This window comes from Heliomicrobium gestii, from assembly GCF_009877435.1.
In the GTDB taxonomy this organism is placed as follows: Bacteria; Bacillota; Desulfitobacteriia; order Heliobacteriales; family Heliobacteriaceae; genus Heliomicrobium; species Heliomicrobium gestii.
The window spans coordinates 173,015-288,357 of record NZ_WXEX01000004.1; the positions used below are offsets into that span (position 1 = coordinate 173,015).

General features: G+C 57.7%; 106 protein-coding genes, 2 pseudogenes and 1 riboswitch (2 of these 109 running past the window's edge). Of the genes and pseudogenes, 33 read left to right on the forward strand and 75 right to left on the reverse strand.

Going from position 1 to position 115,343, the window contains the following annotated elements; translation table 11 throughout:
- Both GTO89_RS06105 and GTO89_RS06110 read right to left on the reverse strand, forming a co-directional pair.
- On the reverse strand, positions 1–50 hold the 5' portion of the coding sequence (locus tag GTO89_RS06105; protein WP_161261175.1) for a DUF445 domain-containing protein. It extends 1,279 nt beyond the left edge of the window; only the first 50 of its 1,329 coding nucleotides appear in the window; it begins with the start codon at positions 48–50; the stop codon falls past the left edge of the window.
- 9 nt (positions 51–59) lie between these two features.
- Positions 60–1,286, reverse strand: coding sequence for a DUF445 domain-containing protein (locus GTO89_RS06110; protein ID WP_161261176.1), 1,227 nt, complete (start codon positions 1,284–1,286; stop codon positions 60–62).
- Positions 1,287–1,472: 186 nt separating this feature from the next.
- Between GTO89_RS06110 and GTO89_RS06115 the strand changes: the two genes are divergently transcribed.
- The 3 genes from GTO89_RS06115 to GTO89_RS06125 all read left to right on the forward strand — a co-directional run bounded on the left by GTO89_RS06115 (position 1,473) and on the right by GTO89_RS06125 (position 3,512).
- Positions 1,473–1,862, forward strand: a complete 390-nt coding sequence (locus GTO89_RS06115; protein WP_161261177.1) for a metallopeptidase family protein — start codon at positions 1,473–1,475, stop codon at positions 1,860–1,862.
- A 356-nt stretch (positions 1,863–2,218) separates the two neighbouring features.
- The gene (gene lepB, locus GTO89_RS06120) at positions 2,219–2,743 is read left to right on the forward strand and encodes a signal peptidase I (protein ID WP_161261178.1); all 525 of its coding nucleotides are present in this window, start codon (positions 2,219–2,221) and stop codon (positions 2,741–2,743) included.
- 40 nt (positions 2,744–2,783) lie between these two features.
- Complete coding sequence (locus tag GTO89_RS06125; protein ID WP_161261179.1) at positions 2,784–3,512, forward strand: FCD domain-containing protein; 729 nt, start codon at positions 2,784–2,786, stop codon at positions 3,510–3,512.
- Between the two features lie 302 nt (positions 3,513–3,814).
- Here GTO89_RS06125 and GTO89_RS06130 read toward each other — a convergent pair whose 3' ends face one another.
- Genes GTO89_RS06130 through pflB form a run of 3 tightly spaced genes read right to left on the reverse strand, consistent with a single transcriptional unit; the run spans position 3,815 to position 7,157 of the window.
- Positions 3,815–4,030 (reverse strand): hypothetical protein, encoded by a 216-nt coding sequence (locus GTO89_RS06130; RefSeq protein WP_161261180.1) that lies wholly within the window; start codon positions 4,028–4,030, stop codon positions 3,815–3,817.
- A gap of 6 nt (positions 4,031–4,036) precedes the next feature.
- Positions 4,037–4,837 carry a pyruvate formate-lyase-activating protein gene (gene pflA, locus GTO89_RS06135; protein ID WP_161261181.1) on the reverse strand — a complete coding sequence of 267 codons (801 nt, stop codon included), beginning with the start codon at positions 4,835–4,837 and terminating at the stop codon, positions 4,037–4,039.
- 13 nt (positions 4,838–4,850) lie between these two features.
- Entirely contained in the window at positions 4,851–7,157 is a 2,307-nt protein-coding gene (gene pflB / locus GTO89_RS06140) for a formate C-acetyltransferase (RefSeq protein ID WP_161261182.1), read from the reverse strand.
- A gap of 103 nt (positions 7,158–7,260) precedes the next feature.
- A riboswitch (ZMP/ZTP riboswitch) is annotated at positions 7,261–7,346 on the reverse strand.
- 316 nt (positions 7,347–7,662) lie between these two features.
- Between pflB and GTO89_RS17625 the strand changes: the two genes are divergently transcribed.
- Positions 7,663–7,794: a hypothetical protein gene (locus GTO89_RS17625; protein ID WP_268894628.1), complete on the forward strand. Its 132-nt coding sequence runs from the start codon at positions 7,663–7,665 to the stop codon at positions 7,792–7,794.
- Positions 7,795–7,821: 27 nt separating this feature from the next.
- Positions 7,822–7,947, forward strand: coding sequence for a hypothetical protein (locus GTO89_RS17630; protein WP_268894629.1), 126 nt, complete (start codon positions 7,822–7,824; stop codon positions 7,945–7,947).
- Positions 7,948–8,035: 88 nt separating this feature from the next.
- On the opposite strand, the gene GTO89_RS06145 is transcribed toward GTO89_RS17630, so the two are convergent.
- From GTO89_RS06145 to GTO89_RS06165, 5 genes are all read right to left on the reverse strand, one after another.
- Entirely contained in the window at positions 8,036–10,006 is a 1,971-nt protein-coding gene (locus GTO89_RS06145; RefSeq protein ID WP_161261183.1) for a hypothetical protein, read from the reverse strand.
- Positions 10,007–10,825: 819 nt separating this feature from the next.
- Complete coding sequence (locus GTO89_RS06150) at positions 10,826–12,898, reverse strand: methyl-accepting chemotaxis protein (RefSeq protein WP_161261184.1); 2,073 nt, start codon at positions 12,896–12,898, stop codon at positions 10,826–10,828.
- A 306-nt stretch (positions 12,899–13,204) separates the two neighbouring features.
- Positions 13,205–13,744: a hypothetical protein gene (locus GTO89_RS06155; protein WP_161261185.1), complete on the reverse strand. Its 540-nt coding sequence runs from the start codon at positions 13,742–13,744 to the stop codon at positions 13,205–13,207.
- 24 nt (positions 13,745–13,768) lie between these two features.
- Positions 13,769–14,353, reverse strand: coding sequence for a hypothetical protein (locus GTO89_RS06160; protein ID WP_161261186.1), 585 nt, complete (start codon positions 14,351–14,353; stop codon positions 13,769–13,771).
- A gap of 18 nt (positions 14,354–14,371) precedes the next feature.
- Positions 14,372–15,859 (reverse strand): AAA family ATPase, encoded by a 1,488-nt coding sequence (locus GTO89_RS06165; protein WP_161261187.1) that lies wholly within the window; start codon positions 15,857–15,859, stop codon positions 14,372–14,374.
- Positions 15,860–16,300: 441 nt separating this feature from the next.
- Between GTO89_RS06165 and GTO89_RS06170 the strand changes: the two genes are divergently transcribed.
- The 3 genes from GTO89_RS06170 to GTO89_RS06180 all read left to right on the forward strand — a co-directional run bounded on the left by GTO89_RS06170 (position 16,301) and on the right by GTO89_RS06180 (position 18,761).
- Entirely contained in the window at positions 16,301–16,468 is a 168-nt protein-coding gene (locus tag GTO89_RS06170; protein WP_161261188.1) for a hypothetical protein, read from the forward strand.
- Entirely contained in the window at positions 16,422–17,294 is an 873-nt protein-coding gene (locus tag GTO89_RS06175; RefSeq protein WP_328793873.1) for a YitT family protein, read from the forward strand. The genes GTO89_RS06170 and GTO89_RS06175 overlap by 47 nt, the downstream gene beginning before the upstream one ends.
- Before the next feature lie 198 nt (positions 17,295–17,492).
- Complete coding sequence (locus GTO89_RS06180) at positions 17,493–18,761, forward strand: ArsB/NhaD family transporter (RefSeq protein WP_161261304.1); 1,269 nt, start codon at positions 17,493–17,495, stop codon at positions 18,759–18,761.
- 54 nt (positions 18,762–18,815) lie between these two features.
- Here GTO89_RS06180 and GTO89_RS17635 read toward each other — a convergent pair whose 3' ends face one another.
- From GTO89_RS17635 to GTO89_RS06185, 3 genes are all read right to left on the reverse strand, one after another.
- Positions 18,816–18,938 (reverse strand): hypothetical protein, encoded by a 123-nt coding sequence (locus tag GTO89_RS17635; RefSeq protein WP_268894630.1) that lies wholly within the window; start codon positions 18,936–18,938, stop codon positions 18,816–18,818.
- Positions 18,939–18,982: 44 nt separating this feature from the next.
- Complete coding sequence (locus tag GTO89_RS17640) at positions 18,983–19,105, reverse strand: hypothetical protein (protein ID WP_268894631.1); 123 nt, start codon at positions 19,103–19,105, stop codon at positions 18,983–18,985.
- 192 nt (positions 19,106–19,297) lie between these two features.
- Positions 19,298–19,990: a peptidoglycan-binding domain-containing protein gene (locus GTO89_RS06185; protein ID WP_161261189.1), complete on the reverse strand. Its 693-nt coding sequence runs from the start codon at positions 19,988–19,990 to the stop codon at positions 19,298–19,300.
- 261 nt (positions 19,991–20,251) lie between these two features.
- Here GTO89_RS06185 and GTO89_RS06190 point away from each other — a divergent pair, with 261 nt between their 5' ends.
- The 11 genes and pseudogenes from GTO89_RS06190 (at position 20,252) to GTO89_RS06240 (ending at position 30,688) form a co-directional block, all read left to right on the forward strand.
- Complete coding sequence (locus GTO89_RS06190) at positions 20,252–21,346, forward strand: EAL domain-containing protein (RefSeq protein ID WP_170294395.1); 1,095 nt, start codon at positions 20,252–20,254, stop codon at positions 21,344–21,346.
- A gap of 159 nt (positions 21,347–21,505) precedes the next feature.
- Positions 21,506–22,981 (forward strand): protein adenylyltransferase SelO, encoded by a 1,476-nt coding sequence (locus GTO89_RS06195; protein ID WP_161261190.1) that lies wholly within the window; start codon positions 21,506–21,508, stop codon positions 22,979–22,981.
- An 84-nt stretch (positions 22,982–23,065) separates the two neighbouring features.
- Positions 23,066–23,299 carry a hypothetical protein gene (locus tag GTO89_RS06200; protein ID WP_161261191.1) on the forward strand — a complete coding sequence of 78 codons (234 nt, stop codon included), beginning with the start codon at positions 23,066–23,068 and terminating at the stop codon, positions 23,297–23,299.
- Between the two features lie 62 nt (positions 23,300–23,361).
- A complete protein-coding gene (locus GTO89_RS06205) occupies positions 23,362–23,976 on the forward strand; it encodes a 4Fe-4S binding protein (protein WP_161261192.1) in 615 nt (204 codons plus the stop codon).
- Between the two features lie 161 nt (positions 23,977–24,137).
- A pseudogene (locus tag GTO89_RS17795) lies at positions 24,138–24,344 on the forward strand (DUF255 domain-containing protein); the annotation flags it as partial.
- Between the two features lie 259 nt (positions 24,345–24,603).
- Positions 24,604–24,906 carry a type VII toxin-antitoxin system MntA family adenylyltransferase antitoxin gene (gene mntA, locus GTO89_RS06215; RefSeq protein ID WP_161261193.1) on the forward strand — a complete coding sequence of 101 codons (303 nt, stop codon included), beginning with the start codon at positions 24,604–24,606 and terminating at the stop codon, positions 24,904–24,906.
- A 45-nt stretch (positions 24,907–24,951) separates the two neighbouring features.
- Positions 24,952–25,224 (forward strand): HepT-like ribonuclease domain-containing protein, encoded by a 273-nt coding sequence (locus GTO89_RS17935; protein WP_161261307.1) that lies wholly within the window; start codon positions 24,952–24,954, stop codon positions 25,222–25,224.
- 462 nt (positions 25,225–25,686) lie between these two features.
- Positions 25,687–27,809, forward strand: a pseudogene (locus GTO89_RS06225) (thioredoxin domain-containing protein).
- 407 nt (positions 27,810–28,216) lie between these two features.
- Positions 28,217–28,654: a hypothetical protein gene (locus GTO89_RS06230; protein ID WP_161261194.1), complete on the forward strand. Its 438-nt coding sequence runs from the start codon at positions 28,217–28,219 to the stop codon at positions 28,652–28,654.
- Positions 28,655–28,861: 207 nt separating this feature from the next.
- Positions 28,862–29,413 (forward strand): DUF2867 domain-containing protein, encoded by a 552-nt coding sequence (locus GTO89_RS06235; RefSeq protein WP_161261195.1) that lies wholly within the window; start codon positions 28,862–28,864, stop codon positions 29,411–29,413.
- Positions 29,414–29,497: 84 nt separating this feature from the next.
- The gene (locus tag GTO89_RS06240) at positions 29,498–30,688 is read left to right on the forward strand and encodes a pyridoxal phosphate-dependent aminotransferase (RefSeq protein WP_161261308.1); all 1,191 of its coding nucleotides are present in this window, start codon (positions 29,498–29,500) and stop codon (positions 30,686–30,688) included.
- Between the two features lie 125 nt (positions 30,689–30,813).
- Here the strand turns inward: GTO89_RS06240 and GTO89_RS06245 are convergent, their stop codons facing one another.
- The 5 genes from GTO89_RS06245 to larA all read right to left on the reverse strand — a co-directional run bounded on the left by GTO89_RS06245 (position 30,814) and on the right by larA (position 36,011).
- A complete protein-coding gene (locus GTO89_RS06245; RefSeq protein WP_204758170.1) occupies positions 30,814–31,545 on the reverse strand; it encodes a YetF domain-containing protein in 732 nt (243 codons plus the stop codon).
- A gap of 181 nt (positions 31,546–31,726) precedes the next feature.
- Complete coding sequence (gene speD, locus GTO89_RS06250; RefSeq protein WP_161261196.1) at positions 31,727–32,140, reverse strand: adenosylmethionine decarboxylase; 414 nt, start codon at positions 32,138–32,140, stop codon at positions 31,727–31,729.
- Between the two features lie 61 nt (positions 32,141–32,201).
- Complete coding sequence (gene larC / locus GTO89_RS06255) at positions 32,202–33,695, reverse strand: nickel pincer cofactor biosynthesis protein LarC (protein ID WP_161261197.1); 1,494 nt, start codon at positions 33,693–33,695, stop codon at positions 32,202–32,204.
- On the reverse strand, positions 33,688–34,470 hold the full coding sequence (gene larB, locus GTO89_RS06260) for a nickel pincer cofactor biosynthesis protein LarB (RefSeq protein ID WP_161261198.1): 783 nt from the start codon (positions 34,468–34,470) through the stop codon (positions 33,688–33,690). Before larB ends, larC begins: the two co-directional genes overlap by 8 nt.
- 266 nt (positions 34,471–34,736) lie before the next feature.
- The gene (gene larA, locus GTO89_RS06265; protein ID WP_161261199.1) at positions 34,737–36,011 is read right to left on the reverse strand and encodes a nickel-dependent lactate racemase; all 1,275 of its coding nucleotides are present in this window, start codon (positions 36,009–36,011) and stop codon (positions 34,737–34,739) included.
- 317 nt (positions 36,012–36,328) lie between these two features.
- Here larA and GTO89_RS06270 point away from each other — a divergent pair, with 317 nt between their 5' ends.
- Genes GTO89_RS06270 through GTO89_RS06280 form a run of 3 tightly spaced genes read left to right on the forward strand, consistent with a single transcriptional unit; the run spans position 36,329 to position 40,147 of the window.
- Entirely contained in the window at positions 36,329–37,051 is a 723-nt protein-coding gene (locus GTO89_RS06270; protein ID WP_161261200.1) for an ABC transporter ATP-binding protein, read from the forward strand.
- The gene (locus tag GTO89_RS06275; protein ID WP_161261201.1) at positions 37,048–38,550 is read left to right on the forward strand and encodes an ABC transporter permease; all 1,503 of its coding nucleotides are present in this window, start codon (positions 37,048–37,050) and stop codon (positions 38,548–38,550) included. Before GTO89_RS06270 ends, GTO89_RS06275 begins: the two co-directional genes overlap by 4 nt.
- Positions 38,519–40,147, forward strand: a complete 1,629-nt coding sequence (locus GTO89_RS06280; RefSeq protein ID WP_235920272.1) for a gamma-glutamyltransferase family protein — start codon at positions 38,519–38,521, stop codon at positions 40,145–40,147. Before GTO89_RS06275 ends, GTO89_RS06280 begins: the two co-directional genes overlap by 32 nt.
- A gap of 4 nt (positions 40,148–40,151) precedes the next feature.
- Here GTO89_RS06280 and GTO89_RS06285 read toward each other — a convergent pair whose 3' ends face one another.
- From GTO89_RS06285 to GTO89_RS06360, 16 genes are all read right to left on the reverse strand, one after another.
- Positions 40,152–41,270, reverse strand: coding sequence for an oxidoreductase (locus tag GTO89_RS06285; RefSeq protein WP_161261202.1), 1,119 nt, complete (start codon positions 41,268–41,270; stop codon positions 40,152–40,154).
- Positions 41,271–41,771: 501 nt separating this feature from the next.
- The gene (locus GTO89_RS06290; RefSeq protein WP_161261203.1) at positions 41,772–42,017 is read right to left on the reverse strand and encodes a hypothetical protein; all 246 of its coding nucleotides are present in this window, start codon (positions 42,015–42,017) and stop codon (positions 41,772–41,774) included.
- Between the two features lie 187 nt (positions 42,018–42,204).
- A complete protein-coding gene (locus GTO89_RS06295; protein WP_161261204.1) occupies positions 42,205–42,621 on the reverse strand; it encodes a hypothetical protein in 417 nt (138 codons plus the stop codon).
- Positions 42,622–42,693: 72 nt separating this feature from the next.
- Positions 42,694–42,900, reverse strand: coding sequence for a CD1375 family protein (locus tag GTO89_RS06300; protein ID WP_161261205.1), 207 nt, complete (start codon positions 42,898–42,900; stop codon positions 42,694–42,696).
- Positions 42,900–43,268, reverse strand: a complete 369-nt coding sequence (locus GTO89_RS06305) for a hypothetical protein (RefSeq protein ID WP_161261206.1) — start codon at positions 43,266–43,268, stop codon at positions 42,900–42,902. Before GTO89_RS06305 ends, GTO89_RS06300 begins: the two co-directional genes overlap by 1 nt.
- A gap of 16 nt (positions 43,269–43,284) precedes the next feature.
- Positions 43,285–44,667 carry a pyocin knob domain-containing protein gene (locus GTO89_RS06310; protein ID WP_161261207.1) on the reverse strand — a complete coding sequence of 461 codons (1,383 nt, stop codon included), beginning with the start codon at positions 44,665–44,667 and terminating at the stop codon, positions 43,285–43,287.
- Positions 44,668–45,219 carry a putative phage tail protein gene (locus GTO89_RS06315; protein WP_161261208.1) on the reverse strand — a complete coding sequence of 184 codons (552 nt, stop codon included), beginning with the start codon at positions 45,217–45,219 and terminating at the stop codon, positions 44,668–44,670.
- Positions 45,204–46,283, reverse strand: a complete 1,080-nt coding sequence (locus GTO89_RS06320; RefSeq protein ID WP_235920273.1) for a baseplate J/gp47 family protein — start codon at positions 46,281–46,283, stop codon at positions 45,204–45,206. Before GTO89_RS06320 ends, GTO89_RS06315 begins: the two co-directional genes overlap by 16 nt.
- Positions 46,276–46,704, reverse strand: coding sequence for a DUF2634 domain-containing protein (locus GTO89_RS06325; RefSeq protein WP_161261209.1), 429 nt, complete (start codon positions 46,702–46,704; stop codon positions 46,276–46,278). Before GTO89_RS06325 ends, GTO89_RS06320 begins: the two co-directional genes overlap by 8 nt.
- Positions 46,701–47,090 (reverse strand): DUF2577 domain-containing protein, encoded by a 390-nt coding sequence (locus GTO89_RS06330; protein WP_161261210.1) that lies wholly within the window; start codon positions 47,088–47,090, stop codon positions 46,701–46,703. The genes GTO89_RS06325 and GTO89_RS06330 overlap by 4 nt, the downstream gene beginning before the upstream one ends.
- Positions 47,080–48,093 (reverse strand): XkdQ/YqbQ family protein, encoded by a 1,014-nt coding sequence (locus GTO89_RS06335; RefSeq protein ID WP_161261211.1) that lies wholly within the window; start codon positions 48,091–48,093, stop codon positions 47,080–47,082. The genes GTO89_RS06330 and GTO89_RS06335 overlap by 11 nt, the downstream gene beginning before the upstream one ends.
- Positions 48,093–48,749: a hypothetical protein gene (locus GTO89_RS06340; RefSeq protein ID WP_161261212.1), complete on the reverse strand. Its 657-nt coding sequence runs from the start codon at positions 48,747–48,749 to the stop codon at positions 48,093–48,095. The genes GTO89_RS06335 and GTO89_RS06340 overlap by 1 nt, the downstream gene beginning before the upstream one ends.
- 3 nt (positions 48,750–48,752) lie before the next feature.
- Entirely contained in the window at positions 48,753–50,732 is a 1,980-nt protein-coding gene (locus GTO89_RS06345) for a phage tail protein (RefSeq protein ID WP_161261213.1), read from the reverse strand.
- 182 nt (positions 50,733–50,914) lie between these two features.
- Positions 50,915–51,307, reverse strand: coding sequence for a phage tail assembly chaperone (locus GTO89_RS06350; protein ID WP_161261214.1), 393 nt, complete (start codon positions 51,305–51,307; stop codon positions 50,915–50,917).
- Positions 51,308–51,346: 39 nt separating this feature from the next.
- The gene (locus GTO89_RS06355; RefSeq protein ID WP_161261215.1) at positions 51,347–51,784 is read right to left on the reverse strand and encodes a phage tail tube protein; all 438 of its coding nucleotides are present in this window, start codon (positions 51,782–51,784) and stop codon (positions 51,347–51,349) included.
- A gap of 13 nt (positions 51,785–51,797) precedes the next feature.
- Positions 51,798–52,859, reverse strand: a complete 1,062-nt coding sequence (locus tag GTO89_RS06360; protein WP_161261216.1) for a phage tail sheath subtilisin-like domain-containing protein — start codon at positions 52,857–52,859, stop codon at positions 51,798–51,800.
- Between the two features lie 74 nt (positions 52,860–52,933).
- Here GTO89_RS06360 and GTO89_RS06365 point away from each other — a divergent pair, with 74 nt between their 5' ends.
- On the forward strand, positions 52,934–53,173 hold the full coding sequence (locus GTO89_RS06365) for a hypothetical protein (RefSeq protein WP_161261217.1): 240 nt from the start codon (positions 52,934–52,936) through the stop codon (positions 53,171–53,173).
- Here the strand turns inward: GTO89_RS06365 and GTO89_RS06370 are convergent.
- Together GTO89_RS06370 and GTO89_RS06375 are read right to left on the reverse strand one after the other, a co-directional pair.
- Entirely contained in the window at positions 53,158–53,604 is a 447-nt protein-coding gene (locus GTO89_RS06370; protein ID WP_161261218.1) for a DUF6838 family protein, read from the reverse strand. The two genes, GTO89_RS06365 and GTO89_RS06370, sit on opposite strands and share 16 nt — an antisense overlap.
- Positions 53,605–53,635: 31 nt before the next feature.
- Positions 53,636–54,217 (reverse strand): hypothetical protein, encoded by a 582-nt coding sequence (locus GTO89_RS06375; RefSeq protein ID WP_161261219.1) that lies wholly within the window; start codon positions 54,215–54,217, stop codon positions 53,636–53,638.
- 521 nt (positions 54,218–54,738) lie between these two features.
- Here GTO89_RS06375 and GTO89_RS06380 point away from each other — a divergent pair.
- A complete protein-coding gene (locus tag GTO89_RS06380) occupies positions 54,739–55,095 on the forward strand; it encodes a helix-turn-helix domain-containing protein (RefSeq protein ID WP_161261220.1) in 357 nt (118 codons plus the stop codon).
- Between the two features lie 204 nt (positions 55,096–55,299).
- Here the strand turns inward: GTO89_RS06380 and malQ are convergent, their stop codons facing one another.
- The 9 genes from malQ to GTO89_RS06425 form a co-directional block, all read right to left on the reverse strand.
- Complete coding sequence (gene malQ / locus GTO89_RS06385) at positions 55,300–56,823, reverse strand: 4-alpha-glucanotransferase (RefSeq protein ID WP_235920274.1); 1,524 nt, start codon at positions 56,821–56,823, stop codon at positions 55,300–55,302.
- Positions 56,824–57,102: 279 nt separating this feature from the next.
- Positions 57,103–58,980 carry a ribosomal protection-like ABC-F family protein gene (gene abc-f, locus GTO89_RS06390; protein WP_204758169.1) on the reverse strand — a complete coding sequence of 626 codons (1,878 nt, stop codon included), beginning with the start codon at positions 58,978–58,980 and terminating at the stop codon, positions 57,103–57,105.
- Between the two features lie 500 nt (positions 58,981–59,480).
- Positions 59,481–61,061, reverse strand: a complete 1,581-nt coding sequence (locus GTO89_RS06395) for an exo-beta-N-acetylmuramidase NamZ domain-containing protein (RefSeq protein ID WP_161261222.1) — start codon at positions 61,059–61,061, stop codon at positions 59,481–59,483.
- A 231-nt stretch (positions 61,062–61,292) separates the two neighbouring features.
- Positions 61,293–61,544: a DUF1540 domain-containing protein gene (locus GTO89_RS06400; protein ID WP_161261223.1), complete on the reverse strand. Its 252-nt coding sequence runs from the start codon at positions 61,542–61,544 to the stop codon at positions 61,293–61,295.
- 78 nt (positions 61,545–61,622) lie between these two features.
- Positions 61,623–62,120: a hypothetical protein gene (locus tag GTO89_RS06405; protein WP_161261224.1), complete on the reverse strand. Its 498-nt coding sequence runs from the start codon at positions 62,118–62,120 to the stop codon at positions 61,623–61,625.
- Entirely contained in the window at positions 62,110–63,297 is a 1,188-nt protein-coding gene (locus GTO89_RS06410) for a sensor histidine kinase (RefSeq protein WP_161261225.1), read from the reverse strand. The genes GTO89_RS06405 and GTO89_RS06410 overlap by 11 nt, the downstream gene beginning before the upstream one ends.
- A 235-nt stretch (positions 63,298–63,532) precedes the next feature.
- A complete protein-coding gene (locus tag GTO89_RS06415; RefSeq protein WP_161261226.1) occupies positions 63,533–64,099 on the reverse strand; it encodes a nitroreductase family protein in 567 nt (188 codons plus the stop codon).
- A 68-nt stretch (positions 64,100–64,167) separates the two neighbouring features.
- Complete coding sequence (locus tag GTO89_RS06420) at positions 64,168–65,631, reverse strand: MFS transporter (protein ID WP_235920275.1); 1,464 nt, start codon at positions 65,629–65,631, stop codon at positions 64,168–64,170.
- Between the two features lie 62 nt (positions 65,632–65,693).
- Positions 65,694–66,335 carry a hypothetical protein gene (locus GTO89_RS06425; RefSeq protein ID WP_161261227.1) on the reverse strand — a complete coding sequence of 214 codons (642 nt, stop codon included), beginning with the start codon at positions 66,333–66,335 and terminating at the stop codon, positions 65,694–65,696.
- A 204-nt stretch (positions 66,336–66,539) separates the two neighbouring features.
- Here GTO89_RS06425 and GTO89_RS06430 point away from each other — a divergent pair, with 204 nt between their 5' ends.
- Positions 66,540–66,923: a VOC family protein gene (locus GTO89_RS06430; protein ID WP_161261228.1), complete on the forward strand. Its 384-nt coding sequence runs from the start codon at positions 66,540–66,542 to the stop codon at positions 66,921–66,923.
- A 259-nt stretch (positions 66,924–67,182) separates the two neighbouring features.
- Here the strand turns inward: GTO89_RS06430 and GTO89_RS06435 are convergent, their stop codons facing one another.
- The 8 genes from GTO89_RS06435 to GTO89_RS06470 all read right to left on the reverse strand — a co-directional run bounded on the left by GTO89_RS06435 (position 67,183) and on the right by GTO89_RS06470 (position 78,689).
- Positions 67,183–67,776: a GDSL-type esterase/lipase family protein gene (locus tag GTO89_RS06435; RefSeq protein WP_161261229.1), complete on the reverse strand. Its 594-nt coding sequence runs from the start codon at positions 67,774–67,776 to the stop codon at positions 67,183–67,185.
- Positions 67,777–68,031: 255 nt separating this feature from the next.
- Positions 68,032–69,336, reverse strand: a complete 1,305-nt coding sequence (gene fliD / locus GTO89_RS06440; RefSeq protein WP_161261230.1) for a flagellar filament capping protein FliD — start codon at positions 69,334–69,336, stop codon at positions 68,032–68,034.
- A gap of 217 nt (positions 69,337–69,553) precedes the next feature.
- Positions 69,554–69,871: a nucleoside triphosphate pyrophosphohydrolase gene (locus GTO89_RS06445; protein ID WP_161261231.1), complete on the reverse strand. Its 318-nt coding sequence runs from the start codon at positions 69,869–69,871 to the stop codon at positions 69,554–69,556.
- Between the two features lie 64 nt (positions 69,872–69,935).
- Positions 69,936–72,290 carry a DEAD/DEAH box helicase family protein gene (locus GTO89_RS06450; protein ID WP_161261232.1) on the reverse strand — a complete coding sequence of 785 codons (2,355 nt, stop codon included), beginning with the start codon at positions 72,288–72,290 and terminating at the stop codon, positions 69,936–69,938.
- A gap of 37 nt (positions 72,291–72,327) precedes the next feature.
- Positions 72,328–72,930 (reverse strand): hypothetical protein, encoded by a 603-nt coding sequence (locus tag GTO89_RS06455; protein WP_161261233.1) that lies wholly within the window; start codon positions 72,928–72,930, stop codon positions 72,328–72,330.
- A gap of 325 nt (positions 72,931–73,255) precedes the next feature.
- Positions 73,256–75,307, reverse strand: coding sequence for a methyl-accepting chemotaxis protein (locus GTO89_RS06460; RefSeq protein WP_161261234.1), 2,052 nt, complete (start codon positions 75,305–75,307; stop codon positions 73,256–73,258).
- A 141-nt stretch (positions 75,308–75,448) separates the two neighbouring features.
- Positions 75,449–77,380 carry an MASE3 domain-containing protein gene (locus GTO89_RS06465; protein ID WP_161261235.1) on the reverse strand — a complete coding sequence of 644 codons (1,932 nt, stop codon included), beginning with the start codon at positions 77,378–77,380 and terminating at the stop codon, positions 75,449–75,451.
- A gap of 160 nt (positions 77,381–77,540) precedes the next feature.
- Complete coding sequence (locus GTO89_RS06470) at positions 77,541–78,689, reverse strand: zinc-dependent alcohol dehydrogenase (protein WP_161261236.1); 1,149 nt, start codon at positions 78,687–78,689, stop codon at positions 77,541–77,543.
- Between the two features lie 259 nt (positions 78,690–78,948).
- On the opposite strand from GTO89_RS06470, the gene GTO89_RS06475 reads away from it, so the two are divergent.
- A complete protein-coding gene (locus tag GTO89_RS06475) occupies positions 78,949–80,421 on the forward strand; it encodes a 4Fe-4S dicluster domain-containing protein (RefSeq protein ID WP_161261237.1) in 1,473 nt (490 codons plus the stop codon).
- Positions 80,422–80,475: 54 nt separating this feature from the next.
- Here the strand turns inward: GTO89_RS06475 and GTO89_RS06480 are convergent, their stop codons facing one another.
- Together GTO89_RS06480 and GTO89_RS06485 are read right to left on the reverse strand one after the other, a co-directional pair.
- Positions 80,476–81,309 carry an alpha/beta hydrolase gene (locus tag GTO89_RS06480; protein WP_161261238.1) on the reverse strand — a complete coding sequence of 278 codons (834 nt, stop codon included), beginning with the start codon at positions 81,307–81,309 and terminating at the stop codon, positions 80,476–80,478.
- 76 nt (positions 81,310–81,385) lie between these two features.
- Entirely contained in the window at positions 81,386–82,354 is a 969-nt protein-coding gene (locus tag GTO89_RS06485) for a PIG-L deacetylase family protein (RefSeq protein WP_161261239.1), read from the reverse strand.
- Positions 82,355–82,702: 348 nt separating this feature from the next.
- Between GTO89_RS06485 and GTO89_RS06490 the strand changes: the two genes are divergently transcribed.
- Positions 82,703–83,872 (forward strand): hypothetical protein, encoded by a 1,170-nt coding sequence (locus tag GTO89_RS06490; RefSeq protein WP_161261240.1) that lies wholly within the window; start codon positions 82,703–82,705, stop codon positions 83,870–83,872.
- A gap of 123 nt (positions 83,873–83,995) precedes the next feature.
- Here the strand turns inward: GTO89_RS06490 and GTO89_RS17645 are convergent, their stop codons facing one another.
- Positions 83,996–84,130 (reverse strand): hypothetical protein, encoded by a 135-nt coding sequence (locus tag GTO89_RS17645; RefSeq protein WP_268894633.1) that lies wholly within the window; start codon positions 84,128–84,130, stop codon positions 83,996–83,998.
- 73 nt (positions 84,131–84,203) lie between these two features.
- Positions 84,204–84,326, reverse strand: coding sequence for a hypothetical protein (locus GTO89_RS17650; RefSeq protein WP_268894634.1), 123 nt, complete (start codon positions 84,324–84,326; stop codon positions 84,204–84,206).
- Positions 84,327–84,505: 179 nt separating this feature from the next.
- Between GTO89_RS17650 and GTO89_RS06495 the strand changes: the two genes are divergently transcribed.
- Positions 84,506–85,288: a YhfC family intramembrane metalloprotease gene (locus GTO89_RS06495; protein WP_161261241.1), complete on the forward strand. Its 783-nt coding sequence runs from the start codon at positions 84,506–84,508 to the stop codon at positions 85,286–85,288.
- Here GTO89_RS06495 and GTO89_RS06500 read toward each other — a convergent pair.
- Positions 85,272–86,456: a M24 family metallopeptidase gene (locus tag GTO89_RS06500; protein ID WP_161261242.1), complete on the reverse strand. Its 1,185-nt coding sequence runs from the start codon at positions 86,454–86,456 to the stop codon at positions 85,272–85,274. The two genes, GTO89_RS06495 and GTO89_RS06500, sit on opposite strands and share 17 nt — an antisense overlap.
- 102 nt (positions 86,457–86,558) lie before the next feature.
- Positions 86,559–87,218: an HAD family hydrolase gene (locus GTO89_RS06505; protein ID WP_161261243.1), complete on the reverse strand. Its 660-nt coding sequence runs from the start codon at positions 87,216–87,218 to the stop codon at positions 86,559–86,561.
- A 234-nt stretch (positions 87,219–87,452) separates the two neighbouring features.
- Between GTO89_RS06505 and GTO89_RS06510 the strand changes: the two genes are divergently transcribed.
- Entirely contained in the window at positions 87,453–90,320 is a 2,868-nt protein-coding gene (locus GTO89_RS06510; protein WP_161261244.1) for a PAS domain-containing hybrid sensor histidine kinase/response regulator, read from the forward strand.
- Between the two features lie 100 nt (positions 90,321–90,420).
- Positions 90,421–90,852 carry a hypothetical protein gene (locus GTO89_RS06515; protein WP_161261245.1) on the forward strand — a complete coding sequence of 144 codons (432 nt, stop codon included), beginning with the start codon at positions 90,421–90,423 and terminating at the stop codon, positions 90,850–90,852.
- A gap of 189 nt (positions 90,853–91,041) precedes the next feature.
- On the opposite strand, the gene GTO89_RS06520 is transcribed toward GTO89_RS06515, so the two are convergent.
- Entirely contained in the window at positions 91,042–91,956 is a 915-nt protein-coding gene (locus GTO89_RS06520) for a vanadium-dependent haloperoxidase (RefSeq protein ID WP_235920276.1), read from the reverse strand.
- A 252-nt stretch (positions 91,957–92,208) separates the two neighbouring features.
- On the opposite strand from GTO89_RS06520, the gene GTO89_RS06525 reads away from it, so the two are divergent.
- Both GTO89_RS06525 and GTO89_RS06530 read left to right on the forward strand, forming a co-directional pair.
- A complete protein-coding gene (locus GTO89_RS06525) occupies positions 92,209–92,409 on the forward strand; it encodes a hypothetical protein (protein WP_161261247.1) in 201 nt (66 codons plus the stop codon).
- 19 nt (positions 92,410–92,428) lie between these two features.
- Positions 92,429–93,547, forward strand: a complete 1,119-nt coding sequence (locus tag GTO89_RS06530; protein WP_161261248.1) for an FIST signal transduction protein — start codon at positions 92,429–92,431, stop codon at positions 93,545–93,547.
- 124 nt (positions 93,548–93,671) lie between these two features.
- On the opposite strand, the gene phnD is transcribed toward GTO89_RS06530, so the two are convergent.
- The 15 genes from phnD to GTO89_RS06605 all read right to left on the reverse strand — a co-directional run bounded on the left by phnD (position 93,672) and on the right by GTO89_RS06605 (position 114,645).
- The gene (gene phnD, locus GTO89_RS06535; protein ID WP_161261249.1) at positions 93,672–95,366 is read right to left on the reverse strand and encodes a phosphate/phosphite/phosphonate ABC transporter substrate-binding protein; all 1,695 of its coding nucleotides are present in this window, start codon (positions 95,364–95,366) and stop codon (positions 93,672–93,674) included.
- Between the two features lie 138 nt (positions 95,367–95,504).
- On the reverse strand, positions 95,505–96,821 hold the full coding sequence (eno, locus tag GTO89_RS06540) for a phosphopyruvate hydratase (protein WP_161261250.1): 1,317 nt from the start codon (positions 96,819–96,821) through the stop codon (positions 95,505–95,507).
- A gap of 89 nt (positions 96,822–96,910) precedes the next feature.
- The gene (gene tpiA / locus GTO89_RS06545) at positions 96,911–97,663 is read right to left on the reverse strand and encodes a triose-phosphate isomerase (RefSeq protein WP_161261251.1); all 753 of its coding nucleotides are present in this window, start codon (positions 97,661–97,663) and stop codon (positions 96,911–96,913) included.
- Positions 97,664–97,693: 30 nt separating this feature from the next.
- Positions 97,694–98,875 carry a phosphoglycerate kinase gene (locus tag GTO89_RS06550; protein WP_161261252.1) on the reverse strand — a complete coding sequence of 394 codons (1,182 nt, stop codon included), beginning with the start codon at positions 98,873–98,875 and terminating at the stop codon, positions 97,694–97,696.
- A gap of 1 nt (position 98,876) precedes the next feature.
- Positions 98,877–99,902 carry a type I glyceraldehyde-3-phosphate dehydrogenase gene (gene gap, locus GTO89_RS06555; protein WP_161261253.1) on the reverse strand — a complete coding sequence of 342 codons (1,026 nt, stop codon included), beginning with the start codon at positions 99,900–99,902 and terminating at the stop codon, positions 98,877–98,879.
- 232 nt (positions 99,903–100,134) lie between these two features.
- Positions 100,135–101,871, reverse strand: a complete 1,737-nt coding sequence (gene pyk, locus GTO89_RS06560; RefSeq protein ID WP_161261254.1) for a pyruvate kinase — start codon at positions 101,869–101,871, stop codon at positions 100,135–100,137.
- Positions 101,872–101,977: 106 nt separating this feature from the next.
- Positions 101,978–103,174 (reverse strand): anaerobic glycerol-3-phosphate dehydrogenase subunit C, encoded by a 1,197-nt coding sequence (locus tag GTO89_RS06565; RefSeq protein WP_161261255.1) that lies wholly within the window; start codon positions 103,172–103,174, stop codon positions 101,978–101,980.
- Complete coding sequence (glpB, locus tag GTO89_RS06570; RefSeq protein ID WP_161261256.1) at positions 103,171–104,433, reverse strand: anaerobic glycerol-3-phosphate dehydrogenase subunit GlpB; 1,263 nt, start codon at positions 104,431–104,433, stop codon at positions 103,171–103,173. The genes GTO89_RS06565 and glpB overlap by 4 nt, the downstream gene beginning before the upstream one ends.
- Positions 104,433–106,037 (reverse strand): anaerobic glycerol-3-phosphate dehydrogenase subunit GlpA, encoded by a 1,605-nt coding sequence (gene glpA / locus GTO89_RS06575; RefSeq protein ID WP_161261257.1) that lies wholly within the window; start codon positions 106,035–106,037, stop codon positions 104,433–104,435. Before glpA ends, glpB begins: the two co-directional genes overlap by 1 nt.
- 413 nt (positions 106,038–106,450) lie before the next feature.
- Positions 106,451–107,953 (reverse strand): glycerol kinase GlpK, encoded by a 1,503-nt coding sequence (gene glpK / locus GTO89_RS06580; RefSeq protein ID WP_161261258.1) that lies wholly within the window; start codon positions 107,951–107,953, stop codon positions 106,451–106,453.
- Between the two features lie 260 nt (positions 107,954–108,213).
- Complete coding sequence (locus GTO89_RS06585; protein ID WP_161261259.1) at positions 108,214–108,924, reverse strand: MIP/aquaporin family protein; 711 nt, start codon at positions 108,922–108,924, stop codon at positions 108,214–108,216.
- Positions 108,925–109,616: 692 nt separating this feature from the next.
- Entirely contained in the window at positions 109,617–110,186 is a 570-nt protein-coding gene (locus GTO89_RS06590; RefSeq protein ID WP_161261260.1) for a glycerol-3-phosphate responsive antiterminator, read from the reverse strand.
- A gap of 238 nt (positions 110,187–110,424) precedes the next feature.
- Entirely contained in the window at positions 110,425–112,221 is a 1,797-nt protein-coding gene (locus GTO89_RS06595; protein ID WP_161261261.1) for a peptidoglycan DD-metalloendopeptidase family protein, read from the reverse strand.
- Positions 112,222–112,449: 228 nt separating this feature from the next.
- Positions 112,450–114,045, reverse strand: coding sequence for a murein biosynthesis integral membrane protein MurJ (murJ, locus tag GTO89_RS06600; protein WP_161261262.1), 1,596 nt, complete (start codon positions 114,043–114,045; stop codon positions 112,450–112,452).
- A gap of 141 nt (positions 114,046–114,186) precedes the next feature.
- Positions 114,187–114,645: an ECF transporter S component gene (locus GTO89_RS06605; RefSeq protein ID WP_161261263.1), complete on the reverse strand. Its 459-nt coding sequence runs from the start codon at positions 114,643–114,645 to the stop codon at positions 114,187–114,189.
- A gap of 223 nt (positions 114,646–114,868) precedes the next feature.
- On the opposite strand from GTO89_RS06605, the gene GTO89_RS06610 reads away from it, so the two are divergent.
- Positions 114,869–115,343, forward strand: the 5' end (the start) of a protein-coding gene (locus GTO89_RS06610) for a multidrug efflux MFS transporter (protein ID WP_161261264.1). 746 nt of this gene lie beyond the right edge of the window; the window shows 475 of its 1,221 coding nt (coding positions 1–475); its start codon is at positions 114,869–114,871; its stop codon lies beyond the right edge, outside the window.

The window sequence follows — 115,343 nt, forward strand, 5'->3', positions numbered from 1 at the left end:
AAGGCGAGGGCGGCGCCGGCCAAAACAAGGTCCGCCTTTTTCCACTTCATGCCATCACCTCACGGCAGCCAGAGGGTCGCCAGGTGGAGCAACACACCGGCCAAACCGCCCACAACCGCCCCGTTGATTCGGATCATCTGCAGGTCGTTGCCTGCCTTCGATTCGATGAGTTCCACCAGTTGTTCATCACTGATAGACTGTAAATTTTCCTGCACCAGTTTGCCGATCTCCTCATGCTGTTCGTCGATCCAGCGAAAGAGGTGAACCTTGACCATCCCATCGAGGGCCGCCCGCCGTTCCCGGTCCTGGCGCAATTCCGACAACAGACGCTCCAAGCGGCTGCGCAGCAGTTTCAACCACCGGGGCGGATCATCGCCGGAACGCTCCGTCTGATCGTCCAACAATTCCGTCAACAAAGGACCCATCTCCAGGCGCTGCAGCAGCGTCGCTTTCCAGGCCTCGACCTGGCGCTGGCGGTCTGCATCTGTGCGCAGTTCCGCGACCCAGCGGCGGATCTGCGCCTCCAGGCGAAGCCGCTGCGGGTTGGTGGGTTTGCGAAAACCCTCCAGAAACCCGACGGCGCTGTCGACCAGTTGCGTTTCCGGCGTTTTGCCGGCCATACCGATGACGAGATCATCAAAAAAGCGACGGCGGCGCATCCCCGATTCATAGGCGCTGCGGGTCTCCTGGACAAGACGCGCCAGTTCCCCCTTGACCAGGGGATGGCGAACGAGCGTCTCCAACTCCCCGACAGCCACATCAATGACCCGTCCCGCCTGTCCGCTGTCGAGGGCCCACTCGATGCTGTCCGCCAGCACCGGCGATAAGGGCAGGCCCGAGAGCAGGGCGCCGGCAGCCTCCTCCAGGATGTCCTTTACTTTCGGCTCCTTCAGGAGCGTCGCCATCCCAGCCAGCATGTCTCCCATGGGCGGTTCTTCCTTCTGTCCGTCCCCGAGGAGGTGGTTGAAGATGGGCTCGGTCAGGTCGTAGCGGCTCAACTGTTCCTTCAGCGTCTCCCGGGAGAGCAGTTCCTCTTTGACCATCGATACGAGGGCTTCAAAGATCCGCTCCCGGTTGCGGGGAATGATGGCGGTCCGCCACGGAATGCCCAAGGGCCGCCGGAAGAGCGCCGTCACGGCAAACCAGTCAGCCAACCCGCCGATCAGGGCGGCGCCGCAGCCGCTGGCGATGATTCCGCCGATAAAGGTTTCTTGAAAAGGCGCGCTGACGAGAAAGCCCGCCAAGGCGACCACCAGGACAAGGGTAGCGGTATGCCGGTTATTCATCCATCGATCCCATCCATAAATAAATCATCCCTTAAAAAGTATAAACGCTTTTTTCACATCCTTGAACGCTAAAATATGTCACCTGGAAAAGAAATCGACGGTTTTTTCCCTACGGGAAGGGGAACAACCGTCTCGTGTGAAAAAGATAATGGGGAGAAAGCACGGAAAACCAAGGAGGTCTCTGCCATGTCCATCCCCTTTGACATCGATCGCTTTGCCGATCTGGCTGAACGCATGATCGCCGAGATCCCGGAGAAATTCCTTCTCCGCCTAAACGGCGGGATTCATATCCAACCAGACACCATTCAGGATGACGAAGGTTTCTTTATCCTGGGTGAGTGTTTCTTTGATGAGTTTCTCGGCCATTGGATCAACATCTACCATGGCTCTTTCGCCGGCTGTTTCGCCGAGGAACCGGCCGAGGTCTGGGAGGATGAACTGTATGAGACGATTCTCCATGAGCTCCGCCACCACTTGGAAGACCTGGCCGGCGCCGACGACCTGCTCCGAGAGGAGATGGCTGAATTGGAAGCCTGGCGGGCAGAGAGAGAAAACGAAAAAACCGCCGCGCCTTGAGGGCGCGACGGCGTGACCGAAAGTTAGTCGTTGCACCGGCGGCAACGGACGACAGCTACTTGACCGGGTCGCAGATTGATGACTCTCACACGGCGGCGGCGTCTTCTCCGACACATGGCGATTTACCCCCTCTCGGTCAGTGATATTGTACTATATGGCCAGAGGAAAAATCTGGTTCTCTTTTCTATTCTTTCTGCTGGAAACACTTGCTTCCCCCGGGGCGCCCTGTCCGCAGCCTGTTCATGGTATAATCAACATGTTTCGAATCATTGGGTCAGACAGATGAACCGGAGGATTGTTATTTGGACAAGCGTCCATGCCTTCCCCCATGATCGATTTAGAGGAGCTGACAAAATATGAAAGCAGCCCTTTCCGGGCTGCGAGAGTATCTGCCGCCTATCGCCATCGCCATCGTCCTTTCCCTGGTGATCCGGACCCAGGTCGGCGAGGCCCGATACATCCCCAGCGAATCCATGGTTCCCACCTTGCAAGTCCATGACGTGGTGCTCATCGACCGCATGCACCACCAGTATGAGCGGGGCGACATCGTCATTTTCGACGCGCCAGAGGCGTTAAAAAAAGATGAAGTGCTGATCAAACGCGTCATCGGCCTTCCCGGCGAGACAGTCGAGGTGCGCAAAGGTCACGTCTATATCGACGGCAAGATGCTGGAAGAGCCTTATATCAAAGCGCCCTTCACCGGAAGCTTTGGTCCTTTTCAAGTCCCGGCAGGCGAGTACTTTATGATGGGCGATAACCGCGACAACAGCTTCGATAGCCGCTATTTCGGCGCCGTTCCCAGCCGGAACGTCCTCGGAAAAGCGGTCGCCATAGTATTTCCCTTTTCGTCAGCCCATTCGCTAAAAGAGGCCGGCATATAAGCGCCTTTGACCGGAGTATTACACAAAGGGGTTCTTTGTCATGCTCTCCCATCGAGAAGCGCAAGAGCAGATCATCCTGTCCGTCATCGACGGGAGTACGGAGCCGGTCGGTTCGGGCTCCATCCGCGCGGAAGCGGCTCGTCGAGGCCTTGAGATGAGCGAGGCCACTGTGGGGCGAGTCCTGAAAAACCTGGACAACCAAGGATTCAGCGTCCGCAAGGGCTTTCAGGGACGACAGCTGACAGAGGCGGGTAAAAGGCGGCTCATGACCTTGAACCAGCGCCAGGAACAGTCCTCCATCAGCATGGAACTGGTCGACGCATTGAGCCAGGAGCGAAAAAAAACACTCCTCGATATGATGGTGGCCCGCCGGGCCATTGAAGGAGAAATCGCGGCCTTGGCCGCCCGAGCGATCCGGCCAGAGGAAGTAGCTGAGATGGAACAGATCCTTCGCGAGCAGGAGCGGCTCTGTCAAGAGGGTCGATTGGCTTTTGAACAGGACATCGCCTTCCACCAAATCCTGGCTCGCGCCTGCCGCAATCCCGTCCTGGAGAAGGCCCTGGAACTGATCTACCAGTCCGGTCGCCACTCCCTGACCCTGGAAGCGATCCGCCGCGAGGTCTACAGCGGCATCATGGTCGATCACCGTAATATTTTTGCGTCCGTTCTCGACGGCGATTCCGAAGCAGCCCGCACCTCCATGGTCACCCACCTGGAGAACGTGATCGCCGATATTGAGCGGCTCTGGCAAAAACACGACATGGAATAAAAAGTCGCAAAATTCCATAATATACATGATGAAAAAAAGAGGATTCTCGGTGTCTGAAGGGGAATAATATAATTATCACTCATCATTGATGAGGAGCGCCTCTACCACACCGTAGTTTATTTCAATTCGCCCAATTCATTTACGTTCCGACAATCAATGCCATTTTATCCCCCACGGCCGAAAACGGCCGCTTTTTTTTGGCCAAAACGAAGGACGCGCTCTACGTTGTCATTAAGAAATAAAAAAAACCGCCCGAAAACAGGACGGTTCCCTTCGTTTCGAAAACCCTCTATTCATGGTTACTAATCTTGAATGAACTCCACCGCACCGGACTGCTCCATCATGACCCGGACTCGATCGATCTCATGGCGCGGCGTCTTCACGGCTACGACGAAGCCTTCTTGGCCCTGAAGGCCATCAACACCGTCGCCGAAGGTCTCCACTTCGCCGAGACCATCCCGTTCGGTCTTCAAAAAGGGCAGATCGTGGGCAACTTCGACCAAAGGTGACGACTTCATCCGCAGCTAGTCCACATCAAGGCCATAGCGCCTCGCCATCTGGCGCGCCCGCTCCATCTCCTCAGCCCCCGGCGGGACCACATCCGCCAGCGGATCGTCGATCCCGAGTTCCCGCCGCTTTTCGCTCCCCAAGGAATGAAACGGCAGGAACGTCAACCGCCGCACATTGCCCAGCGATGCCGCAAACCGGCACAGATCATCGAGGTCTTCGTCACGATCCGTATACCCGGGGACAAGAACATGACGGACCCACACCGGAATCTCCCGCTCAGCCAACAGTTGCGCAAAAGCAAGGGGTTTATCATTGGCTACCCCGGTCAATTGGCGATGCCGGATCGGGTCGAACTGCTTTATATCGAGCAGGACGAGATCGGTGTAAGGCAAAAACCGCTCCGCCGCCTCCCGGTCACAATAACCAGAGGTGTCCAAACAGGTGGGAATCCCTTCTTGCCGGCAGGCCCGGAACAGGGCGGCCACAAAGCCGGCCTGCATGGCCGGTTCGCCGCCTGATAGGGTGACGCCGCCGCCGGAGGCGCGGAAGTAGCTCCGATAGCGCCGGATATCGGCCATCACTTCGTCCACCGACTGTGAGCGTCCTGACGCAGGATCCCAGGTGTCACAGTTGTGGCAGTAGAGACAGCGCAAGGGGCATCCGCTCAAAAAGAGAACATACCGGAGACCGGGGCCGTCGACGGCCCCGCAGGTCTCCACCGAATGAATCCGGCCGAAAACCGGGGCGGCTCCATCGACTTGCTGATCTTGATCGCTTTGAACGGTTGGATGAAAAAGCGGCCCTTCGGCGGTCATGACATTCCTCTCCCTACACGCGCTCGAAGAAGGTGCGCCGGATCACGTCCAACTGCTGTTCCCGCGTCAACTTGATGAAGTTGACTGCGTAGCCGGAGACGCGGACCGTCAACTGGGGGTACTTTTCCGGGTGATCCATGGCGTCAAGCAGCGTCTCCCGGACCAGGACGTTCACATTGATATGATGTCCGCCCTGCTGAAAATACCCGTCGATAATCGCCGTCAGATTCACCCCCCGCTCCTCTGCCGTCGTCCCCAGCGCTTGCGGGATGATGGAGAAGGTGTAGGAGATGCCGTCTTGACTGTCGGCATAGGGCAGTTTCGCCACCGAATTCAACGCCGCCAGCGCTCCGCGGCGGTCCCGTCCATAGACGGGGTTGGCCCCCGGCGGGAAGGCTTCGCCGGCCCGACGACCATCCGGCGTGGCGCCCGTCTTTTTGCCGTAGACGATGTTCGAGGTGATCGTCAGCACGCTCAAGGTGGGCACCGCGCTGCGGTAGGTTTTGCAGCGGCGCAGTTTGTTCATGAAGCGGCGGACGATATCGACGGCGATGGCGTCGGCCCGGGCATCGTCATTGCCATAGGCGGGATAGTCGCCTTCCACCTCATAACCGATCGCCAGACCCGTTTCGTTGCGCTTGACGCGGACGCGGGCATGTTTGATCGCTGACAGGGAATCGGCGGCAACAGCGAGACCAGCGATTCCGCAGGCCATCGTGCGCAGCACATCGCGGTCATGGAGCGCCATCTGGGACCGCTCGTAGGCGTACCGGTCATGCATGGTGTGGATGATATTCAGCATGTCCATGTAGACGCGGGCCGTCCAGCCGAGAAAGGCGTCGTACCGGCTCATCACTTCGTCGAAATCAAGGATGTCGCCCTCGATGGGCGCCAGGCGCGGACCGACCTGTTCCCCCGTCTTTTCGTCGCGCCCGCCGTTGATGGCATAGAGCAACGCTTTGGCCAGGTTGGCCCGGGCGCCGAAGAACTGCATCTGCTTGCCCAGGCGCATGGCCGACACGCAGCAGGCGATGCCATAATCGTCCCCCCAATAGGGGCGCATCAGATCATCGTTCTCATACTGGATGGCGGACGTGGTGATCGACATCTGGGCGCAAAAGCGCTTGAAGCTGTCAGGCAACTGTTCTGACCAGAGGACGGTCAGGTTCGGTTCCGGCGCCGGGCCAAGGTTGCTGAGCGTGTAGAGGATGCGGTAGCTGTTTTTCGTCACCAGGGTCCGTCCATCGATCCCCATGCCGCCGACGCTCTCGGTCACCCATGTCGGGTCGCCGCTGAACAGTTCGTTGTAGGCAGGCGGACGGAGAAAGCGCACCATGCGCAATTTGATCACAAAGTCATCCATCAGTTCCTGGGCCGCTTCCTCAGTCAGAACGCCCCGCCGCAGGTCGCGTTCCAGGTAGATATCCAAGAAGGTGGAGACACGGCCGATGCTCATGGCGGCGCCGTTTTGCTCCTGCACGGCCGCCAGATAAGCGAAATAGAGCCACTGGACCGCCTCACGGCCATTAGCGGCAGGCCGGCGGATATCAAAGCCATAGGCGGCGGCCATGTCCGCCATCTCGCCGAGAGCGGCGATCTGCTCGCCCAACTCCTCCCGGAGGCGGACCGCCCCATCACCCATCCCCGCTGCGCCCACAGCGTCCAACTCGGCCCGTTTCACTTCGATCAGGCGATCGACGCCGTAAAGAGCCACGCGACGATAGTCGCCGATGATGCGTCCGCGCCCGTAGGCGTCAGGCAACCCCGTGATCAGGCCGTGCCGCCGGACTTGGCGCATTTCCGGCGTGTAGACGTCCATGACGGCCTGGTTGTGGGTCTTGCGGTGGCGCGTGTAGATCTCTTCCACGCGGGGATCCAGGGTATAGCCGTAGGCCTCGCAGGCCTGGCGGGTCATGCGAATGCCGCCTTTGGGCAGGATCGCCCGCTTCAGCGGCGCGTCGGTCTGCAAGCCGACGATGCGCTCCAGTTCCTTGTCGATGTAACCGGGTCCGTGGGCGCCGATGCCCCCGATGGTCACCGGATCGACGTCGAGAACACCGCCCCGCTCCCGCTCTTGCCGCATCAGTTCCGAAACCTTTGCCCAGAGCGCCTGGGTCCGTTCTGTCGGCCCCGCCAGAAAGTCGGCGTCGCCGTTGTAGGGCTGATAGTTATCCTGTATGAACTGGCGCACATCGATCGTCTCACGCCAGCGCCGGCCCCGAAAATCCGCCCAGGGATGGCCAGCCGAGGACGCTTGCTTCTCTCTATGGGCCTCATCCTGCGTTGCGATTTCATTCCATTGCTCATATACCGGTTTCATAAAACAAAACCCCTCCTGACATCAAAATGAATTTGAGGATGACAAAGCACCCATCGATGTCAGGAGGGGTTTTCTTTTTTAAAAAGCAGAAAACCGCCCGGACATCGATTGCCCAGGCGGTCGGCATGTTTTTCTTATTAGTCGCGCTCCCTGTGGTGAACTCCACTTCCGCCAGTCGCGCGACCCCTTGATTGTTTTGGTGATTGCATTGTATCGTGACAGCCTTTTTTCGTCAATAGGGGTTTCTTTCCTTTCCCTTTTCCCGCGCCAGGGTTGCATCAATGCGCCTTGACGGTGGCCTTGCACCAGTACAACAAGCACCACTGGATGACCGAGGGCGCCGAGCCTCCAAATGCTTCTCTGTCATCTTAGGGAAATCATCAGCAGATGGAAGGCTCTTCAAATCATCGGACATTGTTTTCGGGGACAATCACAAGAGTGCCTTGCTTTCCGTAAGTTATCATCAGGCAAATACTTCCATTGCCCGAGAGAGGGGGTACGTACAATGTCGAACGGTTATGCTGGAGGTTTCTTTGGCGGTGGTTTTGGCGTCGTCGCCGGACTTGTGATTGCACTCATCGTCATCGGCGCATTCTATCCCGCCATTATCGGTTTCGGCGCAGTCGGCGATCCCTAATTCGATTAACTAAAGGAGGTAAGCAACATGTGTGCATGCGGAGGCGGTACTGGGGGTTATATCGGAAACAGCATTGTGGCCTTGGCTATTTTGATCATCATCATAGCCATCCTCGGCACCGGTTTTGGATTTGGCTACGGCGGGTCTTTTTAAGCCCAAGCATCGGTCAAAGCGTGTGGCGGTAACCTCCGCCCACGCTTTTTTAATTTCTGCCAAGAGCTGATCGTGCAGCAACAAAAGGTTACATTTTTGTGTTGCCGCCATCCGCCAGGGTGTCCGGCGGCCTGTTGGGCAGGTGATCTCCCCCGCCTTCGGGAGAATTCCACGGGCCGTTGCTGCCGCCTGACGGGAAGTTTCCGGGCATCGGGGGGTATGGCCCGGGACGATCGCTTCTCAGCAGGAATACGCCGGCTCCGATCGCGGCCAGGTAGAGGAGTAAGGATCCATAGAAGCCGAATCCGTAACTGAGTTGGAGCATGCCTGAGCCTTTTTTCAGGATCTCATTGTCGATCGAGTTTTTCAAGAACAAGTTTAAGGCCAGGCCCACGACTGCCAATCCGGCGGTGAGCATATGTTTGCTGCGAAGGCGGACGAAGCAGACGGCAAGTCCGGCGACGGTGACGACCAACGCTCCTGTGGCGAACGGATTGGCGTCAATTTTTTCGGACTGGTTCTTTCCCGTCATGAGGTCGGGACTTTCGATGGTGGAACCGGTGGCGAACTGCATCTCCGTCAAGGTGACCACTTCATGCCCCTGACAGGAGACGGTGACAAAGGGAAGCAGGAAGCAGATCAGGATCAAGCCGAAGAGGGCCGGCGACACCTTGCGGGCAAGGACGACTTTGTTGGCGTCGACCGGCCCGTTTCCGGCCTGGGTGACCCCGGCCAAACCTCTTTCTGCGACGTTCATGAGGTCGCCCGCGATCTGTCCGAAGGAACCCTGAGCCGACGCTGGCGCTGCCCCGGCGCCTTGGCCGCCAAAGCCGTCATTGGCTGCCCAGGTGGCCGGTTGAGGAGGCGCAGCAGGACGGTTGAAGTTGAATTTCTCGGGATTGGTTCTGTACATCCGGTAGCCAAAGAACCCGAATCCCACGATCGCGAGCAGCCCAAGGACGATGGCACCGTAGAACATGACGCCAGTCCGCTCGATGGTATAGTTGACGGAGACGCGAGAGCCCTGTTTGACCAGCGCCTCGCCTTTGAGCGGTTTGCCGTCGACGAGAACATCCGTGCCATCGGGGTTGATGACCTTTCCGTCGAAGAGCAGCCGGTAGCTGTAGCCGTTCTTGACGTTCGCGTTATCGCCCAGGCTGTAGCCGATGTTGATGTTGTCGGTGAAGCGGATGACCGGATGGAAGATGCTGTCCTTGACGGTTTCAATGGTCGAACGCTCATCCTTGAACAGGGGAGCCGATTTGCTGATCAGTTCTTCATACTTGGACGCCTTCACCTTTACCTGGTATTCCACCATGTCATTGCTGGTATTGGAGGCGGTTTCAGCGTCCTTGACGAGGGTTTTATAATAGTCGCCTACGGGATCGCCCTTTTCTCCGCGCATTTTCTTGTCCGTGTCGGCGGGAACGGCGATCTTCAAGGTACGGCTGTTGTCGCGAATATCCGTCTCCACCGTGACCGAGTCAATCGGATGCGTATATCTGGACGTGACCCAGTTGCCGGACGAGCGCTGCCATTCTTCTTTTCCGCTCGTTGGCAGTGAGACGGTGGCGTTCTGAGAGTTGATCATGTTGCCGTAATTGTTCGGCGCAACCAGCCCGTCTTTTTTGACGGCGTTGATCGCCCAGGAGAAGTAATCTTCCACCCGTACGGGGTCGTTGTAGGAATAGGTGACAGCGAAAGGGGAACCTTTTTTGTCAAAGCTGATCGGCACGTTTCCCCCAGTGAGACGCTGGCTCTTTTCCCTCAGTTCATTGATCGATTTGAAGTCCATTGTCAGCGTGTAGCTGACGCCGTTCGCCTCGGCATTGCGGTTGAGTTTAAAATCGGCAGGGGCGTTTTTGGCCAATGTCTCGGCAAGCGCCGCTTCGCCGCCTTTGACATCTTTGAACTGGTCGTTGGCCACCTTGATCTTCAGGATCCGTGTTCCCGATTCGTCGGGGTTAATCTTGGTCTCAACGGAAAGATCGCCGCCGCATCCGGTCAAAAAGAGCATCAGTGGCAGCAAGAGAAGGAAGAATAGGTGTTTTAGACGCAAAAAGAATCACTCCTGCATTATGTTGTGTTTAAGATTTTCTTCATGCAATAAACGAGATGTATAAATGACTTTTTTAATCGTCAATCGACAGAACCCACGCATCTATGAATACAAAAGTCCGCCAACCCCTTATCGGAAGCGCTTTTGGAGAATTTCCACGAAAACGCGTCAATTCCCACAGGCGGATGTAAACTAGCCCCCAAAAAGTTCCCTTGCCATCTCATGACACCGTACGAAAGGCACTGACAAAATGGGATCTGGAGGAGCAACGCGGCCCTCAGAAGGAAAGCATCGATGGTTGGCGAGTGACTGCCATCGATGGCGTGGCGTTATTCCAACCCAAGGCCCAACAGCTAACCCTTTTGACGTGCTAAATCGTTTTGTCGACATAGGGTTGCGTGGGTTCTGGACAATCGACCGAAACGGCCCTCCTCTCCATAAAAATCGTTGAAACCGACATACACTTACATAGACAAGCGGATGATATTTATTCAACAAAGAAGCAAAAATTCCCTTTCCTTTTTTATGCTGTTTTTTGCGATAATTTTCGACAAATTCAGACAGCATCCTGAATCCGTGAATTAAAAACCATCGATTCTATCAAGGACGGTATTATACTGCTTTCAGATTTGCGATGTTTAGAGATGCCTTTTATGACAAGTATCATCAGCTTTTTTCAAAGAGAAAAGGCAGCAACAAAGGATGACAGAGAAACGCCTTCCCTGTCTGAGAACACAAAAGGGAGCCTTCCCGCCAGACGCGAGAAGGCCCCCTTTTGTTATTCCTACGCACAAAAAACCGCTCTTAGAAGTCTTCGGACTACCGGTCTACTTTCTCGATCAATCGATCGAGCAATCGCAAGACCTGTTCAGAATTGCGCTCCAACTCTTTGTACTGGCGCTCCGCCTCAGGTCGGTTGCCGGCGTGGAAGGCAACGACCGCTTTGGATGCGCATTCATGCACCTTGTGATGGGGTCCGTCGATGGCGATGAAGTCGGGATCGTCCGCAAAGGCATTGTCGCCAAAGTACCAACGACCTAGGCGGCACTCCTGGTGGGTGTTGACCTCCTCCGGCTGGATCTGGATGACTCCCTTTAGCATGTTTTCAATGCGCAACTTCCAAAGCAGGTGATCCGATTTTGCCTTGGTCAGGATCTGCACGGGCGACAGCTTGCTATCTGTCTCTAGGCGGAAGCGTTGAACGGAGTGTAACAGTTCGGAAGCCACTGCGCTCGTCTCCTCCGATCCGGCGGCGATCGTCTCCATGGACGCCGTCGTCTCCTCCACAGCAGCCGCCACTTGATGGACATGGCGATTGACATTCTCTATGACCGTCGCCACGGAATCGATCAGTTTAACGATTTTGTCGGAACTGGCCACATTCTCAGTTGTTACAGTAACGATATTATCGACAGCCTCCTCCGTATGCTGCACCGCCTCGCCGATGTTTTCCAAGGCTTGACCGGCCTGCTGCACCACCGTCACACCAGCGTCGACCTCTTCCCGGCTTTGCAGCGTCGCCGCCACCGCCGCCAAGGTGCTCTCGGTGATCTTTTCGATCAACTGGCTGACTTCCCAGGCGCCCCGGTTGGACTGCTCGGCCAGTTTGCGCACCTCGTCAGCCACGACGGCAAAGCCTCGTCCGGCCTCCCCGGCCCGCGCGGCCTCAATCGATGCGTTGAGGGCGAGCAGGTTGGTCTGTTCGGCGATTGCCGTGATCGTGTCAGAAATCATCCGGATTTGCTGGGAGTATTGCTCCAGGGTGCTCATGAGCGATTCGGTTTCCAAAGTTTTTTCTTTGATCTTGCTCATCCGCCCGATCGTTTCGTTGACGGTCTGCCTTCCTGTCGCCGCGGCCTCCGTCATGAGGCGAGAATTGTCGGCCGCCTTCTGGGCCTGCGCGCGGGCGATCTGAATCAGGGAGGATAACTCCACCAGGACGGTAGATGCATCGACGATCGCGTTGTTGCCCCGGTCCGTCTCGTCGCTGATCGACTGGATGCTATGGGCGACATCCTGGATCGAAGCGGACACCTCCTGGCTTGACGCCGCCAACTCCTGGGAACTGGCGGCAAGATTTTCGGCAGCGGAGCGGATCATCCCCACGGTTTCCGTCTGATTGCTCACCATCTGGTTGAAGGTGGCCGTCATCTGGCCGACTTCATCGGTTGAACGAACATTGCCGTAGGCCGTCAAGTCGGCGGCGCCCACACGAGTCATGCACAACTGCAGTTCGTCGATCGGCGCGGTGAGGGATCGGGTGATCAGCGAACCGATGAGATAACAGACGATCATCAGCAATGCCGTCGTGATGATGACGGTGATATTGGTCTGAACGGCCAGTTTCTCTACGTCGTTATGAAGCCTTTCAGCCACAATCCGATTGTATTCGGCGATGTCCTCCCGGAGGTCGATCACTTTGGTAAAAACGACCTGATTGCCACGGAAAACAGCAATGGCCTCTTCTGTCCTGCCTTCCATGCCCAGTTGAATCACCATTTTGCGCACACTGCGCGTGTAGTCCTGGGCCGGTTCCAACTCGGTAAGTTTCTGAACTTCTTCATTGTCGAGTTTTGTCTGTTTATATTTATCCTGCAGCTCATTGACTTTGGCGGTATTTTTCTCGATTCCCTGGGCCAGTTCTTTCTGTCGCTCCGGATCACGAGAAATGATGATCTCCCACATCTTCGCTTCAGTGTCCCGGCTGAGTGTGCGGACTTCACCCATCCACTGCACCGGCAACAGCCGGTCGTTGTACATCTCTTCCGTTCCACGGGTGATTTGAGAGAGGAAGTAACCGTTGACGCCGCCCATGATAATCAAAAAAACCAGGACAAAGAGCGTGTATACGAGCAGTTTATTCGAGATCTTCAATTTACTCAGCCAACTCACTACGGCCCCTCCTTCGTCGGATCCGCTATGTCCGCTTCATCTCAGCCGTTCAATTCTGAAAACGCCAGCGTTCGCGCCCAAAAGGGCAGAACAAAAGTTAGTAATATCTTTTTCATTATATAGCACACACAGGTCATGCACAATTTAAGAATCGGTAGACCTGCTCCTTATAGAAAAAAAGGACTTCTCTTAGGGGATTCTCTTCATGATTGGCGTCGCCCGTTGGGAAAATGCCCCGCAAGCAAAAAAGCCCCTGGATACGGTTCGACCGTCTTCAGGGGGAAATGGTGGAACAGCCACGAAGGCTTAAAAGCGAAAGACCCGCAGGCGCTCGGGCTCTGGTTCCTCTGTCACTGGCGACGGCTCGCCATCTGTCGTCCCGGTGGGCGCGGGAGCTGCCGCCCCTGGAGCCGCCGGCGTTACCGTCTCTGCTGGCAGCCCAACACGGGTTGCCTCTGTCCCGGCGGTGTCCGGCAATACCACTGGACATACGGGATAAGCGGCTTTGGGGAGGGTGTACCCATAGAGTCCGTTGAGGCGAAACAACTCATCATGGTCAAAGGCCCTGCGTTCCAGGATAGCGGCGATAAGGCTGTCGATCGTTGGCAATCGCTCTTTGTCGCCTGGCGTCAAAAACCGGTAAAGAACCATGCTGAAAAAGGGATCGCCGAGGAGGTCGTAGTCGACGAGTTCGTTCCGCTGCTGCTGGAGATCCTGCAACAGCCATTCCATCGCCTCCGGCGATGGACTTTGGCAGTAACAGATCGGGAAGCGTTGCTCGACCTGTCGTTGCCTGTATTTGGAAGAACCGATCCGCAGTTTTCTCAGCTTCTCAAACAGGGACATGGACGTTTCCTACCTTCCGTCGCCCTACCCGCAGTAGTAGCGACTGCGGATGCGCAGCTTTTTCAATGTTTCATCGCCGCCCCAGAAGGCGCCTGTTTTCTGATGCTCCTGGATGTCGCCCAGCGCCTGTTCCAGTTCAAAAAACTTCATACAGGCTTCGCCGGTGATGTGCTGGGGCTGGCAGCGAATGCTGCCGCCTCCCTGGCATTCGATGCGCAGGGCGCTGCCGTCGCTGTCCCGGGCCAGGATCACGAGGGCGCCTTCCTCGGCCTGTTCCGTCACGGCGTATCCCCGCTTGAGGGCCTCCATTTTCGCCAGTTCGGCCGTGTAATACTTCAGCAGGAGTTCGGCCTCCCGGCCCAGGTAGCGAGAGACATGATCGCCCTCCCAGTCCGCCTCGATCCGGTAGGCGCCCGATCCTTCTCCTGCGGGAACGAGGGCGGCGTCATACTTGCCTGGCAGGCGGATGACGAAATCTTTCATCTTTTGACCGAAGTAGTAGCGGCACAGGTCATTCTCGCGCAGTTCAAAGCCCATCCGGGCCACGGCCTTGCGCAAGGCCTCCAGGTTGGTCACCGATTGGCTGAGGATTTGCGTGAAATGGCTCATGTGACATCGTTCCTTTCTTCAGGCGCCGTTGGCCAACCGCGCCGCCTGGCGCCCCCATTCCCGCAACGCCTCGATGCGTGTCCGCGTCATTTCACTCTCCGACATGGGGATGATCGTCCGGGCAGCATCCAGGATGTCCGCCGAAGTCACCTCACGGTGGTTGTCGCTCCAGGCGTGGAACATGCCGAGGACGACGGCCTCTTCAATTTCCGCGCCCGAGAATCCTGCTGTCGCCTGGGCCAATTCGTCGATAGCGAATTGGTCGGGATTTCGTTTGCGCCGCCGCAGTTGGGCGGCGATGACCTGGCGCCGCTCTTTTTCATCGGGCAGATCGACGAAGAAGATCTCGTCAAAGCGACCCTTGCGCAAAAACTCCGGCGGCAGCTGGCTGATATCGTTGGCCGTCGCCACAACAAAGACAGGACTCTTCTTTTCCTGCATCCAGGTGAGGAAATGGCCGAAGACGCGCGCCGTCACACCGGAGTCGGTGCGGTTGCTCGACTGCACCCCGGCAAGGCCCTTCTCGATCTCATCAATCCAGAGGACCACCGGTGAGACCGCTTCAGCCACGGCGAGGGCCCGCCTGGTGTTGGCCTCTGTTTCACCGACAAAGGAACTGAAGAGGCGACCAGCGTCAAGGCGAAGCAGCGGCTTCTGCCACTCGGAAGCCAAGGCTTTGGCGGAGAGGCTCTTGCCGCAGCCGGGAACCCCGACGAGAAGGACACCGCGGGGAAAGGGCAGACCGTAGGCTTGGGCCTCCGGCGAAAAGGCGGAGACACGGGTGCGCAGCCACCGCTTCAACTGGGACAAGCCGCCGACGGCCGACATATCGAGGTCATGGCCGATGATCTCGAGGACGCCGCTCTTGAGGATGATCTGTTCCTTCTCCTTCATGATCACCGGCGGATCGAAGCGGCCGGAGGTGACCAAGGAGAGGGCGAAGGCGTTCTCCGCCTCGCTGATTGTCAGCCCCAGGGCCGCGTCGGCAACGGCGGTGATGTTTTCAGGCAACTCAACGCCAGCCGCCTGGGCCACATGATGGATGACAGCCTCCAGCTCCTCCCGGCGAGGAAAGGGAATGGTCGTCATGACGATCTCCCGCGCCAGTTCGACGGGGATTTCCATCTGGGCCGAGATGAAGACGAAGACGATGCCCCGTCGTTTCATCTCCTGAAAGATGTCTTTTGCAGTGCGCCAGGCATCAGGGGAGCGCCAGAAGGGATGGTAGTCCAACAGGCAGTAGATGGTGTTGGCAGGCAGTTGGGCCGCCTTTTTGAGCGCTTCGACCGGATCGGGCGCCTTGATCTTAAAATCGAAGACGCCACCCAGTCGGTCAAGGGCCTGTTTATTGACGTGCAAGAGTTGCAGGTGTTTGGAGGAACTCCACTGGGCCAGGTGCATGCCGTAGCGCTCGGCGATCCGGCGGCACTCGGCGATGACCCGGTTCTCCTCCGGCGACAGGACAGCTACAGCAGGGTAGCCGGATTTGATATAATTCTCCAGCATCATAGGGCCTCACTTTCAATATTGGTATCGATTCCTATTTTCGCTTTGTTGCGGATTTTTCCTGCCGGCGTAAGGAAAAATCGCCTCTTTCTCGCGCAAACCTCGCCTATATATCATTGAATGCCGCTGCATAGGTCCTTTGTTCCTCCGACCTTGCCGGAACAGACACCGGTCTGCGCACCTCGACGGCGCGTTGTTGCTGTTGCCTGTGTTGGTGGCGATCAGCGAGTATGTCTTTCACATATACTGCGTGAAGACAGACGGGTTGCGCCCTAAGAGGATCTCCTCCCGGGGGGTATCCAATTTTTTGGGTGGAACAATGGCCTGTTCTATGGTATACTATAAGCATAGCTTATAGTTTTTCGAGGAGGAGTCTGTCGCCACGGACTCCCTTTTCTTTTAATCCTCCACTTATTTGCAAATCATGAAAGGGGCGATTGGATGGCGTTGATTATTCACAATTGCAATCTGGTCCGCAAAAAATTCTTCACCAAGGAAGGTCGCCGGAAAGAGACACCTGCGGAGGCGGCAAAGGAAAACCTCACAGAAGGGAGGCTTTTCCGTGTCACCAAATCAGCACAAAAAGACAACCGTTACAAAAACCCTTAAACGAGGATTTTTTCTCACCTTGGGCGCGTTGCTCGTCTCTATGGCCTTGGAGGTCTTCCTGGTCCCCAACCAAATCATTGACGGGGGCATCGTCGGCATCTCCATCATTGCCTCCTTCCTGTTCCCGATCCCGCTCAGCGCCTTTCTGCTGGTGCTGAACATCCCTTTTCTTATTTTTGGGTATAAGCAGATAGGAAAAACCTTTACCTTGTCCACACTCTACAGCGTGTCCATCATGTCGCTGGGCGTCCAGTTCATCCACGGCGCGCCGACGGTCACAAACGACTTCTTGCTGGCTGCCGTTTTTGGCGGCATCACCTTGGGACTCGGTGTCGGCCTGATCCTCCGCTACAACGGATCATTGGACGGCACGGAGATCCTGGCCATCATCCTCACCCGCAGCATCCCCTTCTCTGTCGGCGAGATCATCATGTTTTTCAACATTTTTATTTTAGGCAGCGCCGGCTTTGTCTTCGGTTGGGATAAGGCCATGTACTCCTTGATCGCCTATTTCATCGCCTTCAAGACCATCGACCTGGTCCTGGAGGGGTTGGACGAATCGAAAGCCGTCACGATCATCTCCAACAACGCGCCCGAGATCGCCGAAGCAATCATGGCGCGCCTGGGCCGCGGCGTCACCTACCTCTTCGGCAAAGGCGGCTTTACCGGTGAGGAAAAAGAGATTCTCTACTGTGTCGTCACACGCCTCGAACTGGCCAAACTGCGGCAGATCGTGCTGGATTCCGATCCTGACGCTTTTGTGGCTGTCGAGCATGTGGCCGAGGTAATGGGCGGACGCTTCGCCAAGAAGGCGATCCATCCTTGACGCCGCTCAAGACGCAAGCCCCTTGACGGGGAAAAGAAGCCATAATACAATAACGGCATATTTTAACGAAAAAAACGCATACTGAACATTGAAGGAGGAGCCTGTCACCAAGGGGCTCCTCTGTTTTTTTGCGCTTTTTTCGTCTTTTTCCCAGGGCTATCTCTTACTTTCGCAAAGGAGGAACAGTAAATGAAGGACATGGCCTTTATCGCTTCGATCATCGTCTTCGTGACCGCTTATGGGTTGATCATTTGGGAGAAGATCCCACGGGCGGTGACGGCCATGCTGGGCGGCCTGATCATGATCCTGCTCGGCTTTCTTAATCAGGAGATGGCCATCAACGATGACATCGACTTCAACACCCTCGGCCTGCTGATCGGCATGATGATCCTCGTCGCCATCACCCGTCGCAGCGGCGTCTTTGAAGCGTTAGCCATTTGGTCGGCGAAAGCGACCGGCGGCAACCCGCTCCGGCTGCTGGGGCTGTTGTCACTGATCACGGCCTTCATGTCAGCCTTCCTGGACAATGTCACCGCCGTGCTCCTCATCGCCCCCGTCAGCATCATCCTGGCTGACACGCTGAGAGTCAATCCCCTGCCCTATCTGATCGCCGAGATCGTCGCTTCCAACATCGGCGGCACGGCGACCCTGATCGGCGACCCGCCGAACATCATGATCGGCAGTTCGACCGGTCTCGGCTTCATGGACTTCCTCGTCCACATGGCGCCGATCGCCCTGGCGATCCTGCTCGCGACGACGGCCCTGTTGTTGCTGGTGTACCGGAAGGAGTTTTCCGGCGAGATCGAAAACCGCGACACCATTCTGGCCATGGATCCCGCCGAAAAGATCAAGGACTGGGCGCTCCTGAAGAAGTCGCTGGCCGTCCTCGCCCTGACGATCACCGGCTTCGGCCTCCATGGACTCCTGCACCTGGAATCGGCCACAATCGCCCTGACCGGCGCCATGATCCTGATGATCATCAGCCGGGAGGAACCGGAAGAGATCCTGCTTCTCGTCGAGTGGCCGACCATCTTCTTCTTTGTGGGCCTCTTTGTCCTCGTCGGCGGCTTAAAGGCGACGGGCGTCATTGCCGCGCTGGCCCAGTGGGCCCTCGACATCACTCAGGGCGACACGCAAACGGCTTCCCTGTTGATCCTGTGGCTGTCGGCCATCGCCTCGGGCTTTGTCGACAACATCCCCTTTGTGGCCACCATGATCCCCATGATCCACGAGATGGGCGCCCTCTCCGGCATGGAACTGGAACCGGTCTGGTGGTCCCTGGCTTTGGGCGCCTGCCTGGGCGGCAATGGGACGCTGGTGGGCGCGTCGGCCAACATCATCGTCGCCGGCATCGCCGAGAAAGCGGGCGTCCCCATCTCCTTCAAACAGTTCTTTCTCGTCGGATTTCCCTTCATGCTTGTCTCTGTCGCCATGGCTCACATCTATGTCCTTTTCCGCTTTTTCTAAGGGATTCAAAACAAAGCGCCTGGCCTACTTGGCCGGCGCTTTGTCATTCCTCGTTTATGCGTTTCCGTAACCGTATCCGAAGCCAGTTCCCAGGATGGCAATGATGATGATCAAGATCGCCAGGGCAACGATGTAGTTGCCGATATACCCGTATCCTCCGCCGCAGCTAGCGCCCATTGAGGTCCCTCCTCTTCTGCTGATCCATCAAATAGCCGGCATCCTTAGGACTCTACATAACCGAAACCGACGATGCTCGGATAGAACGCGCCAATCACGATCAGGGCAATGACCAGACCGGCGACAACACCGAAGCCTCCCCAGAAACCTGTGTGCGCATGACCCATCCCTTTTCCCTCCTCATCCAACCGTTCGAGGCTGCTTTTCACTACACTATATGGAAATTCTTCCTATCCGCCACAGTTGAACATCCTTTTTTTGGAACGACCGGTTGGGCTGGGCAAACCGGCTCGCTTCAATCTGGAATAGAAAAAGGGAAAGGCTCATAGCCTTTCCCTTTTTCCCAGTCGCCCTCCCAATCAGAGATACGTAGCCGCCTTGCGCACTGCAGCCTGGTGCTCGCCATCGAGGCTGTCGCCTTCATGGGTCCGGCTGTTCAGGAAGTGGATGCACGTCTGTCCCTGCATGTTGTTGGTGGCGATCGTGTCATAGCCATGGGGCATGCCGTTGACAGAAGCGGCGATCCGCCACCCTTTCACCGTCACGATGACGGGCTTGCGGTTCCAACTCCAGACGCCGCCGTAGATCCGCTTCATGACCGATGTGTCCCAGGCGGTGACGGGTTCCACATCGGCGTGTTTGACACCGCCGGTCCGCTTGATTGTATAGGAAAGGCCGGTGAGCGGATCGGTCACCTTGGCGGTGACGCCGATCGGCAAGAGATAGGTAACCGAGTTAAACCAATCAAGCACCTGTGGACGGAGCGCTTTGAAGGTTTGCGGCCCCGCCACCCCGTCGACGAGCAGTTTGCGATCAGCCTGAAAACGTTTGACGGCGTTGGCTGTGACAGCGCCGAAATAGCCGGTCAGTTCCTCAGTAAAATAGCCCATGTCCTTGAGATACCCTTGCAGTTGTTGCACGTCGGCGCCGGTAACACCCCAGTAGAGTTCCCGCAAGCCAAACTGAGGCGTTGCCGCAAGCGCCGCCAGGGAACCGAAAGGAAGCGTCGCCAGGGCCGCTAATGCCCCATATAAAAATCGACGGCGGTTCATCGTTACACCTCCAAAATTAAAATTGGAATTTGCTTTCATACATAATTATACAATAAAAGGTCGCTTTTTTGTTATTATAAATAATTGCATTCATTCCAGTTTTACACTCTGTGTTCAGTTTTTCCAGGCTGCATATTTTGTATTTTTTTCATTTTTAAATCTTCTTTTTTCGCATCTTCATCATTGAAACCAAAAAAGGGTATGATCGTTCTTTGTCGAACGTTCTAATTTGAACAGAGTCGACTAGGAGGCGTATCGCCGATGAGCCTTTGCAAGCGCTGTAATCAGTTGCCTGATCCCTTGGCCGAACAAGGGGTTTTATACATTGCTCCGCCAGTCTCTTTAACCTTCAATCACCTCTGTGAGGCGATTCGCGGAATCGGCATCGCCTTTTCCCTTTTTGCCAAAGAGATTATCGCCGTGGACATCATCCCCGGTGTGCTGGAGAAACTGGGAACCCTTTTACCGTCGGTGCTCAGTCGCGCCGAAATGATCGATTCGCGGGCCTTGCTGCTTCCGCGAGGGCAAAATCCGACGATCCAAGAGTTGCTCCAGGTGCAACCGTTATATCGACTTGTCAGTCGAATTCAGGGAGACTGGCTGATCGAGATTCTGAAAGAAAATCGAATCACCACCTTTTTTCAACCGATTGTTCACTGCCATGAACCGGAACGCATCTTTGCCTATGAATGCTTGCTGCGCGGCAAAGATCGCGATGGCGGGATCCTGTACCCTGGTCGCATCTTTGATGTTGCCCGTGACGCTGATCTGTTGTTTCAGTTGGATCGGATCGCCCGGATCAGGGCCATCGAAGAGGCCACGCGTCACGGCATCCCGTCGAACTTATTTATCAACTTCAATCCCTCCTCTGTGTATGACCCGACGACGTGCCTGCGCACGACGATTGAAGCCGTTCACGACGCCGGTATTCCGCCGGAACGGGTCGTTTTTGAAGTCGTCGAGAGCGAGCAGATCAACGATGTGAAACACCTGGCGAAAATCCTGGACCATTACCGCAATGCCGGGTTTCAGGTGGCCCTCGATGACCTGGGGGCCGGTTACTCATCGTTAAACGTATTGACCCATTTGCGGCCCGATTTCGTTAAACTGGATCTGGAACTGGTGCGGGATGTGGATAAAGACGCCTATAAAGGCGAGATCACGATGAAACTGCTGGAACTGTCCCAACGGCTGCAGGTCAAAACCATCGCCGAAGGCATTGAACGCCCCGAAGAGTGGCGCTGGCTGAAAAGTCACGGCGCCGACTATGGGCAAGGCTATCTCTTTGCCAAACCGGCTTGCCCGCCGCCACTTCCGCCGTGGCCGGAGGCGCTTCACTGCTGGGACGCTTCTTGAACTGGATCGGCTGTTACGCCCAAAAAACCCCGCAAACTCAAGTTGCGGGGTTTTTATGACAACGGGTCGCTAAGAAACGACCTTTTGGAAGAACCGCTTGCCTTCTTCTTATCCGGCGTATACTACCGTTGGCAGACTTGCGCGATGGAGGGTGCGACGATGACAAAGGGCTCGACGAAGAAAGATATGGGATGGAACCTGGACAACAGCTACGCCCGGCTGCCCAAACTGTTTTTCTCCGCTCTTGATCCAACGCCTGTGGGCGCACCGGAGTTGGCGATTCTCAACGAGCCGCTGGCGCAAGCACTGGGCCTGAACACGCAAGCGTTGCGAGGCGACGATGGGGTGGCCGTCCTTGCTGGCAATGCGCTTCCCGAAGGGGCGTTGCCGCTGGCGCAAGCTTATGCCGGGCATCAATTCGGCCATTTTACGATGTTAGGAGACGGCCGGGCGCTGCTGCTGGGTGAGCAGATCACGCCCCAGGGGAAGCGCTTTGATATACAGCTCAAAGGCTCCGGCAGAACGCCTTACTCGCGCCGTGGCGACGGCCGGGCGGCCCTTGGGCCGATGTTGCGCGAATACATCATCAGTGAAGCCATGGATGCCCTCGGCATCCCGACGACCCGCAGCCTGGCGGTCGTGACGACCGGCGAATCGGTCATCCGGGAAACCGTACAGCCTGGGGCCATTCTGACACGCGTGGCTGCCAGTCATTTACGCGTCGGCACCTTTCAATATGTCGCCCAATGGGGCGCCGTCGAGGAACTGCGGCTCCTCGCTGACTATACGATCAAGCGCCATTTCCCGGACGTAGACGCCGATGAGAACCGGTATCTTTCGCTGCTTCGAGCCGTGATCGAGCGCCAGGCGGCGCTGATCGCAAAATGGCAACTGGTCGGCTTTATCCACGGCGTGATGAATACGGACAACATGGCCATCAGTGGGGAAACCATTGACTATGGTCCCTGCGCCTTTATGAATGCTTTTGACCCCGCCACCGTATTCAGTTCCATTGACAGGCAGGGCCGCTATGCCTACGGCAATCAGCCGGTTATCGCCGGATGGAACCTGGCGCGATTCGCCGAAACCCTGTTACCGCTGCTCCATGACGATGAGGAGCAGGCTGTTGAAATCGCCCAGGAGGCGGTTACAGCGTTTGTCCCGTTGTATCAACGTCATTGGCTCTCCGGGATGAGGGCGAAATTGGGACTATTTAATGAAGAGACGGAAGATCCATCCCTCATCGAAGGCCTTCTCACGCTGATGCAGGCGCACCGCGCCGATTATACGAATACCTTTCGCGCCTTGTCCTTGGAAAAGCCCGACGATACGCCTCTGTTTGAAAAGCCTGACTTTACGCAGTGGCATGAGCAGTGGCAGGCGAGACAGGGCAGGCAGCCGGAAACAAAAGAAGATTCCCGTCAATTGATGAACAAGAGCAATCCCGCCGTGATCCCTCGAAATCACCGGGTCGAAGAGGCGCTGGAAGCGGCGGTGAAAAAGGGAGACCTCTGTGTGATGGAACGGCTCCTTACCGTTCTCGCCACTCCCTATGATCTACCGCCTGAACAGGTCGATTTCACCGCACCGCCTGCGCCAACTTCCGCACCATACAGGACCTTTTGCGGGACCTGATGGGTATCGACGGCTCCCCAAAAAATACACTATGGTGTATCGTAAACCGGCTATTTCCATTAAAACGAAAAAGGTGACAAGATCGTGGGCAGCGAAGGCGATGAATACTTATCCCTTTATCCCAAACTACGAAAGTGGGTCAATAAATGTGTGATGTGTCACTCAAAAGGGTATAACCCTGATATGCCAGAAGATATTTATCCCCGACCATCATTTGCAGCAAAGAATCTACGTTTCTTTTTTAGAGCAATGGAAGTTAACGAAGACGGCCTGTGCGAAGTTTGCAGTAAAGCATTAAAGAAAAAAGAAACAGATTGATTTGCACCATTAACGTGACACTCACGGTTGTCGAGTGGATGGGACGCCTGGGAAGCCATGTTTTGGCCAAGTACGGACGCAAACCCTGGGTTCCTCGCGGCTGGCCTGCTTATCTTCTGTCTGCATTCAAATATCTGTTCCTTCTCTTTTTCCTCTATATCACCTGGTTCGCTCTGACGATCCCCCAGGTCATATCCTTTTTGCAGAGCCCCTATAACCGGGTATCTGACATCAAAATGCTCCTCTTTTTCCTGGAGCCGAGTCAGACAACGATGGTGGTGCTTGCCCTGCTCACGGCGCTTTCCCTGGCGATCCCGAACTTCTGGTGCCGCTTTGCCTGCCCCTATGGCGCGATGCTCGGGATCATCGGGAAGTTGAGCCCCACATGGCTCCATCGTGACCAAGCCTGTTGTACGCAATGCGGCGCTTGCCGGCGGGCCTGCATGAATGGCCTCGATCCCAGCCAAGTGAAAAAGGTCACACAAGAAGGGTGCTCCTTATGTTTGGCTTGTCAGGCCGCATGCGCTCCTCAAGCGCTCGGGCTGGAGACGGCGCTGAAAAAACCATTGCCCAATCTCTTCTGCCCTCGTTCTCGCTGGCGGATTGCTCCTGATCCTGTTCGGCGGCATCCTTTTGTCTCAATGGCTCGGTTGCTGGGAAGGAACGTTGACAGCTGAACATTTTCGTCATTGGCTCCCCTACATCCGTCAACTGGATCATTAAAAGCCGGATCAAGGATAGGTGGTTGCGCCTTGCCTTGGACTGCAACCGCCATTTTTATCATCGAGACCGTTACGGCGTATACTACCACTATCCATTCTTCGTCAACGGAGGTTCCCTGCATGCCACAACAACGACGGCACAGCTTCAAACGAACCGCCTCACGAAAAGTCCTCCTTATCTCCTCCAACACGCCTATAACCCGGTCGATTGGCATCCCTGGGGCGATGAGGCTTTTAAGAAAGCCAAGCAGGAAGACAAGCCAGTCTTTCTTTCCATCGGCGACTCGTCCTGCCACTGGCGCCATGCTGTAAAATCAGCCTCAAAATATATCCTGTTACCACCCGCCCAGATTGGCGAAAAACAGTTTACCGACAATAGCGGCAATTCACAGGACCGAAAAAATCAGTAAAACAGCGAAGGAAGCAGAAAAGCCGGTTAAAAAAGGGGTACGCTTCTTCGCGCTTGAGCCCGTCCTTCCAGGCGTGGTCGATCAAATCGCCAAGGTTGAGATAGTCGATTTTACTAGGTTCATATGGTAATTTTTTCATGTTTCAGCTATACTGTTTTTGAGGTGACGAACAGTGAACCTGCAAGCGATACAAAAAAGGGCGGAACCTATCTTTCAACGTTACGGTGTGGTCCAAGCCTTTGTATTCGGTTCTTTCGCCCGAGGCGACCAATCTGAGGACAGCGATATCGACTTTCTAATCGAATACGCTTCTGACGCAAAAAAATCCATGTTCGACTTCTGCAACCTGATTGGGGAACTACAAAATGCTCTGGGACGCAATGTCGATGTGGTTACGATAAAAGGTCTCTCCCCCTTCCTTCGTGAAGTTGTTGAGAAAGAGAAGAGAGTTATCTATGATGTCAAATCAGCGTGATCGCCTTTATCTCCTGCATATTTTAGATTCAATTGAGAAAATCGAATCGTACTTCCAAGGTGTTTCCAAAGAAGACTTTTCCAATCGACCCAATTGCAAGACGCCGTAATCCGCCGGTTAGAGATTATCGGAGAAGCATCGAATAAACTGTCTCGCGAATTCCAGCGAACGCATGCAGACATTCCCTGGTCTATGATCATATCGATGCGGAACATACTCATCCACGAGTACTTTGGCGTAGATCTAGATGTCATTTGGGACACTCATGTCTATAATCTTCCAGAATTAAAAGATAAAATCGTTCGCTTGATGGAATAGTCGAAGGTATATCTTTCTTAGTCCCACAGGTTCAAAGAGAAGCTTAAATAGGGTATTATGGTCCTCCGTCGAAGCTACTTACCGGATTCCAAGACTATCTTTTCGCCAAACCGGCTTGCCCGCCGCCTTATCTATCATAAGCTATCGTACGCTCAAAACCCCGCAATATCCATTGCGGGGTTTACTTCTTCTGTGTTGATTCAATGCTCATCGAGCTTTTCTCACTGGGAACCCCATTGCTTAAATCCTCCCACAACTAAATATTTACAAAAATCGGCCTATTTTCATTTAGACACTACTTTTTATAACTCATTTGACCATCTTTTTCAATAAACTAATGGTTTATTTCCAAAAATTATCTCAATTTATTTTTTTGCCTTTAATTATTATACATTCTACTCGAAGAATAAAGATACAGATGTAAAGCCATACTATTACCCAATAAAGAAGGGGTTGATTTAATTGACTGTACCTCCAAAAAAGGATTATAAAGCCAATCGCTTAATCGGGGAAAAAAGCCCCTACCTTCTCCAACACGCATATAATCCTGTCCAGTGGTATTCATGGTGTCATGAGGCATTCGACGTAGCCAAACGAGAAGATAAGCCCGTCTTCTTGAGTGTCGGCTATTCGTAGCCCTGCGGGGCTATAAAAATATTTAGAGGTTAATTTTACCGACCTGCCATTGGTGCCACGTTATGGAACGGGAATCCTTCGAGGATGAAGAGGTCGCCGCCTACCTGAACGCCCACTTCGTCTCCGTCAAGGTCGACCGGGAAGAGCGGCCCGATGTGGATCACATCTACATGACTGTCTGCCAGTCCATCACCGGTCAAGGCGGCTGGCCACTCACAGTGGTCATGACGCCCGACAAGAAGCCCTTCTTCGCCGGCACCTACTTCCCGAAGCGCAGCCGGCAGGGCATGCCCGGCCTGCTCGACATCCTCGAGGCCATCGTCGAACAGTGGACAAAGGAACGGGGCAAACTGACGGCGGCCAGCGACCGGGTGACCCAGCACCTGCAACGGGAGGTTCAGGCCAACAACGCCGGCAACCTCAGCGACGAAACGATCCACCAGGGCTACGAGTGGCTGAAGCAGCGCTTCGACGATGTCCACGGCGGTTTCGGCCATGCGCCCAAGTTCCCGACGCCTCACAACCTGCTCTTCTTGCTCCGCTGCGGCAAGCTGGCCGGCGCTCAGGAGGCCCTGCCCATGGTGGAAACGACGCTGCGGCAGATGCACGCCGGCGGCATCTACGACCACCTGGGATACGGCTTTTCCCGCTATTCGACGGACGAGAAGTGGCTCGTCCCCCACTTCGAAAAGATGCTCTATGACAATGCCCTCCTGGCTATGGCCTACCTGGAGACCTATCAGGTTACAGAAAACGACGAGTTCGCCGGCGTGGCCCGTGAGATCTTCGCCTATGTGTTGCGGGACATGCACGCCCCCGAAGGCGGCTTCTACTCGGCCGAGGACGCCGACTCGGAAGGCGTGGAGGGCAAGTTCTACCTCTGGACGCCCCAGGAGATCGAAGAACTCCTGGGGCAGGAGACGGGCAGGCTCTTTTGCCAGTGGTATGATGTCAGCGAAAAGGGCAACTTTGAAGGCCAGAGCATCTTGAACCGCATCGACGCCGACAAGCGCCCCTTTACGTCGCCCATGGGCATGGACACGTGGCGCCAGATCCTGACCGACGCGGAGCAGAAGCTCTTCGTCGCCCGGGAGAAACGGGTTCGTCCATTTAAAGATGAGAAGATCCTCACCGCCTGGAACGGTCTGATGATCGCCGCCCTGGCCATGGGCTTTCGCATTCTCCAGGATCGTTCGTACCTCGACGCCGCAATGGACGCCGCTAACTTCCTCTGGGAAAAACTGCGCGACGACAAGGGGCGACTGCTCGCTCGCTACCGCGACGGCGAAGCCGCCTACAAGGGCTATATCGATGATTACGCCTTCACGGTCTGGGCGCTCATCGAACTGTACCAGGCGGACACGAATCCGCTCTGGTTGAAGCGGGCGCTGGAACTCCAGAAGGATCAGAACCGGCTCTTCTGGGATCCCGACCAGGGGAGCTACTTCTTCTATGGCAGCGACAGCGAGGAACTGCTCGCGCGACCCAAGGAGATCTATGACGGCGCCACCCCGTCAGGCAACTCCGTGTCGGCCCTCAACCTGCTCCGGTTGGCCCGCATCACCGGCCGCGAAGAATATGCCCAACAGGCGGAGACGCTTCTGGAGAGCTTTTCCGGCGCCATCAACGGCCAGCCGGCCGGATACACCTTCGCCCTGATGGCGCTCCTTTTCGCCCGCACCCCCGGCAAAGAGGTGGTCGTCGTCGCCGACCAGCAGCGGGAACCCTTCCGTCACGAACTGAAACGGCTTCACACCCTCTTCGCCCCCGAGACGGTCTTCCTGTACCGGCTCGCCGGGCAGGAGTATGAGGAACTCCCCACGTTGGCCCCCTTTGTGGAAGCCATGACGCCACAGGGCGATAGCGCCACCTATTATGTCTGCGAAAACTTCGCCTGCCGGCCGCCGACAGTGAATCAGGCGGAGGTGCGGGAGATTCTGGCCCACTGATGCGGGCAATGGCAGTGGCAGCGGCAACAGCAGCGACGCCGACACTGACACTGACATCGACTCCGACATCGACATCGACGCCGGACCCCTCTGGATGAGCCAGATGTGTCAGATGAACAGGATGATAGGAACGGTGTTACATCGGTTCTCCTCGCAAACGGTACGACGGGATGAGCGCCACGGAGCGCTTCATCCCGTCTTTTTTGCTCCTGTGCCTTCACTCGTCAAGGCAATGTGCACGGTCTCGCACGTGGGCCATGAAAGGCAACAGGGTGCTTGCGCCCCTGCCTTTCTGATTTGTTATAAAAAGTCTATACAAAATCTTGACAAAATCTTGACCAAATAAGGCCGCCGCTGTTTTATGATAATGATGTGCTTTACACGATTTTCCAAAGGAGGTTTGCCCCATGTCTTTTCCTTGGATCAAGCGGGCCATGGCCGCTTCGTTTCTCCTGGCCGTGACCCCTGCCGCCGCTTGGGCCGATCAAGTCGCCAAAGACCCCGTCGCCCGACAGGTCGACCTGACCGGTAAGATTCTCGTTCCCCTCATCGCCGTCGTCTTGCTGGCGGCCTTCGCCGCACGCTTTATGAAACAAAAAGGTCTCTTTACACTGCACCGCGGCTTGGGTTTGCTCATCGGCGCCGGCGCTCTCGGCCACGCCCTCTACGCGATGGTTCAGATGGGCTGGGAAAAGCCCCTGATCAACGCCACCGGCATGCTGGCAGCGATCGGCATCGGCCTGCTGCTCTTCACGGGCACGCGCAACCCCTCTTCCGGCGTCCATCGCATGGCGACAGCGCTGTTGATCGCGGGGTTTGTGGCCCACAAGGTGATGATCGCCTAAACTACGGCCTTCCCTGCGCACCTGGGTTCATTCGGTTCCAAACTGATTCCGATTCAGGGTCGATTCAGGGTCATTCCCTGGGTCAACCAGGTCATTACCACAGTCAAAAGGGATGCCCTCAAAGGAGCCTCATCAGCAGGCTTCTTTTCTTTTTCCGCCGAATCCTCCTTTCAAGCTGAAAGATTCGCCGAAAGGAGACAAGCATCCATGGGCGCCATCACCGTAACCCAAATTCCCCTACCGCAGAATTCCCTGGTCATCGGTTCGCTCTGCCCGATTCATTACGGCGATGCGTACCGCATGGCCCTTCCGAAGCACTTCACCGGCGGTGTGGACGAACTGACGGAACTGATTTTTTCACCGGCCGCCAACCCCTCCTGGGCGGCCAGGTTGGCCAGACTCCGCAACGGCATCGTCCGGTTCTTCGGCCTCAAAACCATGGGCCCTTCGTCCCGCCCGTCCGAAGGGGCAGGACCGTCACAACCGGCGCCGCGTCGACGGCTCTTTCCCGTGATCGAACGCACCGGCAGGGAACTGCTCTTGGGGCTGGATGATCGCCATCTGGATTTTCGCATCTCCGTCCAGATCGTTGACAACGGCGCCGATCGCTGGGGCGTCGTGACGACGGTCGTCCGGTTCCACAACCTCCTGGGAAGAGCCTACTTCCTGCCGGTGAAACCGATCCACCGGAGGATGGTCCCGGCGATCATGAAAAAAGCGGTCGCCGCCTGGGAAAAGGCGAACCCCCTCGGTGAATAATCGGACAAGAAAAACGAAAAGTTGTCACCTGTTGCCAAAGGGGATATCATAGATAGTAATATTTCGTCGAAGGGAGCGATTACTATCTCTGTCGCAGAACATATCCGCGCCCAGATCTCTCAATCTTCCTGGATCCGCAAGATGTTTGAAGAAGGTGAACGCTTAAAACCGATCGTCGGTGAAGATAAGGTCTATGACTTCACCATCGGCAACCCGAACAACGAGCCGCCGGCGGCCTTCCGGGAAGCCCTCAAAGAACTGGCCAACGACCCCATCCCGGGGATGCACCGCTACATGAGCAACGCCGGCTATCCCGAGACGCGCCAAGCGATCGCCGACGCCCTCCGCGCCGCCAGCGGCAAGCCCTTGACCGCCGACAACGTGGTCATGACCGTTGGCGCCGGCGGCGCGCTCAATGTCGTCTTCAAGACGATCCTCGACCCTGGCGACGAGGTGATCATCTCGGCCCCCTTCTTTGTCGAATACAAGGGGTATCTCGCCAACCATGGCGGCAAAGCGGTCATCGTCCAATCGAAGGAAGACTTCCAACTCGATCTGGACGCCATCGCCGCAGCGGTGACGGCGAAGACGCGGGCCGTGATCATCAACTCGCCCAACAACCCCACCGGCGTCATCTACCCCGCCGAGAGCCTGGCGGCATTGCACCGGTTGCTGGAAGCCAAGGGCGCCGAACTGGGCCGTACACTCTTTGTCGTCTCCGATGAACCCTACGCCAAAATCGTCTATGACGATATCACCGTCCCCTCGGTCTTCGCCCACATCCGCAACAGCATCGTTGTCACCTCCCACAGCAAAGACCTCGCCCTGCCAGGGGAGCGGATCGGCTACGTGGCCTTCAGCCCCGAAATCGATGAAGCGTCGCTGCTCTTCGACGGCCTGGTGCTGGCCAACCGCATCCTCGGATTCGTCAACGCGCCCGCTCTGATGCAGCGCCTGGTGGCCAAGCTGCAAAACGAATCGGTCAACATCGACGAGTACCGGGAAAAGCGGGATCTCTTCTACGACAACCTGACCGCCATGGGCTTTGAGATGGTCAAGCCCCAGGGGGCCTTCTACCTCTTCCCCAAATCCCCCCTGGCCGATGACGTCGAATTTGTCCGGCGCGCCCAGAAGTACAACATCCTGCTCGTTCCCGGCAGCGGTTTCGGCAAACCGGGCTACTTCCGGATCGCCTACTGTGTGGAAAAGCGGATCATCGAAAACTCCCTGGAGGCTTTCCGGGCGCTGGCCAAAGAATTTGGAATGCCCGGGTAATACTCCTATCCAGCCCCGATCGGACAGCCATAGTTAAAAATATCAAAAAACGAAAGGGTGACAGCTTGTCATCCTTTCGTTCGTTATTCCCCATTCGACGGCGGCCGCAAGCCCCCTCGACCGCTTTACGTTGGCTTGTCTTCAACCTCATGGAGCCCACCCGCCTCATCGCGCCGGATATCCACATAAAGCGTTCCGTCGCTCTGCAAGGCGGCATAAAAAACCTGAGACAACTCCTCCACGCCATGCTTCTTCAATTCACCGAAGAGCCACCCGAAAGTGAGATTGCATTGACGCAAATTTTGTTCCAACACGTCGCCATCCTTGATGATCTCCGTGGCAAGTCCTTTATAGGCTGTCGGCTTGCCAAGGTCATGCATCGTGACGGGCAATTGTTGCGACTTTTTCAGAATGCTCAGTTTTCCATTGGGCTCTAACAAGGCGAATTCTACCTCGGTCATATTGAAAATCCCTTTTTCGCGAAGCTGCATCTCCAACTCATTGAGATTGTAACGGAGACGCCGCATATTCTTTTCCATCAACTTGCCGTTTTGGATGACAACGACGGGCTCCCCTTCAAAGAGCTTGCGAGCAGCCAGGCTTTTCAAACTCACCTTTTCAATCGCCACGGTGGCGGCGGCGAGAATGATCGGACTCAGCAACAGCCAGGGACCTTTCACTTCATCGGTAACAAATTCGCCGGCCATCTTCCCCATCACGGTGTAAATGACAAAATCGAAATAGGTCATCTGCGACAATAACTGTTTCCCCATAAGACGTGTAAGCATAAACAGCAGGCTATAGATCGCCGCCGTTCTCCAGAAAACGTCGATCAACTGCAACCACTTTGTTTCCATGAGTCATGCCCACCTCTGTCCAAACGCGTTCTTACGTTTCCATCGCGGCTCCCCCCTCATTTTCTCCTCTCCCCGAAAGGGGAATCCCTCCCGAAGGGAAAAGCGAATCACCGGCAAACAAAAAAGCCGGGCTGCCAAGCTCCGGCTTTTCAAGGCGCAGGTTCAACGGGATCGTTCTCCTCTATGTTTCAGGGTCATGCCTCTGCGTATCCATCTTCTTTCTCAACCGGCTCAGGTTTTTCATGCCCCGGCTGATCTCCATGGCATGGGCCTCTTCGGCGTCAAGTTCCTGCGTGATCGACTCCAACGCCTCCCAGGGGTTTACCCGTTCTCCGCAGGTGAAGATGTCCACGGCCGCATAGCCGAGTTCCGGCCAGGTGTGGATCGTCAGATGGGATTCGGAGATCACCACGACGCCGCTCACCCCCTGGGGTTCAAAGCGATGAAAGACGATTTCCCGGATATCGGCCCCCGACTTCTCGGCGGCGCGCACCATGATCGCCTCCACCGTCGCAACGTCGTTGAGTTTTTCGGGATTACACTCCCACACCTCGGCCAACAACTGCACGCCGAGGGGATTGCCCAGCACATTCATCCACTGCAGGTCCCCTTTCAGAAGCATTATTCCTCAAGGAGACAGCAATTATTTGATCCGGTTATTCCGCTGTTTTCACCGTTTCCGCTTCATACTTGGCGAGAGCCTGACGGTAAATCTCCTTCACCGGCCGGTTTCCCCGGCGGGCTGCCGCCTGACAGTCCTCAAATTCCGGGTGAACGTTAAACACACGTCCACCGAGGATGCCCCGTTTCAGGCGAACAGGACCGCCTTCGGTGGTGACGGTGATCCAGTCCCGCTCCAGGCACGCCCGCTGTTCCAGACGGGAGCGAACACCCAGTGTGGTCGACTCGGCAAACAGTTGTTCCAGCACAGCGCCAGCGCGATCGGGTGAACAGAGCACCGTCAGGTGACTGCCGAGGCGACCCTTCTTCATGAGGACAGAAAGGGCTTGCACATCCAAGGCGCCCGCCTCGAAGAGTCGTTGGGTCAGGGGCGAGAGCCACTGGGGATTCATGTCATCAACGGTCGTCTCGATGACCTGCACACTCTCCCAGCGCAGCGCCGGCGCTCCGCCGATGCTGTCGTTACTCCCGCCCCGGGGCGTCTCCCCCAGGCAGACGTCTCCCTGTTCCTGCGAATGACCGTGCCCGTATCCGCGACCCTGCCCGTGAGTCGCGCCGCCGGAGCAGACGAGCCAGTTTTTCCCGGCCTCTTCCCGCCGGCCCAGCAGCAACCGCAACACATTGGGCCGATCTTTCGCCTCGCGGGAACCGGCGCCGTGACCGATGCGCTCGATCCGCAAGGGCATCCCTTGAGAGTGACTGTCATGGGGACGCCCCAAGGTGGTGCAGAGGGCGGCCCCGGTCGGGGTGACCAGTTCCCCCTCGCCGCCGCCGAGATAGACGGGAAAATCACGGACGAGGTCGGCCGTCGCCGGCGCAGGCACCGGCATCACCCCATGGGCGCAGCGGACTGTGCCCGAGCCGAGGGGAAGGGGCAGGACGAAAATCTCCTCCACCTGTAGATACGCCAAGGCCCAGCAGGTCCCTACAATATCGATGATGGCGTCCACCGCGCCCACTTCATGGAAGTGGACTTTTTCGACGGCGCAACCGTGCACCTTGGCCTCCGATTCGGCCAACCGCGTAAAGACGCGAATGGCTTTTTCCTTCACCGGGTCCGCCAAGGTCGATCCATCGATGATCTCGACAACATGGCGCAGGTGACGATGAGGCTGGGGCCGCTCATCGAGGATGACATTCACTTTCGTGGCGCGAATCCCCTTGGAGATGACAACGTCGCGACGCAGTTCATAGCCATCGACGCCAAGGCCCTGCAAGGCCTCCGTTAATTCCTCCCAGGGAACGCCCAGGTCGACGAGGGCGCCGAGCCACATGTCACCGGCCGCGCCGGAGACGGGATCGACGACGAGGATTTTATGACCGTCGGCAGAAATCGCGTTCCGGCGACCCTGCCCCTGTTTGCAGCGAACCTCTTTATCGGCGTTGTGGCCGTCATCGTGAGCGGTGTGCTCGTGGCGATGGCCGTGGTTGGCTGTAGGTTCGTACCCATGCTCATCGGCGTTACACATCTTGGGACCTCCCTATATCGCGGCGGCCGCTGCGGACGATCGTCGCCGCTAAGGCCGCCGCGCCGAAACCATTATCAATGTTTACGACGCCGACACCGAGGGCGCAGGAGTTCAACATGCCCAGCAATGCCGAGAGGCCGCCGAAGTTGGCGCCATAGCCGATGCTCGTCGGCACGGCCACGACGGGGATGTCGACCATGCCGGCCACGACAGAAGCGAGGGCGCCTTCCATGCCGGCAATGACGATGATCACCTGGGCCTCACTCAGTTCCTCCCGCTTTGACAGGAGCCGGTGAAGTCCGGCCACACCGACATCAAAAATCCGCTTCACCCGGCACCCCATGGCCAGGGCGCTGACAGCGGCTTCCTCAGCCACCGGCAGGTCGGCCGTTCCGGCTGTGACGACGGCGATGGTCCCGAGGGGGTGTTCATTCTCCTCGGAAACGCGCAGCGTCACGGCCTGAGCCAGATCGTGAAAAACCGCCTCAGGGACTTTGCTTTTTACCGCCCCGTAGACTTCTGCCGTGCAACGCGTCGCCAGCACGGGCAGCCCCGTTTTGGTCAATCGCTCAAAGATGGCCGCCGTCTGTTCCGGCCGTTTGCCGAGACCGAAGATGACCTCCGGAAACCCCTGGTTGATGGCCCGGTAGTGATCGACTTTAGCAAAACCGATATCCTCGTAGGGCCAACCTTTCAGCCGATCGACGGCCTCTTCCACAGGCATCTGTCCATCCTGGACGGCCCGCAGCAAATGGGTCAGCCTGGAATGATCCATGGAAACCGACTCCTCCCGACAAGTTCAATCCTTATCATACCACAACTGTAGCAGTATGTAGTCGGCTGGAAATTATTCGGCGACACCGCCTCTTCTCCCGCTCCTGGATAGAGGAACGCCCTCCCTTTGCAGAGAGGGCGCGCCGATTCACCGATGCGTTTCGACAGGTTACAGGCTCAAAGCCGAAACCGGCTCGAGTTAACGCTCACTTCATGAAAAACGGCTCACTTCATGAAAAACCGCTCACACCATGAAAAAGGCCGGTCCTACCCCACAATGACGCCGACGCCGTCGGGGATGACGGTGATCGCCGCGTCATCGCCCTTGATCGCCTTGGCCATGGCCAGCGCCGCTTCCACCGTTTCGGCGTAGTCGAGGTGCATGTCCCGGAAAGGCGCAGCCAGTTTGGGGTCGCTCACCATGATCACCTTGTGCTTGATCAGCATGCGGCAGAGGATCTGCGATTCCCACTGATCAGCAGGCGTATCTTCCTTGGCCGTAGCCAGGAAGGTATCCATGGCGGCCTGGGCAGAGGGGAATTCGGCCAACTGGCGGTAGAACGCTTCGCCGCCGAGCCCGTCGGAGCAAGCGGCCACCATGATGATCACTGCGTCCGGCTTCGCGGAGGCCTCGGCCGCCGTCATGCCTTTGACCGCCTGGTACAGGTTCTGGTCAAGGGGGTAGCCGCCGTTCGTCGAGATGACGATGTCGCCGGGGATCGGCTTGGCGGCCACCAGTTCCCGCACAAAGGCACAGCCTTTCAGGTGAGCCTCGACGGAATCACCGGCCACGGCGTAAATGATCTCTTTATTGGCGTTGATCACCACATTCAGGATAAAGGCCAGCTTCGCCTTTTCGGCAGCGAAGAGCATGTCGCGGTGGATCGGGTTGTTTTCCAGGTTGCCTGTGCGGGCATAGGGGCTGGAGATGAAGGTGGCGTTGTGGTTGTACATGACCGTCTTGCGGGAGGCGACGCCGGGCAGGACGCTCTTGCGGCCGCCAGAGAAACCTGCGAAGAAGTGGGGCTCAATAAAGCCGTCGGCCAGCAACAGGTCAGCCTCCACCGCCAGCTTGTTCACCCACAACTCGCCGCCGGAAGGCAGAATGCCCAAAAAGATCATGTCCTCGTCTTTTTCCGAGAAATGGTTGACGATGGCCACCTCATCGACGACCTTCTGGCCGAATTTGGCCACCAATTCCTCGTCCGTCGTCGGACGGTGCATGCCCGTAGCGACCAGGATCGTCACATCGGCGTCGGCGTTGCCTTTTTTGATCTCTTCGAGCATGAGCGGGATGTTGATGTGGCTGGGCACCGGACGGGTATGGTCACTCGAAATGATGACGATATTTTTCTTGCCCTTGACCAGTTCGGACAGGGGCGGTGAGGCAATGGGGTGGGCCAGGGCGCGGCGCACGATCTCTTCCTGAGTTCCCTCCGGGGTGTACTCATGATTTTCCGGCGTGAGCACATGGACCTTCGGTCCCGGCTCCAGAGGAAGGTCCAGATGCGTCTTATGATAGGGCAGCTTGATCAACGACATCAACCTCTTTCGTGATAGTGGTGACAAGGTTTATTATATCGAAAGAAGGGATCTTTCGGAAGGATCGAAATGCAGTAAACGTACAAGAAGTTGCTACATCAGCGCTCTGTTGTCCTCCTTGCGGGGCGATACAATAGTCGAAAGACCGGTAGATGAACAATCGTGCCCTTGAAGATTGTACTCTGTTCCAACAAAACGTGTTAGAATATATTGTAAAAATACTGCAAACCATGAAAATAGGTTTTTTTCTCGAACGAAGAGAACCTTCGACCCTGATCATTTCCGGTACTTCCGAGCGAGAAATGAGGTTCCTGTCGATGGAACAATCCGATCCGTTGTTGTTCGTGGATATCCGCCATGGCGGTTACAGCGATAAAAAAGAGGCGATCCGAGACATCCGCTTTTCCCTCCAGCCTGGCGAAATGATGGGGCTGATCGGCGCCAACGGCGCCGGGAAGAGCACGACCATCAAAGCGATCCTGGGACTTTTGCCAGAGTTGAACGGCGAAATCCGCCTGGGCGGCGCGGAGCAGCGGCTGGCCTATGTGCCGGAACAGCCGATCTATTATGAAGAGCTCACATTATGGGAACATATGGAGTTGGCTGCGGCGGCTCACGGCCTTGGGGCGCAAATCTTCCAGGAGCGAGCCCTTTCGCTGCTTCATCGCTTTCGCATGGAACCTGTGCGCGACCACCTGCCGGAAAGCTTCTCGAAAGGCATGCAGCAGAAGATGATGTTGATCCTGGCTTTTCTGCTCGAACCGGAGGTGTTCATCGTCGACGAGCCCTTCGTCGGCCTCGATCCTCAGGCCACCCTGGATCTCTTGAGCCAGCTTGCGGCGGCGCGTCGCCGGGGCGCTGCCGTGCTCCTGTCCACCCATGTGCTCGACACGGCGGAGAAAATCTGTGACACCTTCACCCTCATCGACGAGGGGCGCGTCGTCGCCAAGGGAACACTGGATCACCTGCGGGAACAGAGCCGCCTCCCCGGCGGTTCCCTCTTTGACTGTTTTCACCGGCTTTTGGAGAACCGGCCATGATCAGCGCCAAGGCGCTCTTTCTTCGCCGCCTCCGCTCAGAGTGGCGCTTTCAGTATGACATCGGGAAGACCGTCGTTGACTGGACCGTCGCCCTCTATATCCTCGTGCCCGCCCTGTACCTGCTGGGTAAGGCCTGGTTCTCCTGGTGGTCTGATGCGCCCGTATGGCTCACCGGCGCGCCCCCGGTGCTTGTGCAGAGTTTCTTGCTCCTCTTTGTCTTTACCGGTCGCATCCGCATCTTCGTCGAAGAAGCGGATCACCTTTTTCTCCTGCGCCAACCCTCCTGGTTCCGGCGCATCCTGGCCTTTGGCATCGCCTATTCGCTGGTCAAAGATCTGCTGATCACCTTCCTGCTCTTTTTGCTGCTGTCGCCGTTCCTCATGACCGTTTGCGCCTTGTCATTCACTCAAATGACGCTGTTGATCGGGGTCACCCTGCTGTTTCGCGCCGTAATGGCCCTGGTCCGGCAGCTGGCGATGCTGCGGTATGCCGGTTGGAAACGGGCCTTGCTCTTTTTCCTTCTCTTCTCCCTGTCCGCCTTGCTATACCGTTCAGAGCTGGCGGCCCTGGCCGGCCCCCCCCTTGCGCCCAGCGTCTTCGTGGGGTGGGGCTATTCGTCGATTCTGGAAAAACCGAATGGTCCCGGCGTTCCGCCGCATATCGAAAACCTCCCGCTTCCGGCGTCCCCCCTCCCCACAACGCCGGCGGAACCGGAACCGCCGGAACTGACGAACCCGGAATCGGCGCAACCGGTTCAACCGCCCCCAGCGGGGTCATCCCTTCTCCCCAACCGTTCCGTCCCTCCCGGCAGCGGCGCCATATTCGCCGCCGTGACGGTCCTTGCGATGACGGCCCTGCTCGGCGGCCTGATCCGCCTGCGCCTTCGCTGGCGGGGCAATTTTTTCGACGACGCCGCGCGGGAGCGCCAGGAGCGACTGCGCTACGCCGCCCTGATTTTGAACGCCGCCGGGATTCGCTTTCGAAAGCCCAACCGGCGCAGGCAACGCCCCTTTGCCTTTCGCCGGTCTGATGCGCTCTTTCGCCAGCGCACCGCTGTCAACGTCCTGACCGAGGCCTCCCTGAAGATGGTGCTGCGCAGCCGTTCCCGCCTCTCCCGTTATGGCCAGATGACCCTCCTGGGTTTGTTCGCCGTCACCATCGCGCCCGGAATCTGGAAGTGGGCGATGTGGCTCGGAGGGATCGTCGTCATGACCCAATGGACGGGATACTATTGGAAGGAAATGATCCAGGCCGAGTTTGTGCAACTCTTTCAGTGGACCCGCGCTGACCAGCGGAGCGCCGCCGAACGCTCCCTCTTCCTGCTCAGCCTGCCGGCGCTGCTGCTGTTCAGCGCCACCACAGGGTTTCAGGTCTTCTCCTGGCTCGGCGTCGCCATCGCCGTGCCGCTTGGCCTGCTGGCCGGATATGTCACCGCCCATATGCTCTCTTACTTTGGAGTGATGCATCATGAACAACCGGCGCGAGAGGCTGACCTTTGATCCTCTCCACCAACCCTACCCCTCCCGGCGAATGACCGTCTTCGCCCGCCGGGGGATGGTCGCCGCCTCCCACCCCTTGGCCGCCCAGAGCGGGCTGCGCGTACTCCAACAGGGCGGCAATGCTGTCGACGCGGCGGTGGCCGCCGCTGCCTGCCTCACCGTGGTGGAACCCACCTCCAACGGCATCGGCGGCGACGCCTTCGCCCTCGTCTGGCATCAAGGCAAGCTCTACGGTTTAAACGCCAGTGGACCGTCGCCGAAGCGGATTTCCCTCGACGCCCTCCGCTGCGTCGGCCACAACGAGATGCCTTCCCACGGCTGGGCGCCTGTGACCGTGCCCGGCGCACCGGCGGCCTGGGCGGCATTGGCCGCCCGCTTCGGCCGGCTGCCCCTCACGGCGTCGCTGGCGCCGGCGATCGACTATGCCGAACAGGGGCATCCGGTGGCGCCGGTCGTCGGTTGGCACTGGCAGGCCGCCTTTGACGACTATGGCAACACCCTCCGGGAAGGGGTCTATCGCCCCTGGTTCGACACCTTTGCGCCCGATGGGCGAGCCCCCGCCATCGGCGAAGTCTGGCGCTCACCCGATCACAGCCGGACCTTGCAGTCGATCGCCGAGTCGGACGCCGCTTCCTTTTACCGGGGCGACCTGGCCGAGCGCATCGACGCCTTCTCCCGGAAGACGGGCGGCTTTTTGCGCGGCGATGACCTGGAAAGCTATCGTCCCGAGTGGGTCGATCCGATCGGAATCGACTACAAGGGCTATCAGGTCTGGGAGATCCCGCCCAACGGCCACGGCATCGTCGCCCTGATGGCCCTCAATATCCTGAAAGGGTTCGATTTTGGCGAACGGGAATCGATGGAAACGTACCATCATTCGATCGAAGCGATCAAACTGGCCTTCGCCGACGGCAAGCGCTACATCGCTGACCCGCGCCGGATGACCGTCTCCGTCCGAGACCTGCTCTCCGACGCTTACGCCGAGGAGCGCCGGCGGCAGATCGGCCCGCAGGCGCTGACACCGGCGCCCGGGACGCCCCACAGCGGCGGCACTGTCTATCTGGCTGCCGCCGACAGCGAGGGAACGATGGTCTCCTGCATCCAGAGCAACTACATGGGCTTCGGTTCCGGTCTCGTCGTCCCCGGCACGGGGATCGCGCTGCACAACCGGGGCCGCAACTTTTCCCTCGACCCAGCCCACCCCAACTGCCTGGAGCCGGAAAAAAAGCCCTACCACACGATCATCCCCGGCTTTCTCAGCCAAGGCGATCAGGCGGTGGGCCCCTTTGGGGTCATGGGCGCGTTCATGCAGCCCCAAGGTCATGTGCAGGTCGTGATGAACACGGTCGACTTCGGCCTCAACCCGCAGGCGGCCCTGGACGCCCCGCGCTGGCAATGGACCGCAGGCAAGGGCGTCGAATTGGAGTCGGCCGTGCCGGAACTGATCCGGAAAGGATTGGCGCGCCGGGGCCATCAGGTCTCCCTGGGCGCTGACCCGGCGTCTTTCGGGCGCGGCCAGATCATCTGGCGCGATGAAGCGGGCGTGCTCGCCGGCGGGACAGAGCCGCGGGCCGACGGCATGATTGCCGCCTGGTGAGGGGTTACACCTCTTCGTTGATGACGCAGATCAAGCCGCGACCCTGTTTTCGGGAATGGTAGCAGGACCTGCAGTAGGTGCAACGGCGGATGTCTGCCGCCCGACCGGCTTTGGCCTTCTGCGCCCACAGGGGATCGGCGATCATGGCGCGGCCCACAGCCACCAGATCACAACACCCCTCGGCCAGCGCCCGTTCCGCCAATTCAGGGGTATCGATTTTCCCGACGCCGATGACGGGGATCCGCAGTCCCTCTTTCACCGTCTTGATCCACGGCAGGTACATGCCCGGCGGCGCCGCCGCGCCGGGATCAGGCGAAGCCGGACAGAGATACCGGCCCACCCGCTCGGGCGCGATGGATGCCAAGGCGGTGACATGAATCATGTCGGCGCCGGCTTCCTCAAACCGGACGGCCAGCCGGCGCGCCTCCTCCGGCGTCATGGCGACGGCCGACACACTGGCTTCCATGGCATTCATACGGACAGAGATGAGGAAGTTCTGGCCGACGCGCCGGCGAATCTTCCCCAGGAGATCGACAACGATCTTGGCGCGGCCTTCCGTGGAACCGCCGTACGCGTCGGCGCGCCGGTTCGTCAGCGGCGACAAGAAGGAACTGAGCAAATACAGGTGAGCGCAGTGCACCTCGATCCCGTCAAAACCGGCTTTGGCCGCCCGTTCCGCGCCGGCTGCAAAGAGTTCCAGATAAAGGGGAATCTCTTCGGCCGTCAAGGCGCGCACGGGATGTCCTTTTATGTACTCGATGGCGGAAGGGCCGACAGGCTCGACGCCTTCGGCCTCTCTGGCAATCCCTTGCGGGCCGGAATGAACCGCCTGGACCATCGCGACGGCTCCTTCCGCTTTGATCGCCAAAGCGAGTCGTCGTAGACCGGGGAGACATTCATCAGACCAGTTCCCCAGGATCCCCGGAAGGGTCGCCGAGTCGGGATGGACAACGCCAGGCTCGACGATGACCATCCCCACCCCGTTGGCCCGCCGGCGGTAGTAGTCGATCATCCGCTCAGATACCTTCGAGTCCTGGGCGAAGCAGGCTGCGATGGCTGGGAAGACCAAGCGGTTCGACAAGGTTGCCCCTGCCAACCGGAAGGGGCGAAACAATTGCGACATCCCTTTCCCTCCACTCGATTTAAATTCACCCATGTATTTATTGTAAATTCTCGTTCAGAAGCTTGTCGATAGTTTTTGTGATAAAATACTTTTTTGGGTGAAAAAGTAATGAGCAGGGCAAAAAAAAGGGCTCGGATTTCCGTAGAAATACAGCCGAGCCCTTGCTTGTGATTGATTATATTTTTGGATTGTACCCTGTGAATATGCGTTTTCTTTTTTTATCTTACGATTTTATCAGGATATTGACCGGCGTTGAGGCGAGACCGGGAAGGCGATCAATCGCTTGTGATCTGCACAATCCCCTCTCCCACCGCTTCATCGCCCCAAAAAAGCGCTAACCGGTCACCGCTGGCGACCGGACCGACACCGACCGGCGTGCCCGTACTTCGTTCTGCAACTCCTGGGCGTGACGGCGGTAGTTCCATCCGACACAGTAGATATTGCGGACATGCATCATCGTTCAGCTCTTTCGACTCGATTAAGCCCTTGTACTCACTCGAATCATACCTTATCCCGCCTTCGGCAGCACATGCAGGATGGCGCTTCTTGCCGCACACAAAAATCGACGTAGCAGCGCGTAAAGGCTTCCCGAGCGATCCGTTCCACCTCCTGGTGAAGGTCCCCTTCGATCCGCAAAAAATCGCCCGTCGCTATATATGAAGCCAGAATTCGCGAAAAGCTGGGGCTCGGCAACTCTGGTAACAATCGTTCAAATGCTTTTTCCGCTTCTTCTATGACCCCGTTCATCGGAATCCTCCTCTATTAGAACATATGTTCTCATCAATTAAGACTATGCCATATTTCTCCTTTTCGGTCAACCCCATGTTTTCCAGCAGTTCGCGCCGGCAGAAGCGCGCGATGCTCTCGCTGACCGGTGACAATGCAAAAAGCGCCCCGCCCTCCCTGCGAGAGAGGAGCGGGGCGCTTTTTGCGTTTAGTTGGCCGGTGTTGCCGCATGAACCGGTTCAAGCCGTTTTTCCGATTTTTCTTGGCTATCCATCAAAAACTCCGGCTCGGCAGCGGACGGCGCCACGGCCGTCGGGCTCGTCACTTTGGACGGCTCCAGGGGCGGGCGCAACACTTCAGGCAGTTCGCCATTCATTTCGGCCCGTTTCGTCGCTTCCCGGCCAATGACGGCGCCGAGACCAGCCATTAGGCCGGTTAGGACGACGGACTGGGTTTCGGGGGGCAACGAGTAGAGTCCGGCGTAGATAAACACGCCTGATATCGCCGCAACGCCGACAACGAAGTCCTTATAGCGCCGATGGCGAATGAAAAAAAGCCGGGCCACATAACCGGATAGGAGCGTTGTCGCTAAGATGACAGCAGATGACCCGGTGAAGATCTCCATAATAGGGCGGTCCTCCTTTATTCAACGTTCACTGTTCAGGGATTAGGGTTGAAGAGTACGTTTATCCCTGGATTATTGTTCTGTTAAGTTTTGAACTGGATTTCCTTCTCCGTCCAGTCCACGTTCGTTAAGTACAACCAAGACAGCATCTCGAAGTTGTTCCGGGATTTGGTTGATCTTCCGGCGTCCTCGGGCGATGAGTGTGGCATACACTTCTACCATAGTCGATTCACCCCTTTTAGCAGGTCGATAAGAAAAAGGATAGACCACAGCTTTCATTAAGAGCATCCTGTAGCCTTCAGAAATTTGACATCAGCACGGAGCGAAAGGAGATCCTCAAAGACACTAGCCAAGCCTTCCATAGCGGCTAATGTGTCAGTCTCAACTTGAATCATTTGGGTTCTGAGAACGGCGTTTTCTTTGGCGAGACGTTCCCCTTCAGAGGGTTGTTGCTCTGGTTCAGGGATAACAGGACGCTTAGCCTCGTACTCTTCGCGGGTGATTTCTTCCCACGTCTCTTTTATCTGAGTTTCATCTGAAATCATGACATGAGCAGATGTATCACTTTCCGTATACGCTTCTTGAATCAATAGCGTATCAAGATTTAAGATGCCATCGGTCATAGTAACTCTTACAAACTTAGCCATGCTATCACCCCGCTATTTAGTATTTTCCTATCATCCAATCCGCAGAAGTTACTCCGCTTTCGTGACGCAACTCAATTTTTAGCTGTGTCTTAAAAGGAACGCATATGGGAAGATCTGAACTATTGCTCATCGCCGCGATAGGAAATGTATTTCCGCTGAAGGATCCAAACTTCAAAAAAGACATGGTGTTATTCAGGAAGTTTTCGTATACTACGCCGTCAATTGTGACACGCATATAGCCATATTTCCCGCCTGTGTTGGTTGCATCTCTAACGTTTAACACTCTAAGTTCTCCTCCACCGTTTATGTCCAGCGCCGTAACATAACTGGTGGAGGTGGTTGAGAATGATCCACGTACAAACTGCATTGCGCCGCCCACAGGTACCCACGTCCCTCCGTTGTTGTATTCGAGTGTGCCATTATTCCACCGAAGCAAATTAGAATGCCAGATGTAGTTTTGGTTACCGTTGGTGTTAACCGCACCGTTATACAACATATAGTCGATTAGTGCGTTATCGCTTGGACGAACCTGGCGAAACAACCACCCATCTCCGCCGTATACGTTGGTCGAAGAGTATATTTGTTTTCGCCTAAACGTGGTGGATGCAGCTTGTGTGGATTCAACTTGTAAAATCGCATCGCCATTGGTGGTTACCCCTAAAAAGGGTGTAATCAGTGAGCCTGTCATCGTATCACCATCTGCCGTGACAAGCCGTCTCCAACCATACCAAGTACCATTTACTTTGGAGCGTATCCATTGTGCCCGTGACGTTGTAGACTGCGCTAACTGCGTTATGTTACTACCGTTATCCGGGCTAAACGAAAAAACATGCCCCCAGGCGTCTTCAGGTCTATTTAACGTGGTATTTTGATACCATTGCACAGAATTCAGTTTAGGATTATTGAAGTCATTAATCGTTTGTGTTGTCGCGTCCCCAACACCATATCCCTTAAGCGAATCTACATATGCTTTGTTCGCAACGTCCGAAGCAACTACCGGCGCAACTACTTGTGAACGACCTGCTGTATCGCGCTGCATAATCGTGTTTGCAGTCGCTGCTGATGTGGCTCCATGAACGTTTGCCGTCGCATCCATGTGACCCTTGACCGTTTCCAGAGTTGTTGCCGGAGCAGTTCGCCAACTTGATTTACCGGTAATCTGTTTGATCATGTTAGCTAGCCCACCGAAGAGTGTCGACAGTGTCCCATTGTTGCTCGTTGGCGCGACGGTGTCGGAGATCACGCGAACGCCGATCTGTTCGTCTGTGACGTTCGAGGCCTTATCCATTGCTTCTTTCAGTTTCGAGTCAACGTTATCCCAGTTGCATCCAATCTCCATAATGGATGCCGTATCATGCGGTTCTGGTTTTTTGAAACCGTAGTTTTGAGTTGTTTGCATCTATTCACCAACTTTCCAAGTCGTTAGTTGCTCCCATGACAAGCGACTACTTGCGAGTTCTCCCCAAGTGGTTGCACTTGCAGCTAGCTCGCCCCAAGTTGTATATCTGAACCGATAGTCTACGGCCAGATGCGCTGGTTTTATATCGTTGATAGCAGCCTTCAAGTCATCCATATTCGGCGGAATCCCACGTGTATCAACAAAAGTGATCGTGAAGCCCGCTCCAGATTCATTCACTGTGACTGTCCCGTTCAAGAAAGACTCTGCAACATTCTTGACGAGGGAGGGAGTTATTGTTTCCATCCCACGAAGCTTTGAAATGATCCGGGCACGACGATGTTCATATGGTTTATCTGCATATGAAGCTAAGTCCAGCATCCGTTCCCATATGTCCAATCCCCACGTCGCCGTCTCGACGAAGCACTGGCGCAAGGCATCGTCGATAGCACCGGACAGTCGCTCCGATTCCGCGCCTTCCGCTTCGAGAATGGAGCGATAACAGCGGTCTTCCAACAGTTCTACCGGAACATACCTGCTCATTCGGTCAAACATGTCAACACCACCGTCCCAGCGACCGCCACTTGAGTGTCCGCCAAGGACAGATTGGCCGTTCCGCCGTTTATCGTCATGTTGGCGTAATCTTGCACACCGGGGATGTTCATGAGCAACGTGCCCATCCGGGCATAGCTGACATAGCTCTGCCGAAAGGCGATGTCTTGCAGATGCTGTTGCAAGGCCGCTTCAAAGAGGGCGCTCACCTTTTCCTTCGTCGTTCCCGGGACGGACATATCCAATGTGACTTCCGCCGTTACGTTGATGGCCAGGCCAGCAGCGCTCTCCACAGTGACGGAAGCCCCGATCGGCCGGACGCTTTCGATGTGGGCCGCCGTATCGGCCACGATTGACGCCGCCGCCGGCCGTTTCTCGGCGTCAATGAGGATGACTTTTACCGTGCCTGGTCCGTTCCACAGGGGCAGCACCCGGGCGTCACCCACACCGGCCACTTCTTTGGCCCATTGCAAATAGTGGGCCACATTGCCGCTGGTCGAGGGATGGCGCACTTTTTCCAGCAACCGGGCCGTGAGGGCCGCATCGGTCTCCGCCTCGGTTCCGCCTTCCATCGCCGCCTTGTTTTCCACTCCCGTCACACCGGGGATCGACATCGGGAGCATCGTCACAGCTCCGGAGGGCACATTGGCGCGATCTCCCGGTTCGACCGATTCAACGATAGCCCTTGCCTTGCCCCCTTGCACCGTCGTCGCCGCCGTCGTGACAAACCGGATGCCGCCCGTGGTGGCCACCAGGGTTCCTGCCGGGATGACCGCGCCGTCGCTGCCTGCAAAGGTCACTTCACCGGTGGCCTTTGTGGCTGCGTTGCGAAGCAACCCGTGTTCAGCGGCCCGGCGTTCGAGATATAGGCCATACGCCGCTCCCCTGTGATCACCGGCAAAGGCCAGGGCGAGGACGCGTTCAAGGGCGATGTACAACTGGGCCAATTCGATGCTCGCCGGGGCGATGGCGTCCCAGACGAAACTTCCCTCCCGCTTGTCCAGATCGCCGGGCACCGCGTCGAGCATCCGTTGCCGGATCGCTTTTTGGGTCTCATTTTCAAACAAGTCCCTTCACCTCCTGTCGGAATCGATCTCCCAGGGTGGTGGTGACGGTGAACTCGGCCCGCAGCCGGTCGCCGTCCCGCTCGACGATGAAGTCGCCCACATCGGCGATGCGATCATCGTAGACTAGCGCTTCTCGGATCAGCCGGGGGATCTCCGCTTCCAGGACGAGCGTCGGCAGGTCCAGGCCGATCACATCGGCCAATTCGCACCCGTAGGAAAACCGGTAGATGGGGTAGCGGTAGCGAGCGGTGCGCAGCGTCTTCTCGATCCAGATCTGAAGCGCGGCAATCCCTTCGACGATTTTGGGGCGGCCGTCGACGTAGAGAAAAGTGTTGCGGTCAAAATCAAATGCCAGCTCCCTGCCGTAGGAAGCCGGCTTTTTCATTTGGGGCGGGATTGGAACAGCGGGAAAAAGGTTCATCCCGCGATCACCACCTTATCAAAAACGAGGTATTGTTGTTCGCCCGGCAACGCCAGCACAGCCACCCGGTCGCCGGCCTTCAGCCGGCTGTGGAGGATCATGGTTTGCTCCTGAATCGTAACTGCGGTGACGTCATGCCGGTGAGGTCCGCCTCCGGCCAGGGTCATCTCGCTGCCCGCCAGTTGCGGCGTTGTCGTATAGTCGATCTCATGCTCCAACAGGGATTCACAGACGATGAGATCGTCGCCGTCCAGGGTGAGCGCCATGTTGTCGATGCGGATGACAAGGCCGGGCGGCGGCGCGATCACCGTCGCCAGCTCCATCCCCCGCGAGTTGCTTGCCGCCCCCTGCTGCCGCACCAGTTCAATCAACCGGCTAACGGTCATCCTTGTCCGCCTCCTTTGTGTTCACTTCGTCTGTCCAGGCCAGTTTGAGCCGCATCTGGTGGCAGCCGTTTTCTAAGGTGTGCTCGTCATTTTCCACGTAGAAGACGCCCGTCAGGCCGGTGAGGGTCTCTTCGACTTGCACGGCGACGCCGGCCTCCACATCGTCTATCCCCAGGCATTCGAGGGAGGCCTCCCGGGAGCTCTTGCCCAATTCTTTGAGCAGGTTCTCGGCCATCGTTCGAGCCTCACTGGGTTTGATGTTGCTCTCGCGCTTCAGTTCCATCAGAAGGCCGTACTGATCGATGAGGGCCGGATCATCCACCTCGGCCAAAACCTGATCCTTATCACCCATCAAGACAACCCGGTTGCGCATCTCGTCGATGTTTTCGCCAAAATCGGCCGACAACAGATTGGCTTGACCGGTCAGGAGCCAGCGCAGGACTTGATCGCCCTTCTCGACGACTTGCAGTGCGCCTTCCTTCATCTTGATCTGATACTTTTTGCCGTTTTGTTTCATCGCCATCGTCAGGACGATGAGGCACATGTCGTAGATGGATTTCTCCCGAAGGATAACCTTGTCGATCATGTAGTCCGTCGACGCCAAATCGCCGGCGATCAGGCCATAGTCGGCGCAAAGTTGGGCGATAATCTGCTCCGGCTGCATCTGGCGGAACTTGTAGGTGCCTTTGGATTTGAGCAGATAGATCAAATGGTCGTAGGCCTTTAGGGTGTAGTTGCCCTGCGTGTTTTTTTGGGCGCTAAAGACAACGCCCCGGAACAGTTCCCGCTCATCCGAATAGAGGAAGAGGTGGGAACCGACCGGGACGTCATGCTTCGGCTGCATCGAGTCGGAGCCGAAAGCCAGGGAGACCTCCAGAGACCGCGCCGCCTGCCGGATATCGCCGCTCCATTTGACGCTGCGCACGGCAGGCGTCAAGTCGAAAGCGGTTCCATCCTGGAGGACATGGTTGATCCGGTACCGTGGTTTTTCCAGTAAATCCATTACGCCACCTCCCATTCCCCCGCATCCAGTTCGAAGGGATCGGGAATCGAATCCGGGTCGCGGGAAGAGGCTTTTCCATCGTCAGAGGGAATGTTCGGACGGAACTCCGTTAGCAGCCGCTTCCATTCGTCACAGTCGCCATAGACTCGATGGGCAACTTCCAACAAGGAATCGCCCTGGTTGATGGCCATCTCCGTGATCAGGGATCGCTCGTCGGGCCGACCGCTCTCGCCAACCTGCTGGATGCGGATCAGCCGGTACTCTCGCAGGCTCAGGGTGTAGTGGATGTCGCGAGAACCGCCCTTTTCGCCGTATTCGAAGTCCTCGATGGCGCAGGGGAAACTGAGGCCGACGCCGGTGACGACGAGGCGAATGGGCTTGCCGATGTTCCGCCATCGTTCGATGACACCGACGGCGTCCCAGGGTTGGAGAATGTTCCGGTAGGCGCAGTAGGGACGCCAAAGAGCCGGGAAATGGGACTGAATCGTCAGTTGGGCCAGCTTGCGACCGCCGATCAGGTTCAACTCGCCTACGTCGGTCACGTCGACGACGCTGTTTTTCTGTCCCACTTTGACGCTGAATTCCGGCGGGTTGACAGGAAGCTGCAACCGTTCGGAAAAGTTGTTGTAGCCGAGCCAAAATTCCAGGATGATCACCCCCTAGGCTGTCGCCATGTTCGTGGCGGCTGTTCTCAGTTTTTCCTCCAGGGTTGACATAAAACGTTCAAGATCAGCCGTGCTGTAGGCGTTTACAGTATCGGCCAGTTTTGGGATGACAATATTGATATTCAATGGAACCCGCTCAATTACAGGCGTAGGGTTGGACGCCAATACGCCCGATGTGCTTTGCAGATTAACAGGCACTTGCCCATCCTTATTCTGCGTCAGAGCGCTGTCATAAGGACTACGGGGTTGAACGGGCGGGGCTTTGGGGATATCCGTATTTTTGAATGAGTCGATAACTTGTTGGGCCTCTTTGTTTTGTTCCGGTTCCGGTATTCCAGTTCCAGGTGGCCCCTGTGGCGCTCCATCTTGTGCCGCTGATTGCTCCTCATTCGGTTTGTCTTTTCCGGCATTGAGTATGTTTTCAAAACCGAAGAAATGTTCCCTGATATACCCGAGTCCTTTGGAGATCAAACCAAGTCCCCAGGTTACAATCGCAAAGATCGGTTTCAACAATGTCCACGCCGCCCGAACAATTCCCACCATGAACGGCCAAGCCATCTTGAATATCTCCCAAACACTTTGCATGGCAAACCAGATGATATCCAAGGCCGGCGCGATGATCTGCCATGCGGTCTCCATGACGCCCGAAATGGTGGGCCAGGCAGCCGACCAAAGTGTTTGTATCGCCGGTATCTGATCAAGAAGATATCCCAGAACCGGCTGAATCGTGTTCCATGCCGTCCCTAACACATTCGATATGATCGGCCACGTCGAGTTCCATAGGGAAGAAAAGGAGGGCATCCGTTGCCCAACGCTGTCTATTTTTTGGACAATCCAATCGAAGACCTGCTGAATACCATTCCAGGCCGTTTGCAAAGATGGCAAAATCGATGGCCAAACCGATTGAAGGATATTGACTCCTTTCACGATCGCTCCCACAAGTCCACCCATGGCGTTTGCGCCAAATTGTTCAAAGACCTTCATCCGTTCGGGCGAGAGCAAATTATAAAGTTCTTGGATTTCAGGCTTGATCGCCTCTATCCCCTTCATACCCATTCCTTGCAGTGAGACGCCAACCCTGGATTTCATTACACCCATCATGCCGGATACAGTGCTGGGTGGACCCTGGTTAGTATACCTGGAGTTCAGGTTACCCAGCAGATTTCGATAACCCGTATCTTTTGCCGATTCAGAATTCATCTCTTTAGGGTTTTTACCGAATAGCCCCTTTAAATCTTCTTCTGTAATGTTGATCCCAAACGAGTCTTTCAGTTGCTTGAATTCGCCGCCACGGGCCGCCATCAGAGCATCCATGGCATCTTTGATGGACTTGCCTTCCGTCTGGGAAGCCATATTGGCCGCCAGCTCGGTCAGCGATCTTGCCAGAGAAGTGTCCCCCTGCGCGATTTGTATGGCGCGAGTGCCGGCGCTTATGGTTTCTTGAAAGTCAATCGGTTTGCTTGCCGCCGTTTCACGCAGCCACTTGACGTAATCACCCGTCTGTTTGCTCAGGTCCTCACTGGAAAGATTCTTGTTGTTCATCCCAATCGACTGTTGAATGGAAGATGTCTGTTTTTCCATGGTCATAGCGGAACCAAGGGTTGTGTCAAAGGCTGCTTTGGCGTTGATTTCCGGAAAAATCTGGGGCGCCATTTTACTAAGCGAGGAATAGGCTCCTTTGATGCTTCCGATCACCTTCTTGCTATTTTCAACAATGCTGACAACTGGGCGGGCGACAAAACTTCCCAGACGCTTTAATCCGTTCCAGACCACATTTATTTCTTGTGCCGCAAGGTTCCTGACCGACACAACAATGGACAGAGGCTGTAAGCTCTGTCGCATCGATCGAAGAGACGCCTGGACAGGCGCCAATGAAAATTCATTACAATTCCGAATAAGCCGTTCAGTATCCTGAACTTCCTCTCGAAATGCGGTTACTTCCTTTCGAATCATTTGGACCATCGTGGTTAACATCCTACGTTATTCCCCCCCTCTTCCACCAAGTATCGGACAGTTCGCTCCCTCTTTCTCCTTCGCATACAACATCGACGCGAGGAGAAAGATCTTTTCCCCTTCCGGGGCGTTAAAGAGTTCGGACGGCCGAACCCCTCGCTGCGCGTAATAATGCAGCAAGTAGGCCAGGCCGTCCGAATTAATCAGTTTTTTACGGCGTCAACGTCCACCTGTTGGTCCTTGTCGAAACCGGAAAGCGTCATGATCGCCTTGTAAATCGACAGGATTTCCCCCCCAAGGAACAGTTTGCGAACGATATCAACGGGACGGGCCACACCGAACTTTTCACGAAGCGCAGCATCCTTGAAGTTCGGGTCCGTCGCCAGCTCATAGATCGTCCAAACCATCTCCTCAGCCTGTCCACCCGAGGCCTTGTCGCCGATCTCGTTCATCTCGTCGATGGTGGCCGCCCGATAGGAGATGAAAAAGGGCTTTCCGAACTGCCGGGAAAGCCGCTTGATCTCCATTTTGCCGGTGGGGACGTTTTTCAGTTTCGCCGGGTCAGCGCCCAGCAGCATTTCCAATGTCTGTCCCATCTGTTTCTCCTCGTCCTCTCCTAATTTGTCCCGTTTGTCCTAGTTCTTCGGCTCAATCTTGTCGAGGTACTCCCAACTGGTGGCCGTGAAGGGGCATTCCACCTCGCCGAGCTTCTTGACTTCCCAGTCGGCCAGGGTCAGGTCATCAAAACAGGCGTCTTTGATCAGGACGCGCTCGGCGCCGAAGGCGGCCGGGTCACGCAGGGCGGACATGATGCGCACCGTCGGGTTGTTCCCTTGCTGCAGTTCCTCGGAGATCTGTTTGGCCATCCGGGAATTGACCTTGTAGAGCTTGACGGTGCCTTTGATCTTGTAGCCGGTCATTTTAGTGGCGATGCCCAGGCTGCCGCAGACGGGCACGTCCTCTTTTTCGATCTCCACCTTGGCGTTCAAGCCTTTGCATTCGGACACCTTGTCACCGTCGAGCCAGCACTCGCCGAAGGTGCCGTTGATGATTCGTTTCGCTTCCAGAGCCATTGGGCCCACCTCCTTACAGATTTACGACAAGCTGGACTTCTTCGATGGCGTCCAGCCCTTTGACGTTGGAGACGAGGAACACCTTGTCGCGGGTGTTGGCCTCTTTCAGTTGCGCTTCCGTCATGGCGTCGACGGCTTCGCCGATGCTCTTCAAGTAGGTCTTCTGGGCCGGCAGGTTGATGGCGCAGCGGTTTTTGCCGGTGTCGAGCACCCGTTCCTGCTCCAGCACCTCGTAGTAGGCGTTAATGGCATTGAGCAGAAGCAGCTTGTTTTCGTAGCTGTTCTGGACGGAACCGATGTACTCATCTTCGATGGTTTCCTTGATGTCCTGGTACATCATGTCATAGATCCGGCTGAGCTTGATCTTTTTCCAGTCGGCGCCCTTGTCCTCGGTGGTGGTCACCAGCGACGTGACGCCCCGGGCGATCTTCACCTTGCCGCCATCATGGTAGAGGATGAGCTTGCCCGCGTCGACAGCGGCGTCGGCGTCGGCTTTGGACAGCTTGGGCACATCCTGCACCTCGGAAAGAACGCGGAACGTGGGGGCCACAGTCAGGGGCAGCCCGGCGATCAGTCCGGCGATGCGCGCCGCGTACCGGCTGGCATCATAGGTCTTGCCGAAGGCCTGGATGTTGTCGGTGGCGAAGTTGATCACCGCTTCATGATCGGCCGCCGAATGGGGAAGCACGACCTGGATCTTGCGTTCCTTCGCGTCGCGCATCGATTTGGCCCAGGAGGCAATGGTCGTCGTGTCAGCGGCGGCGATGCCGGGGAAGACAGCGAGGTTGAACCGGATCGCTTCCAGGTAGTTCAGGGCCGCGCTGTAGTCGCTGGCGCCGGCGGGCAGGACGACCACTTTCACTTCCTGGGGCGTCCCCATGAAGGCATGTTCGACATATTCCTTGTTTTCCGCCGTCAGCTCCGCAGGCATGTCGGCGATATCGCTCAGTTTGAATTCGACGAGCGATGTGGCGAGGGGATCCTTCAGCACCATAGCCAGGATGCCTACAGAACCGCGCTCGATGGCCTTGACGGCCTTTTGTTGGAAAATGATGTTGACAGAAGGCAGACCCAAGATAAATCCCTCCTTAAAAATGTGAGACGCCTGCCGGTTCGCTGTATCGCCGGGGCGTCTAAAAAGAAATCCGTTTGAAGCTTTTGTTGGTTGGCGCTGCTGCTTGCACCGTCGATGCCCGCGCGGTCGATGCTTGCGCAGTTGATGCCTACGCGATCGATGTCTGCGCAATTGATGCCTATGCGATTGATGTCTGCTCGGTCGATGCCTGGGCCGCCGGCGCGCCGCCTGTATTGGCGACACGGTGGCTTGCGCCAGCGGATGCGTCCGGCGGATGCGACCGGCGGATGCATCCGTCTCACCCCATCTGGTGATCGATTTCGCCTACGGTCTCGTAGACCGGTTCGGCCCGTCCCCACTCGGTCTCCAGGGCAAAGGTGACGCGAGCTTCGCCATCGCCCGTTGAGATTTTCCCGTCGACGATGCGGTAACGGGCGCCGCCGGGACTGCTCAAGGTCATCTCCTCGGATAGATGCTCCCAAATTCGGCTGGCGACCGTCAGTGGCTGAAGATCGTCCGTCTCACCGTCCGGAACGGCATCTTGGGGAGGGTAATAGATGATTTTCCAGGTCGCTCGCTCTTGCCACAGGGTTCGGTTAAGGGGGATGCTTTTACCGGCAATCAGCCGGCAACAAAAGGCGGGCCGCGCAAAACCGGCAGGCGGGGCGCCAATATACACCGATGGGATCGACGGGAACAGTTCGTTCAGCTTCACCCGGATCGCATCCATGCTTTGACGGGACATCATTCTCACCTCCTCTCTGTCCTCCCAGGTATTACACTATCACCTTTTCCGGTACTCTTGGTGTCACCGTGGTGTCACCTTGACGATGGGAAGCATCGTGTGGGTGTTCGGAGACACCGCAGGGTTGTGGGGTAAAGAGATCGGGCAACACATCATAGCAATACTGCAAGGCTTTGCGATGAATGCGGTAAAAGGTCTCTTTGCTGCAGAAAAGGTGCATCTGGTAGATCACGCTGTCCGGCTGAATCTGCTGGTAATACTTCCTCCGAATGAGCTCGGCGCCCGCTGTTCCCCACCGGCTTTCTTCGGCCATCGTCTCCAAGACGTGGCGGTACTGCGCAAGCTTCCGCTCAAACTGTTCGATCCTGTCTTCCAGGTAGGACTTTTTCAGCGGATACTCCTCCAGAAAGATCACCCAGGCCTCCTGCCTTGATTCCGGCACACCGCCAGCGCCTTTCGCGACGCTCAACTGGCTCACCCAGGTCGGCGGCGAGGCACGCCGCGTTTCCAGATCATCGAGTGCTCTTTTTGTATTCGCCAGGGCGACTTCCGTTTTTCGAATCGATAAAAGCCATGCCTGCACCTGTTTCGCCGTTTCCCGGTTCAAAGCCATCGCTCCTTTTTCCTGCGTTTTATCGTGTTACGAATTACGAATTTGGGATGCATTGCGCCGCTTAAGTACCATCGTTTTTACCGTCGTCTTGTACCGTCGTTTAGCAGCGCTGTTTAGTAGCGCGTCTAACGCTGCCGTTTAGTTCCATCGTTTAGCTCCGCCGTTTACCACCGACGAACTGCCACCGGCGGCATTCGTCGAGCGCCGCAAAAGGGGCAAGCGATCCGTTTCAGATCCCCCTTTTGGTAGAACTTGCTCCCACAGTCACCGCACTGCCCGAGGGGTACCTTTGGAACGGTACGTTCCCTTTTCAACCGCATCAAAATCACCGCTTTCATCGAATAATGCCTCGGTTCACCGTTCACCCCGTACCCTTATTATGCCGAAAAGAAACAGAATTGGTCAAAATGACAAAAGAGCCACATTTGTCATTTTGACCAATTAGTTGTCGTTTTCTCAAAAACCCTTGTTATTTTGCTGTTTTTGGTCATAATGACATAGTAGGAGTACATAAAGTCAGGGTGAGCAGATTGGCCCATCATGCAGAGCGATTGAAACAAAAACGAGAGGCCGCCGGCATCTCCATCGAATCGCTGGCCCAAACCCTGGGTGTCAGCGTATGGACGATTCGAAACTGGGAAAATGCTAATCCCGAACGCAACCGGGAACCGAGTTACCATCATCTGCGCCAAATGGTCGAAATGTATCGCTGCACCGCCGACGAGATCATCGGCATCCGGCATAGTGAACAGCGAGATCTGTCCAGTTTGATGACCGTTTATCCAGTGGAGGTCGACGGTGAACGCTTGACCGAGGCCGAGAAGGAGATCGTGCTCAACCTCGCGCGCAGCCTGATCCAAAACCGGCAAAAAAGTTGACCCCTTCAACACAAAAACCCCGACTTTCCAAGAAAGTCGGGGTTTTTCGCGCATCACGGGCCAGTTTTTCACTATAACAGCATTGCAAATGCCAACATTTGTTCAATTTCCAGGTCTGTTATCGACGGTGTCGTCGATAACCGCTTTATGCCGCAGGGATTGGCCAAACGCGTGGAAGCGATGGAAGACGCTTCCGCCCCTCCATTACATCGCGCTCTTCGCCCCGTCCTTCGCCGACCAGCGCCGGTAAAGAACGGTCATACAGGAGAGTTTTTCCATCAACGTCTCGTCGATCTGGCTCCAGGCGAAGCGCCACATCCAGTTTTTGTCATTGATCGTCCCCGGCAGGTTCATTCGCGCTTCCACACCCAGATCCAGCAAGTCCTGCATGGCGAAAAGGGCCGTATTGTAATTGGAGGCCATCGCAAAGCGGATCATCTCCCAGACGACATCCCGCCCATCACAACGGAAATAGGCCAGCAGCTTTTCCCTGTCTGAAGAGGGAAGCGTCAAAAACCAGCTCAGGGTCGTGTCGTTGTCGTGATTGCCCGGATAAATGACGTAGTTTTTATCATGATCATAGAAGAGGTGGTTGAAGCCGTTTTGACCCTCAAAAGAGAAATGCATGATCTTCATGCCCGGGAAGGCGAAGCGTTCCCGAAGCGCGATGACCTCCGGCGTGATCATGCCCAGATCCTCGGCAATGATCGGGATCGGTCCCAGCGCCTTTTCCACGGCAAAGAACAGCGCCTCAGCGGGCCCTTTGCGCCATTGGCCGTTGACAGCCGTCGTTTCCCCGTACGGAACGGACCAGTAGGCCTCAAAACCGCGGAAGTGATCGACGCGAATGATATCGGCCAGGGAGAGGTTATGGCGAAACCGCTCGATCCACCAGTGATAGCCCGTCGATTTCAGGTACTCCCAGTTATAGACGGGGTTCCCCCATAGTTGCCCCGTCTGGCTGAAGTAATCAGGCGGCACCCCGCCGACCTCCTTGGGGAACCCTTTTTCGTTCAGGGCGAAGATGGCCCGTTCCCCCCAGACATCGGCGCTGTCGAGGGAGACGTAAATGGGGATATCGCCGACGATCCGGATCCCCCGCTCGTTGGCATAGGCCTTGAGGGCATACCACTGGCGGAAAAAGATGAACTGGACAAACTTCTGGTAGTTCGCTTCGTCAAAAAAGGCGTGCATCGTATTGGCCCAGCCCAACTCATCGGGGCAGGCGAATTCGGGATCCCAGTCCAACCAACTGGTATCGCCGAAACGATTCTTTAGAGCCATGAACTGGGCAAAGGGATCGAGCCAGCGGTTGTGCTGGTAGCAAAAACGCTCATGCTCCATTTTCAAGGGCGAGCGATCGGGCAAAGCGCGAAAGCGCTCATAGGCGAGGCGCAACCGGGAGCCCTTATACCAGTAAGCCCAGGAAAAGTTGGCCCGAAAGGGGTTGGAGCGGTCGACCTCTTCCACCTCGGTGCCTGTCAGCAGCCCGTCCTCCCGCAGTCGCTCCAGGCTGATCATGAGCGGATTGCCGGCAAAAGCGGATTGGCAGGAATAGGGGCTGTGTCCGCGCCCCGTGGGGCCCAAGGGAAGCACCTGCCACAACCGCTGCCGGGTGCGAGACAGAAAATCAACGAAGCGATAGGCGTCGACACCCAAATCGCCGACACCATGGGGACCGGGTAAAGAGGTGGGATGCAAGAGCACCCCACTTACACGTTCCTGCAACAGGGGAGTTCACCTCTCTGTTTTGGTCTGTATCTGTCGGCGTCGCCTGCGTCGCTCGCCTGCATCATTCTGTCGTTTGTCTACATCGCCTACATCGTTCGGTCCGTTCGGTCATTTGTCATTTGTTCGTTCCTATGGGATCATTCTATGAATTCAACCTTTTTTCCTTCCGTTTCTATACAGTTCCGATTCAATTCTATCGCTTCCGCTCTATTTCGCCGGCCTCCCGCCATCGCTGCCGTCGTGTCTGTCCAGTTGTGTCTGTCCAGTTGTGTCTCTTCAGTCGTGTCTGTTCAGCCGCGCCAGTTCGGCGACGACCTGCCGGTATTCTTCCTCCCACCGGGATCGTTCCGCTTCATCGCCTTTGCGGCGGGGCAGAGACAACCGTCCCCCCAGATCGGCCATGCGACACTGGAGCAACAATCGTTCGCCCGAGTGATCGGCCTTCGTTGGCCCGGGACGCCTGCCGGCCGACCCCACGGGTTTCTCTGTGAGCGGTTGCGCCCGCTCCGGCTGTTTTAGCCGCGCCGGGTGCGCCGGGTGCACCGGATACGCCGAATGCGCCGAATGCGCCGGGCTCGCCGGGTGTGCCGCGAGCGTCGAGAGTGCGGTAAGCGCCGGCTGACTCGCGCTGACCCGTCCCCCCTCGACCAACAGGATTTCATCAGCGACCTGCTCGATGAGCCGGCGATCATGGGACACGAAAAGAACCGTGCCGGGATACTCTTTGAGCAATGACTCCAGCGCCTCCAAGGCGTCGATGTCAAGGTAGTTCGTCGGTTCGTCGAGGAGCAACACATTGAAGTCCTGGACCAGCGTTAACGCCAGTTGCACTTTCACTCGTTCTCCGCCGCTGAGCATGCCCACTGGCTTATGCACATCGTCACGCCGGAAATTCAGCCGCGCCAGCAAGGTCCGCACAAAGGACTCGGGCCGGTTTGTCACGTTCCGCAGCGTTTCCAGCACTGTCCGTTCTCCGGGCAGACGCTCCACATTCTGATCAAAAAAACCGATGCGCGCCGCCGGGTGGACGGTGATCCCCTGTTCCCGCGCCAGGATCATGTGAAGCAAAGTGCTTTTGCCCGCGCCATTATCGCCAACCAAGGCGACCTTGCGTCCCCGGCGGATCTCGAAGCTGACGCCGCCAAAGAGTTCCCGATCGCCGATGCGCTTGCTCACATTGTCAGCCCGGATGGCGATCTTCCCGGGCAGCGCCCCTTCGCCGGGGCGGTCAAAGAAGATTCCCGGCGGTGTCTCCGGTCTTTCCTTCTCCTCCAACTGTGCGAGGCGCGACGCAATGGCTTGGGCGCCGCGGTCGATCTTGGCCCGCTTGCTGTTGACGCCGCGCTTATGCAAGCGGGCTTCCGAATTCCCCATGCGGGTCGGTGTCGAACGGATCGCCTTGGCCTGCTGGGATTTTTCCCGCATGGCCGCCTCCAAGCGTTCTCGCTCCTCTACATAGGCGGTATACTCGGCCATCTGCTGGGCCGCCTCTGTTCGCTTTTGATCGCGGTAGGCGGCGTAACTGCCCTCAAAGAGGCGGACACAGCCGTTCTCTATCTCCAGAATGCGGTTGCACAGCCGATCGAGCAGTTCCCGGTCGTGGGAAACGAGCAGGATGGCGCCGTCATAGGCCATCAGGCGACTTTCCAACAGCCTCGCGCCGGCCAGATCGAGGTTGGCCGTCGGTTCATCGGCGAGCAAGATCCCCGAGGGCCGGCCAAGGGCCGCGGCGATCTTGCGGCGCGTCCACTCGCCGCCGCTTCGCTGTTCGCAGTGGCCGGGCTGGACGTGAAAGAGTTTTTCCGTGTAAGCCGATTCCTGCGTCCAAATGTCCCCGTCGACAGGGTCCCTATCCTTGTCCCTGCGACTGTCCCGATGATTGAGCGGGTCTCCCTGGTCGCGCCTCTCGGCGTCGTGACGCTTTTCGGCCCCCTCCCCCAGTTGCGCGATGACCGCCATTTCCGCATACCGCCGGATTCGACCTTCATCCGGATGCAGTTGTCCTTCCAGGAGCCGGAGAAGGGTGCTCTTCCCGGCCCCGTTGCGTCCCACGACGCCGATCCGGTCATGGCGGTAGATCTTCAATTCATCGATCGCCAGGATCAGGCGATCGCCAAAGTACTTTTTTACGGCACAAAACGCTGCTACGACCATAAAAAAACCTCCCTTGGGAGTCCAAGAGAGGATGGCGCGCAAATCAACCCGAACCGGCGCACAGCACGCCAAAGGCGGGCACCCACAGGGGCGCCGGCTTGACGAGCGGCGGGATCGCCGAGTTGCCGGATAAAGGACACCGGCCTTGAACTGCGCAAAAACCATCCTGTTCTTGACTCCGAGTTTGACGCGACACCTCCGGCGCAGGTGAAAACCGGCTGCCCGGAAGGCCGCTTAGCATTCGGAAATCAGTTGAAACAGGATTATTTGCGCATGTTCGTATACCTTGCCCCTTCATCGAGATTCGTCTCTAGTGTACGGCAAAGGGGCGCAGCCGTCAACAAGCCGCGCCGCGCCGAACCATTTCATTCCAAACCATACCATGCCACGCCTCACCAAACCTCAGCGCATGGCCCCGGCCTGTTGGCCGATCGCCTTTCCCAAGCCAACGCCTCGTATCGGGCCGATAGCTACGGTTTTGGTCATGGCTATGGCTGCGGCTACGGCTTCGCCCCCACGATCACGGTCCGCCTCGAACCGTCCCAGTCGACAGCGGCGCCGACCGCCTCGCTCACATAGCGGGCCGGGATCATGGTGCGTTCGCCAAGAATGACCGGTGTGGCGTCAAGGCGTTTCTGCTGACCGTTGATCACAGCGGCGGCGCTGCCGACGGTAAAGACGCTCTTTTTTCCCGCCTTTTCGACAGTGATCGTCCCGCTGGCGCCGTTCCAGTTGACTGTAGCGCCGAGGGCCTCGACGATGGCCCGCAGGGGGACCATCACCCGGTCGTTCCGGTCCAGGTAGGGCGCTGAATCGAAGGCCACCTCGCGGCCATCCACAACGACCCGGATCGGTTCGATGAGACCGGGCGGCGGGCTCGGCTGATCGCCATAGATGAGGTAGCGCTTGCGTGCTTCCCGGAAGGCCTCCAAGGCGGGCCGGTAGTTGTCCTCCATCTCTTGCGGCGATAGGCCCGCTTCCAGCCAGATCCCGATCTTGTCGGTGCCCATGATCTTGTCAAACATGACCACCTTGTCGCCGCTCTTGGGCACGGGAAAACCGTTGAGGGCATGGGCGTAGGCCAGGGCGTAGACGCCGGTCTTGGCCGGGTTGAAGGCATGATAGTCGGTGATCTGAAGCCGCACGCCGCCGGCCGCACCGCGCCGGTCAGCGACAAAGGTGACGCCGGGCAGGCCGGCTCCGTTGAGCAGTTCGGCATAGCGGTCGGCATCGATGCCTTTTGAACCGATCCATTTGAAGTTGGATTGGAAGACGCTGGTGCCCTCGCCGAGGCCGGTGGCCATGTAGCCGAAGGCGGCGTCCAGATCGACGATGGCCGGCGACGTGTTCAGCCAGGGCAGACCCGTATCCTGAAAGACCATGGCGCGATTCCAGCCGGCCATCGGCACGACGGTGAGCTTGGCGCCGATGTTGCGGTTGAAGTACAGGGCCAGTTCGCCGGCGGTCATGCCATGGGACATGGGCAGGTTGTCGACACCGACGAAGGTTTTAAAGCGGTCCTCCAAAACGGGGCCGTCGGCGATGACGCCGCCGACAGGATTGGGCCGGTCCAGGACGACGATCGGTTTGTTGTATTTTTGGGCAGCCACCATGCAGTAGTTTAAGGTTGACATGTATGTATAGGAACGGGCGCCGATGTCCTGGACATCGAAGAGCAGCACATCGAGGTTGCGCAGCATCTCTTCAGTCGGCATCCGCGTCGGCCCGTAGAGGCTGTAGACGGGGATGTTCAACGTCGGGTGTTGGTAGGAGGCCACGTACTCACCGGCTTTGGCCGTCCCGTCGACGCCATGTTCGGGGCCGAAGAGGGCTACGAGCTTGACCGAAGCATCCTGGGCCAGCACGTCGACGGTGCGCTCGCCGCGGCTGTTGACACCGGTCTGGTTGGTGACGAGGCCGACACGCTTGCCGGCGATCAGGCTATGGTATGTACTCATCAGGCGTTCATTGCCCAAGGTGACGGCGGCCGCCTCGGCCGGCGGGAGCGCCGGGAAGGGCGAGAGCAAGATGGAACTGAGAGCCAGCAGGATGGCACAGAAGAGCATCCACCGTTTTTGCATTTTATAACCCCTTTTCGACAAATTTTATTTTGTAGCAAGAGCGTTTGGCCTTAGAGATCACCACCCAGCGAAATGATTTTGTTCTATTTCTTCGACGCGCCGCCAGAGATCCCCTTTTTGGGAACTCCGGGCAAAGAAAAAGCCGCCGGCGTTTATCCGGCAGCTTTCTCTGTCACAACGGCTCTGATCGGTTGTCTGGGGATTCCGTACGGCTACGGGGCAGGAGGGCACTTACTGCATCCGCTTGACACCGTCCACATCGGCCTTGCCCGAATCCTTCGGCACGAAGGATTTACAACAGGTGGACATGCAGTCGCTCGCGGAAACAGCGCTCAGTTGCGCCGCCATCGTGGCGTCGACATTGTCCGGCTGATTCGAGCCAAACTTGTCGCTGGCGACGAGGATCTCATTGGCGACACACTTGTTTCCCGACTGGTAGTAATGGCAGTTGCTGACGATGCAATGGATGTGTTGTTGTGGCATGGTCATCCCCCTTTGCGTTTTTTTTAGTTTACCCACGCAAAAGGCGTCTATCCAGCCACCCCTCGATCCCCTACTCGGTTAATCGGCGGATTGCGGTCGACCCCACCGTTCCAGCACAAACTGGATGAACCGCCAGACCGGCCCCGAAGGAAAATGCTCCGGCAATAACTCCTCCAACCGATGGACCGGCGCCGATTCGGGCGGCTCGACCGGTTCGACGATGCGTTCCACCTGTTCCGGCCCGCCCTCGGCCAACCCGGAGGCATATTCGTCGTAAATGTCCCAGAACTGCTGGGGCGCACGGATGTGCAACCACACGTGACCGCTGATCGGCCCGGGCAGCGACTCTCGCACCAGCCAATAGACGGCCGGCGCCGTCTCAGCGATCTCCACGTAGACCCAACTGCTGTGGCGGCGTTCCTTCGACGGCGCCTTGTCCCTGCGGGGCTCCAGCGTCATCAGCCCCTGGCGGAGCAACTTCCAACCCAGCGGCCCCGGTTCAAGGGGCCACAGATCCGGTTTGGAGTATTGGAGGGCCACATTCATTCGCAACACCTCGACGGCATCAACCGGCAAATTCTTCGCCCTTCCACCCCTGATTGTCGATGGGATAGGCGACAACAAAGGTTGTCCCCGACTCCGGAGACACATCAAAATGGATCCGCCCGTTCAGGTAGCGCTCGGTCAACAGCTTCATGCTGTAGGTGCCGATGCCCCGCCCCTCCCCTTTCGTGGAGAAGGAGCGCTTGAAGACCTGAAGCTGGACCTCCCGCGTCATGGGGACAGGGTTGTTTACCCAGAATTCCACCGAATCGCCGGCCTTGCGGCAACCGGCGGTGATCTCCGCGCCGGCGGGCGAGGCCTCGACGGCATTTTTCAGCATGTTTTTTAACACCCGGCGCAGCAGCACCGGCGAGCTGAGAAAGGTGGCATTTTCGGATCCCTCGTCGATGCGGACAGACCAGCGACCATACTGGTCATTGGCGCAAAACTGGCGCACCAGCCCGTGAAGCAGTTCCCGCGAGCGGATATAGGCGGGGATCACCTTGAGCTCATCATTTTCGGCGGCGATCAGATCGCGCTGTTCGGCGATCTCTTCGACGAGACCGCCCGCCACCGACTCCAGCGCGCCGAAAAGGTTCTTGGCCTCCTGGAGATCGGCCACATCGCGGCCCAACTCCAGCAGCCCCTGCAAGCCGCCGGCTGTGTTCATCACATCGTGGAAAAAGATTCGTTCCAGCATCTTGCGCCGTTTTTCGTGGCTGATATCGGTCATGTTCACGATCGAAAAAAACTGCCCCTGCACCTCAATCGGGTTGACGAGGACACGCACGTCGAGGGCGCGAAAAGATTCACCAAAGCGAACCGATATCCGGCAGTCCTGGCAATCCAATTTCCCCCGGACGCCGTTCATCAAGGCAAAAAAGGCGCCACAGGTCCGGCAGGGCTCCGCCGTGCCGCAGCCGCCCGTCTCATTCTGGGCGTGGACGCAGCGCAAGACCTCGCCGGGCCGCACCCCCAGAACGTGCTTGGTATCGAAGTCGCCCAGCAGTTCAAGGAGCGCCGAGTTGCAAAAGATGATCTGCCGCTGCCGGTTGAGCACCATGACGACATGAGGCAGGGCGTTGAAGGCGACACGCACGCCTTCCAGTTTTTCGATCAGGTTGGTCTGCGCTTCCACCTCACAGCGGCTCAACCGCTCCGCCAGCGCCTTGGCGCCGAATTCGATGGAAAGAGCGGGTGTCGATTCCACAAGCCCCACCTCTTTACGTATATGAGTGGCCGGCAATCTCCGACAGTCTATGAACAACTGCGATGAACCGCCGCCGATGACCCGCTGTCAATCAACCGTCGTCATTGAACCGCCGTCAATGAACCACGGTCTTCGACAGCCGCCAAAGGTCGGCATCGATGGCGCCCTGGACGATAACCATCCCGGGCCATCTGTCCTTGATACTTTTCTTTGCCTATTCGCGCTTTTGGAATGATCAACCTTCCAACCAAGCCAAAACTTCCGGCGATTTCTTGCGCATCGTCCGGAAATCCCCCTGGGGATAGCCGGCGATCAGCGGCGCCACCGCCTGATACTCTGCGGGAACGCCCAGTTCGGCTTTCGCAACTGCGTCGTTGAATAGCCCCAAGGCAAAGCCGATCCAGCAGGTGCCAATCCCCTGATCCCGCGCCGCCAGCATGATGTTCTGGGCTGCCAGGGCGCAGTCGATGGTCGGGTTGGGACCGGCCGGTTTGGCGTAGATCACAATCAGCGTCGATGCGTCGTAAAAGATGTTATAGTCCGGATCGGTAAAGAGCGAGCGATACTTCTGTAAGATCGGCCGTGTCTCACAGAATTCCAGCATGATCACCTTGGCCTGATCGGAATAGGTTTTCAGCCGCGCTTTATCTTGGATGACAGCGAAGGCCCAGGGCTGGCTGTTCATGGCGCTCGGCGCTTGGACCGCCGCCGCCAGCAACGCCTCGACCTGCTCCCGTTCCACCGGTTGCTCCGTATATTTGCGCACCGAACGGCGCCCATAGATGACATCTCGCAATTCCATAGAAACGCTCCCTTATATTATCGTGATTTTCACGGATTACTTTCTATCTTTTCGACAAAATTCGCCACTTACCTTTTCGGCCCTTTCTCGGCAGCCTTCTCCCCTGCGCCTTCCAGTTCCCCCCGGGCCAGCGAGGCGACGGCGCCGGAGGCGGCCAACAACGACCCGGCGAGAAAGGCCGTCCGCAACCCTGCCATAAATCCGGCCGTCCCGTCGACCGCCCCCGGCGCGGCATGCACGCCGGCCTGCCAGGTGACCAGGGCGCTGCTGACGGCGATGCCGAGAACCATGCCCACATTGCGCACCGTCGCCAGCACACCGGATCCGATGCCGAGGCGGTGGCGGGGAACGCTGCCCATGACGGCGCTGTTGTTCGGCGCCTGAAAGATGCCGGCTCCCAGCCCAAAGATGCTCAACCGCCAGATCACATCAACAGCTTGGGCCTCAGGACGCAAACCGGCCATCAGAAAAAGCGAGACCGCGACGAGAGACTGGCCGGCAAAGGCCAACCGTCGCGTCCCGAACTTGTCAGAAAGGGTCCCGCTCAGCGGCGACATGACGAGCATCAGCGCCGGCGACACAGTCAGGACCATCCCGATCCGCCCGGCGTCCATTCGGAGCACCTGTTGCATGAAAAAGGGCAGCAAGAACATCATCGACGATAGGGCCATGAAATTCATCAATCCGGCAAAATTGGCCGACAAAAAGACCCGGTTTTTAAACAGGCCGAGATCGAGCATGGGCTGCTCCACCCGGCGCTCCCAGGCGACAAAGGCGGCGGCTCCGACAGCAAAGAGGGCGAGCAGCGCCACGATCACCGGCGATGTCCATCCCCACTCCTCGCCATAGCTCCCGGCCAGCAAAACGGCGCCAAGGGTAAAGAAGCCCAAGGCCGCGCCGGCCAAGTCAAAGGACTGGGGACGGGTATCCTGGCGGGCAGGCACCATGCGCAGGCAGAGGAGAAAACCCAGCAGGCCAACAGGGATGTTGATCAAAAAGATGGCTTTCCAACCGGCCCAGGTGAGCAGGAATCCCCCTAAAGTGGGGCCGAGGGCCAGACCGACGGCGACGACCATCCCGTTCGTCCCCAAGGCGCGACCCCGTTCCTGCGGCGGAAAGACAGAGGCGATGATGGCGGGGCCGACAGCCATGAACATGCCGGCGCCGATGGCTTGCAGGGCGCGAAAGGCGACGAGCACCCAGATGGTCGGCGCCAGGGCGCAAAGGGCGGAGGCCGCCGTAAAGAGGGCGATGCCGAGCAACAGGATGCGTTTGAACCCATAGATATCGCCGAGACGGCCGTAGGTCAGGATCAGGCTGCCCAACACCAGCAGGTAGGCCATGGTCACCCAACTGACCGTATGCAAGCCGACCTGAAAGACCTGGCTGAAGGTGGGCAAGGCCACATTGACGACACTGCCGTCGATGGGGCCCATCACACTGGCGGCCATGACCGAAAACAGGATCCACCAGCGGCGCGGATGGGGCGTAGGCGCGGCGGCAGGCGCAGAAACAGCAGTGTTTTTGTTCAACAGATATCCCCCTCAGGAAGCAAGCATCGATGAAAACGGGATGGCAAGGCCGCCCGCAGCGTTCATGAAAGCGGTGTCGGGATAAAAAATACCCATGGCGCCGTCACCAGGCCCATCCATTTGGCGATTCGCCAGGCCTGTTCATCCGGAATTCCCTGCTTCGTCAAGACGATGTGATCGAATCGCGCCACCAAAAACCCTGCCAGCGCGGTCGCCACCGCAACGCTGGCAAAGGAACCGGCGCTGGGATGGGGCAACGTCAGCATCGGCCAGACATTGAAGGCGCCGCTGATCAGGGCCAGCACCATGGCGCCGCTCAGATCGGCCGCATAACCGAGCAGCCAAATTCGCCAGAGCAAACCGATAAAGGGCTTCCGCTCCAACGGGATGTTGTTGGCGCGCAGCCCAAGGAACAAGACAAGACCATCGACGAACAGGTTTCCAAACAGGAATAAGAACCAGATCGGCAGGCTGATCGGGACGAACATCAGCATCCAGAAGGGAAAAAAGACGTTGTACAGCGTCACTGTGCTCGTTCCCGGCAGTTTCATTGGCATTTCCTCGCCGGTGTACGGCAAGATAATGCCTGATTCACGCTGTCGGTCCACAATCCCTCGGTAGGTTGTCCGCCCTGTGACGGCGTTAATCCTGGCGCTGGATGAAGCGTCGGGCGCCGTTGCCGCAGGAACCAACAGGTCATCCATTTCACTCGCCTCTTTTCTCATCGCTTCCATCAGGGGATTCTCAGCAATCACACTTCAATGAAAAAGGGCTATCTGGCGAAAATGGCTACTCGGCGGGATAGTGCGCTGATAGAATCGTAAAACTAGTGACGGTATCCCGGCATGCACGGGGAACCAATCGCCTTTTACACAAAATTACGCGCTTAACCGGATTGGAGGACGATCATGAAGATCAAACTTGCCAGTGTATTTGTGGACGATCAAGATAAGGCGCTGACGTTTTATACAGAGGTATTGGGTTTTGTTAAAAAATCAGACGTCTCGGTCGGCGACTATAAATGGTTAACCGTTGTCTCTCCGGAAGGGCCTGACGATATCGAGTTGGTCCTTGAGCCAAACGTCAATCCTGCTGCCAAGACCTATCAGACAGCGCTGTTTGCGCAAGGGATACCCCTCACGGCCTTTTTTGTGGACGATATTGAGGCAGAATACGCGAGAATGACGGCGTTGGGAGTGGTGTTCCGTAAGAAACCGACAAAAATGGAGTGGGGATCCTTCGCCATCTTTGAAGATACTTGTGGAAACCATATCCAGATTCAACAGGTCTAAACCTTGCCGCCTGGCGCGATTGGGACAATTGGCGCGATTGGGGTTGCCGTTCAACTACCTAAACGAATGGACGGGACATGCCCAAGGACCCGCCTGGCGATGAAAACATCGTAACCATCAAAATCTTGGCACATCCGGAATGCCTGAAAAATTTGTCTTTTTTATAGTATAACGGATAAAGGGCCTGTCGGAGTGTCGAAAAACAACCCCCGCTCAGCAGTCCATCAGGATTTGCCGGCGGGGTCTGGCTCACTTGTATTTATTTTACGAACGGTCGCAATGCGGCAACCGCCGCCTCTCCCATGCGGGCGTATCCCTGGCGGTTCGGGTGACAATCGCCTGAGGCCAGGTCGGGATGGAGGGAACGGCCATCGGCGGCAACAAGGGATGGGAAGAAATCGATCACCGGCGGCGCCTGACCCCCCCATTGCCGCATCGCCGGCGCCAGCATCACCTCCAGGTGATCCTGCATCAAGGCGCGAAACTCCAGGAGGCGCGTCTGGAAAGGCTCATCGCTCATGGGACCGGTCAATCCGATGACCGGGAGGCAGCGGGCGATGAGGATCCGTTCGACCATGTCCTGGTAGTGGCGCAGGCTTTTCGCCGGCGATAGGAGGGTGTAGGCGTCATTGGCCCCGCCGGTGATGATGACGATGGAGCGGGGCTCCACATCGGGCAGGATGTTGATCAATTCGCGGCGCATATCATCGGTCGTCGCGCCGTTGACGCCCAGATTAACAACGGGGCAGGCGAGCGTCCGCGCCACCATAGCGGTCCAGGAGTCGTCCGGTCCGTAGGGGAATCCCCAGGTCAGCGAATCGCCAACGGCAAACATCGCCGGTGTCTCATACATATCCCTTCCACCTCTGCACGGGTTTGTCTCGGTAGTGCTCGCGATTATTATCCACCATCGACGGCGCTTCTGCAACCGGGAGGGGGATGCTCAGGAGAGAGTTGCGCAGAACAGGGATGGTCAAAACAAGGGCTGCACGCACGGGTTTTATCATGGAAAAGACAAAACGGCCCGGTTTGCGGCCGGACCGTTGATCGACAATGAATAGGCGGTTGAACATTGATTCATTGACGGTCGATAGGCGGGTCAAGTGAATCAGATATAGGAGTCGTAAAAACTGCCTGTGCCAAACATCTGCGGCATAAAGAGGCCCAGATTCGCATTTTGCATGTACATGCCCAGTTGCTGGCGCGTCAGGCTGTTCATGCTCCCGCCGCCATACCGGACAGCCGGCGCCGCCAGCGACGACGGGGACGTGGAAGAGACACCCTGGGCGAACTGGCCGACCTTGTAGGCAAAGCCGCTGTACCCGGCCATCGTCTCTTCAACGCGGTTGGGGTTGTCGGCTAACGCGGATTTCAGCTTATCGGCGTCCACCTTCAACTGGTTGCCGGAGGTGACGGTGATGCCCATATCCTTCAGCTCGTTGCGGCTGTCGGAGACGTAGCGATCCATCCCCCGGCTCAAGGTGGAACTGAGCAGGCTGGCGTTTTTCTGGAGCACATTGCTGGTGCTGTTAAAGGATTTGACAAAACCGTTGATCTCGTCGGTGATCGCGCCGTTGTCGTAGCCGACCTTCACCGCCACATCGCCGACCGTGGTCGCCTTCAGGGTAAGGTTGACCTTGCCCGCGTCGAGCTTCACTTCGTTGCTCTGGCTCGTAAAGGCCGCGCCGTTCACTGTATATTGAGCGTTCTGAGCGGTTGTCGTCTGGTTATCGGCGTCGCTGGCTGAGACCAGGCTGCCCACCGTGTCTGTGATCGTAAAGGCGTTGTCGGTTCCGGTTTTTTGCCCGGTCAACTTGAGTTGGCTCTTCGCCACGCCGCCGGAGGTCGTATTGACCACCTGGGCGGTGACGCCCGCAGCAGCGTTGTTGATGGCGTCGGCCATCTTTTGCAGGACCGTCTTCGCCGTATCGCCGGCGCTTACATCGACGGCCACACTCCGGCTGACACCGTTGCCGGTGATGGTGAACTTGTTCGTTCCCGCCGCAAATCCGGCGTCGCCGGAAAGGGCGGTCGCTGTAAAGGCGCTGCCGGTGTTCTCTTGGGCTTTGGCCACTTGCGAGACACCCACATTGTAGGCGGCAAAGGCGGCATGCTTCGCGGCTGTGCCGGCCACAGCGGCAGAGCCGCCCGCGTCAACGCTCCGCCGGTCAAAGACGTTTTCGCTGCCTGCGAGATCCTTCGCCTGCTTTGCCAGGTCAACGAATTGATCCCGGGCGGTTTGCACCGTCGAAAGGTAGCGGTTGCGGTTTGCCAGCAGCGTCGATCCCGGTGTGACAGATGGCACAAAAGGCGTGTATGCGGAAGCGGCAGGCGAGGTCAGCGAACTCACCAGCGATGTCCGATAGGCGCCGATATACCGGCTTAACCCGACAGAATTGACTGGACCGACCATGACGACACCTCCTTCGTGTCGCTTCTTCCTGAAGGAGAAAGAAACTAGGACGTGGTTAAAGGAGGATAGATCTATGCAAAATTATCCTCTCACAGGTTAAGCCGGCTGTCAATATCCGGCAAGAAAAAACAGACCCTCCCTTCTTACTTTTTTTATCGGTCAGAAGGGAGGGCGGATTTATGGTTTTTGGGCCATGTTTTTAATCCGGCATACGCTTTCAATCTTCCACTCGCATCAGCACAATTCTTTCCCGGAAGGACCCTCGTTCCTGTCGCTTCTGATCAGCCAGCGCGACGAGTTCCGCCCAGGAGAGGCCGTCACACCCGGAGAGCGCAATGAGGACCTCCAGGATATCGGCCAATTCCTCCGGGTTGCCGGACTCGAGGTACTCCTGCAACTCCTCTTGAAGTTTGGCGAGGAGGAGTTCGCGATACTCGGCGTCATCGGCAACGCGTATTTCAGGGTACTTGCCGTCGCGGAGAATGATTTGGGGGATGAGGTCGCGGACGAGCTTGTTGTGGGGGAAGGTGGACATGGCGCGCGCTCCTTTCTCTAGAAAAATCCCATCGGCGCTAGGGACGTTGCTGGGCTGCCTCGCTCTATCTCTTCGGCGCAACCCGCCTTGAATAATAGTCCTCAATCTGCAACTCGGCCTCACTCAGGAGTGTTGCTTTATCAGCAACAGTGAGCTTGGCCCACAAAGATGGATGCCACTCTACTTCCGTCAATTCGCGACAACGGCGGAAGTATCCTTTTCGTTCGAACTTTTCAAAGGGCATTTCGAACAACACGACGCGGATCTCGTCGTTCGTCAGATTCTCTATCCGCGCCATCTTCGCCTTGGGCGCTTCGACAGGCAATCCACAGCGTTGTCGTTCTTGATAGAAGCTCGCAAAGCGTTCCACAAGGCGGTCCACACCAACCCGGCCGCCGGTATCGGCCAATTCGATCATCGCCGCCAGCAGAACCGGTTTATAGGAAAAGACCCGATCGGCCTGGCGCACAAAAAGGAAAAACTCGTCATAGATCGGAAGCCGTGGCGGCGTGTTTGTCACGCGCCGGATCTCTTCGGCGCGTTCAGGCTCAAAGTAATAGAAGGTGCGCTTGCCGAGGGGAACCACATGATCGGCCACCACTTTCCCCTTCCTCACCCAATTGATCACCGTATCATCGGAAACACCCAACTCCATCGCCAAGCGGCGGTGGCTCCACATATGCTCAATAGCATGCTGCCAATCAAAGAGATCGACCACTTCGATGTCTTTCAGCCAAAGGTGCAGGTGGGCAAAGGCCTCGGGCAGATCCTGGCTGACCCGGGTCGCTTCCCAGGCTGCCCGCTCTTCGGCAATCCGCTCGACAGGAGCGAGAGCCAGACGACCGGCCATATACTCGCGGATCTTAAACAGCCGATGCAAGCTCACGCCCTGGTTGTACCGGTTTCCGTTATCGACAAAGTCGACAACCAGCAAGGACTCTTTTCCAGGCGCTTTCCGTGTGCCCCGCCCCAACTGCTGGAGGTAGATCACCTTGGACAAGGTTGGCCGGGCCATCAAGAGCACCCGCGTCTCCGGGCTGTCCCACCCTTCGTTGAGGATGTCGCAGGCGCAAAGCACTTGAATGGCGCCCGCCCCATAGTCGGAGAGGATCTGCTGGCGTTCCACCCGACTCTGCCGACCCGAGACGGATCTGGCCTCAACCCCTGCGGCGCAGAACAATTCTGCCAGCCTCTCGGCGTGAGCGACATTGACGCAAAAGACGACCGCTCGCTCCCCAGGCGTCAGTTCAAGGTAGGTCTGCACAATCAGACGATCACGCTCAGGGATGCGCAGTTTTTCCTCCAAGTCCTTGGCCTGGTAGCGAAACCCATTGAAGCGCACAGACGATAAATCGACGTTGGTCTTGACGCGGACACAGCGGATGGGGACGAGTTCCCCCAGTTCGATCGCTGTTTTCAAATCCATCCGGTGGGCCACATGCTGAAAGATATCGAGCAGGGACTGACCGTCCATTCGTTCTGGCGTGGCCGTCAACCCAAGCAAGAAGCGCGTTTTGAAGTGGCCGATGACTTCCTTGTATGTACGGGATGTGGCATGATGGGCTTCATCGATGACAAGATAGCCAAACTGTTCAGGAGCATATTGGGAGAGGTTGCGACTTACGTATTGAACACTGCTTACGGTGACTTTTCCCGCGAAAACATCCTTTTCATGCTCATCCGAGCCGGCAGCGTCGCACCCTTCTCGCCTTTTCAGGCTCTCCTTGCCTCTGGCGAGGCTACGGCGTCCGTCACCATCTTCTATAGTCACTTCCGCCTCCGGCCAAAGCCGGACGAAGGTATGGGCGGCCTGCTCGACCAATTCGCGGGTGTGAGCGAGGAAGAGCACCGGCAACCCGACTCGCTTGGCGTCTAAAACAGCCGTGGTCGTCTTCCCCGTTCCCGTAGCGTGGGTCAACAGGGCGAGCGTCTTCCCCTCCCGGCGCAGCCTCGCAAGTTCATCCAACGCGACCGCTTGGTGTTCGCGCAGTTCTAAATCTCCAGAGGCGACCTCGCCCGCCCGCTGATGCGGCAAAAACTCGGCCCACAACTGAAGCAATGGGTTGTGCCCCAAGAACTGCACCAGTTCGCTTTTCACCTGTTCCCGGCTTTGGGTCAATTGCCGGTAGGCCCAGCGATAAACCGTCCAGCCTTGGTAGACGAGGCTGTTTTGACGGATCAGATCGTCGATAAACTTGTCTTTCGCCACCTGTGTGGGATCGTGGTAGCGCTGCCCATCGATCTCAAGGGCATACTTTTCCACGCCGCTCATCAGCGCATAGTCAATGCGTCTCGGGTAGCCGTAGATGTCCTCGAAGGGGTATTCCGGGACGAGGTATTGGAGTTTGTCGAGGCCGAAGGTTTCGGCAAAGAGTTCGAAGAAGAGGTCTTCCGACTCTATAAAACCGCTTTGAGCCATTTCTTTTTATCCTCTTTATTCATAGTCGCCTCACTGCTTACGCAACGACCTGTGTCCCGCCGATGATGTATGCTATTTCCTTTTTCAACTCTTTCAATGATTGTCTGACCCCAGAGGGACCAACACTGTCGGCATACCATGGTAAAACATATAAATATACTTGTGATTTTAACACAGGTGGTTCAAACGAGGAAAACAACTGTTGCGCCAAAGATAAATATCGCTTTTTCGGTTCTCGATATGCCTCAAACTGAAACATGGCATGGCTTAAATCACCGATATGATAGTCCAAACCATCGCCCCAACGGGCAAACTTGTTATAGTTACTCTGTATATTTTTAATATTTTCATTGACTTCATTCTTGATCCCTTGTCTATCCGTTATGCTTATCATGATTCCTTGGAATTTCGGCAATAAACCTGTTCCTAAAATGAAGAGAATCCCTTCCCAGTCATCTCGCTGTACGCCTTTTTTTACAGTCGATATAATGGCTCTTTCTATCTCCGGACTTCTCACCAACAGCTTTTTTTCCGTGCTCTTGGAGTATTTTGTGGCTACGCATAAATCCTTGGAAACGGAGAACAATGGCTCAAAACTGTATTCTGGCGCATCATAGAGCCATTGATTTAAAAGTAACATTGTTCATTCCTCCATCGAAGCTATAACCGGTGAATATGAAATATTGCTGAATCGCTTGGTCTTGCGCAACTTATGAAACCTTAACTCAGGGGGTTTATATCACTCATGGTGATTCCCACCTCTGTTTGTGTTTTTTCCATAATATTTTACTTAAGTTACGATATTCCTCCAGATTTTCTGCACCATGTTACAAATAATCGAAGAGTTCCCCAACATCTCTTTGAAAATCTGGACATAATCAAGAACCCTCCAACGGAAAATCAACTTTCCGTTGAAGGGTTCACATCATATCTCCTGACAGAACGAAGGGAGGACTATCCCCACCCTACACCCTAAACTTCCCCACAACCTCCAACAACTCCGTCGACATGCTCGCCATCTTCTGCGATGTGCCGCTGATGTCCTGCATGGTCGCCGATTGCTCTTCCGTGGCCGCCGAGATGTTCTCGGTGGATTTTTTCGAGTCATCGGTCACGGCGGCCACATGGGTGATGACGTTCATGACAACCTGCGACTTGTTCACCAGTTCCTCTGTGGCCTGATTCAGCTTATCGACCTCACTCAGGAACCGGCCGACTGACTGGGCGATCTGCTGGAAGCCATGGCCGGCGAGGTTGGCGACGTGAACGCCCTCATCGATCTGGCCGGCGCCGGCGTGGATGTTTTCCGTGATATGCTGGATCAGGTTTTGGATGCCGCCGATCCGTTCGGCGATCTGCCGGGCCGCAGAGCCCGATTCACCGGCCAGTTTGTTGACCTCTTCGGCGACGACGCCAAAGCCCCGTCCCATTTCACCGGCGCGGGCGGCCTCGATGGCGGCGTTCAATGCGAGCATGTTCGTCTGGGCGGCGATGGCGGTGATCATGTCGACGATGGAGCCGATTTCCTGGGAGCGTTGTTCGAGCGTCTTGATCTGGTCCACCGTCTCCGCATTGGTGTCGGCGATCACCTGCATCTTGGCGACGGCATCGTGAATCTTGGCGTTGCCGTCGTCTGTCAGGCTGACCGTTTTGCTCACGATCTGAACGAGGTTCTTCCGTTCCCTGTCCACCACCTGGCTGATCTCGATCATCTGTCCCGCCAGATCCCGGGCCTGCATGGCCTCCTCTGCCTGGGTGGCGGCGCCGGCGGCCAACGCCTGGGTGCTGAGGGAGACCTCTTCCGTGACGTCGCTGATCTCCTGGAAGGATCTATTGAGATGGCTCGAAAGTTCCTGCACCTTCACTGATTTTTCTTGGATATGGGCGATCAGGTTGCGCATGTCGTTGACGTTGACGGCGATGGCGCTTTTCAATTCTCCGATCTCATCGCCCCTGTGTTCGCTGTCATCGCGCAACACGTTCAGGTTACCCGACGCCAGCTCTTTGGCCAGTGCGGCCAGGTCGACGATGGGACGATAGATCAGGCGAGTCAGTATGTAAATCACGGCGATGTTGATCAGCAACACCACACCGATCTGCAGGGCCATCTTTTTCTGCATCTCCTGGTAGGCGGCGGTCATGTCGCGCAGGACGACGACGGCGCCCACTTTTTTGTGGCCTGCGTCGAAGATGGGAAAAATGGCTTTGGTGTATATGGCGCCGTTGTCTTTTACATCCTTGACGACCTGGCCGTTGTCCGGCAGATCCTCCACATTAGCGGCGTAGGCGAAAGCCGCCGACGCGTCAAAGGTTTGGTCGACCAAGACCACATCGGACTGATCGTCCCAGTTGTTGGCCAAACCCCGGTTTTTCCGCAGTTTGGCCCATTCAGCAGAATCCAGATAATTTTTCTTGATCAGCATCCCATACTCATAGCCCGATTGCTGCTTGAGGCTGCCCAGGAAGTGGTCGACCTCCTCGCCCAGTTCCATATAACCGATCAACTGCCCCTGCTGGTAGTAGGGCGAGACGACGCGCAGGGCAAAGGCGGTCTTGCCGAGCTCCAGCCCGGAAGCGGTTTTCTTCGTCTCGATCGCCTTCAGGTAGGTGATGCGCTTGATCTCGTCGTCAAAGGTTTCTTTTTGGTGGACGCGCAGGAAGGCTTTTCGGTCTGACTCCGGTGTATGGAAATACCAGTGGGTGATGCGGTATCGCTCCCGGAGTTGCTGAAACAGGGGCGACACGGCGGCGTAGAGGGCATCCCGATCCCGCCGTTGATAGATCTCGGCGATCTGCGGATTCTGCATCAGGGCGTCCAACGTCGAAGACAACATGGCCACATCGCCCTGCATCAGGCGGTTGAAATTCTCGTCAGAGATCTTTAGCTGTTCTTGGCTGTAGGCAACGATCTCATCGTTGTAGGACTTGTAAATCAATGCGCCGATGGCGGTTGTGCTCAGCAGGACAGATAGCAGTGTGGCGATGATGATTTTTTTCTTGATGGTCAGTTGACTCATCGACGGCCCCTCTTTCATCCCTTTTTCTCACGCTAAAAGTATATTGTATCAACAAACACCTTACAAAGGCTCTCTATCTCCATTGCCTGCGCTGTCGCCTTGCTGCCAACCCATAGGTGCGATTTGCTCGCCCTAGCGCCTTTACGACGCTCTCTCCATCCTGCTGTTCTCTGCCCCATACCCGCTCTCGCCGCTCCTGTCTCCTTCGTCGGCCGTCCGCTCTCTTTTCTCTGCGCTCGGAAAGGCGACATAGAAGGTGGTGCCTTCGGGGCCGGTTTGATAGTCGATCCGTCCATGATGGCGCTCGGCGATGGTATAACAGGTGGCAAGCCCCAATCCGGTTCCATAGTCTTTCGTTGTAAAAAAGGGGATGCCGATCTGGCTTTGGATCTCTTTCGCTATCCCTGTTCCCTCATCACAGACGGCCAGTATGACCTGATCACCCTCGCTGTAGGTTTGGATCGTCACTGTTCCGCCTTTTTCCATCGCGTCAAAGGCATTGTTGACGAGGTTCAGGAGCAGTTGGCGGATTTCGTGCTCATCCAAGGCCAGAGCAGCGACGTTTCCCAACTCTGTGATCAATTGTTGGTCTCTTTTGAAGGCTTGGGCCATCAATAAGGGATGCAAACTGCTGATGATCTGGTTCATGTCCTGGATCTTGACTTGTTTCGGCTTGTTTTTGGCGAGGGAGAGAAATTCGGTGATGATCTCGTTCGCCCGGTCCAATTCGCTGATCATCAAGTCGAAATACTCGCCATATCCCTCCATGCCTTTTTTAGCGCCAAATAGCTGGAGAAACCCCCGCACCGTCGTCAACGGGTTTCGGATCTCGTGGCCGATCCCGGCCGCCATCTGCCCGACCAGATCCAATCGATCAAGGCGCGACAACTCCCGCTCGAATTTGTTCTTCTCCGTCACGTCGATGGTGGCGTAGATCAGGCAGGGAACGCCATCCAACTCGGTCACCTCGGTGGTGATCAGGCCTTCCCGGATCTCACCCGCCTTGGTGGTGAATACGCCCATGATGTTCTGCACAGGTCGATTGGCGATGGCCCGGTGTATCTCCTGATCGAGGCAAATAAAATCCCGTTGACTTTTGCCGATGACTTCTTCTCGGGAATAGCCGGTCAGTTTCTCCCAGGCGCCATTCACATCAATGTAACGATACCCGTCGATGGAGACAATGGAGATGCTCGCCGGGCTGGAATGGAAAATTTTTAAAAAGCGTTCCGACGCCATGGACAGTTCCCGGTGCGGCTCTGTGATCATATTGACAAAGAGCCCCATAAATAAAAGGGCGTAGTAGAAGACTTTCAGGATGTGGATGAGCAAGCCGTCAAAGGAAAGCATGGACATAAAACCGGCTGACAGCAGCCCTACCGGTAGCGCCAGCAGCAAGGCCAACAGGACATACCGTTTGTATCCGCTGCGCTTCACCGGTTTCTGCTCCAACTGAAGGATCAAGCAGAAAAGAAATAGACCCGTAATCATGAGCTCGATCAGCATTTTTGCCGGTGTGCTTCCTTGTCCCTCAAGAAAAGTGATCGGGAAGAGGCCGGGATAGGCCAAGAGGGCCAATGATATCGACAATGTCCCCAACAAGGTGATGGAGAGCCACACCCAGCGGTTTAAACGGATCGATATCCCTTCCGATGCGCTGAGAATGACCATCGCTTCAACAATCCGTTCCATGATCCAGTAGCGGACCGTGAGATCGTGTCTGTCGATAGGGCTTGAGAATAGCCCGAGAAACGCAAAGATATGAAAAAAAGTAAAGAGACCGATGGACAGGAATCCAAAGCCGAAAAGATGGCTTCCCGGCGTCCCTTTCTCAAAGAGAATCCAGGTGATCAGAAAACCTGATAGCGAAAACAGCACGCAGAGGAGTTCGACGAAGGCATGCACGGCAGCATGGTGGCTCTTCCAGACCGGGAATAAGGCCACCGTTGACAGAAACGCCAACACGAACACCGCCATATAGGCAAAATCAATCCTTGACTTCATCATCGTCATCGTCTTCGATAGCGCCCTCGTTCGGATTGGTTCCCCGAGAAGTTCGACCCATTGTCTCACGTATGGCCTCTCCTCTATATCTTGAATTTTCATACAGCAACATCATTATCAATCATTTAGCAGGAAAATTATGTCGAATTGTGGGGCGGGTGCAAAAAAAGATGCCCGATTCCAGTGGTCTCTGGAAATCGGGCATCCGGTTGTTCCGATTCTAGCGCGATTAATGCACCCCAGACGGTTTCAGAACCACCTTGATGCAATCATCCTTTTTGGCGTCAAAGACGGTGTAGCCATACTCCGCCTCTGTCAGGGGCAGCCGGTGGGTGATGATGTCTGTCGGATCGAATTCCCCCCGCTCGATCCGCCGGTAGAGCCCCCACATGTAGTGGATGGCCGGCGCCTGCCCCATTTTCAAGGTGACGTTGCGGGCGAAGAGATCGCCCAAGGGGAAGGCGTTGTAGCGCATGCCGTAGACGCCGGTCAGTTGGATCGTGCCGGCCTTGCGCACCGCCTGCGTCGCCAAGTTGACAGCGCCCAGGGCGCCGCCCTGGAGTTTCAAGGCCGTCTCCACCATCTCCCATGCCGACATCTTGCCGTCCATGCCCACACAGTCGATCACCACGTCGGCGCCGCCGTTGGTCATCTCCTTCAGGTGTTCGCCGGGATGCTCCGCCTTGGTGAAATCAAAGGTTTCCACATGGTTCGTCTTTTTGGCGTGGTCGAGACGATAACCGATGTAGTCGACGGCGATGACCCGTTTGGCCCCTTGGAGCCAGCAAAATTTCTGGGCCAGGAGCCCCACAGGACCGCAGCCGAGGACGACAACGGTGTCGTCTTTTTTCACGCCGGCGTTTTCGACGCTCCACCACGCCGTTGGCAAGATGTCCGAGAGAAAGAGGATCTTCTCGTCTTCCATCTCACAGCCGGGCGGAACGACGAAAGGCGTGAAATTCCCGTAGGGAACCCGGAGCATCTCGGCCTGCCCGCCGGCATAGCCGCCGAAGGTCTCTGAGTAGCCCAGAAAACCGCCGGCCTCGCCGTGGGGATTCGAGTTGTCGCAGAGGCTCTCCAACTGGTGTTCGCAGTACCAGCAATGGCCGCAGGCCATGGTGAAGGGGATGATGACGCGATCGCCCTTCTTCACCTTACGCACATCAGGACCGACCTCTTCCACGATCCCCATCGGCTCATGGCCGATGATGTAGTCTTCCGGCATGTTTGGCACCATCCCATGGATCAGGTGCAGATCGGAGCCGCAGATGGCCGTCGAGGTGATGCGAACGAGGATGTCTTCGGGATGCTCGATCTCCGGATCCTTGACTTCCTTGACTTTCACGTCTTTGATGCCTTGGTAGGTGACGGCAAGCATGTGTCGATCCCTGCCTTTGCGTGCGGCGACGATCTCGCCAAATTCATGACCGTCATGGACATTCCTGGCTTTTACAGACGAGGCGCCTGGGCTGTCTGAAAACGAGACCTCAGTAAAACCCTTCCCCGTTGGACAAAAAAACATCCGCGAAACGGCGACAAAAAAGCAAGGTTTTCTACCCTTTTTGTCAAATACGTATAGGGTTCGGGTGACATCGAATTCACATAAGCAGCACGAAGGGACCAAAGGAGGATTTGCCATGCCGAACGAGTCGGTAAACGGAAGAAAATACGAAACAACCATTCAGATGATCCGCCACGAGGTCTTCCAGCAAGTCGCCAAGATGGCCATGGAAGGAACCCTGGAGGCCCATCGCGAGTTTATCCCGACCATGGTGTTTCAGGGCAATAAGGCGCGCTTTCGCTGCTGCGTCTATAAGGAACGCGCCGTATCGGCCGAACGGGTTCGCCTGGCCTGCGGGGAAGAGCCCCAGACCGGTGTGCCCTTTAGCGCCGACGGCCCTGATCCGCTCGTGCGCGTCATTGAAATCGCCTGTGACGAGTGTCCCGTCGACCGCTTCACCGTCACCGGGGCCTGCCGCGGCTGCATCACCCACCGTTGCGTCGAGGCCTGTCCCGTCGACGCCATCGCTCAGATCAACCGCCTCGCCTACATCAATCAGGAAAAATGCATCGAATGCGGCCGCTGCCACCAGGTCTGCCCCTACGGGGCGATCACCGATATGCAACGCCCCTGCATCAAGGCTTGTGCGGTAAAAGCCATCCGCTACGGCGAGGACAAAATCGCCCGCATCGACCCCGACAAATGCGTCTCCTGCGGCCACTGCGCCATCAGCTGTCCCTTCGGGGCCATCTCGGACATCTCCTACATTCCCCAAGCGGTGGAACTGCTGAAGCCGAAGGACGGGACGGTCCACGCCGTTCTGGCCCCCTCAGTGGCCAGCCAGATTCCCGGCATCACCATCGGCCAGGTCCATCATGCCCTGAAAAAGCTCGGCTTTGCCGCCGTCCACGAAGCCGCCCTCGGCGCCGACATGATCCTTGACCATGAGGCCAAGGAACTGGCGGAGAAATTGCAGGAAGGCTCTTTCCTGACCAACTCCTGCTGCCCCGCCTTCGTCTCCCTCATCGAAAAACACTTCCCCACCCTGACGGGGAACGTGTCCACCTCGGTGTCGCCCATGGTGGCGGTGGGTCGCTATGTGAAGAAGCTGCACCCCGGCGCCAAGACAGTCTTCATCGGCCCCTGCTACGCCAAGAAGGTGGAGAGCAACCTGCCCAAGAGCAGCGATCACATCGACCTGGCCCTCACCTTTGAGGAGATCCTGGCCATGTTCGACGCCGCCGGCATCCAACTGTCCGAGTGCCCCGACGAACCGCTCCAGCAGGCGTCCCCCTTCAGCCGACGCTTCGCCCGCTGCGGCGGCGTCTCCGAAGCCATCGCCCAGGCGTTGAAAGAGGCCGGCGTGCCGGTGGAACTGAAGCCGATCCAGGTGGACGGCCTCGAGGCCTGCATCAAGGCGCTCCGCCAGGCCAAGGTCGGCCGACCGCCAGGCAATTTCATCGAGGGAATGGCCTGCACCGGCGGTTGTGTCGGCGGCCCGGCCTCCTTAAACCACAACCGCAAGGCTCGCCAGATCATCGATTCCTACAGCGAAGAGACCAAAGCCAAGACCATCGCCGAAGCCCTGTCCACCATCGACTGCGGATAAAAACAGAGCGGCGCCAAGCTCAAATGATGAGCCTGGCGCCGCTGTTGTTTTGGGTTATAATACGACGGCGCAACGCGGCGCTTCGCAGTCGCCATGCTCCCGTCGACTTTCCCCTTGCAGCCACGACAGGGTTTGCGAGAAAACGAGCTGTTCCCATTCATGGGAGGAGAAGGTGTGATCGGCGCCGGTGACCAGGATGGTGTTGGTCAGATGACCAAGGCCGGCCACTTTTCGGCTGACATGATACTTGCAGGTGTTCTCCCAGGTGATCTCCTGGTCGCCCGTTCCGTGGATGACCAACAGCGGCACCGGCACATGGCGGATCGCTTCCACCGGATCGGGTTTGCGCAACGACTCCAGGTAGGTCCGTCCGATGGCGTAGCCGCCGAAATCGGCCCAGCCGTTGCGCAGCGCCCGTTCCGTCAACTCCCGCCCGAGAAGGCCGGTGATGTCGTTCCAGGGACGGGCCACCGGCGCCCAGAGGACGACCTGTTCCAAAAAGGGCAGCGATGGCGCCGCCAGCGCGGCCACACATCCGCCCTGACTGAGTCCCAGCAAGGTGATCCGCTTCGGGTCGATCCCCGGCAGGGCCGCCACGGTTTCAACGGCGCGGCGCGCTTCCCGCACCTGCCGCTCCAGCGTGGTCTCCCCATGCTCGCCGTCGCTGTCGCCGCAGCCGCTGAAGTCAAAGCGAAGCACGGCGTAGCCGGCCTGGGCGAAGGTCCGGGCCGCCTTGACAAAGATGCGGTGCAGGCCCACCTTGGTCCCGCAGAAGCCATGGCAGAGGACGATCGCCGGCGCGCTGCCCGATCCGGCCCGCTTCTCCGGTCGATGAAGAACTCCCCGCAGCACCACATTTTCGACAGGGAATTCGATGTACTGTTCCATCCCAATCGCCTCCTTCTCTCTCTCGCTCTCTCACGCTCTATCGCGTAAATGAAACCTTTATCCGGCCGCTCGTTTTTTATTGTGTCGCCGTCCAGGCCAAGGGCTGGCGCGATCTCGGTGAACCATGGGCAGCCACACAGCCTGCCGAAGGGGAATGGATGGTTGCGCAAGGCCACGTTGCGAAGTCCGCCTCCGGATAGGTCCTCACCGAATCGTCCGCCGAATGTTTCGTCGTTGCAGAGGCGCCCACAGGCCAATCCGCTCCTGTGGACTGCGCCTGCGGCGTCTCAAAAAGGTCATCGACGATCGCGCCTGTCGGGGCGAAGGGATCGAAGAAAAACTCCCAGTCGCGATGGCGCATCCGTTCGCCGCTGCGGATGGTGGGGTCGGTGAGCCGCTCCAACTCCCGGATGCAACGGCTCTGCGTCCGGTGACAGCGGATGGCCGCCCGCTTTTGCCTCAGGTAGGGCCCGACGGGGATGGCCGCCGACACCTCACTGTCGGCCCGGGGAACGCAGTGGCTGACCCCGAAGGCGTTGATATAGGAACAGGGCATCCCCGTATAGAAAAACCGTCCGGGCCGCCAGGGGGCGCCTTCCTCGGGGTAGGCCCAGTGCGCCGGGGCGAGACAAGCGGCAGCGGTGGCGAATCGGGAGATCGCCACATGGTCGGGATGGCACGTCAGGCCATCGGGACCGAATGTGATCAGCACCTGTGGTCGATGCCGGCGGATGAGACCGACAAGACGGGCGACGATCTCTTTTTCATCGACCCCGTTCAGCTCCTTGTCCCGATACGGAAGGAACTCGACGCGGCCGATCTGCAGCACCTCGGCGGCCCGGCGCAGTTCGGCCTCGCGAACGCTGCCCAACTCGTCGGGACGGCAGATGGGCGGTTCGCCGCACTTGCCCGCTTCTCCCCGGGTGGCGCAGATCAGCGTTGTCTCCACCCCCTGAGCGGCGTACTTGGCCAGCGTGCCGCCGATGCAAAAAGACTCGTCATCGGGATGCGCCAGGATCGCCATTAGACGGCCTGTCTCGATCATCGTTCCATCCCCCCGCAAGAAAAGTTGAACCGCGCCGCTGAAAAGGGCGCCGTTACGGTGTAAAAAAAGAGGCCGATACAGGGGCAATCCACGCCCCCTGCATCGGCCTCCGGTGTATCCGGTCAACCAATTCCAAGTATATCGCTTTGTTATATATATTTTATGGTGACAGCCTGGGAATGTCAATAGATCGGCAGGGATTCCCTCCGCTTTTTCCGGAGGATTCTCTCCGTCTCCGGCGAATATCGATCCATGACGCCCTGCTGTTTCCGCTTTTTCGGCGGAGGCGGGGGCGCCGTTTATCCAGCGAGACGGCCACATCACGTCGGAACAGAAGGGGATGCAACCGTGAGAAAACTGCTGACCTTTTCCCTTGTCGCCGCGCTGCTTTTCGCCGGTTGGCGCTTGCTCTCCCCCTTTGCGCCGCCTCTGCCCGGATATCGGGGGCTCTCGGCAACGGCGGAACTGCCATCATGGCAGGAAGCGCGTTTAACGATGCAGCGCTGGGCCGATGATGTAAAAAACCGCCTAATGGGCATCGATTACGACCAAACACGGACGAACGTCGTCGACGGCCTCAAAAACGGCGTCGACCGGGTCAAAGAGGCCATCGACGATCCTGAGCAGGTAAAACAGCAACTCACCCAACGCCTCAACAAAATCGTCGACAATGTGGAAGCCGTCAACGATCAACTGCTCATTCAGGGCCGCGATCCCCGGGAGCTGCTGGCCAAGCACTTCGGCGGCCGCCACCTGCCTCGCCCTTCTGATGCGGAGACGAGCAGCCGGACTCAGAAAACGCCAGCAGGCATCCAGGTCCTGGCCGGCGACAACGGTGTTCCCGACAGCATCGTCCGGCAGGCCGCTGAAACGGTGCAGACCCTATCGCTGCCGATCGTGCAGGCCAAGTTGGGACAAGCCCCCTCAAACCAGGCGGTCGTCGTCCTCTACTCGACAAAAAACGCCTACCGGAAGGCCCTTACCGGCGCCGGAGTGGATGCGGACCTCATCACCCCCATCGTCGAGAACACGAACGGCATCTGCATCGGCACAGACGTCTGGCTCCCACTCTACTCCCTGCAGGACAAATCGAGCCTGGCGAATGTGCTCACCCATGAACTCACCCATGTCGTCTTCAACGAACAGGGCCTGGGAACCAAGCTGCCGACCTGGGTCAACGAAGGGGTGGCCTGGGATGCCGGCATGACGGCGATGAAGAAGGTAAACCCGGCCATGGCGCGCCGCATGGCCAGCTCCTTGAACAGCCAGCTCGGCCGGGCCGCCAAGGAAGGCCGCATCCTCCCCCTCGCCGCCTCGGAAGAAGACATCCTGCGAGCCGACTACAACGTGGAGTGGCAGGACTACCAAGCCGTCGATGACCTGATCAAGAAGTATGGCGAAGACCGCCTGCGCGCCTTTTTGACGGGGGCGCGGCGAAGCGGTGTCGCCGCCAGCTTCCAGGCCCAGTACGGCATGTCCATCACCCGTTTTGAACGAGAGTTTGCGGCAGCTCTCTAACCAGGCGCGATCGCCCCTCCGCAACACAACCGATCAAAGGATGAAGACAAGGGGAATCGTGAAGAAAAAAGCGTGAGCTCTGCGCCCACGCTTTTTCCTCTTTTCTATTTCCCTAGTCGCTGCTTATCCGCCGTACCCGAAACCGAAGCCGGTTCCCAGGATGGCGATGATGATGATCAGGATGGCGAGCGCGACGATGCAGTTGCCGATATACCCGCCGCTGGCGCATGCGGGACCTACAGGACCGCAATTACTCATCTGGACACCCTCCCCTCGCTCTTTTTTGACGCCGCTCCCTACCGAGCGGTGACCGAATGATTACCCGCTCCGGTTACTGACCGCCGGTGTATCCGAATCCAACGATGCTGGGGTAAAAGGCGCCGATCACGATGAGGGTGATGACAAGACCGGCGACAACGCCGAAACCGGTGCCACCATAAACATGACAACCCATGCCTGCAGCCTCCTTTCCAGTAGCAAATCCGAGGTGGGAACTGCCTCCACTAACAAGGTATGGAAAACAATGGTCCGGCGGTACACAAGATACCGCCGGACCATTGTGTTTTCGTATACTCCCGCCCCGTTCGGGCGACACCATAAGCAGGATCTGATGCCACGTTGAGGAGGCTTCCTATGGTCAGCAACCTGTCGTTTCTTTATATGTCGATTTCGGTGCTTTTATCGATCGGGGTCCCTGTGGGCCTGCTCATATACCTGCATCAACGCCAATCGATCTCCTGGAAAGCAGTCACCGTCGGCGCCCTCGTCTGGTTCTTTTTTACCCAGGGCCTCGAAAAAATGGTCCATATCTATGTCTTCAACGTCAACCCGTTTACGGCGGAATGGCTGAAACATCCGCTCTGGTTCGCCCTCTATGGCGCCCTGGCGGCTGGGATTTTCGAGGAGGCCGGCCGCTACATCGGCTTTACGTCGTGGCTGAAAGCATCGCGCGCCCGGAAGGACGGCGTCGCCTACGGGCTGGGCCACGGCGGCGTCGAGTCGCTGCTGGTCGGCGGCATCATGGGCGTCCAGTCCATTCTGATGGCCCGCATGATCAATAGAGGGACCCTGGACACGCTGGGCGACAAGCTGTCGCCGGAGGTGCTGGAACAGGCGAAAAACCTCCTGCTGTCTACACCGCCGATCGCTTTTCTGGCCGGGGGCTTGGAGCGAAACATCGCCCTCGCCATGCAGATCGCCCTGTCCCTGCTGGTGCTCTACGGGGTGCGGCAAGGGAAGCTGGCGATTCTCTTCGCCGCCATCGCCGCCCATGCCATCATCGACTTTCCCGTTGCCCTCTACCAATCGATGCGCTTTGACACCCTGTACCTGTTCCTCTACCTTATCATCCTCTTTGCGATTTCCCTCTTCTTCATCTTCTGGTCAAAGCGGCTCTTTCCTAGGGAAGATAGATGATCCCTTCATCAAATCGGGTGATCGTCTCGAGCCCGCCGGCGCGAACAACCAAGGTGTCTTCGATGCCGACGGCGCCTTCCGGAAAAACGAACTTCGGTTCCAGGGCAAAGACCATTCCTTCTTCCAGGGGCATGGCGACGCCTTTGGCGAGAACAGGAAGTTCATCCAATTCGATGCCGACGCCGTGGCCGACAAAGGCCACTTTTTCTTTGTGGCCCATGAAGTGATCGGCCAAACCGTAGTCTTTCGCCTTCTGAAGGGCAAAGTCAAAGAGTTCCCCGCCTGTCACGCCGGGACGGGCCTTTTCGCGCAGACCGGCCAGGATCTCCAGGGCGACCTGGTGGGCCCGCTCCAGTTGGGCCGGCAACCGGCCCATACAGAAGACGCGGGACTGGTCGACGCCGTAGCCGTCGATGACCCCCACTTGGTCGACCATGACCGGCTCATCCCGTTCAATCACCTTCGCGCCCGACCCCATGGCAAAGGAAGGGTTGAGGCCGACGCCGCCGATGGGTCCCTCGAAGAAGGACGGAACGGACAGGTTGGCCCCGGAGAGGGTATGGCCGTAGCTGATATCCATGTTAAAGCCGCGGGTGCGCGTCAGCCCCTGGTGCCCGTGGCGGCGGAAACAGGCCTCCACCTCGGCGGCCAGTTCCACCTCAGTCATCCCGGCTCGCAGCCACCGGGGCACGTTGCCAAAGACGATCCCGTTCAGGTCCGCCGCTTCGGCCAACCGTTCCAATTCGAAATCTGTCTTGACCGCCCGCGCCGACCGGATCAGGGACGAGGCGTCCTCCAGTCGGCTGGCGGCAAAGAGCTTTTGATAGCGCTGGAAATGGACGACCGGCAACACGTCCAACTCCAGTCCGAGCCGCGCCGGGACACCGAACCCGTAAGCGGTCAGCATGGCCGGCAGTTCTTTGGGGTTGTCCAAGGGAACGATCTGCGCCAGCGCCGATTCCTGCCGCGCCCGTTCCAGGTTCCGTTTCACCATCAGCAGCGCTTTTCCCTCGGCCGGGATGTAAAGATGGGAGCGCTGGATGGTGCCGGAAAAGTAAAAGAGGTCGGCATTTTGCAGGATCAGCGCGCCGTCCAGGCCTTTCTGGCGCAGCATGGATTGAAACCGTTCGATCCGCCGTTCCAGTTCCGCTGCCGGTGTATACCGCATGGGCTCAACTCCTTATCCGCTATTTTTCACCGAAAAAGTCAGCCGCTATAAAGGACCCTTGCGAGCGTCCTCCCCGTTTCCGCCGATCTGGCCGGTATCCCCCTATCGTTCGTCAATCACCTGAAAGATTTCCGAGGGATGGCCGATCAGCCGCTGCGCCCCGCTGGACAACAGCTCCCCGGCGGGACGAAAGCCCCAGAGGACGCCGATGGCCGCCATGCCGGCGCCGGTCGCCGTCTGCATGTCTGTGTTCGTATCGCCCAGGTAAAGGATGTCGGCAGGCGCGAACCGGAGGCGCTCGGCGATCTCCAAGGCGCCAGAGGGATCGGGCTTTTTCGGCACGGAGGGACGTTGGCCGAATACGATGGAAAAAGGCCGCTGCGGAAAATAATAATCGGTCATCTCCACGGTCCAGTCGTGGGGCTTATTCGATAAGACCGCCATCGGCAGGCCCCGCGACGCCAGTCCGTCGATCATGTCCACCACCCCTGCGTAGGGACCTGTTTTTACGGCCCAGTGCTGACCATATTCGGACTGCATCTCGGCCAGGCAGCGCCGTTGCGTCTCGTCGTCACAACAATCTTCGGGCAAGACGCGCTTCACCAGTGTCGCCAACCCGTCACCGACAAAGTAACGGTACGCATCGACAGGATGAACGGGAAAGCCGGCCCGGGCGAGCACACGGTTCATCGAATCGGCCAGATCGGCCAAGGTGTCGAGAAGGGTTCCATCCAGATCAAAGAGAACGGCCTTGTACGCCAATGAGGTCACTCCTTCTGCAAGTTGATCGATGATTCTTTTGTATTGGCGGCAGGCGCCGGGAATCCCTTTTCCCTTCCGGAAAAATGAGAACCCGGAAGTTTTTTCACAATTTTGCCCCTTTGTCTCCTTTTCCTCTTAAACGAAAGAAGAAAAATCTGTATAATGTAATTGCAATCGCAAAATACATGCTTCATCGGCAGACCGTACCTTATTGCCCGTAAGGCGGTGATCCTTTTGACGATTCCCCCGGGTTTATCGGAACCGCTCCTGGCGGTGGTGCGCCAATTCCCGTTAGCGCTGGCGGTGTTGGACCCCGATCAGACGATCCTCTTTCTAAATCCAGCCGCTGAAGGGCTGACCGGATGGGACAGCCAGACTCTAACCGGTCGCCGGAGCGATGATTTTTTTCAAGTCCAAGAGAAATTACCGACCGAACTGCCCGCCTACTGTGGCCGGATCGTCACCCCGGAGGGGGACTTCCGCGCCCTTTGCGCTCAGACCCATCCCTTCCAGGATGGCGATCGAAAACTGACGCTCGTGGTTCTGGAAGCGATTGCCGCCAATTGTGGATTTCCACCGTCGTTTGATGGCCTTTGCCATCATCTGTCTGGCCGGTATTTTACATTGCTCAAAGAGTGCAAGCAGATGGAGAAGACCCTTCGTGAGAGGGACCAGCGTTTTCGCGATGTGGAACGGGCCTTTGACGAGTTTATCTGGGAGATCGACGCGGAAGGCCGGTATACCTATGTGTCGCCGCAGATTCGCCTGATCCTGGGCCTTTCGCCAGAGGAACTGCTGGGTCAGTCGGTTCGGCAATACGTCTATCCCGATGATGTGGCCCACTTCTGGAACGGGTTTACCGAGGCCGCCGTCGCTAACGGGATCGTCCGCAGTCTGGAATACCGCCGGCGCTCGGCCGGCGGGGAGCTTCGCTGGCTGAGCGACAATGGCGTCCCCATCATCGACGACCAGGGGACTGTGATCGGTTTTCGCGGCGCCACGCTGGACATTACCAGACAAAAAGCGGCGGAAGCCGCCCTACGTGACAGTGAGGAGAGTTATCGCTCCATCGTCACCGCCATCGCCGAAGGTATGGTGGTCCAGGAACGGGATGGCCGCATCGTGTCCTTTAACCGAAAAGCGGAGACGATTTTGGGCCTGACACCGGACCAGTTGCTGGGACGGAGCCCCTACGACCCCCGCTGGCGCGCCATTCGAGAAGACGGATCGCCCTTTCCCGGGGAGGAACACCCCTCCATGGTTTCCTTGCGCACCGGAAAAGCCTGTCACAATGTCGTCATGGGCGTTCACAAGCCAAACGGCGAGATGTCCTGGATCCTGATCAATGCCGAGCCCCTCTACCGGCCCGGTGAAGATCTGCCCTACCGGGTGGTGGCGACCTTTACCGATATTACGGAACGGCGCAAGATTGAACAAAAACTGCTGGAAACAAGAGAACAGTTGAAAAACCTCTTCAACAGCCTGAACATCGTATTCTGGTCCTATGATGTGTCACGGGACCGCCTGTTGCAGCTTTCCCCTGCCTGCGAGGAACTCTTCGGCGTTCCCGCCAAGGTCTTTTTCGATCATCCCGCTCGGTGGGTTCAGGCGATTCACCCGGACGATCTGCCTCGCCTGCAGCGCATGGTCAAACGGGTTCTCCTCGGCAAAGCGGTTCAGGATGAGTTCCAGATCGTGCGCAACAACGGAGACACCCGCTGGGTGTGCGGTCATGTCATCGCGGTGATGGACAACGCCGGGACGGTCATCCGCCTCGACGGCATGTTGATGGACATCACGGAAAAGAAGGAGGTTGACGCCGAACTCCGAATCGCCAAGGTCCGGGCCGAAGAAGCCAGCTTGGCCAAGAGTTCCTTCTTGGCGATGATGAGCCATGAGATCCGCACCCCCATGAACGGGATCATCGGCATGAACGAACTGCTGCTGGGCACGCGATTGACGACAGAGCAGTTGGACTTCGCCCAGGCAGTCCAGGAGTCGGCGGAAAACCTGCTCACCGTCATCAATGACATCCTCGACTACTCCAAAGTAGAAGCCGGCAAGATGGAATTGGAATCCGTTGTTTTCGATCCCGTTCCCGTGATCGACGGCGTCGCCCGGCTGCTCCGCGGCAAGGCCCGCGAGAAGGGTCTCTCCATCACCACCGCCATCGCCGATGAAGCGCGCTTTTTCTTCCAGGGCGATCCGGGGCGATTGCGCCAGGTGTTGCTCAACCTCGTCAGCAACGCCGTCAAGTTTACCGAAAGGGGCGCCATTTCTATCCGGGTGTTTGCCCTCTCCGACACGGGGTCCCAGATCCCCGTCCGTTTTGAGGTGACAGACACGGGCGTCGGCATCGCGCCGGACGTTCGCGAGTGCCTCTTCCAGCCCTTCAGCCAGGGAAACACATCGATGACGCGCAAATACGGCGGAACCGGTTTGGGTCTGGCCATCTCCCGGCTCCTCGTCGAACTGATGGGCGGCAAGATCGGTGTGCAGAGCGCGCTTGGGGCAGGGTCCACCTTCTGGTTCACCCTGCCGATGCGAAAAAGCGCCACTTTGCCTGTCGAAACCTCCGAAATCCGCCGCAGGGCCCCCTCATCGCCGGTTCCCTATCTAACGCCTGAATCCCCCGCTTCCCCTCTTCATCTTCCTGCATATGTTCTCCCGGCCCATCTTCCCCCACCGCTTCCCCGCCTTTCCCAGGCGTCCATCCTCGTCGTGGAAGACAATCCGGTCAACCAGAAGCTGGTCACGGCGCTGTTGCGAAAAATGGGCCTATCGGTTCGCTGCGCCAGCACCGGATTGGAAGCCATCGATGCGTTAGGGGAAGAATCTTTCGCCGTCATCTTGATGGATTGTCAACTCCCTGAGTTAAACGGATTTGAAACGACCCAGGTGATCCGGGACAGTGAGATCGAAACGGGACTGCACATCCCCATCATCGCCATGACCGCCCTCTCCATGCCGGATGACCGGGAGCGCTGTCTGCTTGCGGGGATGGATGACTATGTGAGCAAGCCGATCGATCGAAAACAATTGGCGTCAGTGCTCCTCCGCTGGCTGCGAGTGGTCGGCGATGAAGAGACGGGAACAGATTAATATCGGCATCAGGGACTCTTTTGGGTTTGACAGCATGGCCGGCAACCTAAAGGAGTCTTTGTTTTCAGTTCATGATGATGGATAACAGGAGGGTGATCGTATGTTCCGAGGAAAAAACCCCAACCGTGTGCAAGTGGAACAATCAACCCATGACCGCTGTGTCCAGGCCGTCGCCGATCGCCTTATCGCCGAGGGGTACCAGGTGTTGGCTGACCATATTCACTGGGAACCTGGCGCGCCCCAAGAGGTCAGTCACTGTGTGCCCGACATCGTGGCCAAAAAAGGCGAGCAGACCACCATCTTTGAGGTGGAGACCTGCTCCACCATCGGCGACATCCACACCCGTGAACAGTTGGCCGCCTTTTCCCTGACCTACCCGACCGTGCTCGTCATCTCCCAAGACTGTCTCAGCCGCTTCCTTGAAGGCGGACCGGTGGAGCATGCGCGCAACCACTTAAAAAAATGGGGACTGAATAAGGTCACCCTGGCCTCTTTTGATTTTCAAACCCAAAAGCTTCAGATTCATCGGTAGCCGTCGTATGGATCGGACATGGGAAGAACCGATGCGCCTGAACATAACGAAAAAATCTCCATGGAGCCGTGCGGTGATCGCGCGGCTTCTTTCTTTTTACCCTTTTGTCGTACCGACCCTCCCAATTTAAAAAGCTGCTGATACCTCAGCAGCAGGCGCAGGTTAGGGCAAGGAATGGGATGGCGGATGTTACACGGGGACATGGGGTTTTCCTTGACCCCATGAGCACTCGGGCAGCAACGGCAAGTCACAGTCTCTCACCCGGGAGGGAAAGGGGATCACCTGTTCATAGGGAGGCGGGGGCAATTGGGCATTCCGGTTTTGCGTTACAGGAACATCGACAGCGGTTTGATTTTCGTCGAATTGCTTCGCCAGGATGTTCACGATGATTCGTCCGATTTGGCGTCCGAGCCTCAGCCCTTCGCTCAGATCAGCCGGGAAGTGAACACCCCCGTAGAGACGGGAAAGGGAGTCCTCCTCAGCCAGTTCCTGCAGCCGTTGTGACTCCGGCGGGAAGAAGTAGCTGAGGATCACCTCCGCCGTCCCAGCGACGACAGAGTGGCCCGATGGATAAGATGGAAACTTGGGTGTGCATATAAAGGTGACCAGTTTCTGATCCAGTTGATTGGGACGGGCGACATCCCACAGATATTTATAATACCAGGTCACGACAAAGGCATCGTTAATCCCTGATTGGACTGCCGCAAGCACTCGCGCCGCCCGTACCGGGGTAAAACCATAGGTATCTATCAATCGATCAATGATCGGCGTCCACTGTTTTGTCGCCGGACCATCCCCCCAATACTCGGCGATCTTCTTCTGCGTAGGTGTAAGGCTGGCCAGCGTTTGCTGGACGACGATCAACTGCTGATTAAAGTTGAAATTGTCCGGTTGCTGGATCTCAAAGGTAATGGGCACGCCATCGGGAGTCACAAATCGCCCCTTCGTATCGCGTCGCAAGAAAAACAATGGCCATGAACCGGCCGTAGGATCGACCCCTTCTGGCACCCGTTCTTCTCCGGCATAGGAAAGCTGCGACCACTGTCTCGGTAGATTTACGCTTTTCTGATGATAATGATGGGTATTTCCTACAGGCGTAGACATTTCAACCCTCCCCCTCATCCTGCTTATTGCATTACGCAATCACCATCGGCTTTTACTGCGAATTTAGGGATCGCTTTGTCCTTTGTCCTTTGTCCTTTTCATCCTTTTCATCGACGCTCTTGATCACTATAGTTCAACCTTGAAGAATTTGTTACCCGGCGTGCTGCCCTATGTACTAAATAAAATGATCATCATTCCCCTGTTCTACATAGCCTGATTATGATTACGCTGTGTAGAAAGGCGGATTGTGGTATGGCCGGAACCATTAAATGCATGATTGATGCCATCATCGCCAAGCGGTCGAGAGGCAACGCGACCATCGCCATGACGACCCGCACCAAGATTTTTCTGAAAGGCATCAACCCGGACATCTATAACATGTCATCCCCCGACGACCCCGCCGTCATCGAAAAACTGCGGGGCATCGCCCGGGATCTGGGCGTAAGTTTATAACAAAAAGGATGGTGCCTCCATGAATCTCGTCGCCGCGTCCCCTCTGGTCGATACGGCGTCAGCCGTCCGGGATATTCGCAACACCATCGATGACCAGGCGCTCGTCGTCTTTTTCGCTTCTTCCTGCCATGACCCTCACATCGCAGCCCGCCTGATGAAAGAGGCCTTCCCCCGCTCCACCGTAGTGGGTTGCACCACTGCCGGGGAGATCTGGTGCGATCCCCTTGCCGGAGTCGGAAAAATGGCCTCAAACCACCTGGTGGCCATGTCTTTTTCCGAAGAGATCGTCGGCCCTTTCCACGCGGAAGTGGTCGGTCAGTTAAGTCAATCCATCGATATCGCCCCTGCTCTGGCCGGCTTTGAACAGGCCTTCGGGATCCCCGTAGCCGCCATGGATCCCGATGAGTACCTGGGCATGATCCTGATCGACGGGTTGATCTGCTCAGAAGAGGCGCTGATGGAAAAACTCGGTGACACCTCTGACATCCTCTTCGTCGGTGGCTCTGCCGGCGATGATTTTAAACTGCAAGGGACCTACGTCTTTCTCGATGGGCAGGCGTACAACGATGCTGCCCTGTTGCTGGTGATGAAACCGAAGCGGAAGTTTCAGGCCATCAAAACGCAAAGCTTTACGATCCTGCCGCACAGGCTGCAGGTAACGGGCGCCTGCCAGCGCTCCGTTTCCCACTTCAACGGGCAACCGGCGGGGAAAGCCTATGCCGATGCCTTGGGCATTCCCTTGGAAAAGGCGCCGGAACAGTTCGTCGATCACCCGGTGGGCCTGATGATCGATGGCGAGCCCTATGTGCGCAGCCCTCAGAAGATCAATGACCAGGGCGGGCTCGATTTCTACTCTTCCCTTCTAGAAGGGATGGAACTGCGCATCTTGGAATCGCTCGATCCGATCGCCGATACGGAATCCGCGATCGCCGCCGCTCAGCAAGCCATGGGAGGGCTCTCCAGTGTCATTCTCTTCAACTGCGCCAACCGAACCGTCGACATGGAGCGACGTCGAATCACCGGGGAGTTTGAGGCGATGCTCGGCCGGTTGGGCGCGCCTGTGATCGGCTTTTCTTCCTATGGTGAGATGTATATCGGTCACATCAACCAGACGGCGACAATGATCGCCTTTGGATAGCCAGCCGTCGATTTAGAGATAAAGTGAAACAAAACGGGACTGACCCGCCTACGCGCCGGGTCAATCCCGTTTTTCATGCGAACCCTCTGCGGGAACGACTGCAATGCCATGGAAAGGCTCCGACCTACCGGCTGCTTTCGCGCAACACCTCCCGGATGATGTGGTAGTTCTCATCACGCGTGTCGATGAATCCTTGAATGGGTGACTCGGCCATGACCTGTCTCCCCCTGTCGGTGCGGGCGAGGGCCAGCAGACCTTCTTTCAGTCGGGTGACCTGTTCGCTGTTCAAGCCGCCCCGGGCGGCGATGCAGTCCTTGGGGATCGCCTCCGTCTCGGCCAGGCAGACCAGGTCGTCGACCGGCAGGCCGCGACGGCGGGCGTCGTCAAGGGCCTCGGAATAGGTGGCGCCGGCGGCGATATCGCCTTTCAGGACCGACTCTATGACACGGCTGTGGGTTCCCTGGAAGATGATCTCGCCCAAGTCCCGGTCCGGATTGAGCCCGGCTCGTCGCAGGAGCAGGCGCGGGTAGGCGTACCCCGAGGCGGACTGGGGATCGACGAAGGCCATTCGTTTGCCTTTCAGCGCTGTCAGGTTGGCGATGCCGCTTCCCTTGCGGGCGATGATATACCCCTTGTAGGAGGCATGTCCGTTGACGATGGGCGTGGCCAGCGGGATGACCCTTCCCTTTTCGGCTGCATTGACATAAGCCAGCGGAGAAAACCAGCCCACGTCGACGATCTCATCGATGAGGCAGTCAGCCAGGGCGTTATAGTCGGAGGCGATGAGGATGCGGGGCTGGACGCCGAGGTTGCGGCAGAGGGCGTCGATGACGGGCAGGTATTGCCTGCGAATGGCGTCAGGGCTTAGGGCGGGATTGATGCCGATGATCAGCTCGTCAGCCCGCTTCAACCGGGCCGCCTGTTTTTGCAGGTGATGGACATTGCTGTTAAAGCCTTCTGCCAGGTCCAAGAGTTTCCCGTGGTGTTTCTCCTGGTCACGGACGCGGTCGAGGATGTCCCGCATGCCATCACCGAGAGAGGCGAAAATGGCCGCCAGTTGTTCCGACCGATCGGCGTGCTGGGCGGTGGCTTCGAAGAGTTCCTTGTTCAGTTCCGTGATCTCGCCAAAGGTGTTCACCGTGTTGGAGAGCACCTCCCGTCCTGACCGGACATCGGCCACAACGGTGTTCAGTTGCTTGGAACTGAAGTCAGCGCCTGTCGCTACCGTATGGATGTCTTGTTTGATCTGATCGGCCGCTTTTTGAATCCCTTGGGCCGACTGGGCGCTTTTATCGGCAAGCTTGCGGATCTCATCGGCCACGACGGCAAAGCCTCGTCCCGCCGCGCCGGCGCGGGCCGCTTCGATGGAGGCGTTGAGGGCGAGGAGATTCGTCTTTTTGGCGATGTCGCGGGCTTCTCGGACAAAGCGGGCGATCTGTTCCGACTCCTCCCGCAGCTTTAAGGCCGCTCGCGCGTAAGCGAGGACATCGGTGGCGACCAATTGCAACAACTGCTCCGCCTCGGCGACTCGCCGCTCGCCCTCTCGCGCTTCCTCCAATCGGGATGCCGACAGTTCGGCCACTTGGCTCGCCCGTTCCTCGAGCAGCCGGGCGACGCTCGTCATCTCCTGCAACCGCGCCGAACCGTCGATCAGATCCTGGCCGTTGCGTTCCGTGATTTTGACAAGACTGCGGGCCACTTCCGCCGTTTCACCGACAGTCCATTTGACCTGGTGGGCGTCAAGGCCCAATTTTTCCGAGAGGGGCAGGATGTCGACCTTCAGTTCGACACCAGGCTGTGGGGGCATTGTCTCTTTCATCGTATTCGTTCCTCCAAGGTGGACAAAAAAAATGAGCCATGCCTGTCGCTTCTCTTCTGCCCGCATTCATGGATCTCGCTGCGATGAGGGGAGAATGTACGTCTGGCATGGCCCTGCAGGGGGTGCTGTATCTACCGTTTAGTACAGGATGCGCTTGGCGCGGCTGTCGACGAAATCGAGGTTGTAAAAGGTGGCGAGTCCGCGGTAGCAGGCCCGTTCGCCCAGTTCCTCTTCAATGCGCAACAACTGGTTGTATTTGGCCACCCGGTCGGTCCGGGAAGGGGCGCCGGTCTTGATCTGGCCGGCGTTGATCGCCACGGCCAGGTCGGCGATGGTGGTATCGTCGGTCTCACCGGAACGGTGGGAGACGACAGCCGTGTAACCGGCGCGGCTGGCCAGTTCGATGGCATCCAAGGTCTCTGTCAATGTGCCGATCTGGTTGACCTTGATCAGGATGGAGTTGGCCACATTGGCGGCAATGCCGCGGGCGAGTCGCTCTGTGTTGGTGACGAAGAGGTCGTCGCCGACAAGCTGCAGTTTTTTGCCCAGGGCTTGGGTGAGTTTGGCCCAGCCATCCCAGTCGTCTTCGGCGAGGCCGTCTTCGATGGTGATGATGGGGTATTTGGCGGCCAAGTCCTGGTAGAAAGCGATCATCTCGCCGGCGGTGCAGGTTGCCCCTTCGCCGGTGAGGATGTATTTGCCGTCTTTATAGAGTTCGGTGGCGGCCACGTCAAGGCCGAGGAAGACATCTTCGCCAGGGCGGTACCCGGCTTTTTCAATGGCTGTGACGATGACGGCCAAGGCTTCTTCGTTGCTCTTCAGGTTCGGGGCGAAGCCGCCTTCATCGCCAACGGCGGTGTTGAGCCCTTTGGCCTTGAGAACCCCCTTCAAGCTGTGGAAGATCTCGGCGCCCATGCGCAGGCCTTCGGAAAAACTGGTGGCGCCGACAGGCAGGACCATGAATTCCTGGATGTCCACGTTGTTGTCAGCATGAGCGCCGCCGTTGAGAATGTTCATCATGGGCACGGGCAGTTCCCGGCCGTTGATGCCGCCGATGTACTGGTAGAGGGGCAGGCCGAAGTAGGCGGCCGACGCTTTGGCGGCGGCCAGGGAGACGCCAAGGATGGCGTTGGCGCCCAGTTTGCTCTTGTTGGGCGTTCCGTCCAGTTCGATCAACCGCTGGTCGAGGGCAGCCTGGTCGGCGGCGTCCGTCTGATTCAGGGCCGGCTTGATGATGTCGTTGATGTTGGCGACGGCTTGGCGCACACCCTTGCCCAGGTAGCGGGATTTGTCGCCGTCGCGGAGTTCGACGGCTTCATAGGCGCCTGTGGAAGCGCCCGAAGGAACGGCGGCGCGGCCTTTGCTGCCGTCGATGAGCCAAACATCCACTTCCAGGGTCGGGTTGCCCCGCGAGTCGAGGATCTCTCTGGCTGCGATATCACTGATGAGCGTCATGATGCTTCCTCCATATTGGTGTAAATGCGCTTCCATGCTGTCTTGTCGCTTCTTCCTTCGGCTCGGTCGTGCCATGCCATGTGCCATCTCTACTGAGCGCCGTCGATAATCCCCTGAAAGTCGCCGGCCTTCAAGCTGGCGCCGCCGACAAGAGCGCCGTCGATGTCAGGACGGGAGAGCAGGCTCGCCGCATTGGCGGCTTTGACGCTGCCGCCATATTGGATGCGGAGGGCCTCTGCCGCCGACTTCCCGAATTCAGCGGCCACGGTGGCGCGGATATCGGCGATGACCTGCTGGGCGTCATCGTCGGAGGCCGTTTTGCCGGTGCCGATGGCCCAAACAGGCTCATAGGCGATCACCAATCCGGCCACCGCCTCGGCGGTCAATCCCGCCAAAGCGCCGCGGGTCTGGGCGGCGACGATGGCTTCCGTCTCTCCGGCTTCCCGCTGGGCCAGCGTCTCGCCGACACACACGATGGGGATTAAGCCATGGGTCAAGGCGGCCTTTGCTTTGACGTTGACCTGTTCATCGGTCTCCCCAAAATACTGGCGCCGTTCCGAGTGACCGACGATCACGTAGGCGCAGCCCACATCTTTGAGCATCGCCGGCGAAACCTCGCCGGTGAAAGCCCCCTGTTCTTCCCAGTGCATGTTCTGCGCGCCCAGGGCGATGGGGCTGTCTTTGATGATGGCCGCCACGGCGGCCAGGGCCGTAAAGGGCGGGCAGAGAACAATCTCCGCCCGTGGCTCCCCTTGCTGTTTTTTTAACGCCTCAGCCAGTTGACGGGCCTCAGCGATGGTCTTGTGCATCTTCCAGTTGCCAGCGATGATGGGTCTGCGCATGTGCTGCTCCGCTTCCCTTCAAATCAAAAATTATTTATCCCGCAGAACGGCCACGCCGGGCAGGGTCTTGCCTTCCAGGAATTCGAGGGAGGCGCCGCCGCCGGTGGAGATGTGGCTCATCCGCTCGGCCACACCGACCTTGTTGACGGCCGCGACCGAATCGCCGCCGCCGATGACAGTGATGCCCCGGCACTCCGCCATAGCCCGGGCGACGGCTTCCGTCCCCTTGGCAAACTCGTCGAATTCAAAGACGCCCATGGGTCCGTTCCACAGCACGGTGGCGGCCTCTTTGACCACATTCGCATAAAGGCGCGCCGTCTCGGGGCCGATGTCGAGGGCCATCCAGCCGGGCTCGATGGCGTTGACGGGAACGGTTCGCTGGGGGGCGCTCGCTTCGAAGGCCTGGGTGACGACGACATCGGTGGGCAGCAGCAGGTTCACCTTTTGCGCCTTCGCCCGCAGGATCAGTTCGCCGGCCAGGTCCACCTTGTCGGTTTCGACGAGGGATGTGCCCGTCTCATAGCCGAGGGCGCGCAGGAAGGTGTTGGCCATGCCGCCGCCGATGATCAAGCTGTCCACCTTGGCTAAGAGGTTCTCAATGACGCCGATCTTGTCAGAGACCTTGGCGCCGCCGATGACGGCGACGAAGGGCCGCTCGGGCTGGGTGACGGCCTTGCCGAGCATGGCCAGTTCTTTTTCCATCAAGAACCCGGCCACCGCCGGCAAGTGCTCAGCGACGCCGGCGGTGGAGGCGTGGGCGCGATGGGCGGTGCCAAAGGCGTCGTTGACATAGATGTCCGCTAGGCCGGCCAGGGCTTTGGCATAGGCCTTGTCGTTCTTTTCCTCTTCCTTATAAAAGCGCACGTTTTCCAGCAGGAGCAGGTCGCCCTCTTGCATGGAAGCCACAGCCGCCTCGACCTGCGGTCCGATGGAATCATCGACCTTGGTCACCGGCTTGCCGAGGAGTTCGGCGAGGCGCTGGGCCACCGGGGTGAGACGAAACTCGTCGACAGGCTGCCCTTTCGGGCGACCCAGGTGGGAGGCGACGATCACCCGCGCCCCCCTTTCAATCAGGTATTGCAGTGTCGGCAGGGTCATACGGATGCGCGTGTCATCGGTGATGACCCCCTTTTTCAGGGGGACGTTCAGGTCTTCCCGGACGAGGACGCGCTTGCCCCGCACATCGATATCGCGAAGGGAGATCTTCTCCATCTTAGAGCCCCTTTGCGGCCATCAGGAGGGCCAGGTCGACGACGCGGTTGGAGTAACCCCATTCGTTGTCATACCAGGAGACAACCTTGGCCATTTTGCCGTCGAGAATCATCGTGGAAGGCGCGTCGACAATGGAGGAATGGGGGTTGCCGTTGAAGTCGCGGGAGACGAGGGGTTTTTCACAGAAGGCCAGGATGCCTTTCAGGGGACCTTCAGCGGCAGCCTTCAGGGCGCTGTTGATGGCCTCTTCGGTGGCCGGTTTTTCCAGTTCGACGACCAGATCGACGACAGAGACGTTCGGGGTAGGCACGCGCATGGCGAAGCCGTTCAGCTTGCCTTTCAGTTCCGGCAGGACGAGGGCGACGGCCTTGGCGGCGCCGGTGGTGGTGGGGATGATCGACTGGCCGGCGGCGCGGGCGCGGCGCAGATCGCTGTGGGGCAGGTCGAGGATGCGCTGGTCGTTCGTGTAGGCGTGGACCGTCGTCATCAGGCCGCGGACAATGCCAAACTGCTCGTGAAGCACCTTGGCGAAGGGGGCCAGGCAGTTGGTGGTGCAGGAGGCGTTGGAGACGACATGGTGGTTGGCAGGGTCGTATGTATGGTCGTTGACGCCCATGACGATGGTGGCGTCGATGTCTTTGCCGGGCGCAGAGATGATCACTTTTTTCGCGCCAGCCTGGATGTGCTTGGCTGCGTCGGGACCCTTGGTGAAACGGCCCGTCGATTCGACGACGATATCGACGCCAAGCTCTTTCCAGGGCAGTTTGGCGGGGTCTGTTTCGGCGCAGACCTTGATCTGGATGCCGTTGACAGAGATCGCCTTATCGGAAACGGTCACTTCATAGGGAAGTTCGCCATGGACGGAATCATACTGGAGCAGGTGGGCCAGCGTCTCAGGGCTCGTCAGGTCGTTGAGGGCGACGATCTCCACGTCGGAGCCGGCTTTCAGCATGTCCCGTTTCAGCATGGCGCGCAGCACGTTGCGGCCGATCCGGCCAAATCCATTGATGGCAATTTTCGTAGTCATTTTTACATTCCTCCGCATCATTTTGTTTGTTTTGGCTAGGGAAAAGGTTCTCTCAGCTACGGGCTTTTTACAGGTAACCGCTTTTATGAAATAAAAGGTTTTAGAAAAGTGAGCAGGCGCGAAGAATGGATCTCTGATCCATTCAACGGCCTGCTCAAAACCTCCGGGGCCTCATGTCAAGTTGATGATCATCGAAGCAAGGGGCATCGAGCAGGCATCTCAACTTTTATCCTTACAGGACTTTGGCCGCCCCTCTGTAGATGAGGCCGCGCCGTCCGTCGACGGTGATCGTCTCCCCTGTTTCAAACAACGATAGAGCCTTGTCAACACCGACGACAACGGGGATGCGATACTCCAAAGCCATGATGGCCGCGTGAGAGGTGAGACCGCCTTCCTCACAGACGATGGCGGCGGCATCTTTCAGGTACGGCACATACTCGGCGTCAGTGCCGACGGCGATCAGCACTTCCCCTGCTTGCAACGCCGTCGCTTCGGCAACGCTCCGGACGACTCTCACCATGCCCGTCACCGCTCGGGAGACGATGCCGGTGCCCCGGGCCGCCGCCTTGCCGACGGTGTGGACCTTGAGCAGGTTCGTCGATCCTTGTACACCGACAGGGACGCCGGCGGTGATGACAACGAGGTCGCCGCCCTGGATCAGGTCATGCTCGACGGCCACGTTGACAGCTGTCGCCAGCATGCGGTCCGTGTCGGTCAGGTGGACCGAGGGCAAGGGGATGACGCCCCAGACAAGGGCCAAGCGGCGCATGACCGACGGTTCGGGGGTGACGGCGACGATGGGCGACTGAGGACGGTAGCGGGCGATCATGCGAGCCGTATAGCCGCTGACGGTGACCGTGAGGATGGCCGCCGCCTCCAACTGGGCAGCGGTGACGCAGACGGCCTGGCCGATGGCGTCGGTGACGCTGGTCCGGCCGTTGTGGATCGTCTGGTTGCGGTGCAGCGACGCTTCCGCCCGCCGGGCGATGCGGTCCATCGTCTGCACGGCGATGACGGGGTATTTGCCGTTCGCCGTCTCGCCGGAGAGCATGATGGCGTCAGTGCCGTCGAAGATGGCGTTGGCCACGTCGCTCGCTTCGGCGCGTGTCGGCCGGGGGTTGTTGATCATCGAGTCCAGCATCTGGGTGGCTGTGATCACCGGCTTGCCGAGGCGGTTGCATTCACTGATGATCGACTTTTGCAGGATCGGCACTTCTTCGGCAGGGATCTCGACGCCCAGGTCGCCCCGGGCGACCATGATGCCGTCAGAGGCCTGGATGATCTCGTCGAGGTTATCGACCGCTTCGCTGCTCTCGATCTTGGAGATGATCTCGATGTTGGCGCCCGCTTCCTCCAGGATCTTGCGGATGGCCAGCACGTCGGCGGCCTTGCGGACGAAGGAGGCGGCGATGAAGTCGACCTTCTGTTCGATGCCAAAACGGATGTCGGCGATGTCCTTCTCGGTGACCGAGGGCAGGTTGATCGAGATGCCGGGCACATTGACGCCTTTTTTATTGGAGACCTTGCCGCCGTTGAGGACTCGGCAAATGACGTCATTGCCCTCGACGGCCTCCACCAGCAGTTCCACGAGGCCGTCATCGACCAGGATGCGAACGCCCGGCGACACATCCTTCGGCAGGTCGGTGTAGGTGACAGAGACCTTTGATGCGTCGCCGACGATCGGTTCCGTCGTCAAGGTGAAGCGCTGTCCCGCTTCCAAAAAAATCGGCGGGGCGGCGAAATCGCCCGTGCGGATCTCGGGACCTTTCGTGTCGAGCAGGATGGCCACGTTTTCACCCATTTCGGCGGCGATCCGGCGGATGGTCTCCATGCGGCGTCCATGTTCCTCATGGGAACCGTGGGAAAAGTTGAGGCGGGCCACGTTCATGCCGGAACGGATGATCTCCCTCAGCGTGTCTGGGTGTTCGCTGGCCGGCCCGATGGTGCAAACGATTTTTGTTCTTCGCATACGATACCTCTTTCGCAATGGCGCTTGGTGGCTGGCAACCGGTACGCTTTTACGCCATGGACAAGGCCATAGGCAAACCCCTAGCGGTGGCAACCTCTGTCGCTGCCTACAACCCGTACGCCTCAGCCAACAGTTCGATGGGGTGGACCACGGGCAGGCCGGTCACATGATTGACCTGCAACTGGCACATGCCACACTCCGTGACGGCCTGTTTGACGCCGGTGTCCTCGACGGCGCGGACGATGTTCTGGCCGATTTCGCGGCTGATGGGGTATTTTTCTTTTTTGAAGCCGTAACTGCCGGAGAGGCCGCAGCAGCCGGCGTCCAAGGGAAGCACCTGCAGGTCAGGGATGAGCTGCAGGATCTCCTGTGAGGGCACGCCATAGCCGACGGCGCGCAGGTGACAGGGCTGGTGGTAGCCGTAGCGGCGCGGCAGCGCCTTCAGTTGGGTGTCAAGTTGCCCTTTTTCATGGAGCAGAACGAGGTACTCAAAGGCGTCGTAGGTGTTTTCCGTTACCAGCGTCGTGTCCATGTCGAAGAGTTCATGGTACTCCTGGCGCAGCATCAGGTTGCAGCTGGGACAGGTGGTGACGACGGCATAGCCGTCTTGGATGTACCGGTTCAGCTTTTCCAGGTTGCTCACGCCATAGGCTTTGGCCGCATCCATGAGTCCGTTGGAGACGGTGGGCAGGCCGCAGCAGTTGAAGTCGTCGACGACCATCTCGATGCCGTTGTGGGCGAGGACCTTCGCCAGCGCCAAGCCGACTTCCGGCGTGTAGTAGTTGACATAGCACCCTGGGTAGTAGAGCACCTTCCCTTTCGGGTTGGCGATCTTCTTCGGTTGGAACTGCTGCAAGAAGGTTTTCGAGGCGAAGCGTGGGAAGGGCATATCGGCGGCGACGCCGAAGAAGGCTTCACCCATCGCCCGGAAAGGTCCGACACCGGCGGCCCAGTTGACGATGGACGGCGCGATCTGGGCAGCCTTGCAGATCCATTCGACCCGCCCCAGGACCTGGTCGCGCAGGGGAGCGCCGTTGAGGGCCACATACTCCCCCTTGGCCTTGCAGTTCATGGTGGCCACGTTGACGCCGGAGGGGCAGACGAAGTCACAGGTCTTACAGTTGCTGCAGTAGCTGATGGAGGGGTGAACGGCGGCCGGCTCGTCAAGGCGGAAGCGCTCCAGGTCAGGGCCGTTCTGCTTCGGTCCGGCGTACTGGTCGGTCACTTTGACGACAGGACAGTTGGCGACGCAGATATTGCATTTGATGCAGTTATCGAGGATGAGATGACGATCCTGACTCATGAGGGCACCTCCCCGGCGAGCTTCCCGGCCTTGTAGCCGGAGGCGAGAGCGACGCCGTTGCCGCATTTTTCGATGGGTCCGTTGGCGCCGGCCAAATTGGCGCCGGTGATCCGCACATTCTCCAGACATACCTGACCGGCTTCGTCGAGCGGCTGCAACCGGTCGTTGACGGCGATGCCGAAGCGGTTGAAGCCATGACCGTTCATGGAGAGGAACTCGCCAGAGGCCCACTTCTCCAGTGTGCAGACAGGCAGGTCGAAGATCATCTCTCGAACGGCGCCGATCCGGCTGTCAAGGCCGCCGCCGACAAAGGCGCCTGTGGCGAGCACATAGGTCTGGGCGGCAAAGGTGAAGGTCTTGCCGGCGCCTTCGGCGGTCACCTGGAGGCAGCGGTTGCCTTCCGTCTTCGCGCCGGTGAAGGTGCAGCCGATGATCACATCGACACCCATGTTGCGCAGGTGCTTGAGCAGCAGTTGCTGCAAGCGCTGGCCCGGCAATGCCGGCGGGATGTTGGCCACTTCGTAGACGGGCGCGCCGAGGGCGGCCGAGAGCCGGGCGGCCACATCGATATCGAGCCGTTCGCCCAACACCGGCGGGAAGAGGACGACCGTGCCGGATACGACATGGGGCTTGATCTGATCCACCGCTTCTTTGATCCCCTCGGCTTGTTCCAGCCGGTGGGCCAAGGTGGTGGCGTAGAGTTTTTTCCAGGCGCAGCGCAGCTTCACAACGGCGATGTTTACGCTCTCCGGGAGGTTGCCGTTGCGGGCCAGGTTGGCGGCCATCACCTCAGGGTAGAAGTCCTTCAGCTCTTCATAGCCGGCGATAACGATCCGTTTAGCCTTGTCCAGGTCCTTGACGGCCATTGAGGGCGGCGCCAGGAAGGAGGGCCGGAAGGTGCCGACAGCCGTCGGCAACAACCAGTTGGCGCCGCCGTTGTCCCGGTAGTCACAGCCATATCGCGCTGTGATCCCTTGGAAGCAGCGCAGGCTCTCTTCCAACACATCGGCCACTTTCGTGTAGGGGTGTTCCCGGTTGACCTCACCCAGGCGGGCGATTTGGGCCAGGGGGTTTGGGCAGACCTGCTGGGGGTCGTCGATGTCATATCCCCAGAGGTCGATGCAGCCGGAAGAAAGACTGAGCGATCCCATGCCCTTGGCGGCGACGGTGACTTTTTTTCCCGATTCGGCGGCCTTGGCGGCGGCCATCAGGCCGGACAGGCCGGCGCCGATAATCAACACATCTGTTTTTTTATTCATCATTTCATTCTCTCCATGCCGAAGAGTGTGCAGAAAATCTCTGAGGACAGCTGCGCTTCCCGCAACTGCTGGCCCCAAAGCACAGCCCGGACGCCGCGCCAGCGGTTTTGCAAAAACTCGGCCAAAAACTCGCGGTGGGTGACTGTGAACTGTTTATGGTCGCTCATCGCGCCCAGGGTGCGGTAGCTGCAGAAGATGCCTTGGCAGGTGCCCATCCCCATCCGGGTTCTGCGGCGGATGTCGCTCAAGGTCTTGCTGTCGTCATCGTCAGCCACGTACTCAATCTCGGCGGCGCTGACCATCTCACACTCGCAGAACATGCGCCGCTTGGCGCGGTCTTGTTCCGCCTCGGCGACGACTTTGGCAAAACCTTCGCCAAGCCGTTCGGCCGCTTTTTTGGCGCCGGGGACGCCGAAGACCTTTTTCCCCCGCTCCAGCATCTCCGCCGACTGGGGCGCGCTGAGGGGTTCTTCCTTCGTCCGGCAGGGGGTGTTGTTGCCCAGTTTTTTCGCGGCCAAGTCGACCGTTTTTTCCGCCATCAGCCGGAAGGTGGTGAATTTTCCGCCGACGATGCTGATCAGGCCGGTGAGGCCATCTCGCTGTTCATGATCGATGAGGGCGAAGTTTCGCGTCACCGCTCGACCACCGGCGCCCTTGTTCGCCTGGTACAGGGGGCGCACACCGGCGAAGGCCCGGATGATCCGGTAGTCATCGATGCGAGGCATCATCTCCCGGCCGACGGCCAGCATATCTTGAACTTCTTTGTCGGTTGTCTTGAAGCTGTTCGGATCGTCAACAGAGACAGAGGTGGTGCCCAGCAGGGTGATGGTGCCGTGGGGAACGAAAATGTCGGCGTCACCAGGCGGGCGCAAGCGGTTGACAACCTGGTTGGTCAGGCGATGGTTGAAGGCAAGCAGGGTGCCCTTGTCTTTGATGATGCTCACATCGAGACCGGCCAGGGTCGTTACCTCGCCGGCCCACGCGCCGGCGGCGTTGATCACCATGTCACATTCGATCTGACGGGCCTCGCCGGTCAGGGTGTTGGTGAGTTCCACACCGCTGATGCGGCCATTGGTTTGGTGAATCGCCGTCAGTTTGCTGTAGTTGGCCATCTTGGCGCCATAACGGCGAGCGGAGTTCACGTTGCTCCAGAGCATCCGGAAACCGTCGACAGCCGCATCGGGCACCGAATAGGCGCGGGTGATCTTCGGTGATAGAACCGGGTATTTTTGAATCAGCGCGCCAACGTCCAACTCTTTGGTCTCAATGCCTGCCTCGGCGCAGGCCTTCACCCATGTCTCCGCATAGGCCGGGTCGTCGCTCGGCAGTTGGGCGAAGAGACCGCCGGTCGGTTCGATGCAGTCCGGGGCCAGGCGTCGCAGCAACAGGTTTTCTTCGATACACTCTTTTGCCGCCTCTTTATCTTTCACGGCATAGCGGCCACCGCTGTGCAGCAGCCCGTGAAACCGGGAACTGGTGCCGTGAGCCAGGTCGCCCTGTTCGACCAGGAGGGCCGATAGGCCCCGCATGGCCAAATCGCGCAGGATACCCGTACCGGTGGCGCCGCCTCCGATCACCACCACCTGAACGCGTTCGGTTACCATAGGTCAACCTCCGTCCGTTTCGTCGTATAGAAGTCGTAGAAAGCATGAAGCATTCCTTTTATGAAAAAAAGCCGCCAATGCCAGATCATTTCCGGTACTGCTGCGGCTTCTCCAAACTCACAGGCCTCTATCAAGTTCAGGGTTGATTTCCCTCACTGTGGCGTTCCATGAATGTTGAGGAAAACCTTTATCGAATTGACCTGACGGTCAGAATTGACAATCGTAAAAGGCGCTTCGCCTGGCGGGATGGGGAGCTTGGAGGAGGTCGCGCCGCCTGTCAGGCCGGCGCGGCCTCCTCCCCTACGCTCTTGGTTTCGGCGATTCAAGCCGATACAGTCGGATTCTGTATCACTCACTCGCTGATTTCCGACGCTCGTTCTACAGAATTGCAGTTCATCTATCGCTGCTGTTGATTAGTTTTCCGTTTCCCAATCCATGCTGCGGGTGACGGCGCGTTTCCAGCCGCCGTAGAGCTTGGCCCGCTTTTCTTCAACCATTTCGACTTCGAAGCGGTTGTCAAGCTGCCAACGCTTGGCCAGTTCCTCTTTGCTCGACCAGAAACCGACAGCCAGGCCAGCCAGGTAAGCGGCGCCCAGAGCGGTCGTCTCTATGATCCGGGGGCGGTCGACGGGAACGCCGAGGATGTCCGCCTGGAACTGCATGAGCAGGTTGTTGGCGACGGCGCCGCCGTCCACTTTCAGCGCTTGCAGTTTGATGTTGGAGTCGGCTTCCATGGCGCCGAGGACGTCCTTGGTCTGGTAGGCCAGGGCTTCCAGGGCGGCGCGGACGATGTGGGCCTTGGTGGTGCCGCGGGTCAGGCCGACGATGGCGCCGCGAGCGCGCATATCCCAGTAGGGAGCGCCCAGGCCGGCGAAGGCGGGAACCATGTAGACGCCGTCGGTGTCGTCCACTTTGCCGGCAAAGTATTCCGAGTCAGGCGCGGCTTCGATCAGCTTCAGGCCGTCGCGAAGCCACTGGATGGCGGCGCCAGCGATGAAGATGGAGCCTTCCAGCGCGTATTCCACTTTGCCTTCGATGCCCCAGGCGATGGTGGTCAGCAGGCCGTTCTTGGAGTCATAGAGCTCGGAGCCGGTGTTCATGAGCATGAAGCAGCCGGTGCCATAGGTGTTCTTGGCCATGCCGGGGGCGTAGCAAGCCTGTCCGAAGAGGGCGGCCTGCTGGTCGCCGGCGGCGCCGGCGATGGGAACGGCGTGTCCAAAGAAGAGGTCCGTATCGGTGCAGCCGTACACTTCGCTGGAAGGTTTCACTTCGGGCAGCATGGAGGCGGGCACGTTCAGGGCTTCCAGCAGTTCAGCGTCCCACTTCAGTTCGCGGATGTTGTACATCAGGGTCCGGGAGGCGTTGGAGTAGTCGGTCACATGGACCTTGCCAGCGGTCAACTTCCAGATCAGCCAGGTGTCCATGGTTCCGAAGAGCAGTTCGCCTTTTTCGGCTTTTTCCCGGGCGCCTTCCACATTGTCCAGGATCCACTTGACCTTGGTGCCGGAGAAGTAGGCGTCGACGACGAGGCCGGTCTTGGTCCGGAAGGCTTGTTCCAGGCCGCGGGCTTTCAATTCGTCACAGATGGCGGTGGTGCGGCGGCATTGCCAGACGATGGCGTTGTAAACCGGTTTGCCGGTGGCTTTTTCCCAGACAACGGTCGTTTCCCGCTGGTTGGTGATGCCGATGGAGGCGATTTCTTCGGCGTTGACGCCGGTCTTGGCCAGCAGTTCAGCGATGACGCCATACTGGGTGCTCCAGATTTCATCGGCATTATGTTCCACCCAACCGGCTTTCGGGTAGATCTGGGTGAATTCTTTCTGGGCAACGGCGACGATGTTGCTGTCTTTGTCAAAGAGGATCGCGCGACAGCTGGTGGTGCCTTGGTCTAAAGCCATAACGTACTTTTTGCTCATTCGAACCTGACACTCCTTTAAATTATTGATTCAATAGGGTTGATTCGAAGGATTCTGTATGGACGCTATTGACTGCGATTTGACAGGGACTCATGAGGGAAGGTTTAACTGGGGAAGCGGCTTTTCGGATGATTTTCCGCTTCAAGCGTTGTCGGCGGGTGGGGCATCCCGCCGCCACATGTTTCAATGATTGCTGTTATTTTCGGAAACGCTCGCTTCTCTGCTGTTTCAGGCGAGGCGATTTGTTATCACAGGGTTGCTTAGGCGCCGAAGAAGGTGACGTAGAAGAAAGCGCCGACAACTGCGCCGATGACGGGACCGACGATGGGAACCCAGGAGTAGGCCCAGTCAGAGTCCCGCTTGCCGGGAATCGGCAGAACGGCGTGAGCGATACGAGGACCCAGGTCGCGGGCGGGGTTCAGAGCGTAACCGGTGGGGCCGCCGAGGGACATACCCAGGACGACGATCAGCAGGCCGACAGAGATGGTGCCGACGCCGTCAGCCATCTTGTTGGCGCCGAGGGCGAGGATGCCCAGGACCAGCATGGCGGTAGCGATCACTTCAGTGACGACGTTCGCGCCATAGCTGCGGATAGCCGGGCCGGTGCAGAAGATGCCCAACTTGGCATCGGCGTCGTTCGTTTCTTTCCAGTGGGGCAGGTAGGCCAGGTAGACGAGCACAGCGCCGAGGAAAGCGCCGATCATCTGGGCGGCGATGTAGCTGGGTACTTGCGCCCAGGGGAATTTGCCGATGGCGGCGAGACCGATGGTCAATGCGGGGTTCAGGTGGGCGCCGCTGTAGGAACCGACGCTGAAGGCCGCGATCAATACGGCGAGACCCCAGGCGACAGTGATGACGATCCAGCCAGCGTTCTGGCCTTTCGATTTGTTGAGCAACACCCCGGCGACGACACCGTCACCAAGGAGAATGAGGATCATTGTACCGATAAGTTCTGCTGTAAACGGCGACATAACTTGTCCTCCTCGTACTGTTTTTCCTTCTGCTTTTTGGCATGCAACCAGCGGATTCGACGCGCCGGCTTGTCACTTGCCGCTTGCCCCAAATGATTCTTCATCGCTTGAATCGCCATCATCCCCCTTGCCGGTATGATCCGGAGCAATCGGAGGTGGCCGCTTTTTGCAGATCACTCCCTTCCTTGCGTAAAATATCACGACCACAAACATCGCGCGAAAGGTTCGAGCGTCTACGCGGCCGTCTCCTGAACTCCAAAGCCCGGGTCTAGTGAGTAAGAAACGGATAACCCCCAATTCAACATCAATTCGATGTCTCTTCGGGGGTTAACTCTTTTACTCCTAACCCGATATCAAATTGTTCTTAGTTATAACATTCTTCATCTACGGACAAATTCCTGCTGAAAAATTAGAATTATTATAAATTTACTGACTCGGTTCACTGGCGTCGCTTTTCCGGCTTACCTCCCCCCCTTAGAAAAAGAACCCCCGAAAAGCATCCTATCGATGCGTTCTCGGGGGGTTCTCTGTAAACTCCCAACCCACTGATCAACTTGTCTGACGCGCTGAGCAAAGGACCACTGCTGCTGCTGCGGACATTGGTCGCCTCTGGGTCTTTGCATCTTTGCGCATGTTGCATGTTATAACATTCGATATGCCGTTCGAAAATCCTGCTGTTCTTTAAAAAAATGTTATGAACAGAACCAGAGGTGGCGCAAGCTCGTCGATACGGCGTCGATCCCTTTTTCAAAGGCATCCCGCACATCCGCCTCGGTGCGCAACAGCCCGCCGGCGAGAACGGGGACGCCGAGGGCTTTTTTTAAGTCCTGAATAACGAAACGGGGAACTGTGGCCGGCAGGATTTCGACGGCGCTGGGCTTGACATCGCCGGCGACGCGAATGGCCGTCTTGATCGACTCAGAATCGACAATGAAGACACGTTGGACAACCCAGAGGCCTTCCTCTACGGCGAGTTTGACCAGATTGGACTTGGTGGTGACGATGCCATGAACGCCCATCCGCTTGAGCAGATGGATGCCAGCCTTGTCCTTTCCAATCCCTTCGATCAGATCGATGTGGGCCAACACATTTTTCTGGGCCGCCCGGATGCGTTTGATCGCGTTGGGCAGGTGGTTGACGTCACCGCCGAGCAAAAAGATGGTGCGGATCTTGGGGTGGCCGATCAACTCTTCCAGGTCCTCCAGTCGGCGAAGGGCGCCGCCGATCTTCGTTCCTTCCATAACCGTTTCTAAAAATCCCATGCTACCTCCCGAACACCAATCCTGCCGATTTGTATTCGTTCATTCATTCTCCATCTCGAGCAACAAATCCTGCGTTCACCCCATATTCTAGCAAGAGATCCGGTAACCCTTCCCCAGGTTAGTGTAACCGCCTCATCCTCATTGCTATCGCTCCCTTACCGACCAAACAAAGAAACCGAGAATCCCCCCTCGATTCGGAGGGCGCCCGGTTTTTTCTGACTGATATAAACGGCGTGTTTTACCGTATCACATAGTAGTAGGGATCCACCGCTTTCCCGTCAAAGCGAACCTCATAATGCAGGTGCGGCCCTGTTGTCCGTCCGCTGCTGCCGACCTCAGCGATGGGCTGATCCTGCGCCACCCTATCACCCACCTGAACGTAGACCTTGTGGAGATGGGCGTAGCCTGTCACGATGCCATCACCGTGATCGATCTCCAGGTGATGTCCGTAAATCGGATGGCCCAGTTCAACCTTGTTGACCGTGCCGGCAGATGCCGCCACGATCGCCGTTCCCCGCCGGGCAAAGAGATCGATCCCCTCGTGAGCCGCCCACTCTCGGGTGATCGGATGCCGTTGAAAGCCGAAGTTGCGGGTGATCTCGAACTTCGCCAGAGGCGGAACCAGCCCAGATTGGCGAGCCGCCTCTTTTTCGATGGCATCGGCCACGATTTCCAGTTCTACGCTATGGGAGGCTTTGACCAGCAGCACCCCTTCTTCCGGCAGTTCCTTCAGGGCCAGTTCAACGACATTTCCCTTTTCCCACTTTTCAGAGGCGTAAAGGACCCTTCCGCCGGCTTCCGTAGCCCCCTCTGCCATGGTTTTCGCATACTGCCCCAAGGCGATCAGGCCAAAGCCAAGCTCTGCCGCCAACTTGCCGATCGATCGATGCTGCGCAGGCGCTTCCTCGCCAAGGCTGCTCATTGTTCCCACGATCGCCAAGCGTTTCCCTTCTTCCGCCAGCCTCGCTGCGCTTTCTAATGAGGCTGACATGGAATGGGGGTTGGCGTTATAGGTGGCATCGATGAGCAACCGCCTCCCCGGCAGATGAATCGGAGAAAAACGCCCCGGTGTCTGCTGCACCTTTGTGAATCCCTTGGCGATCGCCTCCGGCGAAAGACCCACATGGTCAGCGACTGCCGCAACCAGCAACGCGTCGATCACGGCTGGACGTCCGTAAAATCCGGGCAGTTCCACCTCTACCTCCCGCTCTAACCCACAGAGTTGAAAGCGGGTTCCGTTGCGGTGCACCTGGATGCGCTCGGCCCACAGGGAGAGAGCGCTCATCTCGCGCTCCAGCCCCACCCAGCGAACAGGCGCCTTACAGCGTGTCAGTTCTAGGCTGCGGCAGCCTGGATCATCGCCGTTTAAAACGAGAAGCCCTTTTTCCGGGAGGTGTTTCAGCAATTTTTCCTTTTCCCGGCGCACACCCTCTCTTCCCCCGAGATCTTTGGCATGGCCCAGACCGATACAGGTGATCACACCGATCTCCGGCGCCGCCAACCGGCTGCCGAAATCAATACTGTTGGGGATGTAGGCGCCGACTTCGACTACGCCGAAGGCATGGCGTGGACGAAGTCGGAAGAGGGTATACCCGATCCCGTAGGGGCCGTTGTAGTTTCGCCAGTTTTTTTGCACCTCGCCGGCTTCAGCCAGCACAGCGGCAAGCATCTCTTTGGTTGTTGTTTTTCCGGCCGATCCGGTCACCGCCACGATGCGCGCCTTGCAGCGCCGGCGGTAGGCCTTGACCAATTTGAAATAGGCGTCCCGCACGGAAGCCGCGCCGATCACAGGCACACCGGCATTGGCTGCCGCAGAAGCCGCCCGAGCCGGGAGCACCAGCGCGCCTACTCTTTTGCCGGCCGCTCGGACGGCGTATCCCGCCGGATCGGCCAGATTGACCAGCGGGATCAGGACATCCCCCTTTCCGCAATCGGCCAACCGCTCACAAACATAGCGAACCGGATCCTCCGGACGCCCGGACAAGAGCTCTCCCCCTGTCGCTGCGACGATGGCGCCAACGTTCCATTCGTTCACGGGCAATACCTCCGATGGCAGTTTTGTATACTACCAAAATATGGTGGTTGCTGCCGGCTGTTACCCCAATCGCTGCAAGGGTCTCCGGCGCCAACGACAGTACCGGCATTCCATAAAAAAACCGGCGCCTACGCGCCGGTTCTCCCTGAACAACCTCATTTATCCATCTGCGATTGCGATCATCTATTTACCCAATGCCTTCCACTCGTCCGATGGCGTCAACGACGCTCACTCTCCATCGTTTTTCGGCAGGCCCATGGCAGGAGGAGCACTGCGGGGCGCCTTGATTTTTGAGAGGATTTTATCGGCAAATTCGCGCACCTCCGGCGTGCCGAGCGCCAAGAGGGTTCCACCATAGACGAGGGCGGCAGCTATTCCGGCCAAGATCATGGAGAGGACCGTCGCCCACCAGCCGCCTCCGGGAAAGAGGGCGATCAGGCGGGAAAAGCTGAATGCCAGTACGACTCCCATCAGCGTTGCGGCGATCGCCGCCCGGTAGAGCACATTCCACTGGGTCCGGAAGGACCAGCCGCCCACCCGCCGGTAGAGCAGCCAACCCAGGATCACCATATTCAAAGCGTTGGAAATCGACGTGGCCAGCGCCAGACCGCCATGAGAGAGCCAGGGAATAAAGAGGAGGTTCATCCCCACGTGGATGAACACGGTCAACGCCCCGATTTTGACCGGCGTGGCCGTGTCATGGAGGGAGTAAAAACCACGGGTGTACAAATCCCGGACAGCGGAGGGAAAAAAGCCGAGGCCGTAAAATACGAGGGCGAAGGCCGTCATCGCCGCCCGCGAGGCGTCAAACTTATCCCGTTGGAAGAGCACCTGGATGATCGGATCGCTCAGGAGCATGGTCACGACCATGATCGGCAACAGGATCAACGCGTAATAGCTGACCCCCCGGGCCAGGGTGTTTTTAAACCCCTCCTGATCGCCGACAGCCAGCATCGCCGACAGCGCCGGCAACAAGGGTATGGCAACGGCTGAGACAAAGACGCCCATGGGAAGCTGGGCAACCGTGTTGGCGTATTTGAGCGCCACGACGCTCTCTTCGGAGATGGACGCCGCCATGTTGCTGTCGATCAGGATGTGGATCTGGCTCACACCGACACCGAACAGCACCGGCAGAATCATCATCCAGAGCCGCCGGACGAGGGGATTATTCAAGCCCAGCGTGGGGTAGTACTGAAAACCTTCCTTCAATAAGCTCGGGATCATGACGACAAAGGATAATAAGGCCCCAAGGGTGGTCCCCCACGCCAATCCATGGATGCCCCAACGTGGGGCCAACAAAAAAATGGAGGCGATAACGACCAAGCTGGACAGGAGCGGGCCAATGGAGGAGACGAAGTAGCGGTTCAGGGAACTGAGCATGGCCATCGTCACACCGCCCAGGGACGACAAGATCAAGGTGGGGAATAAGATGAAGAGCAGTTCCCCCGTCAGATCGAGCAATGGCGGCGAAAAATCGGTGGCCAACAGAACAGCCACCTGCCGGGAGAAGACCATCCCAAGGCCGGCCAACAGGGAAATCCCCAACAGCACGGTGTTCAAAACGGCGCTGGCCAGTCGCCAAGCGGCGTCCCGGTGGCCTTTTTCCAACTCAGCCGTGAAAAGCGGGATAAAAGCCGCGCTAAAGGCGCCCGTCAAGGTGATGCCTACGATGTTCGGCAGGTTGAAGGCAACCACAAAGGGCCCAAGAACTTCGGCGCCGAATTTGGCGCCTACGAACATCTCCCGAACAAGTCCGATGGCTCTGCCCAGCAAGGTGAGCACCATGATCAAGGCGGCGGCTTTTGCGATTCGTTGTGCAGTCAACTTTTGCGCCCCCGTAGCTATATATTCGGTTTATCTTTCCGTTGACGATTGCTCCTCCTCTTGTTGCATTCTAAAGGTCGAACCGTCTTCGTCATTTTACCAGAAATGAAGCGGATCCTGTACGGTTTCTGGCAAAACAATTCATTCCTCTTTGGGCAAATAACGAAGCACCAGCAGTCCGACCATGCCACCGGCGAGCGCCGTAAATAGCTGCGGGAGCGAAAGGGCATTGGCGACAGCCGGCGGCGCCTGGATCACCCAATGGACTGCCGTCGCCATCACAGCAAATTTCAGCAATGCGCCGGCAGCGATCCCCGCTGGAGCGCTCCGCTTGCTCAGCAGTGAATAGCCTGCGCAGAAGATGCTGTTGCCGGCTGCGATGACAGGCACTGCGATCAAGAGCGGCATCGTCCCCGTCAAAAAAGCGAGCAGCGGCGTTAGGCAACCAAGGACAACAGCATAGGCGAGTCCATTATATCCAGCGGCGATGATCAGGAGCGCATTGACCGCCGGTCCCGCCACCCACTGGACTTTGATCTGTTGAAAAATCAACGCCAAGGACAAGAGCACGGCTGTTCGTACAGTACGATTCAGTTTCATATTGCCCCCCCTTTATACAGAAGTTATCCCTAGAACTCATTTTCTTCAGAAAAACCAATATTCCTATATTGCAAATATGACGATCAAAAGCCTTTCGAAAGAAGTTATTCCCTTGTGGAAATATTTATTTTGGTGAATATATTTCCATGGAAGGAGTTTCATTCAATTCGTCTAACATTTATTGCTGATAATAATAATGATTCAAAAGGATTGATGAAAGGTCATGGTTTCATGGAAACGGGTCTTATTGGTCTGTTGGTTCGGTTGCTTCGTCATCGCAGCCGGGATGAATCTGGTGCTTCCCTTTATCCCTCTATATGTGGAGCAGTTGGGTGTCCATGATATTGCGGAAATCGAGATCTGGTCTGGCATCACTTTTGGAGCGCCTTATCTCGTCTGCGCCTTTGCAACCCCCCTTTGGGGCGCCTTGACGGATCGGTTCGGGCGAAAACCGATGTTGTTGCGAGCAAGTCTCGGTATGGCCATTATCATGACACTACAAGGTTTTGTCGGTGATGTCTATCAGTTTTTAGGCCTTCGACTATTGATGGGCGCTGTTTCGGGGTATGTGTCGGCGGCCATCACCGTTGTGGCTACGCAAACGCCGAAAGATTCTTCCGGTTGGGCTCTCGGCACCTTATCTTCCGGCACCATCGGCGGAACTCTTTTGGGCCCCCTGATCGGAGGCGCCCTGGTCG

Bases quoted from the DNA above. Each gene is read 5' to 3' on its own strand.
- glpB (WP_161261256.1), bottom strand. From the start codon at position 104,433: ATGAATAAAAAAACAGATGTGTTGATTATCGGCGCCGGCCTGTCCGGC.
- GTO89_RS06370 (WP_161261218.1), bottom strand. From the start codon at position 53,604: ATGTCCCGTCAAAGCATGGATGCGATCCGGGTGAAGCTGAACGAACTG.
- GTO89_RS06605 (WP_161261263.1), bottom strand. From the start codon at position 114,645: ATGAAACTGAATCGTACTGTACGAACAGCCGTGCTCTTGTCCTTGGCG.
- GTO89_RS06585 (WP_161261259.1), bottom strand. From the start codon at position 108,924: ATGTCGCCGTTTACAGCAGAACTTATCGGTACAATGATCCTCATTCTC.
- GTO89_RS06530 (WP_161261248.1), top strand. From the start codon at position 92,429: ATGAATCTCGTCGCCGCGTCCCCTCTGGTCGATACGGCGTCAGCCGTC.
- GTO89_RS06325 (WP_161261209.1), bottom strand. From the start codon at position 46,704: ATGAACCTTTTTCCCGCTGTTCCAATCCCGCCCCAAATGAAAAAGCCG.
- GTO89_RS06520 (WP_235920276.1), bottom strand. From the start codon at position 91,956: ATGTCTACGCCTGTAGGAAATACCCATCATTATCATCAGAAAAGCGTA.
- GTO89_RS06110 (WP_161261176.1), bottom strand. From the start codon at position 1,286: ATGAATAACCGGCATACCGCTACCCTTGTCCTGGTGGTCGCCTTGGCG.
- GTO89_RS06155 (WP_161261185.1), bottom strand. From the start codon at position 13,744: ATGTCCCTGTTTGAGAAGCTGAGAAAACTGCGGATCGGTTCTTCCAAA.
- pflB (WP_161261182.1), bottom strand. From the start codon at position 7,157: ATGAAACCGGTATATGAGCAATGGAATGAAATCGCAACGCAGGATGAG.
- GTO89_RS06515 (WP_161261245.1), top strand. From the start codon at position 90,421: ATGTTCCGAGGAAAAAACCCCAACCGTGTGCAAGTGGAACAATCAACC.
- GTO89_RS06165 (WP_161261187.1), bottom strand. From the start codon at position 15,859: ATGCTGGAGAATTATATCAAATCCGGCTACCCTGCTGTAGCTGTCCTG.
- GTO89_RS17645 (WP_268894633.1), bottom strand. From the start codon at position 84,130: ATGAGTAATTGCGGTCCTGTAGGTCCCGCATGCGCCAGCGGCGGGTAT.
- abc-f (WP_204758169.1), bottom strand. From the start codon at position 58,980: ATGGTCGTAGCAGCGTTTTGTGCCGTAAAAAAGTACTTTGGCGATCGC.
- GTO89_RS06300 (WP_161261205.1), bottom strand. From the start codon at position 42,900: ATGAAAGCTGTGGTCTATCCTTTTTCTTATCGACCTGCTAAAAGGGGT.
- GTO89_RS06230 (WP_161261194.1), top strand. From the start codon at position 28,217: ATGTCTTTTCCTTGGATCAAGCGGGCCATGGCCGCTTCGTTTCTCCTG.
- GTO89_RS06525 (WP_161261247.1), top strand. From the start codon at position 92,209: ATGGCCGGAACCATTAAATGCATGATTGATGCCATCATCGCCAAGCGG.
- GTO89_RS06160 (WP_161261186.1), bottom strand. From the start codon at position 14,353: ATGAGCCATTTCACGCAAATCCTCAGCCAATCGGTGACCAACCTGGAG.
- GTO89_RS06130 (WP_161261180.1), bottom strand. From the start codon at position 4,030: ATGAAGTCGTCACCTTTGGTCGAAGTTGCCCACGATCTGCCCTTTTTG.
- GTO89_RS06460 (WP_161261234.1), bottom strand. From the start codon at position 75,307: ATGAGTCAACTGACCATCAAGAAAAAAATCATCATCGCCACACTGCTA.
- glpA (WP_161261257.1), bottom strand. From the start codon at position 106,037: ATGGTAACCGAACGCGTTCAGGTGGTGGTGATCGGAGGCGGCGCCACC.
- GTO89_RS06295 (WP_161261204.1), bottom strand. From the start codon at position 42,621: ATGGAGATCTTCACCGGGTCATCTGCTGTCATCTTAGCGACAACGCTC.
- GTO89_RS06345 (WP_161261213.1), bottom strand. From the start codon at position 50,732: ATGTTAACCACGATGGTCCAAATGATTCGAAAGGAAGTAACCGCATTT.
- phnD (WP_161261249.1), bottom strand. From the start codon at position 95,366: ATGAAAGAGACAATGCCCCCACAGCCTGGTGTCGAACTGAAGGTCGAC.
- larA (WP_161261199.1), bottom strand. From the start codon at position 36,011: ATGTCGTTGATCAAGCTGCCCTATCATAAGACGCATCTGGACCTTCCT.
- GTO89_RS06435 (WP_161261229.1), bottom strand. From the start codon at position 67,776: ATGTATGAGACACCGGCGATGTTTGCCGTTGGCGATTCGCTGACCTGG.
- GTO89_RS06475 (WP_161261237.1), top strand. From the start codon at position 78,949: ATGCCGAACGAGTCGGTAAACGGAAGAAAATACGAAACAACCATTCAG.
- GTO89_RS06485 (WP_161261239.1), bottom strand. From the start codon at position 82,354: ATGATCGAGACAGGCCGTCTAATGGCGATCCTGGCGCATCCCGATGAC.
- lepB (WP_161261178.1), top strand. From the start codon at position 2,219: ATGAAAGCAGCCCTTTCCGGGCTGCGAGAGTATCTGCCGCCTATCGCC.
- GTO89_RS17630 (WP_268894629.1), top strand. From the start codon at position 7,822: ATGTGTGCATGCGGAGGCGGTACTGGGGGTTATATCGGAAACAGCATT.
- GTO89_RS06500 (WP_161261242.1), bottom strand. From the start codon at position 86,456: ATGCGGTATACACCGGCAGCGGAACTGGAACGGCGGATCGAACGGTTT.
- larB (WP_161261198.1), bottom strand. From the start codon at position 34,470: ATGGATCATTCCAGGCTGACCCATTTGCTGCGGGCCGTCCAGGATGGA.
- GTO89_RS06290 (WP_161261203.1), bottom strand. From the start codon at position 42,017: ATGAACGGGGTCATAGAAGAAGCGGAAAAAGCATTTGAACGATTGTTA.
- GTO89_RS06315 (WP_161261208.1), bottom strand. From the start codon at position 45,219: ATGTTTGACCGAATGAGCAGGTATGTTCCGGTAGAACTGTTGGAAGAC.
- GTO89_RS06245 (WP_204758170.1), bottom strand. From the start codon at position 31,545: ATGGAAACAAAGTGGTTGCAGTTGATCGACGTTTTCTGGAGAACGGCG.
- GTO89_RS06235 (WP_161261195.1), top strand. From the start codon at position 28,862: ATGGGCGCCATCACCGTAACCCAAATTCCCCTACCGCAGAATTCCCTG.
- glpK (WP_161261258.1), bottom strand. From the start codon at position 107,953: ATGAGCAAAAAGTACGTTATGGCTTTAGACCAAGGCACCACCAGCTGT.
- GTO89_RS06550 (WP_161261252.1), bottom strand. From the start codon at position 98,875: ATGGAGAAGATCTCCCTTCGCGATATCGATGTGCGGGGCAAGCGCGTC.
- pflA (WP_161261181.1), bottom strand. From the start codon at position 4,837: ATGACCGCCGAAGGGCCGCTTTTTCATCCAACCGTTCAAAGCGATCAA.
- GTO89_RS06590 (WP_161261260.1), bottom strand. From the start codon at position 110,186: ATGGGATTTTTAGAAACGGTTATGGAAGGAACGAAGATCGGCGGCGCC.
- pyk (WP_161261254.1), bottom strand. From the start codon at position 101,871: ATGCGAAGAACAAAAATCGTTTGCACCATCGGGCCGGCCAGCGAACAC.
- GTO89_RS06275 (WP_161261201.1), top strand. From the start codon at position 37,048: ATGATCAGCGCCAAGGCGCTCTTTCTTCGCCGCCTCCGCTCAGAGTGG.
- GTO89_RS06350 (WP_161261214.1), bottom strand. From the start codon at position 51,307: ATGGGACAGACATTGGAAATGCTGCTGGGCGCTGACCCGGCGAAACTG.
- gap (WP_161261253.1), bottom strand. From the start codon at position 99,902: ATGACTACGAAAATTGCCATCAATGGATTTGGCCGGATCGGCCGCAAC.
- GTO89_RS06305 (WP_161261206.1), bottom strand. From the start codon at position 43,268: ATGGCTAAGTTTGTAAGAGTTACTATGACCGATGGCATCTTAAATCTT.
- fliD (WP_161261230.1), bottom strand. From the start codon at position 69,336: ATGGTCGGTCCAGTCAATTCTGTCGGGTTAAGCCGGTATATCGGCGCC.
- GTO89_RS06115 (WP_161261177.1), top strand. From the start codon at position 1,473: ATGTCCATCCCCTTTGACATCGATCGCTTTGCCGATCTGGCTGAACGC.
- GTO89_RS06270 (WP_161261200.1), top strand. From the start codon at position 36,329: ATGGAACAATCCGATCCGTTGTTGTTCGTGGATATCCGCCATGGCGGT.
- GTO89_RS06125 (WP_161261179.1), top strand. From the start codon at position 2,784: ATGCTCTCCCATCGAGAAGCGCAAGAGCAGATCATCCTGTCCGTCATC.
- GTO89_RS06415 (WP_161261226.1), bottom strand. From the start codon at position 64,099: ATGGAATTGCGAGATGTCATCTATGGGCGCCGTTCGGTGCGCAAATAT.
- tpiA (WP_161261251.1), bottom strand. From the start codon at position 97,663: ATGCGCAGACCCATCATCGCTGGCAACTGGAAGATGCACAAGACCATC.
- GTO89_RS06470 (WP_161261236.1), bottom strand. From the start codon at position 78,689: ATGCTTGCCGTCACCTACCAAGGCATCAAAGACGTGAAAGTCAAGGAA.
- GTO89_RS06310 (WP_161261207.1), bottom strand. From the start codon at position 44,667: ATGCAAACAACTCAAAACTACGGTTTCAAAAAACCAGAACCGCATGAT.
- GTO89_RS06395 (WP_161261222.1), bottom strand. From the start codon at position 61,061: ATGCAAAAACGGTGGATGCTCTTCTGTGCCATCCTGCTGGCTCTCAGT.
- GTO89_RS06495 (WP_161261241.1), top strand. From the start codon at position 84,506: ATGGTCAGCAACCTGTCGTTTCTTTATATGTCGATTTCGGTGCTTTTA.
- GTO89_RS06335 (WP_161261211.1), bottom strand. From the start codon at position 48,093: ATGGATTTACTGGAAAAACCACGGTACCGGATCAACCATGTCCTCCAG.
- GTO89_RS06195 (WP_161261190.1), top strand. From the start codon at position 21,506: ATGACAAAGGGCTCGACGAAGAAAGATATGGGATGGAACCTGGACAAC.
- GTO89_RS06355 (WP_161261215.1), bottom strand. From the start codon at position 51,784: ATGGCTCTGGAAGCGAAACGAATCATCAACGGCACCTTCGGCGAGTGC.
- GTO89_RS06480 (WP_161261238.1), bottom strand. From the start codon at position 81,309: ATGGAACAGTACATCGAATTCCCTGTCGAAAATGTGGTGCTGCGGGGA.
- GTO89_RS06445 (WP_161261231.1), bottom strand. From the start codon at position 69,871: ATGTCCACCTTCCCCCACAACAAGCTCGTCCGCGACCTCATCCCCCAA.
- GTO89_RS06565 (WP_161261255.1), bottom strand. From the start codon at position 103,174: ATGAGTCAGGATCGTCATCTCATCCTCGATAACTGCATCAAATGCAAT.
- GTO89_RS17635 (WP_268894630.1), bottom strand. From the start codon at position 18,938: ATGGGCGCTAGCTGCGGCGGAGGATACGGGTATATCGGCAACTACATC.
- GTO89_RS17650 (WP_268894634.1), bottom strand. From the start codon at position 84,326: ATGGGTTGTCATGTTTATGGTGGCACCGGTTTCGGCGTTGTCGCCGGT.
- GTO89_RS06180 (WP_161261304.1), top strand. From the start codon at position 17,493: ATGGCCTTTATCGCTTCGATCATCGTCTTCGTGACCGCTTATGGGTTG.
- GTO89_RS06450 (WP_161261232.1), bottom strand. From the start codon at position 72,290: ATGGCTCAAAGCGGTTTTATAGAGTCGGAAGACCTCTTCTTCGAACTC.
- GTO89_RS06190 (WP_170294395.1), top strand. From the start codon at position 20,252: ATGAGCCTTTGCAAGCGCTGTAATCAGTTGCCTGATCCCTTGGCCGAA.
- GTO89_RS06430 (WP_161261228.1), top strand. From the start codon at position 66,540: ATGAAGATCAAACTTGCCAGTGTATTTGTGGACGATCAAGATAAGGCG.
- speD (WP_161261196.1), bottom strand. From the start codon at position 32,140: ATGAATGTGCTGGGCAATCCCCTCGGCGTGCAGTTGTTGGCCGAGGTG.
- GTO89_RS17640 (WP_268894631.1), bottom strand. From the start codon at position 19,105: ATGGGTCATGCGCACACAGGTTTCTGGGGAGGCTTCGGTGTTGTCGCC.
- GTO89_RS06280 (WP_235920272.1), top strand. From the start codon at position 38,519: ATGAACAACCGGCGCGAGAGGCTGACCTTTGATCCTCTCCACCAACCC.
- GTO89_RS06185 (WP_161261189.1), bottom strand. From the start codon at position 19,990: ATGAACCGCCGTCGATTTTTATATGGGGCATTAGCGGCCCTGGCGACG.
- GTO89_RS17625 (WP_268894628.1), top strand. From the start codon at position 7,663: ATGTCGAACGGTTATGCTGGAGGTTTCTTTGGCGGTGGTTTTGGCGTC.
- larC (WP_161261197.1), bottom strand. From the start codon at position 33,695: ATGTGTAACGCCGATGAGCATGGGTACGAACCTACAGCCAACCACGGC.
- GTO89_RS06170 (WP_161261188.1), top strand. From the start codon at position 16,301: ATGGCGTTGATTATTCACAATTGCAATCTGGTCCGCAAAAAATTCTTC.
- GTO89_RS06330 (WP_161261210.1), bottom strand. From the start codon at position 47,090: ATGACCGTTAGCCGGTTGATTGAACTGGTGCGGCAGCAGGGGGCGGCA.
- GTO89_RS06375 (WP_161261219.1), bottom strand. From the start codon at position 54,217: ATGGCTTTGAACCGGGAAACGGCGAAACAGGTGCAGGCATGGCTTTTA.
- GTO89_RS06400 (WP_161261223.1), bottom strand. From the start codon at position 61,544: ATGCCACAACAACACATCCATTGCATCGTCAGCAACTGCCATTACTAC.
- eno (WP_161261250.1), bottom strand. From the start codon at position 96,821: ATGACGCTCATCAGTGATATCGCAGCCAGAGAGATCCTCGACTCGCGG.
- GTO89_RS06425 (WP_161261227.1), bottom strand. From the start codon at position 66,335: ATGGATGACCTGTTGGTTCCTGCGGCAACGGCGCCCGACGCTTCATCC.
- GTO89_RS06455 (WP_161261233.1), bottom strand. From the start codon at position 72,930: ATGTTACTTTTAAATCAATGGCTCTATGATGCGCCAGAATACAGTTTT.
- GTO89_RS06285 (WP_161261202.1), bottom strand. From the start codon at position 41,270: ATGTCGCAATTGTTTCGCCCCTTCCGGTTGGCAGGGGCAACCTTGTCG.